The sequence below is a fragment of the Streptomyces sp. AN091965 genome (assembly GCF_022698285.1).
GTDB lineage: Bacteria > Actinomycetota > Actinomycetes > Streptomycetales > Streptomycetaceae > Streptomyces.
The window spans coordinates 1888112-2000078 of the sequence record NZ_JALDMY010000001.1 but is presented as its reverse complement, the minus strand read 5'-3'; the positions used below and the strand labels follow the sequence as shown (position 1 = coordinate 2000078).

The window sequence follows — 111967 nt, the reverse complement described above, 5'->3', positions numbered from 1 at the left end:
GGCGAGCACGGCGGCGCGATCGTGAACATCGCCTCGATCGCCGGTGTGGCCGCGTCGCCGTTCGTCGGCGCGTACGGCATGAGCAAGGCCGCCATGGTCAATCTGACGCTCCAGCTGGCGCACGAGTTCGCCCCGAAGGTCCGGGTCAACGCGATCGCCCCCGCCGTGGTCAAGACCCAGTTCGCGCGGGCGCTGTACGAGGGCCGCGAGGAGGAGGTGACGTCGGCGTACCCGCTGGGGCGGCTCGGCGTGCCGTCCGACGTCGGCGGCGCGGCGGCCTTCCTCACCTCCGAGCAGTCGGACTGGATCACCGGTCAGACGCTCGTGGTCGACGGCGGCATCTTCCTGAACGCGGGCGTGGGCTGACCGGCCGCTTCCGTCTCCGGCCGGTGCGGGCGCCCCGCCTCACCGGCCGGTGAGGGGCGGAGCGGCACATCGTACAAACCTCAACAACCGCTCGTACGCGACGTACGCACGCATCAAGTACCCCCTCGGCGAGCCGGGTTGGAGCGGCTGGACCTTGCGGTATGGTCTGCCGCCCCATGGCACGGCAGATCGAGGAGCGCCACCGTGTTCACAAGAGGTCAGCTGCGATGTCTGCGTCCGTTCGCGGCGTCGTTGTCCATATCCCTGCTCGCCGGATGCGGGGTGTTCTCGTCCGACGACTCGGACGAGGAGGACGTCATCACCGTGGGGACGACGAGCGCGCCGACCACGCTCGACCCCGCGGCGTCCTGGGACGGCTCCTGGGAGCTGTACCGGAACGTGTTCCAGACGCTTCTGAGCTTCCCGTCCGGTGCCACGCAGCCGCAGGGGGACGCCGCGCGCTCGTGCCGGTTCACCGACGACTCCAGCACGGTCTACGCGTGTACGCTCCGCGAGGGCCTGACGTTCTCCGACGGTGACGCGCTGGACGCCGCGGCCGTGAAGCACACCTTCGACCGCATCCGGCGCATCGACGTCAAGGGCGGCCCCGCGGGACTGCTCGGCGCCCTGGACTCGGTCTCCGCCAAGGGCGAGCGGACCGTGGTCTTCCGGCTGAAGAGGCCGGACGCGACCTTCCCGTTCGTGCTCGCCACGCCCGCCATGTCGATCGTCGACCCCGACGACTACCCGGCGGACAGGCTCCGCGAGGGCGACGGGGTCACCGGCTCGGGCCCGTACGAGCTGGACGACTACCGCGTCGACGACAAGGCGGTCCTGGTCAGGAACGACCGCTACCAGGGCGCGGCCGACCGCAAGAACGACGCCGTGACCATCCGCTACTTCGACGACTCCGCGGCCATGGTCAAGGCGCTGCGGGACAAGGAGCTCGACCTGACCTTCCGCGGCATCGCCGCCGAGGACGTCGTGGCGCAGCAGGGCGCGGGCAAGGCGGAGCACCTCCGGCTCGTCGAGGGCGCGGGCGCCGAGATCCGCTACCTGGTGTTCAACCCCAAGGACCCCTGGGCGCGCAAGCCCGCGGTGCGCAAGGCGTTCGCGCAGGTCCTCGACCGCCCGGCGCTCGCGCACAAGGTGTACAAGGACACCGTCGAGCCGCTGTACTCGATGGTGCCGCGCGGAGTGAACAGCCACACCACGGGCTTCTTCGACGAGTACGGCGAGCCCAGCGCGGCCAAGGCGAAGCGCATCCTCACGGCCGCGGGCATCACCGAGCGGGTGCCGCTCACCCTCTGGTACGCCACCGACCGCTACGGCTCCGTGACCGCGTCGGAGTTCGCCGAGCTCAAGCGGCAGCTGGAGGACTCGGGCCTGTTCCGGATCACGCTCAAGGGCCGCCCCTGGAAGGCCTTCGAGGCGGGCTACAAGGAGGGCCGGTACCCGGTCTTCGGGCGCGGCTGGTTCCCGGACTTCCCGGACGCGGAGAACTTCATCGCGCCCTTCGTGGGCGAGCGCAACGTCCTCAACACGCCCTACCCGTCGCCGACGATCACCGAGCGGCTGCTGCCGCGCTCGCGGCGCGAGGCGGACCGGGGCAAGGTCGCCGGCGAGTTCGAGGAGGCGCAGCGCGTCCTCGTCGACGACGTCCGCCTGCTGCCGCTGTGGCAGGGCAAGCAGTACATCATGGCCAGCGAGGAGATCGCGGGCGGCGAACGGGCCCTCGACCCGTCGGCGATCATGATGATGTGGGAGCTGAGCCGGAAGACCAGCTGGTAGCCGCGGTGGCGCGGGCCGGGCGGCGGGCGGCCGTCGGCGGCCGGGGGGCTGGTTGTCAGTGGTCGGCGGTAGGTTCTGAGCCGAAGAACAGACCGCACACCGGAGGTTGTTGACGTGACCGACATCGCCATGCTGCCCGCGTCCTGGCGCGGAGTCCTCGGCGAGGAGCTCCAGAAGCCCTACTTCAAGGAGCTCACCGCGTTCGTCGAGGAGGAGCGGGCGAAGGGGCCGGTGTTCCCGCCGCGCGAGGAGGTCTTCGCCGCCCTGGACGCGACGCCGTACGACGACGTGAAGGTCCTGGTCCTCGGCCAGGACCCGTACCACGGCGAGGGCCAGGGCCACGGCCTGTGCTTCTCGGTCCGCCCCGGCGTGCGCACCCCGCCGTCGCTGCGGAACATCTACAAGGAGATGCAGGCGGAGCTCGGCCTGCCGATCCCGGACAACGGCTATCTGATGCCGTGGGCCCGCCAGGGCGTCCTGCTGCTCAACGCGGTCCTGACGGTGCGCGCCGGTGAGGCGAACTCGCACAAGGGCCAGGGCTGGGAGAAGTTCACGGACGCGGTGATCCGGGCCGTCGCCGACCGCGCGGAGCCGGTCGTCTTCGTCCTGTGGGGGAACTACGCGCAGAAGAAGCTGCCCCTGATCGACCAGGAGCGGCACGTCGTGGTCAAGGGAGCGCACCCTTCCCCGCTGTCCGCCAGGAAGTTCTTCGGCTCGCAGCCCTTCACGCAGATCAACGAGGCGGTGGCGGCCCAGGGCCACGCCCCGATCGACTGGCGGATCCCGAGCGCGGGCTGACCTCGGGGCCCGCCCGCCGGGCCGGGCCGGTGTCCGTCACCGGCCTGGCGCAGCGGGCGGGCGCGGGCCGCCCGCGTCGCACCGCGCCTGACGGGGATTGTCAGTGGCTGCGGCTAGCGTCGGAGCCGTGGGACGACCGAGGACTGACGGCGGACGCGGAGGGCGGCGCGGTGGTGGAGCGGCAGGAACGGACGGCGGACGGCGAGGACGTCGTGATGACCCGGATCGGACAGGCGGTCATGCTCCAGCACGCCGGTGACCGCGAGGAGGCGAGGACCCGCTTCCTCGCGCTCTGGGCGGAGATCGGCGAGGACGGCGACGCGCTGCACCGCTGCACCCTCGCGCACTACATGGCGGACACCCAGGACGACCCGGCCGACGAACTGGCCTGGGACCTCAGGGCCTTGTCGGCGGCGGACGAGCTGACCGACGAGCGGGTCGGCGCCCACCACCACTCGCTCGCGGTCCGCGGGTTCTACCCCTCGCTCCATCTGAACCTGGCGGCGGACTATGTGAAGCTCGCCCGCCCCGAGGCGGCCCGCAGCCAGCTGCGCCTCGCGCGCGGCGCGGTCGGCGCGCTCGGCGACGACAGCTATGGGGACGGCATCCGCGCGGCCCTGCGCCGGCTGGAGACGCAGGTGGGCGAGGGCGCCGTCGAGGAGTGACACCGCCCTGCTCCGTGCGGCCGGGCCGTGCTCCTCAACTCCCGTACACCTCACGGCAGATGACCGCCTGAGGACTGTCCGGATCCCAGTGGCCGTGCTGCCGCGCCAGGGCGCAGACCCCCGGCTCGCCGCGAGGGCGGGGCGGTGGACCGTGCGGCGTCTCGCGGGGCCGGGGCCCGTGCCGGGGCGCGCTCGGGCGCGGCTGCTCGGGGCGGGCGCGCGCGGGGGCCGGTGGCTCGTCGGGCGCGACCGCGCGGGGCGGCGGTGCCGGGACCGTGGCGGCGGGGGAGGCCGGGCGAAGCACCCGCCTCGGCGGCGCGGGCGGCGGCGCGGCGCGCTGCAGCCGCTCGCGGGCCGGGGGCTGGGTGGCGCGCGGAAGCGGCCGGTCCCCGGTGCGGGGCGGACGCTCCGCCGGGCCCGAGGGCACCTTCCCCCGGTCGGCGGCCGTCCGGTCGGCGTCGAGGCTGACGCCGACGCAGCCGGAGACGGCCGAGACGGTCACGGAGACGAGCAGGGCCATGGTGGTCGTCGTACGCCGCATCCCGAGCACTCTGCTGGACGCCCGGCGGCGCAGACCGTGAAGGCGGGCCGATGCGCCCGCACGGGGGATGGCACGGTCCTCCGGGCGGGGCGCGCCCCGCCCGGAGGGCGCCGCCCGGCAGGCCGTGCCCCCGTGCGCTATCCGTCCAGCATCCCGCTCAGCAACTCCCCGAAGCCCGCGCGCAGTTCCGCCAGGGTCGGGGTCTTCGTGCTGTACGAACCCGCCACGCAGGAGAACATCAGGCCGTCGCACCACGCGACCAGGGACAGGGTGTGCCGGTCCGGGTCCGCGGAGCCCGCCGCGCGGACGAACGCGTGCAGCGGCTCGCGGAACCGGGCGCCCGTGGCGTCGTAGTACGCCCGCAGCTCGGGGCGTCGCGTCGCCTCCAGGGCCAGCTCGTAGCGGGACACGAGCAGGGCCCGGTGCTCGGCGCCGGAGAGGAAGCGGTGCAGGGTCCGGGCGAGGCCGTCGGCCAGGCCCGCGCGGCCGCCCGCCGGGTCCGGCAGTTCGTCGGGGGTGAGCACGGCCGCCTCGCGCTGCGCCTGGCGCCGCACCGCCGCTTCGAGGAGCGCGAGCCGGGTGCGGGCGTGGTTCGACGTCGAGCCCGGGGGGAGCCCCGCGGCCTCGTCGACGGCCCGGTGGGTCAGCCCCCGCATCCCGCGCTCGGCGAGCAGGGCCAGCGCGGCGTCGGCGATCAGGTCGGGGCGCGAGGGGCCCTTGGCGCGTGCGGACATGGGGACACCCTATCCAGTGCACTACAGCTGTAGTAACTTCATCCTGTCGGCACTACAGCTGTAGTGCCACGGGTGCGCGACCGAGGAGAGACCATGGCCCCCACAGGCAAGCCCCTCAAGCCCCTCAAGCCCCTCACGTCCTTCACGTCCTTCGCGTCCTTCGCGTCCGGCAGGTCCGTCGGGCCCCACGCCGTCGTCGTGGGCGGCGGCATCGGCGGACTCACCACCGCGATCGCCCTGCACCGGTCGGGCTGGCGCGTCACCGTCCTCGAACGCGCGGCGTCCCTGGAGCCCGTCGGCTCCGGCATCGGCCTCGCCCCCAACGCCCAGCGCGCCCTGGACGTCCTGGGCCTCGGCGACGCCGTGCGCGAGCTCGCCGCCTGGCAGGGGGTGGGCGGCCTGCGCGCGCAAGGAGGCCGCTGGCTGGTGCGCACCACGTCCGCCGCCACGGCGCGGGAGTTCGGCGGCGCACTCGTGCTCCTGCACCGGGCGACGCTGGTCGACCTGCTGGTCGCCGCGCTGCCCGCCGACAGCCTGCGCACCGGCACGGACGCGCGGCTCGTGGACCGCGGCGGGCCCGGCCGCCCCGCCGTCGTGCGCACCTCCCAAGGCGACATCGAGGCCGACCTCGTCGTCGGCGCCGACGGCATCAACTCCGGAGTGCGCAAGGAGCTGTTCCCGGACCACCCCGGGCCCGAGTACACCGGGTTCACCGCCTGGCGGCTCGTCGTGCCCGCGCCGGAGCGGCCCTTCGCCCCGCACGAGACCTGGGGCCGCGGCGGCGTCTGGGGGACCCAGCCGCTGAAGGACGGCAGGATCTACGCGTACGGCACGGCGCTCGTGCCCCCGGGCACCCGCGCGCCCGACGACGAGAAGGCCGAGCTGGCGCGCCGCTTCTGCGACTGGCACGACCCGATCCCCGAGATCGTCGCCGCCGCCCGCCCCGAGGACGTCCTGCGCAACGACGTGTGGCACCTGGCCACCCCGCTCGCCGCCCACCACCGCGGCCGCGTCGCGCTCGTCGGCGACGCCGCGCACGCCATGGCGCCCACCCTCGGCCAGGGCGGCAACCAGGCCATCGAGGACGGCGTCGTGCTCGCCCACCACGCGCGGCCCGGCGGCGACCTCTTCGCGGGCCTGGCCGCGTACAGCGCCGCCCGCGTGCCCCGGACCACCGCCGTCGTCCGGCGGGCCGCCCGCACGGCCCGTCTCAACCACCTCACCGACCCCAGGCTCATCACCGCGCGCGACACCCTGGTGCGCGCCGCGCACCGGCTCGGGCCGAACCTGATCCTGCGGGGCTTCTCCTCGATCGCCGACTGGCAGCCGCCGGGTCCCCCGTATGCTGCGGAGACGGACGCGGGGGCGCATGGGCGTGAACCGGCACGACGGTAGGGAGACAGCGGTGAAGGTCGGCTGCATCGGACTCGGTGACATCGCGCGAAAGGCGTACCTGCCGGTGCTCACCACGCAGCCAGGCGTCGAGCTGCACCTCCAGACCCGCACGCCCGCCACCCTGGAGCGGATCGGCGAGATCCACCACGTCCCCGCCGGGCAGCGCCACACCGACCTGGACGCGCTGCTCGCCCAGGACCTCGACGCGGCCTTCGTGCACGCGCCGACCGCCGCGCACCCCGAGATCGTGGAGCGCCTCCTGGAGGCGGGCGTGGCGACGTACGTGGACAAGCCCATCGCGTACGAACTCGCCGACTCCGAGCGGCTCGTGGAGCTCGCCGAGCGGCGCGGCGTGAGCCTCACCGTCGGCTTCAACCGCCGCTTCGCGCCCGGCTACGCCCAGTGCGCCGAGCACCCGCGCGAGCTGATCCTGATGCAGAAGAACCGCGTGGGGCTGCCCGAGGATCCGCGCACGATGGTGCTCGACGACTTCATCCACGTCGTGGACACGCTGCGGTTCCTCGTGCCCGGCGCCGTCGACCACGTGAGCGTGCGCGGCCGGGTCGCGGACGGCCTCCTGGAGCACGTCGTGCTGCAGCTCGCGGGCGACGGTTTCACCGCCATCGGCGTGATGAACCGGCTCAGCGGCTCCACCGAGGAGATCCTCGAAGTCTCCGGGCAGGACACCAAGCGGCAGGTCCTCAACCTCGCGGAGGTCGTGGACCACAAGGGCCAGCCCACCGTGCGGCGGCGCGGCGACTGGGTGCCGGTGGCCCGCCAGCGCGGCATCGAGCAGGTCACGCTCGCCTTCCTCGACGCGGTGCGCGCGGGCAAGGTGCTCAGCGCCCGGGACGCGCTGGCGACCCATGAGCTGTGCGAGCGGGTGGTACGAGCGGTGCGCGAGCAGGCCGCCTGAGCGCCCGCGCCGCCTCGGCGGCCGCGAGCGCGACGAGGACCGCGAGCGCGCCGTACACCGGCCAGTCCCCGTACCGCACGTACGGCGTGGTGCCCGTGGCCAGCGGGACCTCGTACTCCGCCGTGCTCGACGCCGAGGTGCCGAGCGGCTCGCCGACGCGCTCGCCGCTCGGGCCGTAGACCGCGGAGACGCCGGTGAGCGTCGCGTGCACCATGGGACGGCCGGTCTCGGCGGCCCGCAGGGCGGCGAGCGAGGCGTGCTGCTCGGGGGCCCAGCTGCGCTGGAACGAGGACGTGGCGGACTGCGCGAGCAGCACCTGCGCGCCCTCGCGGGTGAGGTGGCGGCTCATGTCGGGGAACGCCGACTCGAAGCACACCAGGGGCCCCACGCGCAGGCCGCCCGCCAGGTTCATCACGACGGGCCGCTCGCCGCGCCTGCGGTCCTCACCGGCGGCCTTGCCCACCGACGTGGCCCAGCCGAGCAGCGAGCGCGCCGGGACGTACTCGCCGAACGGGACGAGGCGCATCTTGTCGTAGCGGTCGCCCGTCGGCCCGTCCGGGCCCACCAGCACGGAGCTCTTGAAGATGCCGGTCCGGTCCGAGCGGCGGGCGTCCACGTTCACCAGGATCTCGGCACCCACCTGACGCGAGAGCGCCGCGATCCGGCGGGCCAGGTCGGGCCGGTCCGCCAGGTCGTGCCCGACGCTGCTCTCGCCCCACACCACGAGGTCCAGGCCGCGGCCCGCGAGGGCGCGGGTCAGCGCCTCCTCGCGGTCGAACCGCCGCTCGGGGCCGTCCGCCCCGTCCAGGACGCCGGGCTGGACGACGGCGACGCGGACGCTGCCCGCGGCCTCGGGGCGCGGCGACCAGGTCCACGCCGTGGTGGTCGCCGCGGCCACGGCGACGAGTCCGGCGACGGCGGGAGCCCGCGCCGACCGCCAGGCGAGGAGCACCGCGACCCCCGTGTTCACGGCCACGACGAGCGCGCTGACCAGCCACACGCCGCCCACCGAAGCGAGCCGCAGGGCGGGCTCCACCTGCCACTGGCTGGAACCGAGCAGCCCCCACGGGCCGCCGAGGCCCTCCCAGGACCGCACCAGTTCGACGCAGAGCCAGCCGGACGGCAGCACGAGCAGCGCGGCCCCGGCCCGCGCCCGGGAGGGGGCGCCGCCGAGGAAGCGGTGCGCGAGCCAGCCCCAGGGCGCCCACAGGAGCCCGAGGAGCGCGGCGATGACGAGCGTGAACACGTGCAGGCTCGGCAGCAGCCAGTGGTGCACGGCCACCATGAAGCCGAGCCCGCCGAGCCAGCCGTCGAGCGCGGCCCGTCGCCCCGACTCCGCCGCGCGGGTGAGCAGGATCCACGGCACGAGCGCGACGTACGCGAACCACCACCAGGACGGCTCGGGGAAGGCCAGTGCGGGCAGGGCGCCGCTCAGGGCGGCGAGCGCGCCGCGCTGCCACCGCGAGGCGAGGGCGGCGTCCAGGCGGTGGCGCCACGAGGGGGAGGCCCCCCGGGGCCGGGCCCGTCGGGGGTCCCACCGGCGTGGCCGCTTGCCGCTGAGTACGTCCATGCAGCGCGCCTCCTTGCCCCCGACTCGGCCCGACGCCCGGTCGTGCTCCCAGTGTGCGCGCCGGTGACGATCTAGGACAGGGGGCGGAGCCGCCCGGGTCACGGGGCGCTCCGCAGCGGGGACCGCTTCCGCCCGGGCGCGCGCGGATCCGCCGTGAGCCGACCGGTCCCGGCCCCGGTCAGCCCGGCTCGGTGAGCGGTGGCGTCCGCTGCCCGATGACGGCCTGGTCCCACGGCTGCCCCGCGGCCCGGGTGCCGCGCCACTTCTCCCGTACGACCACCTGACGCAGCCGCCAGCCGCCGTGCGTCCGCAGCGCGGTGAATTCGTAGCGGCCGCCGCAGGTGAAGTCGGGCGCGGTGGCGGGCTCGGCGTCCGGCTCCCCGGCGAAGCGCATGGGGTTCAGATAGTCGGCCCGTACGTGCGCGGTGTCACCGACGTCCTGCTCGCGGACGCCGAAGCGGAGTCTGCGGTTGACGATGAAGTGCTGGCGCATCGCGACCATGCGCATCGTCTCCGCGAGCCACGCGGAGACCTCCGCCGCGGAGCCCTCGATGCCGCCCGCCGACCGGTAGTCGGCGTGCCCTTCGGGGGTGAACAGCTGTCGGTACGCGTCCCAGTCGCCGTCGTCGACGGAACCGGCGTAGTCGGTGATGAGGGTGTCGATGGCCAAGCGGTCGATGAGGGCGGCGAGTTCCACGCGCTGCGTCATCGCCTCAGTGTTGGGCACCGCGCGTGCGGAGCCAAGAGGCAGGGCGTGGATCGAGGAACTCCTCGTGACCTGCCCGCGGGAGGGAGGAACCCAATTCTATGAACCTTCTCACCTGCGGTTTTGCCGACCAGTCGGACATTTGCGTCGTACTTGACCCTGCTGGCTGCCCCCGCCCCGGAGACATTGCCCAGCTCAGAGCCGGTAACAGCATCGACGCGGAGCCAGATGACGCCTTCGTCATCACCGAGGATGTTCCACCCGGCATCGAGCATGTCGTCCTCAACCTCCCCGTCGGCCACCCGAACCGCGAGGACTGGGCCGCAGCCATCCCGGAACGCGAGGTCGCCCGCCTGACGAGGTTCGACTCCGCAGGCACCCGGACGTGGTCGACTGCCGCTGACCCCGGGGCCAGCACATGAACCCGCCGGTCGCCAGCCATCCCCAGCACGAACAGGAGACCCCGTGCACCGCGACAATGGCCGCACGCTCTACTCACGCGCGGATCTACAGAAGGTCCACGGCCTGAGCGAATCCACCCTTCAGAACCTCTGGACCGACCGCGAGAACAGCGCTCACCCGGACGCCGAGCACGTCGACGGCATCATGCACTGGGACGGCGCGGTCTGGGTGGTCTGGTACAAGGAGCTCCAGCGGCAGCGCGCGGCCGCCGCCACCAAGAACGCTCCGAACCTCCAGGGGGACCCGGACGAGGAAGTGGGGCCAGCAGAGGCGGCGCGCGTGTGCGGGTTCGCCGACAGCGCCACCATCTCCCACTATGTCAAGAACCCCCCTGACGGGTGGCCCGACCCCGACAGCCACGACCTACTGCCCAGCGGCCGCCAGCGACCGAAGTGGAAGCGGTGGAAGCTCTGGCAGTACGTGGCAGAACGCAAAGGGCGCGGCCATGCCGGCGGACGGCCCAAGGGACGCTGCGGACTGGCCTACCCGTACCAGGGCGACGAGCGGCTCGTCCTCGCGCGGAAGGCCCTCGCGGCAAACCCCGGCGCGACGAATGCCGAATTGATCCCCCAACTCCAGTCTCAGATAGAGAAGATGTACTCCCGCCCCACCTGGAACCTGATCTTGAAGTCGGCCCGTGAACACCCCGAGGAGTGAAGTGCCCGAAGCCCGGTGCCCACGCTGTGGCGGCCTTCGCGGCGAACGACCCGCCCGCTCACGACTCACCGTTGCCCGGGACGTCATGATCTGCACGCCGTGCGGTACCGGCGAGGCGGTCCGCGGGGCGGACGGGCAGCCTCCGGTGCCGTTCGACGAATGGCCCATGAGCTGAGCGGGCCGATGGACCAGTGGACGCCAGCCGTCCGGTTGGCGTCCTCTGGTCATGTCCGGGGCTCACCGAGGGGGAAGTCGGACGTCATCCTCCTCGGTGAGGAAGCGATGAAGTCGGTGCCGCAGTGTCGAAACGGCACGAAACTTCAGCCGGTCCAGCCATGACCGCAGGCCGTGAATGACCCGTCGGAGCCTGGTGCCCTACCAGCTCAGCACCGGCGGAATCGAGATCGCGGCAAACGCGACCAGAAAGTAGAAGTAGAAGGCGTTCACGCTCATCCTCGTGCAGGGCCGCGGCCCTGCACGAGGGGCTACGCGGCGATGGTCACAGATTCCTGCGTGGGGGACCTGTGCACACCGGGCGCCCCCGGCACGATCGGCGCTGCAAGCCGCAGCACGCCGCAAGGCGACGTGCCGTGCGGAGGGACGTGGCTTAGGAATTCGTACTGCCGGTCAACATCCAGGTTCAGTAGCTCCTGGCTGGCCGCCTTGGCGCGGCGGACGGTGGCCTTGGCCTCCGCGAGGGCCTCCATGACCCGCACGCGGTCTGCTGTCGCGTGGGAGGCCTTCGCCTCGAAGACGGTGATGAGCTGACCCAGGGCCGCGAAGGAAGCAAAGGTCTTGCCCGCCACGTGGTACGAGTCCCCGAACCGCCTATCGGCCTCCCGTAGAGCACACGCGATCTTTGAGCATGTGTGCTGCCTGAGTCCGTACGCGAGGCCGGAGGTGATGGACGGAAGATCCGAATCGTGTTCAACCTGGGCCAACAGGATTTCTGGCAGGGGCCGGTCGACCTGCGCTTCGTCTGCGATCAGACGTTCGACGGCATCTAGCTCATTCAGTACGTGCTGAGCTTTGAGTGTGTTTCTGAGGTGGTGTTGAAGACGACCACCGTCCTCTACAGCAGCCTCGGTGCCCCATGACGTCGACGACTTCGCGATCAACTCCCATATGGCGTGGGGGGCGTCGGCGTCGAAGTGCAAGGGTCCATGGACAACCACGGTGCCCGCTGGGAGCGGTGCGGAAGTCCATTCGAGCGACATGGCCATAGCCTACGGCCGGGGGAGCCGACGTGTGCCGCTTCCTCAAGACTCACGTACTAGTGAGACTGCCACGGGCCCGGCTCCTCCACGGAGTCATGCCAATGTGTCTATGCGACCGACACAAGCCATGCGGAGAACACGCAGCCGCGCGACCACGGTTCGGTGGGCAGCGAAGTCGGCACCTGAGGCGCGCATGGCGCGGTGGACCTGAGTCTGCAACTCCCGGATCGTCTCCCGCGGCAGGACGAAGACACCTGAGATGCTGAACCCGGTATCGACCTTGTTCGCCAGGACGCGGCGCAGCTCTCGCCACGATTGTTCTACGGCGAGTTGCTGCTCTGGGCGTTGGTCATCCGGCAGCACGCGCAGCTTCTCCAGCGCAAGGATCAGCTCGTCTGCCTGACGGTCGAGACTGGTGCACAGCCGACGCACCCGAGCGAAGACCTTGAGAGAGGCGGCGACTCCAGCCAACCCGATGGTGACCGTCACGCCGAACACGACGGCCCTGTACTCGTTCTTCTCCCTTACGTACTGGAGCAGGCAGTACAGACCGGCGATGCCGACCCAGATGACGATGACGCGAACCGGTGCAGCACGGCGGAGCCGGCCCGCGAGTCGCTCGTAGGCGAAGCTCGACGGCTCGAAGCCGGATCCGCACAGGGAGTGTGAGATCCAGACGAGAATCAGGAACATGGACGCGACGCCGCGTTCCTGGGGGGCCAACGACACGCTACACAGCGTGAACAGCAGGGCCAAGGCCAGGTACCAAGCGAGAGGGGCGGCTGTGATCCGTCGTTGCTCCTTCCGGGCAAGGCCTTCGAACCAGGGACGGAACAGCCAACTGCTGGCGGTGGAGGCGAAGCTGAGTACGCCCAAGCCGATGAAACTTCCTACCGGCGAGCCGATCAGAACCATCACGAGTTGAAGGATCACAGGGGGGAAGGCGACCGCAGCGCCTGCGGCGAACTGCCAGTCCGCTGAATGGCTCCGAAGCCAGATCTTGAGCTGTTCCACGCCGCGCCAATGGCCTCGCGCGACACTCGGACGGTGGGTCTGGGCCATCGTGCCTCCACAGGCGCTTCCTCCGACGCTTCCTCATCCGTAAGGCGACGGCCATGACGTAGGCGCACGGCATCACAGCCGAACGTCCCTGTCACGGCATCGAGGTAACAGCGTTCCTTACGGCGATACCCGAGACGGCTGAAGTAGCAGGTCAGTTCCGACGCGGCCGTGTCCGATCCCGTTGAGGGCTGCATCGACAGGCGGTCGTGACCAGCGAGGTGAAAGGCCAGGCGCTGGTCGTCTCACTCGGAGGTAGCCATGAGCTCTGGGTTCTACGGTTAAAGGGTGTCCCGTACTCGGCGGTGGGGCGTTGGCCGCCCCGCGGTTCCCCCTACCATCCTTTGGCCTCGTCGACCGCGAGGGCCTGATGACGGCGGCGGAACTCGGGCAGATGTCTCTCCACCTCATCGGATGAAACCGTCGCTTCGTCCAAACTGTGGATGTCCCGTCGCTGGAACTTCAACGCCCGGATCACGTCGTCCGCGGACGGCTCAGCGCCGCCGTTGATCCGCCACTCATATGACCAGAGGGAGTAGAGACAGAACTCCCGGAAGTGTCGGCGCAGGGTGCCAGGGCTGGTCGGCCTCTCGTCCTGGGCAAGGAAGTTCTGAGCCGCGAGAGCGGCCGACAACTGGCTGCCGTTCGGCTCTCGTCGATGCTGCTGCCGATAGTGGTCCCAGGCCCGGTAGTACCGGTCGACCGTGGTCAGCTTCGCCTCTGGCTGCCCGAACCAGGCGGGCGACTTCAACAGCTTGCCCGTCCACACGTCCTGGACCCACACCTGGGATACCTCATTGGGGTTCTCAATGGTGAAGGACTTCCCGTTGTCGTCAATGGTGAAAGTGCCGCTTCCCGTGGCGTCTTCCCAATCGGCCTCGATGGTCCACTCGCAGGTCCGGAGCGAGAATGCCTGGACGATGAAGCCGGACGGTGCACCCTCAGCATTGAGATACTCGAAGCGTTCCCCCACGTATGGGCGCCTCCCACCATGACTGTCCTCCAGTACGGCGGTGGGCTTGGGAGTGTCCAGGTCGAAGACCAGATGCGCCGAATCCCCTGCGCTCGGTTGAAAACCGCCGGGCGCGGAGAAGACGATGCGGGTGACGGCCTTGGAGGAACGGCAGCTCTTCTCCTCCACCTGTGCACTGAGATTGTTGATCACGACTGGTTGAGTACGGGTACCTCGCAACTGGACGTCGATCCGGACCTCCCCCCTGCCCTCGGCGGCGCGCAGGACGGGGCGGGCCCCAATGGATCGGGCCCAGCGGTTGACCTCGTCGTTGCTGCCTCTGACCCTGAGACGGCTCAGTTCCCGGGCCTCCTCTCCAGTGAGTGCGCGGTCCAGGATCCACTCATGACGAGGGGCATAGGTCCTGAACCAGTCATAGAAATAGGTGGGGTCGGTCTGGGCGAAGGGAGGCTTCTTGCTGTCGGCTCGATCCTGTGCCGCCTCTTCACCGGCCTGGACGCGGTCGGCTACCGGGCCGCTGGCCTCAACCCAGACACCGAAGGCCACAGCGGCAGCGGTGACCACCACGGTCACGACAATCACCAGCACGCGCTTCTTCAGAGGGATCCCGGTGCTGGCCGGGTTGAGGGAGTCGAGCACGAAGTGGAGTGCCTGGCTGACACGGCCGGGCTCGGGAAGCCGTTCCGTCTGCGGGGCAGCGGGACGGGGCGTTCGGAAGGTACGTCGGGTACGGATTCGCGGGGCCCGCGCTCGAGGGCCGGATGGAGGGCGTTGCCGTGCACTCATCAAGCCCTCCGTGCGCTGACTGCCTTGCTGGGATGCGGCTTCTGCAGGAAAACACGCGCGCGCGACCCTGCCGGTTCCTGCTTCGCAGGGCGCCGCTCTCCCGTCGCCAAGGTGGAGAAGGGAACTGAGCGGTGATTTTGCTGCAGATGCGGAGGGCGTGTGGGGCGAGCAGAGGATGGACAGGGTCTCGTAAGAGGCCGGACACGCTGGTGAGGCAGAGGACGACGAGTCCATGCCACCATCGGAGAACATAGCCACACTATCGGGCAACCCGTCCTACCGATCGGGCTGCGAGCCGGTTCTGGAACTCCGCCTCACAAATCGCGTACGACTTCCAACTGGTGCGCGCGTTCCACAGCCAATGCCTCTCCCGTACTGGCTGAGCATCAAGCACGCGTCCCTGGCGCCTCGATGACCGTGCTGTCTGACCTTTGCAAGTACGGCCCCTACTAGACACGGCCGCAAGAGTCACCGTCGCTCAAGAGCCGATCTTGATTGATGCGTAATAAGCCCGGTGTTCTCCACCCAGGGCAGCCGTCGGCGGGCTCGTCTTCCCGGTGCTGGCCAGCGGCTTCCTCACTCGATCGTGTGGTGTCGACCGGGATGAAGCTGCTTCGGGATTCCTGAAGCGGTTTCATCTCTCCGGGGTTCCTTTCGGTGTGGTTGAAGTGGGGGGCGCGGGGTGGCCCTGGCGGTCGTGCAGGACCTCCGGCAGGCTTGCGGGCTGCCGACGCCGGAGGAGCTGGAGGACTTCGAGACCGACGTCCTGTCGGGCTTTGTCCTGGCCCGCGCGTCGGCCGGGCTAACGGACGGGGCGATCCAGGGCGACCTCGGCCACCTGGAGAAGGTGCGGGACTGGTTCGGCCGGCCGCTGTGGGAGATGGAGTCCCCGCACGCCGACGCCTACTTCGGCAAGACCATCAGGCACTCCTCGCCTTCCCTCCGCGCGGGCCGGGCCGGGGCGATCAGCGTCTTCTTCGACTTCCTGGAGCTGCGGCACCGCGCGGCGCTGCACCAGCTCACTGGTCGGCTGGTGGAATGCCCGCTGGATGAGATGAACCGGCCGCGGGCCTCGGCGGCGCCGCAGCTTCGCATCCCGCCCACCGGCGAGGAGATCGAGCAGCTCTTCGCCGGATGGCGCGATGATCTCGCCTGCTGCCGGAAGTTCGCGCCGGCCGCCCGCAACTACACCGTCGCCCGGTTGTCCGCCGATGTCGGCCTGCGGGTCAACGAGGCCCGGATGCTGGACCTGGACGACGTGCGGTGGGAGCTGGGCCGGTTCGGGAAGCTCAACGTGCGCTTCGGGAAGGGATCACGCCGGTCCGGCCCGCGGCAGCGGGTGGTGCCGATGATCAACGGTGCCGACCTCAGCCTGCGCTGGTACGTCGAGGACGTCTCGGGCCACTTCGGCGCCGACCTCATGCTGCCGGGGGCGGCGCTGTTCCCGTCCGAGCGGTTCTCCCTGTCCGGCCGGGCCCGCACCGAGGTGTTCCGCACCGCGCTCACCGACGCGACCGCCCGCCATCTCCTGGCCTGGGCCGGGAAGCTCACCCCGTACGTCCTGCGGCACTTCTGTGCCTCCTAGCTCTACCTATCCGGCATGGACCTGGTCGCCGTCCAGGAACTGCTGGGACACGCCTGGATCGCCACGACGATGCGGTACGTCCACGTGCACCGCACGCACGTCGAAGACGCCTGGACGGCCGCCCACCAGCGCGCCGAGTCCCGGTGGAAGGGGCTGAACCCATGAAGTGGAACCTACGGCTGGCAGCGGCCCACCGAGGCATCTGGAAGGCGAGCGAGCTCCAGCGGCTGCTGGCCGAACACGGTCTCGTGGTCAGCGCCGGGAAGATGTCCGGCCTGTGGTCGAGTACCCCGGCCAGCATCAAGCTCTCCGACCTCGAAGTGATCTGCGTGGTCCTGGACTGCGAGATCACCGAGATCATGCAGCCCGAGCCCGAGAACGTCACCCGCACCGCGAAGGACGAGCAGCCCGCCGCAGAGGCCGCTGGACAGTCTTCGCCCGCCCGGTCGGTCGTGCCCCGCTCGCGCAGCGGCCGGTCATTGCCGCCACGGTGATCTGCCCGGTCTGCGGCGGGCCCGTACCGGTCCGCACGGGTCCCGGCCGGCAACGCGTCTACTGCACGGCCCCCTGCAAAAGCGGGGCCCACCGACGCCGAATGGCCGCGGACGAACGGCGGGCGGCACCGCCCAGGGTGCCCGAGCCTGCCGGTGAAGGCGCCGTGCTCGCCGCGCGGGAGTACGCCGCCCGTCACGGCGAGGAACACGGCTGGTCCGTCTACGTCCGCCGGGGAGTCCACCGGGCCCTGGGCCGTGTGCTGACCGGTCTGCCGCCGGACGGTCAGCGAGTCAGACACACCGAACTGACACGCCAGCTCGCCGGTGCGGGACTACCGCTCCGCCGCACCGCCGAGGTCCTGGCCGCGATGGACATGCTGCATCACGACCGGCGTCCGGCCGCGCGGGACTGGGTCGAGCGCCAGACCGGCGCCTTACCCGCCGGCTTCACCGGGGACCTCCGGGACTGGCTCCTGTGGCTGCTGGACGGCGACGCCCGCACCCGGCCCCGGGCCCTGGGCACCCTCCACTCCTACTTCGGTGCGGTACGGCCGGTCGTCACCCGCTGGGCGAGGGACCGCGGCCAGCTCCGCGAGATCACCCGCGAGGACGTGACGGACGCGGTCGCCGGTCTGCGCGGCAGCCAGTACACCGCCGCGGTCACCACTCTGCGGTCCCTCTTCCGCCACGCCAAGAAGAACGGGCGCGTCTTCACCGACCCGATGCGCGGGACCCGTGTCGGACGGCGTGCTCCCGGCTCCGCCCTCCCGATGACCGATGCCGAGATCACCAGCGCGCAGGTCACCGCCGCGAACCCGGCCACGAGACTCGCCGTCGTCCTGGCCGCCGTCCACGCCGCCAGGGGCGAGACGATCCGCGCGCTCCAGCTCGATGACCTCGACTTTCACCAGGGGCGCATCACCGTCGACGGCAACGTCCAGCCGATGGGCGCCCTCACCCGCGCCGCTCTGCGGGCCTGGCTCACCGAGCGGCGGACGCGCTGGTCGAGCACCCTCAACAGGCACGTCATGGTCTCCCGCCAGACCGCGAACGGCACCGGCCCGGTGAGCACCTATTTCCTCAAGCGGCAGCTCACCCTCAACGGCGTCAGCCTGGACCGCATCCGCGTTGACCGCGTCCTGGGCGAGGCCCTGGCCACCGGAGCCGACCCCCTTCACCTGACCACGGTCTTCGGTCTGTCCGAGACCACCGCCACGAAGTACGCGTCCCTCGCCTGCCAGCACCGACGCGAGCCGTCTCCCGCAGCGGAAGACTGACCGGCACCCGACGACGAACGGACGGGAAACGGTCAGCTTCCGCAGCCGCAGGCCGCCGCCGGGACAGGGTCGCCCGACTCCTCCGACTCACCGTTGCAGCAGGTGTCAGCAGTGGTGTCCGGGGTCTTGCCCATCTGGTCGGCGTCGGCCTTGACGACGTAGACCTCCCAGGGTTCCTTGCCGGGGCCGGTCACCCACACCTTGTCCTGAAGGGCGTAGCAGCACGAGGTGTCGTTCTCTTCGAAGGTGGCGAGGCCGGCGTCCTTGAGGCGGGTGGTGGCGGCGGTGACGTCGTCGGTGGTGGTGACCTCGACGCCGAGGTGGTCCAGGCGGGTGTCCTGGCCGGGTTCGCCCTCGATGAGGACGAGCTTGAGCGGCGGGGTGGTGACGGCGAAGTTGGCGTAGCCGGGGCGGCGCTTGGCGGGTTCGACGCCGAACAGCTTGGAGTAGAAGGTCACCGACGCTTCGAGGTCGGCGACGTTGAGCGCGAGCTGGACACGGGACATGACGGGCCTCCAACAGCCTGTATCGACGTTTGTCGATGTTCTGGGTTCGAGCTTGCCTCTTGGATCGAAGAACGTCAACATAGAAGCATGTCGAATCAAGAGCTTGTGGTGATCACCCCCGAAGCGGCCGGGGTGGAGGGCTGCTGCCCGGGGCTGCTGTCCGCGCCGCTGGACGAGGAACAGGCGGTCGTTCTGGCGAAGGTGTTCAAGGCGCTGGGGGACCCGGTGCGGCTGCGGCTGCTGTCGATGATCGCCTCCCGCGCCGGGGGTGAGGTCTGCGTGTGTGATCTGACCCCGGCGTTCGACCTGTCCCAGCCGACAATCTCCCACCACTTGAAGCTCCTGCGGGAGGCCGGGCTGATCGCCTCCGAGCGGCGCGGGACCTGGGTGTACTACCGGCTGCTGCCCGAGACGACCGACCGGCTCGCGGGCATCCTCACCCGCCCCGGAGGCGAACCCCTTCCCACCACCGGCGCGGCCTGCGGCCCCGCCGAAGCGGCCGGGGCCAGCGCGTGAGCACCGCCGCTGCCGGGGGGATGGCGGGGCGGTTGTCGTTCCTCGACCGCTACCTCGCACTGTGGATTCTCGCGGCGATGGCCGCTGGCCTCGGTCTCGGCCGTCTCGTCCCGGGCCTGGGGGACGCGCTCGCGGGGGTGACCGTGGCGGGGGTGTCGCTACCGATCGCGCTCGGGCTGCTGGTGATGATGTACCCGGTGCTGGCGAAGGTCCGCTACGACCGGCTCGACACCGTCACCCGCGACCGCCCCCTCCTCATCTGGTCGCTGGTCCTCAACTGGATCGGCGGCCCGGCGCTGATGTTCGCCCTGGCGTGGATCTTCCTCCCCGACCTGCCCGAGTACCGCACCGGGCTGATCATCGTCGGGCTCGCCCGCTGCATCGCCATGGTCATCATCTGGAACGACCTTGCCCGCGGCGACCGGGAAGCCGCCGCCGTCCTCGTTGCCCTCAACTCCGTCTTCCAGGTGATCGCCTTCGGCCTGCTGGGCTGGTTCTACCTCGACCTGCTGCCCGGCTGGCTCGGCCTGGCAACCACCGGCCTCGACATCTCCGTCTGGGAGATCGCCGCCAGCGTGCTGGTCTTCCTCGGCATCCCCCTCGCCGCCGGGTACCTCACCCGCCGCATCGGCGAGAAGACCCGGGGCCGCGACTGGTACGAGACGAAGCTCGTCCCCCGGATCGGGCCGTTCGCCCTCTACGGGCTGCTGTTCACCATCGTGATCCTCTTCGCCCTCCAGGGCGATGCCATCACCTCCCAGCCCTTCGACGTCGCCCGGATCGCCCTGCCCCTGCTCGTGTACTTCGCCCTCATGTGGGCCGGGTCCATGGCCATCGGCCGCGCCGTCGGCCTCAGCTACCCACGGGCGACGACGCTGGCGTTCACCGCTGCCGGGAACAACTTCGAGCTGGCCATCGCGGTCGCCATCGCCACCTTCGGCGCCACCAGTGGCCAGGCCCTCGCCGGAGTCGTCGGCCCCCTCATCGAGGTCCCCGTCCTCATCGCCCTCGTCCACGTCGCCCTCAAGGCCCGCCGCTACTTCCCCAGCACCCCCGACCCGGCGACCATGCCGACCGTCACCGCACCAGAGGAACCGACCCGTGCCTGATCACATACCCACCCGGCCCACCGTGCTGTTCGTCTGCGTCCACAACGCCGGACGCTCCCAGATGGCCGCGGCCTTCCTCACTCACCTCGCGGGCGACCGGGTAGAGGTCCGCTCCGCCGGATCGGCCCCGGCCGACGCCGTGAACCCGGCCGCCGTGCAGGCGATGGCGGAGGTCGGCATCGACATGACCGCCCGGACGCCGAGGGTCCTGACCACCGAGGCCGTACAGGCGTCCGATGTCGTCATCACCATGGGATGCGGCGACACCTGCCCCGTCTTCCCCGGAAAGACCTACCTCGACTGGGCCCTGGACGATCCCGCCGGACAAGGCATCGACGCAGTCCGCCCGATCCGGGACGCCATCGAACAGCGTGTCCACGGCCTTCTGGAAGACCTCGGTATCCGACCGCGCTCCTGAACGCACTCCGCTTCTGCCCTCGACGTGTACCGAGCAACAGCGGGAACCCAAGGCACAACCCTCGAACAGAGCCGGGAACAGCTTCGGTTCCCGCTGAACAACCCTCGGAATTCCTGAACTCCCGGGAAGAACCCCCGGGGACAGTGTCCCCGGGGGAGGGGCGCCATAGCGTCCGGGGGAGGGGGAGTGTTGCCTAGGCGGCCTGGACGACCTCCGCGCGCACCGCCTCGGCCCACTCGGTCACCAGCTGCTCGTACTCCCGGCGCTGCTCGGCGGAGAGTCGGCCGCCGGCGCGCAGCCACAGGCCTCGTATCCGCTCGTTCAACTCGGTAGAAGACCGCACGGAACCATGGGGTTGAGGGGTTAAGGGCATGCACTCAGCCTAGGCGATGGGTCCGACAATCGGAACTGTCGGCTACCGCACACCTGCGGCACGTGATCACGCCGGAGTGGGATCCGGCGCGCGTGCCTCACGCGTCCACATCCCCGCTCCGCGCGGGGTCCGCGCCGTCCCGACCGCTCGATCGCCGCCCCACGAAGGGCAGTTGCACCACGAGCAGCGCGATGCCGCACAGCGTGACCACGCGCGTCGCGGCGTCGAGGCCGTTCCAGTCCTCGGACTGCCACATCGCGAACCACTCGCCGCCGATGCCGATGAAGCCGCCGCCGAACAGCAGCACCAGCATCAGCAGTCCCGCGGTGCTCACCTGCCGCGCCCGGGCGAAGCCGTCACCCCGGCCGCGCAGCCCGGCGATCCACAGGGCCGTGCCCGCGATGAGCGTGAGGGCGGCCAGCGTCTCCCAGGCGATGATCGCGACGTACGCGGCGTCCTGGAGGGCGCGGGACTCGACGGCCCGCCACATCAGGTCGTCGTCCTTGAACGTCGTGTCCATCGCCAGGACGTGCCGGACGAACTGCTGGTTGCTGTCGAAGTCGGTGATGTTCCCGAACGCGACGAGCGCGATGTAGAGCGCCACGACACCCGTGAGGACGGCCGCCGCGACGGCCGGTGTGCATAGGGCGGTCCCCTCGTGTCTCCTCTTCGTGCGCTCGCCAGCATCTGTGCTCATGCCCAACTCCTCTCGCCCGCCTGTCCGTTCGCCCACTGCGGGCGGCTGAAGACCCGCGCCGGTGAGCGCCGGGGCGGGCACGGAACGGCGCGCCCCGCCCCTTCGCGCAGCGGATCGGTACGCCATTCTCACGGATCGGCGCGCGATCCCCGCGGGCCGGGTGCGCCATTTCCACCCGGCGAATCCCGGCCCGCGGACCGGCGTCGTTCAGGACACCGCGGGCCGGATGCGGTGGGCCGCCAGGATCCCGGCCGCCGCGAGCGCGCCCGTGAGCGCGAAGGTGGCGGTCAGGGCGACCGTCACTGTCGAGCCGTACGCCGACGCCAGCGAGACGGCGGCGCCGCCGAGGCCGCTGAGCACCGCGACCGCCAGGGTCTGGGCGAGCTGCATCGCGCCGCTGGCCTCGCCCTGCCGGTCGGCGGGCGCCTGCTCCATGGCGTCGGTGGTGGCCGCGTTGAACGCCACGCCCATGCCCGCGCCGCCGATCGCCCAGCCCGCCACGGCGACCAGGGCGGGCACCGCGTCGACGAGGACGCCGAGCGCCATCACCACGATGCCCGCGAGCAGCACCGCGAACCCGGCCGCGATCGGCGCGGCGCGCGAACGCCCGCTCCAGCGGCCGTCGGACCGCCCCTGCCAGGCGGCGCCGAGCACCCAGGTGATCGCGCCCGCCGAGAGGCCGAGCCCCGCCTCGGACGCGCTCAGGTCCCGCAGCCGGACCAGGCCGAGCGGCAGGAAGGCCTCGCTGCCGAAGTACGCCCCGCACAGCAGGAAGCGCAGCACGACCCCCGTCGGCACGCCGCGCCGCACCGCGAGGGTGCCGGGCGGCGTGACCGTGCGCAGGGCGAGCACCCCGGCGACGCCGCCGGCCACGACCAGCGGGACCAGCAGGGCGAGTTGGCGCAGCTGGAGCCCGGCGAGCAGGACGCCGGTGCCTGCCGCGAGCAGCACGCTGCGCGCGACCGGCGTGGCCCACCAGCGGGTCGCCGGGGCGTGGGCCGGGGTGCTCGCGGCGCCCTCGGGCCGGTCCAGGCGGCGCAGCTGCGGCAGCGCGAGGGCGGCGGCGACGGCGATCAGGGGCAGCAGCAGGACGAAGACGCCGCGCCAGGAGACGTGGTCGGAGATCACGGCGGCGAGCGTCGGGCCGACGAGGGACGGCACCGTCCAGCCGCCCGCGACCAGGGCGAACATCCGCGCCCGCAGACGCTGGGGGTAGGCCAGCGAGATGGCCGCGTACGCGAGGGCCATCACCGCGCCGACGCCGAGCCCCTGGAGGAAGCGCCCGGCCAGGAAGGCGGGCCAGTTCGGCGCGGCCCCGGCGAGCGCACAGCCGACGGCGAACACGACGAGCCCGGCGGCGAGCGGCCGCGCCGGGCCGTGCCGGTCGGCGTCGCGGCCCGCGGCGACGGTGCCGATGAGGTTGGCGAGCATCAGTGCGGACAGGCCCCAGCCGTAGGCGTGCAGGCCGCCGAGCCGCTCCGCGATGTCGGGCAGGACGGTGGCCACGCCCATCGACTCGAAGGCCACGAGTCCGACGGACAGGACGATGCCCCAGGTCAGGGCGGCGTAGGGGGCACGGAAGACGCTCTCGGCGGCATGGGCGGCGACGGGCTCCGACGGCTGCGGCCCGCCCGGCCCCGCCGCGTCGGCCGGTGGGACCGGGCCGCCCGGTTCGGGCGCGGGGGACGTGGACGCGGTGGGACCGCCGTGGACGGTCGCTTCCTGCTCTGACGGCAAGGCCGACCCCTCCTTTATGTTTCGATCCGGAACGGAACGAAATTACATGCTACCTATACTGATCCCCATGGCAACCCCGGATTCCGCAGCCCCGCCCGCCCGTTCGGCGGGCCGCCCGCGCGACACCCGGCTCGACGAGGCCATCGTCAGGGCGACGCTCGACCTCCTGGAGGAGTCCGGCTATCCGCACCTGACGCTCGAAGGCGTGGCCCGGCGCGCGGGCACCACCAAGCCGGCCATCCGCCGCCGCTGGCCGTCCCGGCAGCACCTCGTGATCGCGGCGCTCGCCGAGAGCATGGGCACCGCGCCCACCCCCGACACCGGGTGCACGCACTGCGACCTCATCCTGGGCATCGAGACCCTCAGTCAGGCCTTCGGCGGCACCCTCGGGCGCCGGACGCTGCCCGCGCTCGTGGCCGAACTGGCCGACGGCCCCGACCTCGACCGCGTCTTCACCGAGACGGTCTTCCGGCCCCGCAGGGCCACCACCGAGGCGGCGCTGCGCCGGGGCATCGAGCGCGGCGACATCCGCCCGGACGCCGACATCGACCTGCTCCTGGACATGCTCGGCGCCACCACGTACCACCGCGTGCTCTTCGGGCATCTGCCGGTCACCGCATCGCTCGCGCACGACGTGGTGATGACGGTCATGGGCGGCGCGGCCACGCCGCGCTGGCGCGGGCACTACCAGCGCCACCACGAGCCCGCGGACAGCCGGGCCTAGGGCAGCACGTCGAGCAGCTGTCGGAGCGCGGGCCCCGGCGCCCCCGGAAGCACCGCCACACACGTCGTGACGGCCGGCGCGGCGAGCGGCCGCACCGCCACGCGCGGGAACGACGGCAGGCCCGCCACCTCGTAGAAGACGGTCCACGACGGGGCGCCCGCGCCGATCTCGGCCAGGGTCTCCTGGAGCGTGGTGAACGGCGGCCCGAGCGGCGGCGCGACCGCGGCCGCCCGCAGCGCGCCGGTCACCAGGTCGTGGAACGGCGGGTTCTGCTCGCGCGGCGCGAGCCGCAGCGGCAGCTCCCCGAGCTGTTCCAGGCGCAGCGGCGACGAGCCCGCGAGCCGGTGCCCCGCCGGCAGGGCCACGTACAGCGGGTCGCTCCACACCGGCAGGAGCGCGAGCCCCGGCGCGGTGTCCGCCGCCCGGACGAGGGCCGCGTCCAGCTCGCCGGAGCGCACCGCGGCGAGCCGCTCCGCGAGCCCCAGGCGCCGCAGCCGGACGGGGAGCCGGGGCGCCGCGAGCGCGAGGTCGGCCAGGAGGCGGTGGACCCGGTCGCCGGGGCCCTGCACGGTGCCGAGGCGCAGCGGCGCGTCGCCCGCCGCGAGGTCGGCCGCGACCTGACGGGTGCGGCGCGCCGCGGCGAGCACCGCGCGCGCCTCGGGCAGCAGGCGCTCGCCCGCGCCGGTGAGTTCGACGTGGCGCGTGGTGCGCCGGAAGAGCCGGACGCCGAGCTCGCGCTCCAGGCGGCGCACCTGCTGGCTCACCGCCGACTGGACGATGCCGAGCCGGTCGGCGGCCCGGCTGAAGCCGCCCTCGTCGGCGACCGCCGCGAAGTACTGGAGCTGGCGCAGTTCCACGGTCCCGCCCCTCCCGCCCGTCCCGGCCGACTCATCACGATCGATGATTTCTGCAGGTGACAACTGCTTCTAGTACGCGGCTTGTTCCCCGGGTCGAATGAGTTCCGCGCAGAGCGCGCGGACCGCGCCGCGGTCGACCGAACCCGAGGAGCCCGGATGACCGACCCCCAGCCCACCGCCGAAGCCCTGGTCGTGCTGCCCGGCACCGCCGAGCGCGTGCCGCTGCCGCACGGCGGCGGCTTCGAACTGCTCGCCGACGCCGGGGCCACCGGCGGCTCCCTGGGCGTCAACCGGCTGACGCTCGCCGACGGGGCGGACGGCGCGAGGCCGCATCTGCACGCCCTGTCCACGGAGCTGTTCTACGTCCTCGACGGCACCCTCGACTTCTTCCTGGACGGCACGCTGGAGACCGTGGAGCGCGGCGGTCTTGTCGTCGTGCCGCCCGGAATGCCCCACGCCTTCGGCGCCGCCGCCGGGGCGAGCGCCGATCTGCTCGCGGTGCTCACGCCGGGTGTCGACCGCTTCGACTACTTCCGGTCCCTCGGCCGCGTCCAGCACGGCCTGGACTCCTTCGACAGCCTCCTGCCCGAACAGGACCGCTACGACGTGCACTTCCTGGACGCCACGGACTGGCGGGCGGTGCGCGCCGCGGCCGGGGCCCCGGCCGCCGGGGGAGCACAACGCGCCAAAGGCCGCCGCATGCCCTGAGGGCCGTGGTGACCCCCAGCAGGGTTCTGGGCAACACTGCACACAGCACGCAGCACACAACGGGACGCCGCCCGCTACAGCCTGTGCCTGGCGGCAGGGCTCACGTCAGGAGGCTGCTGGTGTCGACGGTGGAGAGCCGGGAGGTCCGCCCGGCCCGTGAGCGCTGGGAGGTCGTCCTGCCGGACGGCCGCGTCGTGCCGTGGACGGGGTTCCACGTCGGCCCGGCGGGCATCGCGCCGGGGGAGCTCGCGGCCATCTGCCGCAGGCTGCTCGGGTTCGGTCCCGCCGAGGCCGAGGCCGCCGCCCGCGAGGAGCTGAGCCCGGCCGGGGCCGCCCGCGACCGGCCCGGCATCGTGGCGTACTCGCCGCCCATGGCCAAGCGCATGTTCGAGGGCGCCCTGGAGAGCCTCGCGGCCGGTGAACCGGCCGAGGACTGGCCCACGATCCTGGAGGCCCGCTCGGTCTGTCTGGCACACGCGGACGACCTGCTCATCGGCAGGACGCCGCCCTGGCGGGAGGCCGCGGCGGGCCGCCCGGTGGTCGTGGTCCCCGACCACGACCACTTCCACCTCAGCCACGCCCTCCTCAAGCTCGCCGACGGCCCCGCCGACCGGTGGGCGCGGGTCCTCGGCCCGGCGATCGACCGGCTGCGCGCGGACCCCGCCTGCGTCGTACGCGTCTACGCCCTCGACGAGCCGATGCGGATGCTGCTCCTGTGGCTCAAACGGGTCGCGGGCGTCGACCGCCTCCTGGTCGAGGCCAACCACCCCGACATCACCGAGCGGTGGGGGCACAAGGCGGTGCTGCACCCCGAGGCCCGCGCGGCCCGGGACCTGCCGTCCGCCTCCGGGCGCGACGCCTTCGACGTACTCGACGAGGAGACGGCGCTCACGCCGCTGTACCGCGCGTTCGGCCTGTCCGTGCCGCGGCTTCCCGGGTACACCGTCGTCTGGGACGGCGGGCGCGGCGGCAACACCGGCGCGGACGGCGGGATCCGGACAACTCCGGTCGGCCCGCGGATGCCGGGCGAGCCCGGGGACGACGTGCTCGGCAACGGCGTCGGCCACTGGTCCGAGGACGCCTTCACGGATCAACTGAACCTGGCTGCCGCCCTCCTGAGGGAGCGTCACGGACTGCGCCTGGGCTGTCTGAAGCCCGTCAGGGGCGGCACGGGGCAGCGCATCCACGTCGGGGTGCCGCTCGACGAGCCGGACACCCTGGCCGCGCTGGCCCGCCAGACGGCTCACTCCGGTGAGGACTACCTCCTGGAGGCGCACGCCGACTACCTCCGCCACGCCGTGACCGGCCACGAGTTCCTGCTCGCGCCGTCCGTGCACGTGCGGGCGGGCGCCCTCGCGGACGGCATGGCCCTGCAGTTCCTGAACGGCACCATGTGGGAGGGGAACGTCTTCCTCGACGAGGCCACCCACGCGGCGTTCGGCATCACCCGGAGCCACTACGCGCGGGTCCGCCGCGCCATGGCCGACTTCGTGCGCCTCTTCCAGGGCCGGGGGCTGATCAACGGAGGCGTCGACTTCGCGATCGCCCGCGTCGGCGGCCGCTTCGGCAGCACGCCCCTGGTGGCCATGCAGGACCTGAACCTCTCCGCGTGCGGCGCCGACTACCTGCACGCCTTCCTGGAGGAGAGCCGCACCGCGCTCGGCGACCTCGCCGCGACCGGCACGGGCATCTCCGCCGCGACCAAGGTGATCCGCCCGGCGTCCGACATGGACCTGCCCCGTCTGCGCCGCCTCGTCGACCAGCGCACCCCCACGTCCTACTCCCGGGCCCTCACGTCCGTGCCGGGCAACTGGGGGCTGATCGCCGTCGCCTGCCCGGACGCCGTACGGGCGGCGGAGGAGGTCCTGGCGCTGGAGGCGCGGCTCACGGCCTGACGGGTCAGGTCCATGCCGTCACTGTCGTACGCGTACGACGTCAGTACACGCTGACGCCGTACGCGGCGAGGGCCTCGCGCACCGGCTGGTGGATGGCGGAGCCGTTGGTGCCGGTGCAGCCCGAGCTGCCGGAGTGGATGCCGAGGGCGACCGTTCCGGCGAAGTGGGCGCCGCCGCTGTCGCCGCCCGCGGAGCAGGCGGTGGTGCGGACCATGCCGTAGACGGGGCCGTCGCCGTAGTTGACGGTGACGTTCACGGCGGTGACGGTGCCGCTGGTGACCTTGGTGGTGGAGCCGCTCTTGCGGAGCGACTGGCCCACGACGGCGTCGGCGGCGGAGGAGATCTCCTGGTAGCTGCCGTTGTAGAGGTTGACGTTGCCCGCCGGGGACGAGCCGTTGGTGTAGCGGACGAGGCCGTAGTCGTTGGTGGGGAAGCTGGTGCCCTCGCGTACGCCGATGGCCGCGCCGCCGGACGCGGCCGCCCAGTTGGCGCTGAGGTTGGTGCAGTGCCCCGCGGTGACGAAGTAACGGGTGGAGCCCTTGGCCACGTTGAAGGCGGCCGAACAGCGGGAGCCGCCGCCGTAGATGGCGTCGCCGCCCGCGACCTCGCGCCGGAACGTGCCGGGCACGCGGCTCACGCGGACGGCACCGTCGAGCGAGTCGGCGACCCGGCGCAGCCGGGCCAGGTCGCGTGCCGAGACCGACCGGTCGGCCTGCACGGCTATCTGGTTGGTGCGCGGGTCGACGCCCCAGGAGGTGCCGGTGATCTTCGCGCGGGCTTCCAGCGCGTCCATGGCGGCGTCGAGCCGGGCGGCGCCGCGCCGCACCCGCTCGGGGGTGGCGCCCGCCGCGCGGACGCGCTCGGCGGCAGCGTCACTGGTGACGGTGACGATCAGCCTGCCGCTCTTGTCGACGTACGTACCGGCGCTGTCGTCGCCCAACTGCCGTTGGACCGCGGCATCCAGGGCGTTGACCTGGGCCGGAGAGGGCGTCGGCGGTTCGCTGCGCGCCCCGGCGGGGGACACGCCGAGGGCGAGGGAACCGGTGACGAGGAGAGTGGACAGGACGAGGCGCGCACAAGTGGTGCGTCTCATGTGGGGGGTCTCCTTTGACGGTGACGTGTGACGTACCGCGGTCCGTGGGATGTGCCGGGGTACGTGAGGGACGTACTGACCAAGGAAAGTGGCATGGCCTCGTCAATCGCGCAAGGGTGTGGGGGTGCCGTGTGCGCGTGGCCCGGGCGCGGGGAGGCCGGTCGGGCGAGCCGTTGGGCCTGGTGGCCGGGGCGGGTGGGCGTGCCGCCGGGTGTCGGCGCCGGACTCGGCGATCGCCTGCGGCGCGCCCTTTCGTCGGCGGGGGTCTTGTCCCGCCGGTGTGGCTGTCATCGGTCTTGTTCCGGTGCGGGCCCTCGTCCTGGCCGACGTCCTTCGCGGGCGCGGGCGCGGGCGCGGGCGTGGGGGCGGGCCGTGGCGGGCCTGCTCACCGGCGTGTCCGGCTTCGGCCTCACCGGCTTCGGTGTACCCGGCTTCGGCGTGTCCGGCCTCGGTCAGCCCGACTTCGGCCTGACCCTTATGGCGCCCCGGCCGCCGCGCCTGCCGCAGAGGCTGCGCGCCGGGTCTCGACGGCCAGGCGGGTGTCCTCGGTGACCAGGTCGGCGTTGATCTGGGCACCGGCCGCGGCGCCCGCCGCCGCGGCCGAGCCGACCTGGGCGGACAGGTCGGTCACGTTGCCCGCGACCCACGCCCCCGGCACATCGGTGCGGCCGGTCGCGTCACAGGGGACGTACTCGCCGATGCCCAGCGGGTGTTCGGCCGCCCGCAGCCCGAGCGCCGCGAGGAAACCGGCGCGCGCCACGATCCGCGACGACACCGCCAGCGCCTCGCGGGCGATCACCCTGCCGTCGCTCAGCCGCACCCCCGCGAGGCGGTCGTCCGCGATCTCCAGGCCCGTCACCTCGCCCTCCACCACGCGGACGCCACGGGCGGCGAGCCGCTCCGCGTCCTCGTCGGACGGCGGCGACGCGGTGTGGGCGAAGAACGTGACGTCGTCGCTCAACTGCCGGAACAGCAGCGCCTGGTGCACGGCCATGGGCCCTCCGGCGAGGATTCCGATGGCCCGGTCGCGGACCTCCCAGCCGTGGCAGTACGGGCAGTGCAGCACGTCCCGGCCCCAGCGCTCGGGCAGTCCCGGCACGTCCGGCAGCTCGTCGACGAGACCGGTGGCCACGAGGAGCCGCCGCGCCCGGACCGTACGGCCGTCGACCAGCGCCACCCCGAAGCCCGCCCCGTCACGGGTCGCCGCCGCCACCGTGCCGGACACCACGTGCCCGCCGTACCCGCGTACCTCCGCCCGGCCGCGCGCGAGGAGCTCGGCGGGCGGCATCCCCTCCCTGGCCAGGAGCCCGTGCACCCCGTCGGCCGGGGCGTTGCGCGGCGCGCCCGCGTCGACCACCGCCACGGAACGCCGCGCCCGGGCCAGCGTCAGGGCCCCGTTCAGTCCGGCGGCACCGCCGCCGACCACCACCACGTCGTAGCTGTCGCTCAGCTGATCGGTCATCGTGACCACCTCCACGACGACCCTGCGCAGGGCCTCACCAAAGGGGCAAATGCAGTTGCCGATAATGCAAACGCGAGATGGGGGCGGGCTTCGGCTCCCGCGCCGGTCAGACCCGTGCCGGTGGCAGCGCGCACAGGGCGATCCCCGGCTCCACGAGGCTGCCCAGGACGAGGGTCCCGGCGTGGGCGCTGACGCTGGTGACCATGCGGTAGCCGGCGCCCCGGCGGGCCAGGTCGTGCACGGTCTCGCCCCGGGGCGAGAAGGCCATCACCCGCAGCACCCGGCGCGGCGGCACGCGCACGCGTCGTGCGGCAGCGGCGGCCGCGCGGCGCACGGCGGCAGGCGCCCGGTGCAGCTGCTCCAGGAGCGGCTCGCGCGGCCCGGCGAGGGCGACCCAGAGCGTCCCGTCCGCGGCGCGCGACAGGTTGTCGGGGAATCCGGGCAGGTCCTCGACGAGGGGGTCGGCCCGCCCCGCCCGGGGGCCGGTGAGCCAGTACCGGGTGAGGCGGCGGGTGCCGGTCTCGGCCACGGTGACGTACGACGCGTCGGGCGCCAGGGCCGCCCCGTTCGCGAAGTGCAGCCCGTCGAGCAGCACTTCGGGCGCGCCGCCCGGGGCGAGCCGCAGCAGGCGGCCGGTGCCGACGTGCTCGACGATGTCGGCCCGCCAGTCGTCGAGGCCGTAGCGGCGGCTGGACACCGTGAAGTACACGGTGCCGTCAGGGGCGGCGCTCGCGTTGCTGCAGAACCTCAGCGGCTCCCCGGCGACCGCGTCGGCGAGGACCTCGACCGCGCCGCCGTCCTCCGGGGCGACGCACAGCAGCCCTCGGTGCGCGTCGCAGACGAGCAGCCGCCCGTCCGGGAGCGGTTCGAGGCCCAGCGGCCTGCCGCCGGTGCGGGCCAGCTCCTCCACGCGGCCCCCGCGCCCCTGCCCCGGCAGCGTGACGCGCAGGATCCGGCCGTCGGCGGTGCCGGTGAGCACCCGGCCCGTGCCGTCGACGACGACGTCCTCCGGACCGGCGGAGGGCAGCCGCAGGACGCGCAGCGGCGGCAGGGGGGACGGCGGGACCGAGCCCGCCGCGCGCCGGGCACGCGCGCGCGAGGCACCGAGGGTGGGCATGGGGCGGACCTCCTGGTGATGCGTGGTGAGAGGGGCCTTCCGGTGCGTGCCGGGCAGCGGCCTTCCCGCTGCGCGCCGGGCGGCGGCCCTTCCGCCGGGCTCGGCGGGGCGGGGCGCCGGGGCCGGGCAGCAGGGACCGGACCGGCCGGCCCGTAGCCTTACGGGTCCCAGCCCGTATAGGTGCCCAGCGGGGACCGGCCGATGCGCGCGGCGCCCGGTGGGCAGGCCCGACCCGGTCCGCATGACCGGAACGCGATATTCAGTGGCCGATCGGCGACCGCTGCCCCAGGCTTTGGGCATGGCTCTTCCTCCCGCCCCCGACCTCCCGTGGCTCGGCCCTCCGATCGACGCCCGCCCCCTCTTCGCCGCCGAGCACGCGGCGCTCCTGGCGACGCTGCGCGCTCTGGAGCCCGCCGACTGGCGGCGGGAGGCCGTACCCGGCTGGACCGTGCGCGATCTCGCCGCGCACCTCGTCGGCGACTGCTACGGACGCCTCGCCCGTGACCGCGACCGCCACGAGGGAGGGCCGCGCCCCGCGCCCGGCGAGACCCTTGAGGCGTTCATCCACCGCCTCAACCAGGAGTGGGTCGACGCCTGGGCGCGCGTGAGCCCCGCCGCGCTCATCGACACCCTGGACCTGGTCGGCGCGCAGGTGGCCCGCCTCTTCGCGACCGCGGACCTCGACGCCGCCTCGCTGGGCGTCTCCTGGGCGGGGGCGGACCCGGCGCCGATGTGGCTCGACTGCGCACGTGAGTTCACCGAGTTCTGGACCCACCGCCAGCAGCTCCGCCACGCCGTCGGCCAGGAGAGCGACCCCGAGCCACGGGCCCTCGCCGTGGTCCTCGACACCTTCATGCGGGCGTTGCCGCACACCCTGCGGCACACGGTGGCGCCCGTCGGCACCCGGGTCCGGGTGCGCGTCGGCGGGCCGTCCGGCGGTACGTGGACGGTGACCGCCACCGGGGCGGGTGCGGCGGGCCGTTGGTCCCTGGCCTTGCCGGACGCCGTGGTGGAGGTACGGGACGCGCGGAAGGCCGCCGCCGCGACCGAAGAGCCCCGCACCCGCGAGGCCGACGCCGTGGTCGAACTCGACGCGGAGACCGCGTGGCGGCTGTGCACCCGGGGCATCTCCCCGACCGCAGCACTGGCCGGCGCCCGCACTGAGGGTGACCGTCACCTCGTCGAAGCGGCAGGCCAGATCGTGTCCGTCGTCCACTAACTCCGTTGCTCCGGGGCACCCGTTCACCCGGCCCACGCCGCTCCGGGCCGCCCGGGCCCGGTCGACGGCGACAGGTTCCCCGGGACCCGGGTGGGCCGTCGGCACGAGCGGGCGGAGGTGCGACATGCGGGCTGATGGCCCTGGCGGCGACGCGTCCAACGGTTCCTCGGGGGCGGGCCGTCGGCGCGTCGGCGACGCCCTGGCCGCGGCCGTCGCCGCCGCGACCGAGCCCCGGGAGGTGCCTGCCGCCGTGTGCCGGGTCTGTCTCGAACTGATCGCGGTGAGCGGCGCGTCGCTGTCCTTCATCGCGGGGCAGGAGGTACGAGCGCTGTGGTGGGCCAGCGACTCCGTCGCGGCCGGGCTCGCCGAGGCGCAGTACACCCTGGGCGAGGGCCCGTGCGAGAGGGCGTTCACGCTGGGCAAGCCGGTGCTCGTCGGCGATCTGACCAGCGGCGCGGACACCTGGCGCTGGCCGGTCTACGCCCAGCAGGCCCGGGGCCTCGGCGCCCGCGCGGTCTTCTCGCTGCCGCTCGGCGCCGGGGTGCGGACGCTGGGCACGCTCGACCTGCACCGGGACACGGCCGGTGGCCTGTCCGCACGCGAGCTGCGTACGGCACTGATCGTGTGCGACGCGGTGACGTTCGCCGTCCTGGACCTCGGGTTCGCCGGGACGGGCATCGGTGCGACGGCGGACGGGGAAGCGGCGTCGTGGCTGGAGGCCGCGGAAGCCCACCACATGGAAGTCCACCAGGCCGTCGGCATGGTGATGGTCCAGCTCGGCGTCGACTCGCAGCACGCCCTGGACCTGCTGCGGGCACGGGCCTTCGCCGAAGGGCGGGGGGTGAGCGAGGTGGCGCGCGAGGTCGTCGCCCGCAGGCTCCGGTTCCGACCGGGTGACGACAACGGCGGCGGGCCCGGTCCCACGGCGGGCGGCCCATCGGACAGGCCCTAGACCCGACGAGGGACGAGGCGCGCCGCGAACGCGGTCAGTCGGCCGTCCCCGCGCGAGGCAGGGGCGGAGCCGGTGGCAACGGCGGGTCCGCGGTGCCGTCCAGCACCTCCTCGGCGACCGTGGTGAGCCGCCGCCGCTGCGAGCGGGCGTACTGGCGCAGCAGCGTGAACGCCTCGTCCACGCTGATCCGGTGGCGGTGCGCCAGGGCGCCTTTGGCCTGCTCGATGACGACCCGGGACCGCAGGGCCGTCTCCAGCTGGCCGACGACGACGCTCTGCCGGTGTACGGCGCGCTGCTGGAGGATCCCGATGGTGGCCAGCCGCGCCAGGGCCTGCGCGAGCCCGAGCCGCGCGCCCGGCAGCGGCTCGGGGTGCTCGCGGAAGAGGCTGAGCGCGCCGATGGTCAGCCCGCGCAGCCGCAGGGGCGTCGCCGTGACGGCGGCGAAGCCCGACTGGAGCGCGTGCGGGGCGAAGCGGGGCCAGTGTGCGTGCGGGTGCCCGTGCGGGCTTCCGTACGGGCCTCCACGCGGGCTTCCGTTCCCCAGGAGCGTGCCGTCGACGACCCGGCCGGAGCGGAAGCAGTCGAGGCCCGGCCCCTCGCCCCACTCGACGCCGAGCTGTTCCAGGCGGCGGCTGTGTTCGTCGGAGCCGGACGCCTCCAGGGAGCCGCCCTCCGGCGTGGACAGGATGACGCCCGCGGCCGCGACGTCCACGAGGTCGACGCATCGCGTGGCGAGGAGATGGAGGAAGCTGATGACGTCGAAGTCGTCGACGAGCGTGTCGGCGAGCTCGACGAAAGCGGCGGCGAGCCGCTCCTCACGCGCCTGCTCGGGCATTCCGGCTCGACGCTCCTTTCTCAGTGGCCACCGGACCTGCACGGGGGAAGGGGTGGCTACGGAACGGAGGAGGAAGAAGAGGGAGGCGAAGGAGAGGGGGGCAGGCGGAGTCGGCGAAGGCCAGCGGGGCGGCCGCTTCCTGACCTTGCCTCGTACGCAATGTAACCCTGGGGTGTAGGGAGGGAAAAGCCCCCGGTCCGGTGCTGGTGGGGCCAGGGCCGTCAGTCGTTCGCCGACCCCGGCGGGACGGGCGCCGCCGACGGGCCGCCCACGGTGGGGTCGGCGACCATCGCGTACGGGGGGACGCGCGGACGGCGTAGGGCCTCCGCGTCGGTGAGGCCCTGGCTGCGGCGGACTTCGACACGGAAGTCGTGCAGCGCGTCCCTGAACCTGGCGTCGACCTCCTGGTAGTCACGTGTGTCCACGGTCAGGCCCCGGCCCACGGCGTCCCTGAGGTCCCGCAGCACGGCGAAGGCGTGCTCACAGGCGACCGTGACGTGCGACGGCGCGGTGACCAGCAGGAGCTGCCGCGAATCCGCCGTGCCCGCCTCGGCCATGAGGTCCCTGACGGTGCCGTAGTTCCGGTCGGCGGTCCGGTCCTCGCGGCACGCGACGTCGTAGAGCCCTTCATAGGCCCGCATCAAGGCCCGCAGGAACTCGACACAGACCTCCACCTGTCTGTCCCGCTGCTGATGGGCCCGGTCACGCTTCCACCGCACCCGATCGGCGACAACCGTCGAAGCCACACCGGCAGCCGTACCGCACAAGGTCGCCACGAGCGTGATCCACACACTGCCCCCAGAACGCGCGATCGAGGTCTGCCGTCGAATTCCGTTGCCTGACGGCCGTGTTCGTACCACGCCGGAGGCGGCACGGTCGACCTCGGCTTCCTCGGGCCGGGCCCCGGGTTCTTCGGGCTGGGGGTTCCTCCGGCCGGGCCGCCGGTCAGGCCGCCGTGACGACGTCTGCCCGGACGGCGGCTTCCCACTCGATCAAGAGGCGCTCGTACAGCTCCCGTTGGGCGGGCGTGAGCCTGACGCGGGGGTCTTTGCCGCGGCCTGCCCACAGGGCGCGGATGTCCTCGTTCACGACCGCGGGGGCCCGGGGACTGGGGCTGGGGGGCATACGGCAAGCGTAGGGGCAGGCACTGACAGCGGCATGGGCGCTTCCTGGCCCGCGCGCCATCGCGCCGGGCGCGGCCCCGTGGCCGATCCCGTGCGACCGGAACGGAAGACCCCCTCCGGCTCGGCCCGGAGGGGGTGCGGGAGCTCGTTGCTCAGCCGGCGTGCCACTGCTGGTTGTTGGCGCCCGAGCAGTCCTTGAGTACGACCGAGGCGCCCTGCCAGTAGTTCGCGTCGGCGATGGTCAGACACCGGTGGTTGAGGTCGGTGTGCAGCTCGGTGCCGTTCCAGTGCCAGTTCTGCCGGGGCAGACCGGCGCAGCCGAACACCTGGATCGCCGCCCCGTTGTCACCGTTGTCGATGGCCGGCTCGAGGCACCTGCCGCTCAGGTCGCTGCGCCACTGGGAGCCGTTGCGCGTCCAGCGTCGGCTGGGCGAACCGTCGCAGTCGTACATCTGCACGGAGGCGCCGTCACCGGTGTTCAGATGGGCGACGTTCAGGCATCTGTTGTTGAAGTTGGAGACGATCTGTGAACCGGCCGCCTCCTTGCCTCTCTCCTTGCGGACCGTGTCGGCGGACGCCGACGAGGAGACGGAGGCGAAGGTGATCGCCAGTCCGGCCGCCACCAGCAATCCCACCGACTGATACGTCTTGCGCATGCTCTCCCCCTCAGGGACATGTGCGCGGATACATCTCGCCCGACGATGCTCCCGCCGACGCGACCCCACAAGCCACCGTTCCACTCAGCGTCCCCACGCCCGCCGAATGTCCGGCTCTCGCTGGGCTCCGGCCGGAACCGGATGCCTCCATGGGGGGTCATCAGGGGCCGCCCCATGCGCTTGACATCAGCGCGGGGGCACGGCGGCGTCCGGGGCCGTCTGGGCACCGCTGTCGGGTCGGCGCGCCCACACTTCGGGGTCGCCGCCACGCCACTCGGTCAAGGGCCACCGGACCGCCTGTGCGCGGACTACCGCGAGTGTGGCAGTGCCGAGCCCCGGTGACGTATCCCATCGACGGCGACCGCGTCGACCGCGTCCACCACGCCACCGGCGGCCTCTTCCTGTGAGGCCGCGCCTGCCACACTCACAAGCACGCGTCGAGCCCTGCCCGGCACGAGGCCGTTCCGTCCTCAGTCATTCGGTGTTGTGGAACGCCCTGAGGGTTCCACGGAACTCTGACTTCCGATCCGGGGAACGGGGCGATACGGCCCCAACTGAGGGCGCTGCTTCTTCCAAAGACGCCGGTGCCAGCGCTTGACGCACCACACAGCGCACGTGATGGGCACGAAGGACAAAAGCGTAGGGACCGCGGGCGGTAGCCACGGCCACAGCGACACGGGCCACACCACAGCGAGGGCGATGGGGACAGCAACCCCTAGGCCGAGCAGGATGACCCCCCACGCGTCGTCAACCCGAGACCACCAAGATCGCGCCTGCAAGTACGGCTCGAACCACATCATCACGGAAAGCACCAGCATCACGACTGGCGCCACCAACCAAGGAGATGTGGGCAAACCGCGATTGCCGACGAATTCACCGATCAAGGTGGCAGGGATATACGCAGGAAGCAGGAACATGCCCATATAGACTGTGCCTGACGCTATCGCCCCGAGGTCGTCATCCGACTCGGCAAGCTGTTCGCCTGAGTCATTTTTCACTGCGGCCTCATCCTTTCACCCGGCTACAGGCACGCTTCCGCCAGTGCGGGAAGTCCCGTAGAGTTGACTATGAGGTTGGCGATGTCGTCGTCGATGTGGCCAGGGTACTTCTTGTGCTTGATGTAATTCCAGACGGCTTTCGCCACCTTCTTTCCATTCTTGATAATCCTGTACACCTTCGCGATGCCGATTCCGTTCTCGGCAGCGAACTTTGCCACTGCGGTCGTGCACTGGAACCACCCTCGCGTGGCGGGTTGGGCGCCAGCGCTCTGGTTCAGGAAATCCGCTATCTCCTGGAGGGCCCCCTGATCGCCCGCTTCGACACGCTGGATCAGCGACTCGGGGATCGAGCCGATGAGGTCCAGTGCTTTCTGGATCGCAGCTTCACCCGCCTCGTCGCTGATGCTGGAGAGGTCGAGACGGGACTCGGCGTTGCCGATCCCCTGAAGGGTGACCGCGGTTGTCGCTGCCCTCGATTCTTGCGTGCGGTTGGCGGCAAACGCCGGCCCGGAAATGACGGTGCCGATCATTGCTGCGGCTACAAGCGCAGCAGTTCCTGCACCGAAACGGCGATGCTGGGTCCAGCGTGACGACATGACGCTCCTTCGGTCTCAATTCCAGGCGCGGATCGAAGCATGGGGAGGGGGGATCGATCCATTTCGTTCAGTCGTGACCGGACGTTACTCGAATTCTTTGCCCAGATAAATGAGGAATTTCCGATACAGCGATAAGGCTTCCCTTTCGCCCCTTCGTCGCCTGGTGAGTCGGTCGCTTCCTGGCGAGCTCGAGACGCCGTGCGTACGGGAGATTTGGAATGCCTGACGATCCCGGCCCCCACCGAGCCCGGGGCCTCGGAGCCGGGACGCGGCGCGGCCCGCCCGAGAACCGGCCCTCGCCGTACCGCGGCGGCGCAGTCGGGCCTGGGCGGTGGTGTCGAAGTGAGCAGGGCCCACAAGGTTCGTAGCCCGCTTCGGCTCCCGCGAGCGGAGTGGCTGATGGCCGCGACGGGAGTTCTCGCGCCCGACTCCCGAGCGTGCCCCGGGCGGCCGCGCCTGATCCGCAGCGACGCCAGTCCTGACCGATGGCGCGCCCTCCGCCTTCGGGCGGGGGAGGCCTTTCGTCGTGGGTGCTGTTCGAGGTCGAGCTGTCCCTTGAAGGTTTCGTTGATCGACTCGATGGCCTGCCGCAACGGCTTGATTCAGGGATCCGCCGGGCCGCTGCCGTTCGCCCTTGCGGGTCGGCCCGAGCAACTGGATTCCGTACTCGGCCAGTTCACGTTCGAAGCCGCGGCCGAAGTAGTTCTTGTCCCCGATCAGTGTCCGGCCGGGCCGGGCGGCGAGGAGGTGCGGTTCGGCCGCGAAGAGGCCCAGCACGGTCTCGCGCTCGTCGGCCTTGGCCCCGGTCAGAGCGAGGGCGACGGGCAGGCCCTGGAGGGTGCACATCAGCTGCAGCCGCAGGCCCCAGAAGAAGCGGCTGTGGCTGGCGCCGTAGCCGTACTGAGCCCATCCGGCCAGGTCGGAGCGTTTCACGGTCTCCCGCGAGCGGCCGCATTCCACAGGTGTGGAGTCCACGATCCGTACGTCGTCGCTCCACACCGTGGCGCTGGTGGCCAGGCTCCGAGTGACTCGGCGAAGCAATTCGGCGGCCTCGCGCAGCCGCTTGTTGCAGCCGGGTTGCTGGGGCAGGTACGGAAAGAGGTGCCGCAGGTGGGCCCGGGCATGCCGGAGTCACCTGGCCTCGGAGGTGAAGCCGAGCATGGCCTGCATCATCGCGAGGGTGACCGGCTCGGTGTCGGTGAGCTGCGGCGCGATGCCCACGGCCGGCCGCCACGGCGCCAGGTCCGGACGCTCTTTCAGTAGGTCGTCGGTCGTCGCATAGAGTGCTGCCGCGAGGGTGTCCAGGTTGTTCGTCAAAAAACGATCTTGGACGCCCTCGTTTTCGTCTCCGTCGGCACCCCTTGACTTCGATCGTCCGGTGAGTCTTGTCCCGTCACCGGTTCACGGAAAGGATCGTGGCATGTCCAGCGACCGTCTCATGCGCATCCACAGCGCCGAGTTCCAGGCCATGGCCGAGAGGGTCCTGCGGGTCACCGAGCTCACCTCCCGCCTGAACGTCCTGCCCTTCGAAGACGAAGCGGGCAAGGCGGAACTGCTCGAACAGATCCTTGGTAAGCCGCTGCCGCCGAGAGTCACGATCTATCCGCCCTTCTACACGGACCACGGCCTGAACCTCGACCTCGCCGAGCGCGTCTTCATCAACCAGAACTGCACGTTCCTGGACTATGCCGGCATCCGGCTCGGCGAGCGCGTGATGATCGGACCGAAGGTCACATTCATCACCAGCGGCCACCCGGTGGATCCCGAGGAGCGGCGGCTGTACCTCACCGGCGCACCCATCGACGTGGCGGAGAATGTGTGGATCGGTGCCGGTGCCACGATCCTGCCCGGCGTCAGCATTGGCCGTGACGCCGTGGTTGCCGCTGGCGCGGTCGTGGCCGATGACGTTCCGTCGGCCAGCTTGGTGACCGGAAGCAAGGCAACCGTGCACCGAAAGTGGTGACGACCTCCTCCGGGCCATGCCGCGCCCACGACTGCGGGCAGCTATAAACCACATCGGAAGCCCGGACTCTCTCCCCCAAAGCCACTACTGCAACCCAGGGGCAAGAGGCCCTCCGCTCGCTCACTGACCCCTTGGCACTGATCGCCTGGCGGAGCTCCTTCCTCAACGCCGCCGCGTCCGGCCCGGTGTCCTCGCCGGGCGCCCTCCACTTGTGCGCGGGTCTCGGTCTGCGCCGAGCCACAGCGCGGATGTCCTCGTTCACGGCTGCGGCGGGGCGCACGGCGGCCTGGGGGCTCGGGGTAAGGGACGTGCGACACACGTACGGGCCCGCGCCGACAACTACGCATGCAAGGTCGCCCTGTTGCCCAGAATCCGCCTGCGGCTACCGTGCCCGCACCACCCGGCAGAAGGGAGTCGGCCATGGCCCGACGTCTGTGGAAGGTCGGCACGAACAGCGGCAACGACGGGTGCCCCACCCTGTACGAGATCCCCGGCACGGATCGGTTCGTCGTACAGGGTGAGGCCCTCACTGATCCGAGCGAGATCGACCAGCTGGAGAAGTTGGCCGAGGACGAACGCGCCGTCGTTGTGCCCCGCGAGCTGCTCGCGAACTTCGGCCCCAAGGAGCCTGTGCACGTGCCCCAGTTCATCAGCTTCGACGAGTTCACCGGCATGTTCACCGCGCTGAAGCACTCGGCCTGGCGGCTGGAGACACGCCGCCGGTACGCCTCCGACGAGGGCACCGATACCTACGCGCAGTTCGTGGCCGAGGGCCGCGTGGACTGGGACCTCGACGATACGTGGTGCCGCGGCCGCCGCGAGCAGGCCGCGCTGGGCAAGAGGTTCGAGCGAGTCCGGATCCTCGACGAGCCGCCGACCGAGGGCCAGCTGTACCTCCTCGACAACGCGCGCCGCAACGCTGCCGTCGGCGAGGACATCCGCGTCCTCTCGCGCGGAACGGCCACCGAGCTTGGCCTCCCCGAGCAGGACTTCTGGGTCTTCGACAGCCGTGTCGTTGGCCTGCTCCACTTCGACGACAACGACGAGGTCACGCGCGTGGAGCTGATCACCGATCCCGTGCAGGTGCTGCGCTACGCTCAGGCCCGCGAGGCTGCGTGGCACCATGCCGTCCCCTACGACCAGGCGTGACGGTAGCTTGCCCGTGTGACCACGGACTTCCAGCAGGCCCGCGAGGCCCTCGGCCGCCGACTGCGTGAACTGCGTGGGCCGACTAATCAGCGGGAGCTGGCAGCCCGGTTGGGGTGGCCGCAGGCCAAGGTGTCCAAGCTGGAGACCGGACGCCAGACGGCCACCCCTGAGGACCTTGCGGCGTGGGTTGAGGGCACTGGGCACCCGACGGCCGCCGAGGAACTCGCGGCGCGGCTCCAGGGCTTGGAGACCCACACCAGATCATGGCGGCGGCAGCTGAGTGCGGGGCACCGGCCGGTGCAGGACGTGCTCACCGTGGAGTACGAGCGGTCAACGACCCTGCGGGCGTGGCAGGGCGCCATGGTGGTGGGGATGCTCCAGACTCCGGACTACGCCCGAAACGTCTTCTCCCGCTTCGCTGACCTTCAGCAGTCCCCGCGGGACGTCGAGGAAGCCGTCCTGGCCCGGGTGCGCCGCCAGGACTTGATGTATCAGCGGGGCCGCGTCTTCCACATCGTCATGTGGGAGGCAGCCCTCCACGCAGGCCTCGCCCCGCCGGATGTGCTGGCCGCGCAGATGGACAAGCTCACCAACGTGATCGGCTTGGACACGGTGCAGTTGGGCATCGTGCCGTTTGGGGCTCAGCTCGCGCTGCCTCCGGCCACGGGTTTCTGGCTGTACGACGAGCGCCTCGTGATTGTGGAGGAGTGGCATGCGGAGCTCTGGCTCGACGACCCCGACAGCGTGGGCGTCTACCAGCGGGTGTGGGACAAGCTGAGCGCGGCTGCGGTGTACGGCACGCATGCGCGGAGGCTGATCACGCGGGCTCGGGCACACTTCACGGACGCGTGAGAATCAGCGCGAATCAGCGGGCGCCGTAGGCGAATATTCGAGAATCGAGTTGAGCGCTGATTCTCGATCGTCCCTAACGTGCTGGTCATGGACGCACCGACGCGCACCGCGCACTGCTCCGCGGGCGACGCCTGGCTCGCCGCCGAAGCCTTCCTCATCGTCGCGCTGAACTCCCTGCAGCGCACCCCCGCGAGCCACCGCGCGTCGCTGCTGGCCGACGCTTCCGTGCAGTGCGCCTGGTGGCTGGTCCCGGCAGACGCAGCGGCTCACCTGGTCGACGTCCGCCAGGTCGCCGTCCATCCGCCCGGCTGGGCCCTCCGGACCCCGTCCGCCAGCTACCCGATAGGCGACCGCTTCTGGCGGGAGCTCCCCGATGGCACCGGCCGCCTCACCGAGGCGGACCGGCTCGGCGCCGCGCTCGGCCCGGGCGGCCCCAGACTTCCCGCGGAGGCATTCGGATGACCGTGCACCACGACCACAAGCCGCCCGCGCCTACGTCCATGGAGGAACGCCTCCGGGCCTGGGACGCCACAGAGCACGAGCGCGTCGCAGTGGCGATGCTCATCGAGGAGCACGAGCTGCTGGCCCGGCCTGTTCTGCAGCGCGTTCTCGTCGTACAGGCCGAAGGCAGCGCGTATGCCGACTGGACGCACCTGTCGCTTCGTCTCCCCGAGCTGGAGCTCAGCGACGGCGAGTACGCCTTCCTCGAAGTGGTCCTCGCCATCGCGCTCGGGCGGCAGGTCCTCATCGACCGTGTCCTGCCGCTGGGCGAGCGTCGTCTGGCGATCGTGCTGCGCGCGCTGGCCGCGTGGGCGGGTGCGGACTCCCTCGCGGTGGGGGTCCGGTCATGACTCCCACCGTGGCCCAACTTGACCTCGCTGGCCTCGTGGAGGCGAGCATGGCCGCCCTGGGCGAGCTCCCCGCTGCGCAGGCGACCGCCCCGTTGCACCGGCGCTTGGTCACCGAGATCCGTCTCCGTCTGCCCCGGGCTGAGCGGGCCGCGGCCGCGGCGCCGGAGCGCAGCCGTGAGTGGTACGCACACCTGCGGGTGATCGACGCGGCCCACGACGCGTTGCTGATGAACGGCGAGGAACCGGGCCCGAGCGACAGCCCGCTCATCGCGGCGCTGAACCTCGCCGAGCTCGGCCGGCGACTGCGGGACCTGATGGCGTACTCGGCTGAAGGCGAGGGCTCGTGAGCGAGGGCGAGCGGCTGTGCTGGCGGTGTGATGGGCCGATCCGGCCGGGCGAGCGGGCTGAGACGGTGCCGAAGGACTCGGCATCCGGTGCAGGAGCCGCGGCGATCTGGCACCGGGATCCGTGCCCTGTCGAGGGTTCAGCGGCGGAGGAGTTCCGGCGGTGGGACGTCGAGCGCGTCGGCGATGAGCAGGAGGCCGACGAGCGTGGCCACCGCTCAGAGCGGTCTCGTAGCGGTGGATCGTCTTGTGGTCGCGGCCAATGCGGCTAATGCGGCCGATGCGGCCGATGCAGTCGCCGAGGGCGACCTGGGAGAGTTGCGCGTCGACTCGTGCGGTGCGGATGCGTTCTCCGAATCCCGGCGGTGGGTGAGTATCCAGGCGGCCAGGGTGGGGCGGATGGCCCACCCCCGGATGGCACCTCCACCCTGGTCCCCGTACTGATCGGGGACTGCATCACGAAAGGCCCCCGGGCGAACCCGTGGGGGCCTTCGTGATGTTCGGGAGCGCGTCACCGCGAGACGAGTGGGAGACGATCAAGGATAAGAGGCCCCGGAGGCTCTGATGAGCTCTAGTCACCTCTGGGTTCGCCTAGTGGCGACCGGGCGCCAGAGGCTCTCGGCTAGTCCCCTGATTCGCCTGCGTGCGGGCTCAGCTCGCCGACTCCCACCAGCACGAACAACACGATGCCCAGCAGGATGCGGTAGTAGACGAAGGGCATGAAGCTCTTGGTCGTGATGAACTTCATGAACCAGGCGATGACCGCGTAGCCGACGACGAAGGCGATGATCGTCGCGAAGATGGTCGGGCCCCAGGAGACGTGACCCTCGCCCGCGTCCTTGAGTTCGTAGGCGCCCGAGGCGAGGACCGCCGGGATGGCCAGGAGGAAGGAGTAGCGGGCCGCCGACTCGCGGGTGTAGCCCATGAGGAGGCCGCCGCTGATGGTCGCGCCGGAGCGGGAGACGCCGGGGATCAGGGCCATGGCCTGGCACACGCCGTAGACGAGGCCGTCCCTGATGTTGAGCTGCTTGAGGTCCTTGCGCTCGCGCACCGCGCGGTGTTTGCCGCCGGCCTCGTCGCGGGCGGCCAGGCGGTCGGCGAAGCCGAGGACGATGCCCATGACGATCAAGGTCGTCGCAATGAGCCTCAGATCCCGGAACGGGCCCTCGATCTGGTCCTTGAGCGTCACGCCGAGCACACCGATCGGGATCGAGCCCACGATCACGAGCCAGCCCATCTGCGCGTCGTGGTCCGACCGCGGCACCCTGCCCACCAGCGAGCCGAACCACGCGTAGAGGATGCGGCCGATGTCCTTGCGGAAGTAGATCAGGACGGCGGTCTCGGTGCCGATCTGCGTGATGGCGGTGAACGCGGCACCCGGGTCGTGCCAGCCCGCGAACGCCGCGGTCAGCCGCAGGTGCGCGCTGGAGGAGATCGGGAGGAACTCGGTCAGTCCCTGGACGAGTCCGAGGATGAACGATTCGAGCCAAGACATGAGAACTGCGCCGTCCAGTTACTGATCGTGCGCTGACCCGTGTGGTGGCGGTCAGAAGCGGTGAAGGGGGACCGGGGCGGCGAGTGGTGCTCGGGCAGGAAGGGGTGGTGATGAAGGGGATCACGTGCCTCGCCGGGGGCAGCGTAGCGTCACAAAGTTACGGGTCCGCGTGAGGGCCGTGTGTTGGCGGCCGAATGCTTTCTTCGGGTTCCCTACGTCGGTGCTTCCGGTGCCCGTGGTGGTCCTGGTGTCCCCGGGGCCCCGGTGCGTCCACCCCCTGCCCCGTCCAAGCCTCGCCTCGGCCCCCGCCGCGCGCTCACGTCCCCGCGGGCCCCGTAACCGTCCAGCCCGGTACTTGCGGATGCGCCGTCAGGTCCTCGTGGCGGACCTCCGTGCCGCAGTGGGCGCAGGTGACCACGGGGGTGAGCGTGTGCCCGCAGGCGTGTTCGACGATCATGGGCCGGTCCTCGTCGGGGCGTAGGTGGCGGTCGCCCCATGCCATCAGGGTCATCAGGACGGACTCCAGTTCCAGGCCCGCGGGCGTCGGCCGGTACTCGAAGCGCTGGGGGCGCTCGCTGTAGCGGACCTTCTCCAGGACGCCCGCGTCGACCAGGCGGCGCAGGCGTGCCGTCAGGACGTCGCGCGGCGCGCCCGTGTTGCGGGCCAGCTGGTCGAAGCGCCGGGCGCCGAGGAAGACCTCGCGCAGGACGAGCAGGGAGTACTTCTCGCCGACGAGGGCGAGCGTGTCGGCGATCGCGCAGGGGCGGGGGCCCTTCGCGGGCGTGGCGGCCGGGCGCCGCCGGTCCGGCGGGGTCTCGGTGCCGGAGGGCGTCCTCTGCGGGCGGTCCTCCCGGGCGGTCTTCTCCCCGGGCGTCGCCTCTGGGGCGATCGGCTGCGGCTGCGGGTCCTTCGTCGAGGGCATGAAAGCCAGTCTACGGGCGGGTTGGAAAATCAAACCCACTTGGTTACCGTGGAGTACGCAAGTGCGTCCAGTTTTCAAACTCGTTCCCAGGCCGCCGGGCACACGGCCCGGCCTGTCCGAGAGGCACCCTCATGCGCGACGCCGTCATCGTCGAAGCGGTACGCACCCCGGTCGGCAAGGGGAAGCCGGGCGGCTCCCTCCACCACGTCCACCCCGTCCAGCTCCTCGCGCACACCCTGCGCAGCCTGGTCGAGCGCAGCGGAGTCGACGCGGCGCGGATGGACGACGTGATCGGCGGCTGCGTCGACCAGGTCGCCGAGCAGGCCATGAACACCACGCGCTACGCCGTCCTGGCCGCGGGCTTCCCGGAGTCCGTGCCCGCCACCACCGTCGACCGCCAGTGCGGCTCGTCCCAGCAGGCCGTGCACTTCGCCGCGCAGGGCGTGATCGCGGGCGCGTACGACATGGCGATCGCCTGCGGCGTGGAGTCGATGAGCCGCGTACCGATGTGGTCGAACGTGCCCGCCGGTGCCGATCCCTTCGGCCCCGGCATCGCCGAGCGCTACCCCGAGGGGCTCGTCCCGCAGGGCGTCAGCGCCGAGCTCATCGCCGCCAAGTGGTCCATCAGCCGCGAGGAGATGGACGTCTTCGCCACCGGCTCGCACCGCAAGGCGGCCCGCGCCTGGGCGGGCGGCCTCTTCGACGCGGAGGTCGCGCCGCTCGACCACGTCACCCGCGACGAGTCCGTGCGCCCCACCACCACGCCCGAGGTGCTCGCCGGGCTCAAGCCCGCCTACGAGGACCCGGCGTTCGGCGCGCGCTTCCCGCAGATCGACTGGTCCGTCACCGCGGGGAACACCAGCCCCCTCAACGACGGGGCGTCCGCCGTGCTCATCACCACCAGTGAGAACGCCGCCCGGCTCGGCCTGCGCCCGCTCGCCCGGCTGCACAGCTTCGCCGTCGCGGGCTCCGACCCGCTCCTGATGCTCACCGGCATCCTGCCCGCGACCGAACAGGTGCTGCGCCGGGCCGGTCTGACGCTCGACGACATCGATCTGTTCGAGGTCAACGAGGCGTTCGCCAGCGTCGTCCTGGCCTGGCTGCGGGAGACCGGCGTCGACGAGCGGAAGGTGAACGCGCACGGCGGCGCGATCGCCCTCGGTCACCCGCTGGGGGCGAGCGGGACGCGGATCATGACCACCCTCGTCCACGCCATGCGGGTCCGTGGGGCGCGCTACGCCCTGCAGACGATGTGCGAGGCCGGGGGACTCGCCAACGCGACCATTCTCGAAGCCGTGTGAGGTTCGAGGGGCGTGCCCTCGCCGAGGCCGTTCAGTTCCCGCGCAGCCGGTGGCGCTTGCGCCAGGCCACCGCCGCCGCCCCGAGGCCCGACACCGCGATGAAGCCCATCGCAAGGAGGAACGCGGGGGAGGTCGGGGTGTCGGCCCGGGCGCCCGCTATCACGTACGCCGCCGTGTTCGGAACCGAGCCGATGGCCGTGGCGAGGAGGAAGGGGAGCCAGCCCATCCGGGAGACGGCCGCGCAGTAGTTGGCCGCCGCGAAGGGCACGCCCGGGAAGAGGCGCACCGCGAGCATCGAGCGGAAGGCGTGGCGGCTGAGCTGGCCGTCGGCCGCCTTCAGCCAGCGGCCGCGCAGCAGTGGACGCAGCGCGTCCTGGCCGAGGATCCGGCCGAGCCCGAAGGAGGCACCGGCCCCGAGGACCGTGCCCGCGACCGCCGCGGCGAGCCCCGCCTGCGAGCCGAACAACGCGCCCGCCGCGAGGTTGAGCAGCGGCCGCGGCACGAACGCGACCGTGCACGTGCCGTACGCCACCGCGAACACGCACACCGCGGCGGCCCCCGTGAGCTGCGGCGGCCAGCCGTCGGCGAGCAGCCGCTGCGGCTCGAAGAGCAGCACGCACGTGCCGGCCGCGGCGAGCAGCAGCACGAGCAGGGACAGCCGCGACCACGGCGAGAGGAGCACCCGGGTGCAGCGCACGGCGAGGCCCTGCGGGGGAGCGGCAGCGGTGTCGAGCATCCGGGGAGACTAACCGACGGATGCGTCTGATCGCCGTATGGTGCGTCTCATGAGCGTCACAGTGCCGCGCAGTTCCCTGGCCGACACGGTCATGGACCGGCTCACCACGATCTACGCGGAGGCGGCAGAGCCGGCCCGGGCCGCGGAGATGCGCGCGTACATGAAGGACGTCGCGCCCTTCCTCGGTCTCGCCTCCGGGGTGCGCCGGGACCTCGCGCGGGCCGTCCTCGCGGGCACCCCGCGCCCCGAAGAGGCCGACTGCGCGGCGCTCGCGCTGCGGTGCTGGCGGCTGCCCGAGCGCGAGTACCACTACTTCGCGGTCGACTACCTGCGGCGGCACGTGAAGCGCTGCTCGTCCGGCTTCCTGCCGGTGGCCCGGCACCTGGTGACGACCGTCCCCTGGTGGGACACCGTCGACCTGCTGGCCGCGCACGTCGTCGGCGGCCTCGTCGCCGCCGACCGGGAGCTCGCGGCCGACATGGACGCGTGGAGCGCGGACGACGACCTCTGGGCGGTCCGCACCGCCCTGCTCCACCAGCTGCGCCACAAGGAGCGGACGGACTCCGACCGCCTCTTCGCGTACTGCGCGCGGCAGGCCGGGCACCCCGACTTCTTCGTCCGCAAGGCCATCGGCTGGAGCCTGCGCGAGTACGCGAAGACCGATCCGGACGCGGTACGGGCCTTCGTCGAGCGCCACCGCGCCGCGCTGTCGCCGCTCTCCGTGCGCGAGGCCCTGAAGAACATCGGCGGCTGACGGGGCCTCAGGGTCCCGGGGAGCACGAGGGGCACAGGAAGCACGAGGGGCACAGGGGGCACGAGGGGCACGAGGAGTACAACTGCCGTACGTGACCGGTGCGTCGCAGAAAATCATTCGACGCGCGGCGACGGGTCAGCCATGATCGTCGACATGTTTCGGCACGCCTTCCCCACAGCTCCGGCCGCGGTCGCGGTCGCTGCGAAGGCTGCCGCTTTTCCTCTCGACGGCGCCCGAAGCTGACTCTCCCCGGACATTCCGGCGGACCCCTCAGGGGGAGGGTCGGCCAGGCCCCAGGGGTCCCCGTCCGACGGCCGCGCGCCGCGGGCCTCACCTTTCGAGTTCCGGAGAAGGAACCACCATGTCCAAGACCGCTTACGTCCGGACGAAGCCGCATCTGAACATCGGCACGATGGGCCACGTCGACCACGGCAAGACCACCCTGACCGCCGCCATCACCAAGGTCCTCAGCGAGCGCGGCACCGGCACGTTCGTACCCTTCGACCGCATCGACCGCGCGCCCGAGGAGGCGCAGCGCGGCATCACCATCAACATCGCGCACGTCGAGTACGAGACCGACACGCGGCACTACGCGCACGTGGACATGCCCGGTCACGCCGACTACGTCAAGAACATGGTCACGGGCGCGGCCCAGCTCGACGGCGCCATCCTCGTGGTGTCGGCGCTCGACGGGATCATGCCGCAGACCGCCGAGCACGTCCTCCTCGCCCGCCAGGTCGGCGTCGACCACATCGTCGTGGCGCTGAACAAGGCCGACGCCGGTGACGAGGAGCTCGCCGACCTCGTGGAGCTGGAGGTGCGCGACCTGCTGTCCACGCACGGGTACGGGGGCGACTCCGCGCCCGTGGTCCGGGTGTCGGGCCTGAAGGCGCTGGAGGGCGACCCCCGCTGGACCGCGGCGATCGAGGCGCTGCTCGACGCCGTGGACACGTACGTGCCGATGCCGGAGCGCTATGTCGACGCGCCGTTCCTGCTGCCGGTGGAGAACGTCCTGACGATCACCGGCCGCGGCACGGTCGTCACGGGCGCCGTCGAGCGCGGCACGGTCCGCGTCGGCGACCGCGTCGACGTCCTCGGCGGCCTCGGCGCGGACACGGAGACGGTCGTCACCGGCCTGGAGACGTTCGGCAAGCCCATGGAGTCCGCGCAGGCCGGGGACAACGTGGCGCTGCTGCTGCGCGGCGTGCCACGCGACGCCGTCCGCCGCGGGCACGTGGTCGCCGCCCCCGGCAGCGTCCGGCCGAGCCGCCGTTTCACCGCGCGGGTGTACGTCCTCTCGGCCCGCGAGGGCGGTCGTACGACACCGGTGACCACCGGCTACCGGCCGCAGTTCTACATCCGCACCGCGGACGTGGTCGGCGACATCGACCTCGGCGAGGCCGCCGTGGCCCGCCCCGGCGACACGGTCACCCTGACCGTGGAGCTCGGGCGCGACGTCCCGCTGGAGCCGGGGCTCGGCTTCGCGATCCGCGAGGGCGGGCGGACGGTGGGGGCCGGCACGGTGACGGCTGTCGCCTGAGGTTCCGGTGAGGGGGGCTCGGTCCGGGGAGGCCGGGTCCCCCCTCTTTTTTGGTTGGGGGGCTGCTTCTGGTCGGTGGGTTCCCTTTTGGTCGGTGGCCTGCTTTTGGTTGGTGGGTTCGCTTCTGGTCGCTTCCGGGTGGTGGGTCCGTGTTCGGCGGGGGTCGTGGTGGGGCGGGGGCGGGCACAATGGGGCGGTGGACCAGCCTGCCGATGCCCCCGACCCCACGCCGATAGCCGACGCCGAGCGGCCTTCCGGGCGCGAGCCGGAGCCCGAGTACGAGACCGGCGCTCCGGACGAGCCCGTGCCCGTCACCCGCGTCGTCGACCACGGCACCGCCAAGCTGCTGCCCGACGTGGACCGGGACCGTGCCTGGCTCCTGACCGTCGACGGCGCCCCGCAGTCGTACGTCGACCTGGACGCGCCCACGCATCTGGAGTTCGAGTACGCGCGCAGGCTCGCCCACGTCCTGGACACCCTCGCCGCGCCGGGCCTTCCGCTGGACGCCGTGCACCTCGGCGGGGGCGCCCTCACCCTGCCCCGCTACCTCGCCGCGACCCGGCCCGGTTCCCGGCAGGACGTCGTCGAAGCCGACCTCGCGCTGCTGCGGCTCGTCGTCGAGAAGCTGCCCCTGCCCGAGGAGCCGGGGATCCGTCTGCACGGCACGGACGCCCGGGCCTGGCTGGAGGCCGCGCCCGCCGACAGCGCGGACGTGGTCGTGGGCGACGTCTTCGGCGGCTCGCGCGTGCCCGCGCACCTCACGTCGGACGCGTACGCCCGTGCCGTCGACCGGGTCCTGCGCGCCGACGGCGTCTACGCGGCCAACCTCGCCGACGGCGCGCCGTTCGACTTCCTGCGCTCCCAGCTGGCCACGTTCGCCGAGTGCTTCGCGGAGCTGGCCCTCATCGCCGAGCCCGCGCTGCTGCGGGGGCGTCGCTTCGGCAACGCCGTGCTGGTCGCCTCGCACGGGCCGCTCGACGTCGAGGCGCTGGTACGGCGGGCCCGGGCCGACGTGTTTCCTGCGCGGGTCGTGTACGGGGGTGAGCTGCGGCGGTTCGTGGGGCCTGCGCGTGGGGTGCGGGACGGGGATGCCGTGGCTTCGCCGGAGCCGCCGGGTGGCGCCTTCAGCGTGGGCTGACCCTCCCCGCCGGGGCCCGCTGCCGCGGAGGGTTTCCGCCCACCCGCCCACCCGTTCCTGCCCCGGCGATGAGGACCTGCCCCGACCTGGCGGCCGCGGGTGGGTGGGGGGAAAGGTCAGGACTCGTTGGACTCGCCGTGGAGGCGCACCGTGGCGAGGATCTTCTTCACCAGCGTGTCGGGAACCTCCCCCTTCACGCCCTTCGCCCCGTGCAGCGTCCACGCGACGTAGTCGCCCGCACCGTTCTTGAAGGCGAACGTCGTGGCCTTGCCGTTGGAGTCGCACTTGCCCGAGCCGGGGTCGCCGACCGAGGCCGTGGTGACGACGCTGCCCTCGATGCCCGACTTGGTGGTGTACGACTCCACCTTGCCGATCTTGACGTTCTTCTTGTCGGCCTTCTTCTGGCCGGTGTAGCCGCCGAAGACCCACCACGCGGAGTCGTTGCGGGCGACCTCCTTGGTGCTCTTGGCGCCGTTCTGGCCCTTGGTGCCGACGCTGGCGAGCGAGGAGTCGTTCATCCGCCCGTCCTTGTCCTCGTCGGAGGAGCACCACTTCTCTTTGTAGATGGCCGGGGCGGACATGATGATCAGGGGCTTGGAGCCGTCGCCCTTGTTGTGGTCCTCGAAACCGACGTACGTGTCGGGGGTCTTGACCGTCCAGTCCGGCGGCACGTCGAAGGCGGTGCCCCACTTGGGGTTCACCACGACCTGCCAGCCGGGGACCGTCGGCTTGGGGTCGTTGCCCGTGCCGCGCGGGTTGTCGTCGTCCGACGGCTTGGGGCTCGGCTTCTTGGTGGCCGACTTGGACGGCTTGGTGGCGGCCTCGTCGGACTTGTCGTCGTCACCACCGCTGAAGACCAGGAAGCCGGTCACGCCCGCGGCCACGACGACGGCCGCCACGGCGACGAGGGCCGTGACCTTCGTCCGGTTGCCGCCGCCGTTGCCCCCGCCGCCTCCCCCGTCCGGGCCGCCGGGCTGCGCCGTCCCCATCGGGAACGTCGGCGCGCCCCACTGGGGCTGCCCGCCCGTGGACTGGCCCGCCACGGGCTGGCCCCCGGTCGGCTGCTGGTACGGGTTCGGCTGCTGGTAGCCGGGCTGCTGATACGGGTTCGGCTGCTGGTACCCGGGCTGCTGATACGGGTTGGGACCCGGACTCTGCGGGTTCTGCTCGCCCCCGGGCGGCTGCTGTTCTGGCCACATGGCCAGTAACCATAGATGGGCTCGGGCCCCAGGTGCCACGCCCGGTCAGCGGCCGGACGGGCACCGGCCATGACCTCGTACGAAGCCGTGACGAACCGGTGAAGAAGTGGTGGACGAGGTGGTGGGAATGGTGTGGTGTGAGGGTGGTTCGTCCGCTAAGGCCCGGCATGCGGGAAGGTGGCGCGGTTCACGACTCCGTCGCGTCGCCGTGGAGACGTACCGTGCTGAGGATCTTCATGATTGTCTCGTCCGGGATCTCCTCCTTGACGTCCTTCGCGCCGTAGAGGCTCCACGCCACGAAGTCGCCCTCGGCGTTCTTGAAGCCGAACGTGATCGCCTTGCCTTCCGAGGCGCACTTGCCCTTCTGGGGCGTGTGCTGCGAGCGGGACCACGCGATGCTGCCCTTGATGCCCGCCTTGGTGGTGTACGGCTTGGCCTTCTCGTCGAAGTGCAGGCTCTTCTTGTCCGGCTGTGTGTAGCCGCCGAACACCCACCAGGCGACCTGGTTCACCGCGACCTCGTCGGTGTTCTTCGCGCCGTTGGCCCCCTTGGTGCCGACCGCGCCGAGCTCCTTGTCCTCGGTGCGGCCGTCCCTGTCCTCGTCGGAGGTGCACCACTTCGACTTGAAGTACGCGGGCCCCGACATGGTCATCAGCGGCTTGCCGGTCTTGACGTCCTCGAACGCGACGATCGCGTCCGGCTTCCTGACGTCCCAGTCGGGCGGCACGTCGAAGGCGGTGCCCCATCGGGGGTTCACCACAACCTGCCAGCCCGGGACGGTCGGCTTGGGGCCGTCCGCGGTGCCGCGCTCGTTGTCGTCGCCGTCGGCCGTGCCGGAGCCGGGCTTCGCGGCTGCGGACGGCTTGCCCTCGGCCTGCGGGGACTTGCCGCCCTTGCCGTCGTCGTCCTTGCCGTCGAGGAGCAGGAAGCCGGTCACGCCCGCGGCCACGACGACGGCCGCCGCCGCGACGATGGCGATGACCTTGGTCCTGTTCCCGCCACCGCCGCTGCCGCCGTCACCCGTCGGTGCCTGGGGCACGCCCGCGGGGGCCGTCGGCGCGCTCCACTGGCCGGGCTGCCCGGCCGGGCCGGTCTGCTGGTACGGCGACGGCTGCTGATAGCCCGGCTGCTGATAGGGGTTGGGCTGCTGGTATCCCGGCTGCTGGTACGGATTCTGCTGCTGCGGGTTCTGCTCGCCCCCGGGCGGCTGCTGTCCTGGCCACATGGCCGGTAACGATACGTGTGGCTGGTTGATGTGCTCACAACCACCCCGGGGCGGCCGACCTCAGCCCTTCTCGGGCGACCGGTATTCGCGCACCGTGCGCAGGATCGCGCGTACCGTCCGGTCCGGGATCTCCTCCTTGGCGCCCTTCACGCCGTGGAAGGACCAGGAGAGGAACTCGCCGTCGGCGTTCTTGAAGCCGAACGTGGTGGCCTTGCCGTCCGTGTCGCACGCGCCCTTCTTCGGCACGCCGGAGGAAGTGGCCGTCACCAGACTGCCCTTGAGGCCCGACGCGGTGGTGTAGGGCTCCGCCGGGCCTGTGGTCACCTTCTTCTTGTCCGGCTGGGCGTACCCGCCGTAGACCCAGGCCGTCGCGTTGCTCCGGGCGATCTCCGCCGTGCTGCTCGCGGTCTTGTTGCGCTTGGTGCCCGCGAGGCCGAGGGGCGTGTAGTCCTTCCTGCCGTCCTTGTCGTCGTCCGACGCGCACCAGCGCTCCTTGAGGACGGCGGGGGCGAGCATGGCGACGAGGGGAGTGTCCGAGGGGTCGTCGTTCTCCGCGACCCAGGTGGCGTAGTCCGCCGACTTCAGGTCCCACTGCGGCGGGACGTCGAAGGCCAGACCGTCCCTGGGGTTCACGACGGTCTTCCAGCCCGGCACCGTCGGCTCGGGGCCGTCGTCCGTCCCCCTGCGGTCGGAGTCCTCGGGCTGCGCGGGGCGGGGCGCTTTGGCCGTCGAGCGGGTCGGTCCGGGTGTCGCCGCGTCGTCCTCGTCGCCGCCGAGGACCACGAGGGCGGTGGCGGCGGCCGCCACCACGACCACCGCCGCGACGGCGACGGCGATCACCTTGGTCCTGCGGCCGCCCCCGCCCGGCGGGACGGGCGCCGCGGACACCGTCGGCGCGTTCCACGGCTCCTGTGGCGAGGGCGCCGGGGCGTGCTGCTGGTAGGGGTTGGGCTGCTGGTATCCCGGCTGCTGGTACGGGTTCGCGTCCTGCCCCGGGCCGGGGCCCGGCTGTCGGGGTCCATCGGGTTGATCTTGTCCTGGCCACATGGGCGTCCACGATAGGCCCGGTGGGAACGGCTGTTCGCGCAAGCCTGGCCAAGCACTGCTACTCGTGGGTAACATCCCGGTCATGAGCGCAGACCAGATGTCGATCGGCGAGATGCTCGCCGCCACCGTGCCCATGGCCCGGACCCTCAACCTGGAGTTCCTGGAGACGACCCCCGAGCGGGCCGTGGTCGAGCTGCCGGACCAGGCGGAGTACCACAACCACGTGGGCGGGCCGCACGCCGGCGCGATGTTCACCCTGGGGGAGTCCGCGAGCGGGGCCATCGTGCTGGCCGCGTTCGGGGACCAGCTCTCGCGGGCCGTGCCGCTCGCGGTGTCCGCGGACATCGCGTACAAGAAGCTCGCGATGGGCAAGGTCAAGGCCACCGCGACGCTGGGGCGCCCGGTCGCCGACGTGGTCGCCGAGCTCGATGCCGGGCAGCGCCCCGAGTTCCCGGTGGCCATCGCCCTCACCCGCGAGGACGGTGCCGTGACCGGCGAGATGTCCGTGACCTGGACCCTGCGGCCCAACGAGCCGAAGTAGGGGGCGACTTCCGCGGCCGGGCGGGCGCGTCTGAGTAGGCGTACTCAGGCGGGCCCGGCCGCGGGTCGCGAGGATCGGTGGCATGGACCTGCCGATCGCGCCGCCCGCCCACGACGCCTCCGTCCGCACCCGGGCCGACACCGGGCCCGACGTCGGCGCGGCCGTCGGGCTCCTCGTGGCCGACGTGCTCGTCCTCGCCGGGATCCTGGCGGCCTGGATCGCGAGCGGCCTCACCTTCGACCCGGCGGCCCGCGCCGAGTTCGACCGTCTCGACGGCTATCTCGTCGCTTCCGCCTGCGTGGGCGGCCTCGCGCTGCTCGCCACCGGCGTGGCGGTCCGGGTCCGGGCCCCGGTGACCGCGTGGAGCCAGGGGTTCATGGCCGTGCTGATCGCCGTGGCGGTCCTCGCCGGGTTCTCGTACCAGCGGCACGAGGACGAGGTGCGGCGGCCCGCGCCCGCGTGGACGGGGCAGGCCGGCTGCCGCAGCGGCGGGGACAGCCACGAGTGCGCGTCCACGGGCGGCTGAGGCAGCGCGCGGCTGGTGGGGCGTGAGCGGGTAGGCTGCCCCGGCGTGCGCGGTCGTCGCGCGCGCCGGGGGAGTATGTCCGCGCACGGAAGGAACCGGGGTTGCACGTCCAGGAGTGGCTGGAGAACGTACCCGCCGTCAGCGTCTACGCGCTCGTCGGCCTCGTCATCGGCCTGGAGTCACTGGGCATTCCGCTGCCAGGTGAGATCGTCCTCGTCTCCGCGGCGCTCCTGTCGTCGCAGCACGGCGACGTGAACCCGGTGGTGCTCGGCGCCTGCGCCACCGCCGGGGCCGTGATCGGCGACTCCATCGGCTACGCCATCGGCCGCAAGGGCGGCAGACCGCTCCTGGGCTGGCTGGAGCGGAAGTTCCCCAAGCACTTCAGCGCGGCGAACGTCGGCAGTGCCGAGCGCTCCTTCCAGAAGTGGGGCATGTGGGCGGTCTTCTTCGGCCGCTTCGTCGCGCTCCTGCGCATCTTCGCGGGCCCCCTCGCGGGCGTCCTGCGCATGCCGTACTGGAAGTTCTTCACCGCCAACGTGCTCGGCGGCATCGTCTGGGCGGGCGGCACCACCGCCGTCATCTACTACATCGGCGTGGTCGCCGAGGACTGGCTGAAGCGGTTCTCGTACGTCGGTCTCGGCATCGCGGTGCTCATCGGGATCGGCTCGATGCTGCTGGTCAAGCGGCGGGCGAAGAAGGCCGCCGAGGAGCACGCGGCGAGCGAGGCCGCGGCCGCGTAGGAGTCGTGTGCGAGAGGCCGGGGGCGGGTCCGCCCCCGGCCTCTCGCGTGCGCGGCGGAAGCGCTCAGTCCTCCTGGGCGTGCGCGGCGCGGTGGGCCTTGGCGAGCTCCACGTACATCGCGCCGTTGAGCGAGATGCCCGCGCGCTCCTCCTCGGTGAGCGGCCGCTTCACCTTGGCGGGGACGCCCGCCACGAGCGAACCGGGCGGCACCCGCATGCCCTGCGGCACGAGGGCCTGCGCGGCGACGAGCGAACCGGCGCCGATCACGGCGCCGTTGAGGACGGTCGCGCCCATGCCGATGAGGCAGTCGTCCTCGACGGTGCAGCCGTGCACGACGGCGTTGTGGCCGACCGAGACCCGCTCCCCGATGGTCACCGGGAAGCCGGGGTCCACGTGCAGGCTGCAGTTGTCCTGGATGTTGCTGTCGGCGCCGATCTCGATGGGCCCGCAGTCGGCGCGCAGGACCGCGCCGTACCAGGTGCTCGCGCCCGCGTGCAGCGTCACCTCGCCGATCACCACGGACGTGGGCGCGGTGAACGCCTCCGGGTCGATCCGGGGGGCCTTGCCGCCGATGCCCATGACGAGTGCCTGGTGACTCATCGTTCTCTCCTTGGATCGTTGCGTCCGTCGCGCCTGAGCGAACCGTACGGGACCCCGTTCCGGCCCGGCGGTGTGGGGTGAAGATCACAGGCTGGGGGAGTGCTCGCCGCGCGCGGGGCTGAGTAACGTGAGCGCGTGCCCAGGAACAAGAACGTGTTCTCATCCCTCGCCGCGTGGCGGCGCGGCGTCGCGCAGCGCGCCGTCCACGCGGGCTGGGCCTGGGTGCAGCGCACCGGCGCGGTCACCGCGCGGCAGCCGGGGCGCCTGGAGTTCGGCGCGATCGGCGAGGGCACGAAGCTCGCCTTCCCGCAGGGCACGGTCTTCGGTGCCCCCTGGATCCGGCTCGGCGCGCACTGCATCGTGGGCGAACAGGTCACGCTGACCGCCGGGTTGATGCCCGACCTCGACCTCGGCCCCGACCCGATCCTGCGCGTCGGCGACGGCGTGGTCCTCGGCCGCGGCAGCCACGTGATCGCCGACACGTCGGTGACGATCGGCGACGACTGCTACTTCGGGCCGTACGTGTACGTCACCTCGACCAACCACAGCTACGACGATCCGCACACGCCGATCGGCAAGCAGTGGCCGCGCATGGAGCCGGTGACGATCGGCTCCGGCTGCTGGATCGGCACGGGTGCGGTGATCCTGCCCGGCGCCAGGCTCGGCCGCAACGTGGTGGTCGCGGCGGGCGCCGTGGTGCGCGGCGAGGTGCCCGACCACGCCGTGGTGGCGGGCGCGCCCGCGCGGGTCGTACGGACGTGGTGCGCGGAGCAGGGGTGGCAGCCGCCGCTGCGAACACCCGCGCCGGTGCCGATCCCGGAGGGCGTCACGCCGGAGCAGCTGCTCGCGCTCGGTGATCTGGAGGACCTCGGCCGCCTCGGTGAGCTGACCGACGTGGCGGACGCCGAGGGCAAGGCCTAGCTCGCCCCGCCGGGGCAGGCGCCGTCCCGTGCCGCCTCACCCCGTCGCCAGCAGCACCGTCCCCACCAGGGCGAGGCCCGCGCCCGCCGCCTGGACCCCGCGCAGGCGCTCCTTGAGGACGCCGCGCGCGGCGAGCGCGGTGACCACCGGGTAGAGGGAGGCGAGGACGGCGGCGACGGTGACGGGCCCGCTGCGAGCCGCCATCGCGTACGTGCCGTTGGCGGCGACGTCCGCGAGGCCCACGAAGGCGAGCGCGGGAAGCGCGGCCCATATGACGCTCATGCCGGTGCCCTCCGGCAGGGCCGCGCCGCCGCGCCGCACGCTGACGTACAGGGCCGTCCCGCCCGCCAGGACGTTGGTGACGCGCTGGACGAACAGGGCGAGGAACAGGCCCGTGACGCTGGTCGACGCCTCCGCGATCAGGGCCATCACGGTGCCGAAGCCGAAGGCCGCGATCAGGGTGAGCAGGACCGCCCTGCGCTGCACAGGGGCGCCGCGCAGCTCGGGCCCGCCCGCGAGGACGATGCCGACGACGGCCACGGCGATGCCCGCGAACTGCGCGAGGCCCGGCCGCTCGCCGAGGAACAGGCCGACGCCCACCGGCACCACGACGCCGAGGGAGCCGAGCGGCGAGACCACGCCCATCGGGCCGAGTGCGAGAGCCTTGTAGAAGGCGAGCATCGCGACCGGCCCCACCAGGCCCGCGCCGACGGCGAACCACAGCTGCGGGCCCCATGCGGTCCACCCGCCGGTGGCGACCACCACGACCCCGAGGACGGCCACCGCGACGCACTGGGAGGCCACGACCACCGTCAGCGCGGGGATGCGCCGGGTCAGCAGGCCGCCGCCGAAGTCGGCGAGGCCCCACATCAGGCTCGTGGCCAGGGCGAACAGCGCTGTCAGTCCTGGCATCGGGAACCTCGCAGTACAGTGTGGTGAACCATCAGGAGCCTTCGGGTGCACCACACCGTAGTTCAGTACAGTGAACCCTGTCATCCAAAATATTGGACGGAATGTGTCGGATCTCGACCAGCTCACGCAGTCGCTCGCGCGGAACCTGAAGCGCTGGCGCGGCGAGAGGGGCTTCACGCTCGACGCCCTCGCGGCCCGCTCCGGGGTCAGCCGCGGCATGATCATCCAGATCGAGCAGGCCCGCACCAACCCCAGCGTCGGCATCACCGTGAAGCTCGCCGACGCCCTCGGCATCAGCATCACCACGCTGCTCGACTACGAGCAGGGGCCGCACGTGCGCGTCGTACCACCCGAGCAGATGGTGCGGATGTGGTCCACCGACGAGGGTTCCAGCACCACGCTGCTCGTCGGCGCCGAGGCGCGCGGCCCCTTCGAGCTGTGGTCGTGGCACCTGATGCCCGGCGACGGCAGCGACTCCGACGCGCATCCGCCGGGCACCATCGAGCTGCTGCACGTACGGGCCGGTGAGCTGACCCTCGTCGTGGACGGCGCGGAGCACCTCGTGCCCGCCGGGTCCTCGGCGACCTTCGAGGCCAACGTCCCGCACGGTTACCACAACAAGGGCGCCGAGCCGGTGGAGATGACCATGTCGGTGGCCGTGCCGCCCGCGCACGCCGGGTCGTACTGACGGCCCTCCCGGGGGCGGCACGGGGCCGGGGGCGCGCACAACCGCCCTGTTACGGTGCGGACATGCGTGCTCCTCTCGGAAACTTCGACATCGTCCGCCCCGCCCCGCAGGCCCTCGACCTGCTCGTCGCCCCCGTGGCCGACGCCGTGCGCGCCTGGAGCGGGCCCGTGCCCGCCGACGAGTTGATCCACGTCGACACCGAGCCTCAGTGGGCGGACACCGCCGCGTTCGTGGAGCACTACGGCCCCGAGCTGCTCCAGGAGTCCGCGAACTGCGTGGTCGTCGCAGGGAAGCGCGGCGGCGAGACCACGCTCGCCGCGTGTGTCGTCCTCTCCGGCACCCGCGTCGACGTGAACGGCGCCGTGCGCCGCCAACTGGGCGCCCGCAAGGCCTCGTTCGCCCCGATGGACACCGCCGTCGGCGAGACCGGCATGGAGTACGGCGGCATCACGCCGATCGGTCTGCCCGCCCACTGGCCGCTGCTCGTGGACGCCGCCGTCGCCGCGCGGCCGCACGTCCTGATCGGCAGCGGCAGCCGCCGCGGCAAGCTCATCGTGCCCGGCAAGGCGCTCGCGGGCCTGCCGAACGCCGTGCTCATCGAGGGCCTCGGCGTGGCCTGAGCGTCACTCCGGGCCGCCCCGCGCCGGAACTGGCGCGCCGGGCCGTCGGGTCGTCCGCGGGTCCCCTCCGGCTGGTCGTGCAGTTCTCCGCGCCCCTTCAGGGCGCTGCCGAGCCGCCCTCGGGGCCGCGGCCGAGCTCGGCCAGGATCTTCTCCGTGTGTTCGCCCGCCGCGGGCACCGGGCCCATGCGGGGGCGCACCCCCGAGAGCCCGGCGGGCGGCAGGAGGGCGTGCATCGGGGGCGCGCCGCCGGGAAGGCCCACCTCCCGCCAGCGCCCGCGCTCGGTCAGGACGGGGTGCTCCAGGAACTCGGCGACCGAATTGACGCCCGCGTGGGCGATGTTCGCGGCGTCGAGCAGGGCCGCCGCCTCCTCGCCGTCCAGCTCGGCGCAGCGCGCCGCGACGATCCCGTCGAGCTCCTCGCGGTGCGCGACCCGGGCCGGGCCCGTGGCGAAGCGCGGCTCGTCGGCCAGCTCGGGGCGGCCGAGGAACACCCGGCACAGCGCCACCCACTCCGGCTCGTTCTGCACGGAGAACAGGACCTCGTCGCCGTCGCGCGCGGTGAACACGCCGTACGGCGCGACCGTCGCGTGCCGGGCCCCGACGCGCGGCGGCTGGGTGCCGCCGTAGCGGGTGTAGTACGCAGGCTGGCTCATCCACTCGGCGAGTGCGTCGAACAGGGACACCTCGACCGCCGGCGCCCGGCCGGTCGTCGCCCGCGTGTACAGCGCCGACAGGATGCCGCTGTACGCGTACATCCCGGCCGCGATGTCGGCCACCGAGATGCCGACGCGCACGGCCTCCTCCGGGGTGCCGGTGAGCGAGAGCAGCCCCGTCTGGCACTGCACGAGCAGGTCGTATGCCTTGCGGTGGGCCCAGGGCCCGGACGTGCCGTAGCCGCTGACCGCGCAGGTGACGAGGGACGGGTGGCGGGCCTGGAGCACCTCGGCCGAGAGGCCGAGCCGGGCGGCCGCGCCCGGCGCGAGGTTCTGCACGAACACGTCGGCCCGCGCGAGGAGTGCGCGCAGCACCTCCTGCCCGTGCGCGGACTTCACGTCCAGGGTGATCGACTCCTTGGAGCGGTTCAGCCAGACGAAATGGCTGGACTGGCCGTGCACGGTGGTGTCGTAGCGGCGGGCGAAGTCACCGCCGCCCGGCCGCTCCACCTTGATCACGCGCGCGCCGAGGTCGGCGAGCTGGCGGGTGGCGAACGGCGCGGCCACGGCTTGTTCGAGGCTGATCACGGTGATGCCGGTCAGGGGCAGGGGGTGCGGCATGGCGGGGCTCCATCTTCCCTCGGGCGTCCGGAACTCTTTGTACGGGACAGCGACCCGCCGCGGTACGGGGCGAGGGGCCCGGGGGCCGGGGCGCGCGGCGGCGGGCGCCGTTCACCTGATGCTCACGAGGGTCGGCCCGATCCGCCGCGCGGACCTCGTGCGCAGTTCAGCCGGGGCGGTCACCGTGCTGAGTGGGTGCCCTGCCTGTTCCCCTCCGCCGCAGTTCAACGAAGCGTTTGCCCCGGACCAGCTCGAAGCGTTCCCACCGGACCGTCGCCCTTGAGGCCCTCCCCTTGAAGCCCCGCCTTGAGGCCTCGCGTCCTCAGGCCCGTCGTCCCCGGCCGTCCCGTCGAGATCGCCCCGTCGAACGGAGAACGTACTGTCATGCCCGCGACACCCACCACGCCCGCGACCCCGCCCGCATCGGCTCCCGGCCGGGCTTCCGGGGCCCGCCCCGCCTACGTCCCCTCCATCGCCCACTCCGAGGAGCAGATCCGCGCCGCCCAGCGCCTGCGCTTCCAGGTGTTCGGCGAAGAGCTGGGCGCCGCCCTCGACACGCCCCTGCCCGGCCACGACATCGACGCCTTCGACGCGCTCGCGGACCATTTGATCGTCACCGAGACCACGAGCGGCGCCGTCGTCGGCACCTACCGGCTCATCCCGCCCGGCCGCGGCGAGCTCTCCTACTCGGCGGGCGAGTTCGACCTGAGCGCCCTGGCCCCGCTGCGGCCCGCGACGATCGAGGCCGGGCGGTCCTGCGTCCACCCCGACCACCGCTCCGGCGCCGTGATCAACCTGATGTGGTCCGCGCTCGCCCGCTACGTCCTGCTCTCCGGCCACCGCTATCTGGCGGGCTGCGCCTCCGTGCCGCTGGCCGACGGCGGCACCGCGGCCGCGAGCGCCTGGCTGCTCGGCACCGCCAAGCACGCCTCGCCGCCCGAGCTGCGCGTCCACCCGCACCGGCCGTGGACACCGCCCGAGCAGCGCGCCGGACACCGGCCGACGTACGCCGACCTGCCGCCGCTGCTGCGCGGATACCTGCGCCTGGGGGCCTGGATGTGCGGGGCGCCCGCGCACGACCCCGACTTCGACTCCGCCGACTTCTTCGTGGTGCTCGACACCGAGCGGCTCAACGAGCGCCACCGCCGCTTCTTCCTCGGCGACGAGGGATCCCGGGGGTCCGTGTGAACCCCTGGTCCGTGGACGCGGGCTGTCCGCGGACCTGCGCCCTGCGGGCCGACTCCCGCGTGGGCGCCGTCGGGGCCGCGCGGCGGTACGCGGCGCTCGGGCACGAGCTCGGGCGGAGTCTGGCCCTCGGGGAGCGGCTCGCCGACGGCGACGCCGTACGGGTCCGGGCGCGGCGGGTGCTTGGGGCGCTCGGCGTGCGGCTCGACGCGGGGCCGGTGCCGCTGACCGTGCCCGGCGGGGGCGCGGGCACGCTGGTCGTCACCAACCACATCTCCTGGCTGGACGTGGTGGCGCTGCTCGCCGTCGAGCCCGTCGCCTTCGTCGCCAAGCGGGAGGTGGGCCGGTGGCCGGTCGTGGGGGCGCTCGCGCGGCGGCTCGGCACGCAGTTCATCGACCGCGAGGGCGGCCGCCGCGAACTCCCCCTGATGGTGGAGGAGCTGGCCAAGACCCTCGCCCAGGGGCGCTCCGTGCTCGTCTTCCCCCAGGCCACGACCTGGTGCTCCATCTCCGGCGGCCGGTTCCGGCGGGCGGCGTTCCAGGCGGCCGTGGACGCGGGGGCGGCGGTGCGCCCGGTGACCGTGGCGTACGAGGCGGGCGGGGCGGGCAGCACGACGGCGGCGTTCCTGGGCGACGAGGGGTTCGGGACGTCGCTGCGCAGGGTGGTGCGGGCACGGGGCCTGAGCGTGCGGGTCCTGGCGCACGCGCCGCTGTACGGGAGCGACCGCAAGGGCCTGGCCGAGGAGGCCTGGACCGCGGTCACGGGCTGTCCGCCGCTGCCGGGACTTCCGCGCGGCCCGGCGCACTAGGGGCACCTCGTGCGCCGCGCGCCTCACGGATGTCAGGCACAACGGCTTGAGGAAGGCGTAACTGCCCCCTCAATCATTCGCGCACCGATCATTCGGGAAGCCCCGCCGAGATCCGTCCGCAATGGCGGAATATTCCTCTGGCGGCACCGGCTGGTTGACGGCAGAATCACCATTCCAGTGACGTTCGATTCACTGTCCAGCTCACGTCGAGAATCAGCACAAGCAGCGTGCCGGAAAACACGACGAGAGGACGGTCGATGGACGCGATATCTCCAGCAGAAGGCACCTTCGCCCAGGCCCTGGCGACGCGGCCGCAGAGTGCCCTGATGACGGGCCAGTTCCGGATCAAGCTCTACTACCCGAGCGGTACGTTCAAGGGCTATCTGAACAGGAACGGTGACAACTGGGCCATCATCAGCCAGGACCCGCTGACCCTCGAATTCTACGAGTGGAACAGCGTGACCTACTACAAGATTCCAGGTGAGGGCCGGTATCTGTCGGTCAGCAACAACGGATACGCCGGCTTCTACAGCTGGTCCGGCGCATCGAGCTTCCGGCTCACCGACGACAAGGAACTCGTCTCGAACTACAACGAGAAGCGGGCCTCGTTCCGCAACGGCGAGCCGTGGGTCTTCTGCTGGGACGAGTACAACGTCTTCAAAGTGGAGTTCGAGAAAGTCTGACCCCGAAGGCTGACCGGGACGCCGAAGTCCGATCGGGTTCACCCGCCCGATCGGGGTTCACCAGCCCGTGAACAGCACGTGGTTGAGGGCCAGGGCGAGGACGGCCTGTCCCGCGAGCCAGAAGCGGCGACCGCGCTCGGGAAGGAGCGCTGTCGCCGCGAGCAGGAAGACGGCGAACGGCAGCCAGATGCGTTCGGTCTCCGCCTTGCTCATGCCCGAGACGTCCGCGACCGCCACCGCCAGGAGGGCCGCGAGGGCAAGCCCCGCGACGCGGTCCGCCGCCGTGGACGCGCCGGCCCGCCAACGGCGCACCGCGCCCGGTGAGGAACCCACCGTCCGGCGCAGCCCGGCCACCGTCGCGAGCCCCACGGTCAGGACCGTGCAGGCCGGATTGGCCCAGATCCAGTACCAGTAGGGGCGCACCCCGGCCGCACCCTGGTAGTAGCGCTCCACCAACAGGCGGTACGCCTCCCACCAGTCGAAGCCGAACGCGGTGAACACCGCCGGGACGACGAGCGCGCCCGCCACGAAGTACGGCAGCGGGCGGAGCGTCCCGGCCAGGACGAGGACACCGGCCACGATCACCGCGAAGAGCGTGAGGCCGTACGACAGATAGCAGAGCAGGCCGTAGAGGAGGCCCGCGGCGCAGGCGGCGAGGGCGGGGCGGCGGACCGTGCGCGTCGCGGCGAGCGCGAGCAGCGCCGTCAGCCAGGCGGCGACGGCCGCGAAGTAGCCGTCCGCCGACGCGCCCATCCACACGGCGGCCGGAGCGAGCACGAGGAACGGCGCCGCCCGGCGCGCGCTCGCCTCGTCCCCGAGGGCCTTCAGCGTGATCAGTACGGCGACGACGGCCGTGCTGCCCGCCGTGATGACGAACGCGGCCGCCCATCCGCCGCCGCCCAGACCGATCCGGTCGAGGAGGACGAAGGTGAGCGGGGCGGCGGGCGGATGGCCCGCCGTGTGCGCGGGCCAGTGGTACGCGCCCGGCTCCCCGAGCAGGATGTACTGGGTGTAGTCCCGCAGCGTCGCGGGGATGTCCGCGAAGCGGTCGATGACCTGGAGGTACTCGTACTTCGTGGTGAGCCGCCGCGCGACGCCCCGGTGCCAGCCGTCCACGAGCGCGAGCGACCAGATCCACGCCGTCGACGCCGCCCACGACGCGACGAGCAGCGCCCGCCACGGCAGGCGGGCCGCGAGCACCGGGCCGTGGCTGACGACGGCCACGGCGACGGCGAGCGCCGCCGGGGTGCCCGGCCCGATGTGCGGATCCCAGTCGGCGTACAGCGGCGGCCAGTTGACGTGCAGGCTGCCGTCGGAGCGTTCGACGGCCCGTCCGACCACGACGGCAGCGGTGACGAGGAGGGCGGCGAGCCCGGCGGCGAGCAGATCGCGGCGGAGGCCGGTGGTACGTCCTTCGGGGCGGTTCACGCTGGCACGCTAGGCCGCCGACGGCGCGCACGGGCCGCCGCGCCGCCCCCTGTCACGGAACCGTCAGATCTTCCGCCGCCCCGGTGTACTCCGTCCGGGCCCACCGCGATCCGTCAGCGTTTCGTCATGCGTCGCGGCCGCCCGGGGGCCGTCCGCCGGTCTTACGGTCGACGCGAGGCGACGGACCCGCGTCGCGCCGACCCCCGAGGACACCCATGGGCAAGCAGGCGAGGCCGCCGGCCACCAGGACCGCACGACAGGCGGTGGAGCGGGCGTCGACCGGCGTGTGGCGCAGCCCGCTGCGCGGCCCCTGGCTCACCTCCGTGCTCGGCGTGGTGCTCCTCGTCGGGATGACGCTGCTGTTCGTCACCGGGCTGCTGTCCTACGCCGCGTACAACCCCGGCCTGTCGCCCGTCAACGACAAGACGCCCGACAAGGGGCTCCTCGGCTTCTACCTCTTCCCCTGGCCGACCCGCCCGCGCTGGCTCTACCGCCTCACCCAGGGCCTGCACGTCACCGTCGGCATCGCGCTCGTACCGGTGCTGCTCGCCAAGCTGTGGTCGGTGCTCCCGAAGCTGTTCGAGCTGCCGCCCGTGCGGTCCCTGGGGCACGCCCTGGAACGCCTCTCGCTGCTGCTGCTCGTGGGCGGCGCCCTGTTCGAGTTCGCGACGGGCATCCTGAACGTGCAGCTGGACTACGTCTTCCCGGGCTCGTTCTACCCCTTGCACTTCTACGGGGCGTGGGTGTTCCTCGCCGGGTTCGTCGCGCACGCGGCACTGAAACTTCCGCGGACCGTACGGGTGTTGCGGGAGCGCGGCTTCCGCGCGCAGCTGCGGACGCACGACACGGAGCCCGACCGCGGCTCCGGGCTCGTCGCCGAGCGGCCCGCCGAGCCGACCGTGTCCCGGCGGGGCGCCCTCGGCCTGGTCGGCGGCGGCTCGCTGCTGCTGTTCGCGACGACCGCGGGGCAGAGCTTCGACGGCTGGCCGCGCGCCACGGCCCTGTTCGCGCCGCACGGCGGCCGCGACCCGGGCACCGGACCCGGCGCCTTCCAGGTCAACAAGACGGCCGCGGCGGTGGGCCTGGGGCGGCGGGACCTCGTCGACGGCTGGCGGCTCGACCTCGTGGGCCGGGGCCGCACCGTGCGCCTGACTCGCGCCGATCTGCTCGCCCTGCCGCAGCACCGCGCGGACCTGCCCATCGCGTGCGTGGAGGGCTGGTCGACGTCCGACCAGGCCTGGCAGGGCGTGCGGCTGCGCGACCTGGCCGCGCTTCTCGGGTACGGAGAGGGCGGGGACGGCCCGCCCGGCGTCCTCGTGGAGTCCTTGCAGACGCGCGGCGCCTTCCGCCGCGCCGCGCTGCGCGACAACCAGGTCCGCGACCCGCGCTCGCTGCTCGCCCTGCGCGTCAACGGCGCCGACCTGACCCCCGACCACGGCTACCCGGCACGCGTCATCGTGCCCGCCGCACCGGGCGTACTGAACACCAAGTGGGTGGCGCGGATGACCTTCGGGGAGCTGGTATGAGCCGGTCCGGGAAGCGTACGGGCAAGCCGACGGCCGGGCGGCCGGACGCGGGCCGCCGGTGGGCCGGGGCGGCGCGCCGCCGGTACGGGGCGGGCCCCTGCCACCTCCTGCTGCTGCTCGCCTCGTTCGCGCTCGCCGGGTACGCGGGGGTGCGGCTGCTGCGCGACGACTGGGCGGCGGTCGCGGTGTGGTTCGCCGGCGCCGCGCTGCTGCACGACCTCGTGCTCGCGCCGCTGTACGCGGCCGCCGACCGGGCGGTGACGGCCGCGCTGGGCGGGCGGCGCCGGAACCTGACCGCGTTCGTACGGGTCCCGGCGGCCCTGTCGCTGCTGCTCCTGCTGGTGTGGTACCCGCTGATCACCCGTCAGGTGCCGCGCTACGAACGGGTCACGGGGCTGTCCGGCGACGTGTTCCTGGCCCGCTGGCTGCTCGTCACGGCGGGCCTCTTCGCGGGCTCCGCGCTGTGGCTCGCGCTGCGGGCCGCGCGGCGCCGCAGGGCCACGAAGCAGCGCCCGTCGGCCGTCCACTGATCGGCCGGGCGCAGCCCCGCCGGGCGGGCGTGGCCGACCAGCGCGGCCGTGCCGAGCCGGGCCCACGGGAACGTACCGCCGGGCCCGGCGCGCCCCGTGCCGTCGTCGACGCGGACGCGGACCCGCTCGTCCACGTCGACAGGTGCCGCCTCGGCGATCAACAGGCCGCCCGGAGCGAGCAGTTCGGCGACGCGGGTGAGAAGCGCGGCCGGGTCGCCGCCGATGCCGACGTTGCCGTCCATCAGCAGCGCGGTGCCCCACCGGCCCTCGCCCGGCAGCGGGTCGAAGACCGACCGGCGCAGCGCGGAGCCGCCGAGGCGCAGCGTGTGCCGGACCGCCGCCTCGCTGACGTCGATGCCGAGCGCGCGGTGGCCTCCGGCGGCGAGCGCGGCGACCAGGCGGCCCGGGCCGCAGCCGATGTCGAGGACGGGTCCCGCGCAGCGGCGCAGCGCCGAGCGGTCGGCCGGGTCGGGCGCCGCGCACCAGCGCTCCACGTCGAGCGGGAGCAGCCAGCCGTCGGCCCGGCGCAGGAACAGCGGGCCGCGCCCGGCGCGCAGCGCCTCCTCGTACAGGTCGGCACCCCACGGTGTCGGCGGGACGACGGTGCTCATCGGCGGGCCGTCCCGTCGATCCGGGCCGGGCTGTCGATCCGCGCCAGCGCGGCGGCGAAGCGGGTGCCGGGGGCCAGCGCCGCGACACGGGCGGCGTCGGCGGCCGTGTCGACGTCCCGCAGCACCGCGAGGTCGCGCACGCGCAGGCCCGCCCCGGTGAGCCGGGCGCGCTGCGCGGCGCCGGTCGTCGGCGTGGACATGGGCACCCCGCGCAGCAGGTCCGGGTCGGGCTCGGCGAGCCCGAGGGCCCAGAACCCGCCGTCGGCGGCGGGCCCGAACCAGGCGTCGGCGTCCCGCCGGGCGTCGGCCGCGAGCGCGGGCGCGAGCAGCGCGGGCGTCACCTGCGGGGTGTCCATGCCGATGAGCACGGCGGGTCCCGCGCAGCCCGCGAACGCGGCGGCGAGGCGCGCGTCGAGCCCGCCCGCGGCCTGCGGCACCACCTCGATGCCGGGCGGCAGCCACGGTCCCGGTTCCCCGGCGAGCACGAGCACTCTGCGCCGTGCGGGAGCCGCGAGCACGGCGTCCAGGGTGTCGACGAGCGCGGCCTCGGCGAGCCGGGCGGCCTCCTGCGGTGTGTAGGGCGGGGTGAGCCGGGTCTTCACCGCGCCGGGAACGGGAGCCTTGGCGATGACCAGGAGCGTGGCGGGCCCCGTGCGCGCGGTCATCGCGTGCCCGCCGCGCGCGGGCCGCGCGGCCCGCGCGCGGCCGGGGGTTCGGCGAGGACGCGGCGCATGTCCCGCACCGCCTGCCAGGTGCCCCGCCAGGTGCCGGTGACCTTGGACGCGCCGACGCGCGGCAGATACGGCACGTCGCGCTCCTCGACCCGCAGCCCGGCGTCGGCGGCGCGCACCACCATCTGCAACGGGTAGCCGCTGCGCCGGTCGGTGAGCGCGAGGGACAGCAGGTCCGTGCGGCGCGCCGCCCTGAGCGGGCCCAGGTCGTGCAGGGCGAGGCCGGTGCGGCGGCGCAGCATCAGCGAGAGCGCGAGGTTGCCCGCGCGGGCGTGCGGCGGCCAGGCCCCGCGCGCCTGGGGCCGCCTGCGGCCCAGGACGAGGTCGGCGCGGCCCGCCGCGACGTCGCGGACGAACGGCACCAGCAGGCCCGGGTCCAGGGAGGCGTCGCAGTCGCAGAAGCACACGACGTCCGCGTCGGCGGCGGTGAGTCCGGCGTGGCAGGCGGCGCCGAAGCCGCGCCGGGGCTCGTGCACGACGGTCGCACCGAGCGCGCGGGCGATGTCCGCCGAGCCGTCCGTGGAGCCGTTGTCCACGACGATCGCGCGCCAGCCCGCTGGAACGCGGGCGAGCACCCACGGAAGCGCCGCGGCCTCGTCCAGACAGGGCAGCACGACGTCAGCGGGCGGAACGGGCCGCTCCGCCGGAGCCGGGAAGTCGGGGGAAGGGTGAGTCACGGCCCTCACCCTACGAAGCAGAAACGGACATTACGGACTTCAGGTCCTTACGAAACGCGGACGTCGGGGGTGGCGGACCCCGCGGCGGTCCGCGCCTGTGAGCACGTGGTGCGACGCTGGTGACATGCGGAACCCACCACCCGGCACCGGCGCGCGCGTCCTCGTCGTGGACGACGACCTGACCGTCGCCGAAGTCGTCACCGGCTACCTGGAGCGCGCCGGGTACGTCGTCGACCGTGCGGTCGACGGACCCGGCGCGCTCCTGGGCGCGGCGGCACGCGAGCCCGACCTCGTCGTCCTCGACCTGATGCTGCCCGGCATGGACGGCCTGGAGGTCTGCCGCCGCCTGCGGGCCCGCGGCCCCGTACCGGTGATCATGCTGACCGCGCGGGGCGACGAGGACGACCGCATCCTGGGACTGGAGATAGGGGCGGATGACTACGTGACCAAGCCGTTCAGCCCGCGCGAGCTGGTGCTGCGGGTCGAGTCGGTGCTCCGCCGCAGCCGCGCCGCCGACCCGGCGCCGCGACCGGGCACGCGGCTGCGCGCCGGGGCCCTCGCCCTCGACCCAGCGGCACGCCGCGCCACCAAGAACGGCACCGAACTCGCCCTGACCGTCCGCGAGTTCGACCTCCTCGCATACTTCCTGAGACACCCGGGCCGCGCCTTCGGCCGGGAGGAGCTGATGCGCGAGGTATGGGGCTGGGACTTCGGCGACCTGTCCACGGTCACGGTCCACGTCCGCAGACTGCGCGGCAAGGTGGAGGACGACCCCGGGGCACCGCGGCTGATCCAGACGGTGTGGGGGGTCGGATACCGGTTGGAAACGGGTGAGTCAGGTGAGCCTGCCGGGCCCGGTGAACCCGGTGGGCCGGGTGAGTTGGGTAACCCGAGGGATCCGGCAGCGCCAGGGGAGCCGGGCGGGTCGGGCGGGGCGGGGGCCCCGGGGGCGGTCGGGGGTTCCGTGTGCGGTGAAGGCGGTCCGTGCTCGTGACCGACATGCTGCTCATCGCCCTGTACGCCTTCCTCGGCGCGGTGGCCGCCGGGCTGCTCGGCGCCGGTGCGCTGCGGCTGCTGCGCCACCGTTCGCTCGTCGTGTCCCTGACCGTCGTCGTCGCGGTGGCTGTCACGGCCATGCTCGCCGGGACGCTCGCCGTCGCGTGGCAGATGTTCCTGTCCCCGCACGACCTGACCGTCGTCACCGTCGTCGTCGCCATGGCCTCCGTCGTGTCGTTCGCGACGGCCGTCCTGCTCGGCCGGTGGGTGGTCGCCCGCAGCAGGGACCTGGCGCGGGCGGCCCGCTCGTTCGGCACCGGCGGCAGCTTCGCCGCGCCCGCCGCGCCCACCACCGCCGAGCTCCTCGCGCTCACGCGGGAGCTGGAGCACACCAGCGCGCGCCTGGCCGAGTCCCGGGAGCGGGAACGGGCCCTGGAGAGCTCGCGCCGCGACCTCGTCGCCTGGATCTCGCACGACCTGCGCACCCCGCTCGCGGGCCTGCGCGCCATGGCCGAGGCCCTGGAGGACGGCGTCGCCGCCGAGCCCGACCGCTATCTGCGCCAGATCCGCACCGAGGTCGAGCGCCTCGACGGCATGGTGGGCGACCTGTTCGAACTCTCCCGCATCCACGCCGGGGCCCTCGCCCTCACGCGCGCGCGGATCTCCGTCTACGACCTGGTGGGCGATGCCCTGGCCGGGGCCGACCCGCTCGCGCGCGAGCACGGCGTACGCCTCGTGGGGCAGCGCATCGACGCCGTGCCGGTGGAGGTCGACAGCAAGGAGATGAGCAGGGTCCTCGGCAATCTGCTGATCAACGCGATCCGCAGGACGCCCGCGGACGGCACGGTCGCCGTCACGGCGGAGCGGTCCGACGACGGAGTCGTCCTGTCGGTGACGGACGAATGCGGCGGCATCCCGGAGGAGGACCTGGCGCGGGTCTTCGACATGGGCTGGCGGGGGACGCACGCCCGGACCCCACCGGCGGGCGCCGGGCTCGGCCTCGCCATCGTGCGCGGCATCGTCGAGGCCCACCGGGGCCGCGCGGCCGTGCGCAACGTCTCGGGCGGCTGCCGCTTCGAGGTGGTCCTGCCACCGGCCGGGGCGGTGTAGCGGGCCCGGCCGGTGGCCCGGCGAAGCGCCTACCGCAGCGGCGCCCCCGCGAACTCCCGCATCCCCGCCGCGAAGCCCGTCAGCGGCTTCCACCCGAGCTCCCGGCGCAGCCGGGCCGAGTCCGCCGTGATGTGCCGTACGTCGCCGAGCCGGTAGGCACCCGTGGTCACCGGGGCGGGCCCGCCGTGGGCCCGGGCGAGGGCCTCGGCCATCTCACCGACGGTGTGCGGCTCCCCGCTGCCGGTGTTGTACGCCGTGAGCGTCCCGGGCGCGCCGTCCGCCGCGGCCTCCACGGCGGTCGCCGCCGCCGACGCCACGTCCCGCACGTGGACGAAGTCCCGCAGCTGCCCGCCGTCCTCGAAGACCCGCGGCGCCTCACCCCGGGCGAGGGCGGACCGGAACAGGGACGCGACCCCGGCGTACGGGGTGTCGCGGGGCATGCCGGGCCCGTACACGTTGTGGTAGCGCAGCGACACCGCGCGGCCGCCGGTGGTCCGGGCCCAGGCGGCGCACAGGTGCTCCTGCTGGAGCTTCGTCGCCGCGTAGACGTTGCGCGGGTCGGCGGGGGCGTCCTCCGGGACCAGGCCCGGCGTCAAGTCGTCGCCGCACAGCGGGCAGAGGGGCTCGAAGCGGCCCGCCGCCAGGTCCGCCTCGGCGCGCGGCCCGGGCCGCACCACGCCGTGACGGGCGCAGGCGTACCGCCCCTCCCCGTAGATCACCATCGACCCGGCGAGCACCAGGCGCCGCACCCCGGCGCGGGCCGCCGCGGCGAGCAGCACGGCCGTGCCCAGGTCGTTGCAGCCGACGTACGCGGGCGCGTCCGCGAAATCCTTGCCGAGCCCCACCATCGCGGCCTGGTGGCAGACGGCGTCGACCCCGCGCAGCGCCTCCGTGACGGCCGCCTCGTCCCGTACGTCCGCGACGATCAGCCGCTCGCCGGGCCGGGCCGCGCGTGGCGGGCCCGAGTGCGCCGACGCCAGGAGCGCGTCGTAGGAGACGACGTCGTGGCCGCGTTCGAGCAGCGCCTCGACGAGGTGTGTTCCGATGAACCCGGCTCCGCCGGTGACCAGTACCCGCATGCCGTCCACGCTAGGCAGCCACGAGGGCCGCGGACCGGTATCACCGGCCCGTGTCACCACTCCGTAAGACCTCGCCCTCCGCGCCGCGACGTTGCCGTACCCCGGCCGTCAGGAGGACCCCGCCCGGCATCAAGAAAGCATAAAGATTGCCGGAAAATGGCAGTGCGCCGAGGCGTCCGGACAGGTCAGGATGGAGAGGCAGGAACGGGGGGCGAGGCCCGGGTGCCGGATCACGGAAACGAGGTCCGGCACCCGAGTGGGGACGGCCCCCGGATGACCACCGGTCAAGGGGGCGGGGGCATGGGGGATTTGCTGGGCGCGGTGGTGGGCTTTCCAGGGGTGGTGTTCACCTCGGCCCTGGCCGTCGTCGTGTGTTTCTGGCTGCTCGTGGCGGTGGGTGTCACCCGCGCGGACAGCTTCGACGAGGACGCCGACCTGGACGTCGTGGGGCTCGGGGGAGTGCCGGTGTCCGTGGCGGCCTCGCTGTTCACGCTGGGCGGATGGGTGACCGGTGTCGCCGGTTCGGTGGCGATGACGCGGGCCGGTCTGACGGGCATGGCGCACGCGGCGGTCGACCTGGGCCTGCTGCTCGCGTCCGCGGGCGTCGGCTGGGGCGTGACCCGGGTGCTCGCCCGCGCCCGCGCGCGGTGCTCCGCCGGCGCGCCGGGGCCCTCGCCCCGGGACCTCGTCGGCTCGGTGGGCAGGGTCCGCGCGGGCGGGGTGGGCGCGGATTCCGGCCAGGCCGAAATCGCCACGCGCGACGGCGCCGTGGTGGTCGTGGACGTGCGCCAGGACCCGTCCGGGACGGCAGCGGCCCTCGCTCCCGGCAGCGGCGCGGTGCTGTACGCGTACGACGAGTCCGGCGGCTTCTTCTGGGCGGCCCCGGCCGCGGTGACGCTGACCCCGGGGCCGCGCCCGCTGCACCCGCACCCGCACGAGCATGCACGGGAACGGTCCTCCGCGGGCCACGACTGGCCCTGCGCCGACTGCGCCTGAGCCCCTGTCATGCCGAGGTTTCCCCTGGTCAGTGGGTTGGGGGCGGAATCCGTCACCGCCCCACCCCCGTGCCTGCCGCCGCGCCCCCATGCGTTAGAAAGGCGGAGAGGTCCGAGCGGAAAACCGGGGGCGTACATGGCGGGGCAGGACATACCGGACGAATTCCTGGACGGCTATACGAGGCTGCTCGCCGACGCCTCCGCGACCGGGCGCGGCCTGACCCGCGACGAGCTGGACTCGCGCCGCGCCCTCGGCGAGCGCGCGGCCGACGCCGGCTACGGACTGCGCGCGCTGGTGGGCGCGCACCTGGCGCGGGCCCGGGCGTTCGGCGCCGCGCCCCGCGCGCACGGGGCGCCGGGAGCCGCGCCGCCCGTGTCCGCCGAGGCCGTCCTCGCCGCCGTCGAGCAGGCCGTCGACGCCTTCGCCGAGGGCTACGAACGCGCCCAGCGCCTGGCGATCCGTCAGGAGGAGGCAACGCGCCGGGAGTTCATCGACGACCTGCTGCACGGCCGGAGCGACTTCGGGCTGCTCGCCGAGCGCGCGGAGCGGTTCGGGCTGCGTCTGTCCCTCGCGCACGCGGTCGCCGTCGCCCAGGGCGACCGTGCCTACGAGGACGGCGACGACGCCCCGCGCGAGGTGGAGCGGGCGCTGACGGGCCGCTTCGGTGACCGCAGCCCGCTGCTCGCCACCAAGGACGGCCGTCTGGTCTGCGTGACCACGGCCGACCAGGAGGACGTCCTCGACTTCTTCGCCAAGCAGGCGCATGCCGCGACCGACGGCGGCCGCGTCGCCGTCGGCCGCCCGCAGCCGGGCGCGGGCGGCGTCGTCCAGTCGTACGAGGAAGCCCTGAGCGCCCTCGACCTCGCCGCGCGCCTCGGCCTGCCCGAGCCGGTCCTGCGCGCCGCCGACCTGCTCGTCTACCCCGTCCTGACCCGCGACCGGCAGGCGATGGCCGACCTGGTCCTGAACACCCTCGGCCCGCTGCGGGCGGCCAGGGGCGGCGCCGAACCGCTCATCGAGACCCTCGCCGTCTACTTCGACGCGGGCTGCGTGGCCGCGCAGGCCGCCCGCCGCCTCAGCCTGAGCGTGCGCGCCCTCACCTACCGCCTGGAGCGCATCCACCGCCTCACCGGGACCAACCCCGCCGACCCGATGCATCGCTACACCCTCCAGACAGCGGTGATCGGAGCACGCCTCCTCGGCTGGCCCGCGCGGGAGTTCTGACCCGGCAGGTGCTCAGTGCGGCGCGGGGCCGAGCCGCGGGATCTCGATGGCCGGGCACCGGTCCATCACCATGTCGACGCCCGCCGCCCGCGTCCGCTCGTACGCCGCCTCGTCGACGACGCCGAGCTGGAACCAGACCGCCTCGGCGCCGATGCCCACCGCCTCGTCGGCGACGGCCCCGGCGAGCTCGCTGTTCACGAAGACGTCCACGACGTCCACCTCGAAGGGGATCGCGTCCAGGGACGGATACCCCTTCTCCCCGTGCACCGTCTCCGCCTTCGGATGCACCGGCACGACCCGCTTGCCGAACCGCTGCAGCACCTCCGCGACGCCGTACGCCGCCCGCTCCTGGTTGGCGGAGAGCCCCACGACGGCCCAGGTGTCCCCGAGCCGGGTGAGGATCTTGCGGACCGCTGCCGAGTCGCCGTACACGTTTGGCCTCCTTGGAACTGGTGCAGGGGGTACTGCGCGGCACAACAGCGCGCGGGGCGTGGTGATTCCCCCCACCTGCCAGAAGGCGACTGCAACACGCTCAATTCCCTCGGAAGAAGGTACGTATCGCGTCGTGTGCGCGCTCCTCACTTCGGGGTGAATTCTGTAAGTGGAAACGATCGCCACAGTCGCATCATGAGCGGTCAGAAAACTCTTCCAACGCGACAGTCCGTGTTCCGGCCACGTCGTGTCTTGCCAACTGTTTTTGCGTGATGGCACGCTGTGCTATGAAGCACGATGGGCCCGTGCATGACGGAGGGCGGCAGAATCCCTAGACGCTTGGCGCGGTAGTGCATCCTGCTGTGGGCGATATGGATTGCTGGACAGAGGTGAGCGTGCAAGTCAGATGGTGCGATGGAGCGATGTGCAACTGTGCCAACCGTCACGATGTCCGATGGCCTGACGGCTGTACGAACGAAATTGACGTGCCGGATGTTGTCCCGGTGTCGACGCATCACCTGAGGAGCTGATGTGACAGTGGCAGAAAATCCGATGTACTCGCGGCAGCGGCTTGCGCAGCGCCTCAGGAGGGGGCGGGAGGATTCCGGTTTTACCCAGCAGCAGGTTGCGGAGTCGTTCGGTTGGAGTCCTTCGAAGGTGATCAGGATGGAGAGCGGGGCCAAGCCGGTGAGCGTTCCCGACGCCATGGCGCTGATGACCAAGTACGAGATCGTCGGGGAGGAGGCCGAGCGGCTCGTCCAGCTCGCCAGGGCGGCCCGCCAGCCGTCCTGGTACGCCGGCTACAAGGAGATCATGTCTCCGGAGTTCGAGGCGTTCCTCGCCTATGAGGAGTCCGCGTCGATCGTCCGGGACTTCGCCAGGAACGTGGTTCCCGGCCTGCTGCAGACGGAGGAGTACACCGAGGCCCTCCTGGAGTCGTTCGACGTGGCGGAGGACAAGCGGAGACTGCGTGTCGAGCTGCGCATGAAGCGGCAGAAGGTCTTGGACACCGATGCCAGCTTCTTCTACATCCTGGACGAGGCCGCGCTCCGCCGTCAGGTCGGGTCCGATACCACGATGCGGCAGCAGCGCGAGGCCCTGGCCGTGGCAAATGACCGGCCGAACGTCAAGGTGCTCTTCGTACCGTTCTCAGCCGGTGTGTATCCGCTCTTCCGGAGCCCCTACACAATTTTCGAGTTTCCGGACAGTGACGACCTGGTTGCCTACTTGGAGAAGCCGGAGACCGAGGAGCTGCTGAGCGAGAAGACGCCTCGGTCCGGCCGGAACAGTCCTTCCGACTACTTGGACGCGTTCTGGAGGGTGGAGCACTCGCTGGCGCGGGACATCGGCGAAGGAGGCTGGTGGTGAGGTTGCCGGGTGGAACTTCAGCCGTGTGGGGAAGGCATGCCGAGCAGGGAACTCACAAATGCGGCCCAGGCGTCCCCGCTGAACGCGATCTGACCGGATTCCGGTCGCCGGGAATCTCTGACGTGCATCTGCGATGCCCACAGCACCTCGACGCATCCGGATTGCTCGCTGCTGTAAGAGCTTTTCCGCCAGAACTTCCTTCTCTCAGGCCCCACGAACACCCCCGCCATTCCATGAAGTCCCCAGACCGGAAATCGCTCATCCTGCCGATTGTGTGCAGTGTTTCACTGCCTGGCAAGGGGCATTTCGCGACAGCTCATCTGGGGATTGGCAGAAGAGGTCCAAAGTAGGAAATAGCGCAAAAGAGAGGGAGCCGCCGGGCCTTGCCGACAAGCATCCGGCCCGGGGGCTCCCGCAGAGCGCTCCCTCAATAGATCGGGAAGGCAGCACCCTGAGATGGATTCTAGTCACTCAACTGGCCAACTGGTGCGAAAACACTGGGACAGCTGGGGCCGGGTGGTGGCGGGTCACGCTGTGCGTGGCGCCAGTTCGGCGGCTGGGGGTGTCATTATCTCCTTCATAGTCTGGTGGTTGAGGAGCAGGTAGCCGCACCTTCGGACATCAGTCCATTGCGGCGCGGCAGTTGACGCCGGGCCGGAGAACGCCGCATGCCGGGGAGCGCAGACGTGCTCCCCGGCATGCGGCGCCGGTGAAAAGGGCGCGCCCGTCCTCGGACACGGCCGCCGAAGGCTCAGACGTTGACGCCGAAGTCCGAGGCGATGCCGCGCAGGCCGGAGGCGTAGCCCTGGCCGACGGCGCGGAACTTCCATTCGGTGCCGTGGCGGTAGAGCTCGCCGAAGACCATGGCGGTTTCGGTGGAGGCGTCCTCGGAGAGGTCGTAGCGGGCGATCTCCTGGTTGTCGGCCTGGTTGACGACGCGGATGAAGGCGTTGCGGACCTGGCCGAAGCTCTGGCCGCGGTTCTCGGCGTCGTGGATGGAGACCGGGAAGACGATCTTGGTGATGTCGGCCGGGACGGTGGCCAGGTTGACCTTGACGGCCTCGTCGTCGCCCTCGCCCTCGCCGGTGAGGTTGTCACCGGTGTGCTCGACCGAGCCGTCGGGGCTCGTGAGGTTGTTGTAGAAGACGAAGTGCTGGTCGGAGACGACCTTGCCCGAGGCGTCGCAGAGCAGCGCGCTGGCGTCCAGGTCGTAGTCCGTGCCGGTCGTGGTCCGCACGTCCCAGCCGAGGCCGACCAGTACGGCGGTGAGGCCGGGTGCCTCCTTGCTCAGCGAGACGTTGCCGCCCTTGGCGAGGGAAACTCCCACGGTGTCCTCCTGTGGTCCTCTGCGGAGATGGTCCTTGCTGGATAACCGGCCCCGTCCGTGAACCGGACCGGGAATTAGAATCTACATGACTGTAGAAGTTGCTGCGGCGGCCGCATCGGCGCCCAGGAGGCCTCCTGCCCACTGTGGCCGTTACGATGTGGCGCTCCCCGGTGACGTGCCCGACGCGCGTGAGGTGCGCGGAGCGCTGACGGCGGGCCGAGCGCGCGCCGTCGTCACGACGGCAGGCGAGGACACGGCATGGAGCGGCAGGACGGCGACGGGCGGGAGCACCGCCCGCGCAGGCGGGGCCAGGGCGAGCTGGAGGCCCAGGTGCTCGCGGCGCTGCACGAGGCACCGGGCCCGGTCGGCGCGGTCTGGGTGCAGGAACGTGTCGGCGGCGACCTCGCGTACACCACGGTGATGACGATCCTCACCCGGCTCCTCGCCAAGGGCGTCGTGAGCCGGGAGCGCGCGGGCCGCTCCTTCCACTGGCGCTCCACCGCCGACGAGGCGGGCCTCGCCGCGCTGCGCATGCGCAAGGTGCTCGACAGCGAGCGCGACCGCGGCGCCGTGCTCGCCAGCTTCGTGACCACCCTGTCCGCCGCCGACGAACGCCTGCTGCGCGAGCTGCTCGGCGACACGGGCGGCGCGGCGGCGGAGGGCTGACCGTACGCATGGGACTCTTCGTCTACCTGCCGCTCGTGCTGCCGCTCACCGCCTGGCCGGTCGCCCGGCTCGCCGCACAGCACCTGCACCCGCGCACCGCGACCCGGCTGCTCGCCGGGCTCGCCGCCGTGATGGCCCTGTGCAGCACCCTGTGCCTGGCCCTGCTCATGGTCGTCGGCACCGCCCAGCTGCCCGGCAATCCGCTGCCCGACGCCTGGTCCGACCCCGAGGTCCGCGCCGCCCTGCCGTACGACGAGGTCGCGGGCGCGGCCGCGATCCCGGCGCTGCTCGCCGTGTGCGCGGCGGTGGGCCGCACGGTGTGGCGGCACCTCGCGGTGCGCCGCCGGGCCGCGCGGGCCCTCGCGGGCCTTCCGGGCACTTCGGTCGCGGTCCTCGGTGGCACCGCCGACGGCGCGGCCTACGCGTACGCCCTGCCCGGACCGCCCGGCCGCTCCGGATCCGGCCGTGTCGTCGTCACGCGCGCCCTCCTCGACCGGCTCGGTCCCGCCGAGCGACGGGCCCTGTTCGCGCACGAGCGGGCCCATCTCGCCGCGCGTCACCACCGGTTCCTGTTGGTGACGCAGCTGGCCGCGCGGGCCAACCCGTTCCTGGTGCCGCTGCGCACGGCCACCGCCTACACCGTCGAGCGGTGGGCCGACGAGGAAGCGGCCCGGGCGGTGCGGGACCGGCGCGTGGTCGCGCGGGCCATCGGCAAGGCCGCCCTGATGGCGGGCCGCGCCCCCGCGCCGGGCCTCGCGGGTCTCGCCGCGGCGGGTCCGGTGCCGCGCCGGGTCGCCGCGCTGCTCGCGCCCGCTCCGGCGGCGCGCACCCGCCCCTCGCTGTTCACGGGGGTGGGGCTCGCCCTGTGGTGCGCGGCGGGCGGCACCGTCGTCTCCGCGATGTCGTCGGCGAACGCGGCGGTCACGATGGTGCTCGTGCTGCGGGCGGCGACGCCCCTGTGAGGTGCGCCGCCGCCCGCGGTGCCCCGGGGGGCGTCCGTCAGAGGTCGAACTCGTGCGGCGGCAGGTCGAGGGCGTAGCACGCCTCGCGCACGACGGCCTGCTCGTCCTTGTCGAAGTCGCCGTCGGCGCCGCCGATGACGATGCCGATCTGCACCACGGCACGGGCCTCGGCGGGCTTCTTCTTGGCCTTGGCGACCTCCTGCAACACGCTGACCTTGCCGAAGTCGAAGTCGGTCGTGAGCTTGTTCACGTACGCGTCGAAGCGGCGGCGCAGGTCGTCCGCCGGGAAGTTCTGGAGCACGTCGTTCGATGCGATGAGCTGGGCCACGCGCTGGCGCTCGGCCTGGTCGACGGTGCCGTCGGCGGCCGCGACCAGGGCGCACATCGCCATGCTCGCGTCGCGGAAGGAGCCGCTCTTGAGGTCGTTCTTCTTCGCGAGCAGCTGGGCCTGCATCGTCGAGGCGGATTCCTTGAAGCGGTCCCACAGGGCCATGGAAAGTCTCCATCGGGTTGGTGCTCGTGAGCGGGCGTCGGACGGCGCCGACGCGCCACGCTCGTTTCTACAACGATGTAGAAACTAGCACCCGGGCGGGAAAGTTCCGCAAGGACGGGGGAGGACGTACACGAGGGATGTACGCGATGGCGTGCGCAAGGGGCGTACGCGGACCTGTTCGGCGGACGCGCGCACGCGTACGCAGTGGACGTACACCACGGAAGGGGTGACCCGATGACGTCGACGAACCCGGGGCCGAGTGAGCCACCCGGCGGGCAGCCGCAGTTCACGGCGCGGGACCTGCTGGCCCGCGCGGCGGCGGAACTCCTGCCCGCGCCGGACGCCAACCCGTTCGTGCCGCTCGTCGCCGACGGCACGGCGGAGCGGGGCGCGGTGGCCGCGCTCGCCCTGGAGCAGTGCCAGGTCATCCCGGCCGACCGCCGTTCCTTCCGGCACCTGGCGGACCGCTCGGCACGGGCGGGACTGTCCGCGGGCGCCGCGTTCTTCTCCACCCTCGCCGAGGGCGAGGGCCTCGCGGCCGACCGGCTCGGCCCGCTGCTCGCCGCCTGCCGGGTGAGCGCGGAGCAGGCGCGCGCGTACGTACCGAGGGCGGGCTGCCAGGCCTACCCCGCGTACGTGGCGTGGCTGGCCCTCAACGGCGAACCGGCCGACGTGGTGCTCGCCCTGACCGCCAACTTCGCGGCGTGGGGCGGCTACTGCGCGACGCTCGCGACCGCGCTGCGCACGCGCTACGGCTTCTCCGACGAGGCCTGCGCGTTCTTCGACTTCTTCGCCGCACCGGCACCCGACCTCGACCGCGAGGCCCTGGCCGCCCTTGAGGAAGGGGTGGCCCGGGGCGCCGTCACCCCCGGGACGGCACTGCGGCAGGGGCGGCTGCTCCAGGAGTACGAGGGGATGTTCTGGGCGAGCCTCGCCGGGCGGGCGGGCGACGCACGGCCGTGAACCCGCCGCCCGGCGCGCGGCTCACTCCGGGCGCAGCACGACGGCCGTCGCGATGACCCCGTCCCGCATGGTCCACAGGCCGTCGAGCCCGGTCAGCTCGGAGCCCGCGACCAGCGGGCCCTCGATCAGGATCTTGGCGGAGAAGGTGCCGTCGGCGCGGATGGTCAGGTGCGCGTCCTCGAAGCCGAGCCAGCGCCGGGCCAGCGGGAACCACGTCTTGTAGACGGACTCCTTGGCGCTGAACAGGAGCCGGTCCCAGGGCACGGACGGCTGCTCGGCGGCCAGCGCGGCGAGCGCGGCACGCTCCGCCTCGTCGCTGACCAGGTCGAGCACGCCCGGGTCCGAGAGCCGCTCGGCGGGCTCCGCGTCGATGCCGAGCGAGGTCACGGCGGCGGCTTCGGCCACGACCGCCGCGCGGTAGCCCGCGCAGTGCGTCATGGTGCCGACCACGCCGTCCGGCCACACGGGCTCGCCCTTCTCGCCGCGCGGAATGGGCCCGGGCGGCACGCCGATGCGGGCGAGGGCGGTACGGGCGCAGTGCCGTGCGGTGGTGAACTCCCGCCGCCGCTTGTCCACGGCCTTCGCCACGTGCACGGCCTCTTCGGGGTACAGGACCGCGTCGGCCGGGTCCTCGCGCGTCTCGCAGACGGCGACGGGCAGTCCGGCCAGGAGCGCGCTCAATATGCGGGTTCCGCCGGAGGCCTCGGCCGCCGCGTTCGAAGGTGAGTTCACGGCGGATCACTCTACCGGGGGGCCCGCGCCCCCGACAGGGCCGCACGACCCGTCCGTGCCGGGCTGGTCACCGTATAGGTCACATATAGCGACCGAACCGACGCTCGACTCATTCGAACGATTGAGGGGGGCTTCACGTGGAGTCGGACCAGGGGGCCGGGCGTCAGGCCGGGCAGCAGGGCAAGGGCCAGGAACCACGCGTCGCGCTGGTGACCGGGGGCTCCCGGGGCATCGGCCGCGCGGTCGCGACCCGGCTCGCGCGGGACGGCTTCGACGTCGCGCTGTGCTACCGCTCGGACCAGGCGGCCGCCGACGTCGTGGCCAAGGAGGTCGAGGCCGCGGGCCGCCGCGCCCTGACCCGGCAGGCCGACGTCGCCGACGGGGCGGCGGTGCGCGGGCTCGTCGCCGAGGCCGAGGGCGAACTGGGGCCGCTGCACGCCGTGGTGGCCTCCGCGGGCATCACCCGGGACCGGCCGCTCGGCCTCATGACCGACGACGAGTGGGACGGCGTCGTCCGCACCAACCTCGACGGCACCTACCACCTGTTGCGGTCCGTGGTGCGGCCCCTGATGGGGCGACGCGGCGGATCCATCGTCACGCTCTCGTCGGTGTCGGGCGTCGCGGGCAACTCGGGCCAGGCCAACTACGCCGCCTCCAAGGCCGGGATCATCGGCCTGACCCTGTCGCTCGCCAAGGAGGCGGGCCGCTACGGAGTGCGCGCCAACGTGGTGGCTCCCGGCTTCATCGACACCGACATGGTCGCGGGCCTCCCGGACAAGGCGGTGCAGGGCGCGCTCACCGCCATCCCGCTGCGCCGCTTCGGCCGCGCGGAGGAAGTCGCCTCGCTCGTCTCGTACTTGGTGTCCGACGAGGCGTCGTACGTCACCGGGCAGGTGCTGCGCATCGACGGAGGCATGGCCCTGTGACCGCCCCCGACGCTCCGGGCCCGTGGTTCCACCGCGCACCCGGGCCGCCGCGGACGCCGCGCCTGCGCCTGGTCTGCTTCCCGCACGCGGGCGGCACCGCACGGCTCTTCGACGGCTGGCGGCACCGCCTGCCCAGCACCGTCGAGGTCGTCGCCGTGCGCTACCCGGGACGGCAGGAGCGGCTCGACGAGCCGTGCGTGGAGTCCATGACCGAACTCGCCGACCGGATCACCGGCGCCCTCGCCGGGTACGACGACGTGCCGCTCGCCCTGTTCGGGCACAGCATGGGCGCGAGCGTCGCCTACGAGGTCGCGCGGCGCCTCGAAGCGGGCGCGGGCCCCGCCCCCGTCCACCTCATGGTGTCGGCGCGGGCCGCCCCGGGGCACGGCGGGCGCACCACGCTGCACCGCGCGGCCGACGAGGTCCTGCTCGCCGCCGTGCGCCGCCTCGGCACGCTCGGCGGCGTCGACCCGTTCGCCGAGCCCGAGCTGCGCGAGCTGCTGCTTCCCGTGCTGCGCAGCGACTACCGGCTCGTCGAGACGTACGCGCCCGCCGCCGAGGCCGCCCCGCTGCACGCGCCCATCACCGCCTACCTGGGCGACCGCGACCCGGGGTGCTCGGGCGACCGGGTGCGCGCCTGGGAGGGGTTCACCACCGGTGACTTCGCGCTCCGGGCGTTCTCAGGAGACCACTTCTACCTCGCCCCGAGGGAGGCGGAGCTGACCTCGGACATCGCCGAGCGGCTCGCGCCCGCCCCGGTGGCAACCGCGAGAGGAACCACAGCGACATGACGCGATCCCAGACCTGGGCCCCGCACGAGGTGCGGGCGGCCGCCGGCGGCGGCGCCGACGAGCTGGTCACCCGCATCGACGCGCTCGACGGCGGCCTGGACGCCGCCCTCGTGCGCGAACGGGCCCTGGTGTTCCGGGGGTTCGAGGTCGGCACGGACGGACTCGACCGGGTCCTCGACCGGCTGCTGCCGCACCGCCTGGCCTACGTGCACGGCAACTCGCCGCGCACCAAGGTCGGCGGCAACGTCTACACGTCCACCGAGTACCCGCCCGAGTTCACCATCTCCATGCACAACGAGATGAGCTACGCGCACGTGTGGCCCGCCCGGCTCGCCTTCTACTGCGCGATCCGGCCCGGCGGCGGCGGCGCCACCCCCGTCCTGGACGCCGCCCGGTGGCTGGCGGCCCTCGACCCGGAGGTGCGCGAGGCCTTCGCGGGCGGCGTGCGCTACATCCAGAACCTGCACGACGGCTACGGCCTCGGCAAGAGCTGGCAGGACACCTTCGAGACCGCCGAGCGCGGCGCCGTCGAGGACTTCCTGAAGGGCTCGGGCGCCGACTGGGAGTGGCGGCGCGACGGCTCCCTGCGCGTGGAGTCCGTGCGGCCCGCCACCACCCGGCACCCGGTCACCGGCGCCGAGGTGTGGTTCAACCAGGCCGACCAGTGGCACCCGGCGGGCCTCGGCGACGAGACGGCGGCCGAGCTCGCCGCGATCCTGCCCGAGGACCAGCTGCCCCAGATGGTCACCTTCGCCGACGGCGGCCGCATCCCGGGCGAGTACGTCACCCAGATCCGTGACCGCGGTCTCGAAGCCGCCGTCGACGTCGACTGGTACCGGGGCGACCTGCTGCTCATCGACAACGTCCTGCTGGCGCACGGCCGCCGCCCGTTCACCGGCGACCGGCGCGTCCTCGTCGCCATGTCGGACTGACGGTGCCGGGCCGCGGAGAGCGAGAGAGCGAGACAGTCATGAGCCACCAGGTCGAAGAGGTGCCCGCGGGCTGGGCCGGCGCCGGCACCCTGCCCGGGCTGCACCGGCCCGAGGTCCCGGGAACCCGGATACAGGACTACATCCACAGCCGTCGGACCGCGCTGCGCGCCCAGCTCACCGAGCGCGGCGCCCTGCTCCTGCGCGGCTTCGACGTCGCGGGCGTCGACGGCTTCGACGGGACGGTGCGCGCCTTCTCCGGCACGCCGCCGCTGGCCTACGCCGAGCGGTCCTCGCCCCGCAGCACCATCAAGGGCCAGGTGTACACCTCGACCGACTACCCGCCGGACGAGGAGATCTTCCTGCACAACGAGAACTCCTACCAGGCGGTGTGGCCCCGCACCCTGTACTTCTACTGCGTCGAGCCGCCCACCACGCAGGGCGCGACCCCGCTGGCCGACACCCGGCAGGTGCTGCGCTCCCTCGACCCGGAGGTCCGCGAGGAGTTCCAGCGGCGCGGCTGGCAGGTCGTGCGCAACTTCCACCCGGGCTTCGGCGTGCCCTGGCAGGAGGCCTTCAACACCACCGACAGGGCGGCCGTCACGGCGTACTGCGCGGAGCGCGACATCACCGCCGAGTGGCGCCCCGGCGGCGGCCTGCGCACCACCGCGGTGCGGCACGCCGTGCACCGCCACCCCGTCACCGGCGAGCAGGTGTGGTTCAACCACGCCACGTTCTTCAACCTCACCACCCTCGCCAAGGACGTGAGCGCGGGGCTGCGCGCCATCTTCGACGACCCGGACCTGCCGACCCACACCTACTACGGCGACGGGGGCGCGATCCCCGACGCCGTCACCGACCAGCTGCGCGCCGCCTACCGGGCCGCGACGGTCCGCTTCGACTGGCAGCGCGACGACGTGCTGATCGTCGACAACATGCTCACCGCGCACGCGCGTGAGCCCTTCACCGGCCCCCGGCGCATCGCCGTCGCCATGGCCGAGCATTCGGACTCCTGAGCGCCCCGAGCGCCGAGGACATTTCAGAGAAGTCGAGGAAGACATGCCCCTGGCAGACCTGTTGCAAGACGAGCGCACCTACGGCTCGCGCATCACGGGCATCGCCGCCTACCGGCCCGCCCGGCAGCTCACCAACGAGGACCTGGCGCCGCTGACGACGGTGTCCCCCGAATGGATCGAGCAGCGCACGGGCATCAAGACCCGCCACCACGCGGGCGAGGGCGAGGGCCTGGTCGCCATGTCCGTCGCGGCCGGGGAGAAGGCGCTCGTCCACGCCGACGTCGACCCCGCCGAGGTGGACCTCACCATCGTCGCGACCGCCACCCGCAAGCGCCGCATGCCCGGCATCGCCCCGGAGGTGGCCAGCCGCATCGGCCTGCCCAACTCCGGCGCGTACGACCTGAACGCGGTCTGCGCGGGCTTCACCTACTCCCTCGCGATGGCGTCCAACGCGGTGCGGCTCGGCGAGGCCCGGACCGTTCTGGTGGTCGGCGCCGAGCGCACCAGCGACTGGATCGACCCCCAGGACCCGGACACCTTCGTCATCTTCGGCGACGGGGCCGGTGCCGCCGTCGTCTCCCGCTCCACCGAGGTGGGCGTCGGGCCCGCCGTGTGGGGCAGCGACGGCGCCCGGCACAAGGTGCTCGGCATCACGGAGAAGGCCGACGGCCGCGAGTACGTCCAGATGAACGGGCCGCTGGTCTACAAGTGGTCGACCGCCACCATGCCGGACGTCGCCCACCGCGCCTGCGCGGCCGCGGGCATCACCATCGACGACGTCGACTGGTTCGTGCCCCACCAGGCGAACAACCGCATCATCAGGACCCTCACCCACGAACTGGGGCTGCCGCCGGAGCGCGTCGTCAACGACGTCGTCGTCACCGGCAACACCTCGGCCGCGTCCGTACCGCTGGCCCTCAGCAGCCTCTACGACAGCGGTCGCAGCACACCCGGCGACATCGTGCTGCTGCTCGGCTTCGGCGCCGGACTCACCTACGCGGGCCAGATCGTGCGCATGCCGTAGCGCTCCGCCGGCCCCTTGGGGGCCCGCCACCCTGACCCATCCATCCACGTCCCCAACCGCACACAGAAAGAGGTCACCATGGCCAGAGACGCCCTCACCGCCGACGTCGTCCGCCTCGTTCAGGACACCGCCTTCGACCTGGACGGCGAGGTCACCGCCGAGTCCAGCTTCGAAGAGCTCGGCATGGACTCGCTCACCCGCGTCGACCTGCTCGCCGCCGTAGAGAAGACGTACCAGCTCTCGGTGCCCGACGACACCGTGGCGACGCTGCTGCGCGTGCGCGACGTCGTCGACTTCCTCGTCGAGGCCAAGGCAGGAGTCTGACGCATGGACCGCACCGACCCCTTGGCGGGGACGCTGCCCCTGTCGGTGGGGCAGGAGGGGCTGTGGCTGCTGCACACGCTGCACCCCGAGTCCACCACCTACAACCTCGCGGGCGGCGGGCGGATCACGCCCGCCCCCGACCTGGCGGCCCTCGACCGGGCCTGGCGGGCCCTGCTCACCCGGCACCCGATGCTGCGCTCGCGCTACACCGAGGTCGCGGGCCGGCCCCGGCGCGTCGTCGACGCCCCGGAGGAGGCCGCGCAGATCGCGGTCGTCGAGGTGCCGGACGCCACCGAGGAAGAGCTGCGCCGCCGCGTCAACGCCGAGGTGCGCGCGCCCTTCCGGCTCCGGGACGAGGGGGCGGTGCGGGCCACGCTGCTGCTGCGCCGCACGGACGCGCTGCTGGTCGTCGTCACGCACCACATCGCGACCGACGCCATCTCGCAGTGGCTGCTGTGGCGCGACCTGTTCGCCGCCTACGAGGCGGAGATCGCCGGGCGCGCCCCCGACTGGCAGCCCGTCACCCACGACTACGACGAGTTCGTGGGCCGGGAGCGCACCCTCCTCGACTCGCCGCGCGGCACCGGGCAGGGAGAGTTCTGGCACGCCGAGTGCGAGGGCTCCACCCCTGCCGAGCTGCCCACCGACCGGCCGCGCCCCGCGGTGTCCTCGCACACCGGGGCCAGCCTGGTGCGCAGGCTGCCCGATGCGCTCGCGCAGGCGGTGTCCAAGGCCGCCGCCGAGCGCCACGTGTCGCCGTTCGCCCTGCTGGTGGGCGCCTTCCAGGCCATGCTGCACCGCTGCACGGGACAGAGCGACTTCCTCATCGCCTGCCCGGCCTCCACCCGGCGCGCGGCGGCGGCCGACATCATCGGCTACTTCGTCAACCCGGTCCTGATCCGTGCCCGGTTCGACCGCGAGACCACCCTGCGCGACGCCGTGGACGCGGCGGCGGACCGCGTCCGGCAGGCCACCGCGCGCGTCTCCTACCCGTTCCCGCTGGTCGCCCAGGGCGCCTCCGGGCCGCTGTTCCGCATCTCCGTCACCATGGTCGCCACCGACCGGTTCGGACACGGCATGGACGGCCTGGTCGCGGGCGAGAAGGTGACCCTCGCCGGACACGAGCTCGCCTACGTGGAGATCCCGCACCTGGAGGGCCAGTGCGACCTGGCCCTGGAGATCACCCGGGACGCGCACGGCCTCACCGTGGCCCTGCGCTACGACACCGACCTGTTCGAAGAGGCCACCGCCCAGCGGCTGTTCGACCAGTTCCAGCGGTGCGTCACGGCCGCCGTCGAGGCGCCCGACACCCGGGTCGCCCGGGTGCCGCTCACCGACGCCACCGAGCGGGACCTGCTGCTCGCGCTGAGCGGCGGGCAGGCGTGAGCGCCCGCACCGCGGTCCACGACAGCATCCTCGACGCCGTCGGCGGCACCCCGCTGGTGGAGCTCGGCGGGCTGCTGCCGAGCTTCGGCTCCCGCGTCTTCGCCAAGCTGGAGTCCGCCAACCCCGGCGGCAGCGTCAAGGACCGCTCGGCGCTCTCCATGCTCCTGGGCAAGATCCGGGCCGGGGAGCTGCTGCCCGGCCGGTCCACCGTCGTGGAGTCCAGCTCCGGCAACCTCGCGATCGGCATCGCGCAGATCTGCCGCTACTACGGCATCGACTTCGTCTGCGTCGTCGACCCGCGCACCACCCGGCAGAACCTGGCGATCCTGCGCGCCTACGAGGTCACCGTCGACATGGTCACCGAGCCCGACCCGGAGACCGGCGCCTATCTGCCGAGCCGGCTCGCGCGGGTGCGCGAGCTGGTGGCGACGACACCTGGCGCGTACTGGCCCAACCAGTACCGCAACCCGCTCAACCCGCGCGCCCACGTGCGCACCATGCGGGAGATCGACGAGGCGCTCGACGGCAGGGTCGACTACCTCTTCTGCTCCACCGGCACCGGCGGCACCCTGCGCGGCTGCGCCCAGTACATCCGCGACCGCGGGCTCTCCACGACGGTCGTGGGCGTCGACGCGCTCGGCAGCGTGCTGTTCGGCGGGCCGCCCGGGCCGCGCCTGCTGCCGGGCCACGGCGCCGCCGTGCGCCCCGAGCTCTTCGACCCCAGCGCCGCCGACGAGGTGGTCCTCGTCTCCGACCTGGAGTGCGTCGTGGGCTGCCGGGCCCTGACGCTGCGCGAGGCGATCCTCGCGGGCGGCTCGTCCGGCGCCGTCACCGCGGCGCTCGGCAAACTCGCGGACCGCATCCCCCCGGGCAGCACCTGCGTGCTGGTCTTCCCGGACCGCGGCGACCGCTACCTCGACACGATCTACGACGACGACTGGGTGCGGCGCCACTTCGGCGACATCGAGCACCTGTGGAAGGAACAGGGACACACCATGGCGGTCGCAGCATGCTGATCCTGGGAAACGGCGCGGTGGAGGGGCTGCTCGCCGGGCGCGAGCGAGAGCTCATCGACCTGGTCGCCGCCGCCTACACCGCGCACGACGAAGGCCGTACCAGCCTTCCGCACTCCGTGTTCCTGCGCTTCCCCGACCGGCCGAAGGACCGCATCATCGGGCTGCCCGGCTACCTCGGTGCGAGCGCGCCCACGGACGGCGACGAAGGCCACGAAGCCGTCGCGGGCATGAAGTGGATCGCCTCCTTCCCCGACAACGTCGCCTCCGGCCTCCAGCGGGCCAGCGCCGCGATCCTGCTCAACTCCCTGAAGAACGGCCACCCCGAGGCCCTGATCGAGGCCTCGGTGATCTCCGCCCGGCGCACCGCGGCCTCCGCCGCGCTCGGCGCCCGGCTGCTCCTCGGCGAGCGCAGGCCCACCGGCGTCACCCTCATCGGGTGCGGCGTCATCAACCGCGAGGTCCTGCGCTTCCTCGCCGCCGACCGGCCCGAACTGACGGACCTCACCCTGTACGACAGCGACCCCGAGCGGGCCCGCTGCTTCGCCCGGGACAACGCGCGGCTGCTGCCCGACGTCAAGGTCCGCCGCCGCGACCGGCTCGAGGACGCCCTCGCCGACCACGACCTGGTGTCGTTCGCCACGACCGCGGCGACCCCGCACACCGGCCTGGCCGCCTGCCGGCCGTCGGCCGCCGTGCTGCACGTGTCGCTGCGGGACCTGACCGTGCCCGCGATCCTCGGCGCGCACAACGTCGTCGACGACGTCGACCACGTCTGCCGCGAGCGCACCTCCATCCACCTGGCCGAACAGGAAACCGGCGGGCGGGACTTCATCGAGGCCAGCGTCGGCGAACTGCTGCGCGGGCGGGCCACCCTGAGCCCCGCCCCGGGCAGGCCCCTGGTCTTCTCGCCGTTCGGCCTCGGCGTCCTGGACCTGGCCCTGGCCCGCTTCGTCCACGACAAGGCGCGCCGCTGCGGCATCGGCACCGTCGTCAGCGACTTCCTGCCGGCGCCTGCCCTCTGACACCGCGGCTCGACACTCTTACGGAGACACAGACATGACCGTCCCGCTCCATCAGCTCATCGCCGCCCAGGCCGCGTCGACGCCGCGGGCCGTCGCGGTCGAGGACGACCTCGGCTCCCTCACCTACGAACAGCTCGACCGGCGGGCGGGCGACGTCGCGCGGCTGCTCGTGGCGCGCGGCGTCGCACCCGAGTCGCGCGTCGCCGTGTGTCTGCCCCGCGGGCGCGACCTGCTCGCGGCGCTGCTCGGCGTGTGGCGGGCCGGCGCGGCGTACGTGCCCCTCGACGCGGGGCACCCGGCGGAGCGGAACACCTGGGTGACCCGGGACAGCGGGGCGGCCCTCGCCCTGACCACGCGGGCCTCGGCCGGGCTCTTCGAAGCCGCCCTGGCCGGGCGCGTCGCCGCCCTGGACGAGGAGGGCGCCTTCGACGGGCTCCCCGAGGAGGACGTGGCGGTCGAGGTCTCCGGCGACCACGCCGCGTACCTCACCTACACCTCCGGGTCCACCGGCCGCCCCAAGGGCGTCGTCGTCCAGCACGGCGGCATCGCCAACCGCGTGGCCTGGTCGCTCTCCCACCAGGGGCTCTCCGCGCGGGACCGGGTGCTCCAGAAGACCGTGATCACCTTCGACGCGGCGGCCTGGGAGCTGTTCGCGCCGCTCGCCGCGGGCGGCACCGTCGTGATGGCCCCCGCGGGCGCCGAGTCCGACCCGGCGCTCCTCGCCCGCACCGTCGCCGAGCAGCGCGTCACCGTCCTGCAAGGCGTGCCCTCGGTCCTGCGGATGGCCGTCCAGGAGCCCGCGTGGGCCGACTGCGGCGCGCTGCGCCTGGTCGCCTCCGCGGGCGAGCCGCTCGACGCAGCGCTGTGCCGCCGCCTCGCCGAGCCCTCCGGCGCGCAGGTGTGGAACACGTACGGGCCCACCGAGTGCTCCATCGACGTCAGCGGCCAGCTCTTCGACCCGGAGCGGCACACCGACGCCGTGCCGATCGGCCGCCCCCTCGACGGCATGCGGGCCTACGTCCTGGACGAGGAGTTCGCTCCGGTGCCGATCGGCGTCGTCGGCGAGCTGTACGCGGCGGGCGTGGGCGTCGCCCGCGGCTACGCGGGCAACCCCGCGGGGACCGCCGAACGGTTCGTGCCCGACCCGCACGGCCCGGCCGGCAGCCGCATGTACCGCACGGGCGACCTCGCCCGCTGGCGCTCCGACGGCGCCCTCGACTTCCTCGGCCGCGCCGACCACCAGGTGAAGGTCAACGGCGTACGCATCGAACCCGCCGAGGTCGAGGCCGCGCTGACCGCCCACGAGGACGTGCGCGGCGCCGTCGTCGCGGCCCGCGAGACCCCCGGCGGGAAGCGGCTCGTCGCCTATCTCACCACCGGCCGCCGGGTGCCGCGCGACGAGCTGCGCCGCTCCCTGCGGGGCCGGCTGCCCGAGGCGATGATCCCCTCGATGTTCGTCACCCTCGACTCCTTCCCGCTCACCACGAGCGGCAAGGTCGACCGCGCGGCCCTGCCGGACCCGGTCGACGACCCGGGCGCCCAGGGCACCCACACCGCGCCGCGCACGCCCGCCGAGAAGCTCGTCGCCCAGGTGTGGGAGGAGCTGCTCCAGATCGAACGGGTCGGCGCCCACGACGACTTCTTCGCCCTCGGCGGCTCCTCGCTCGTCCTGACCCGCCTCGCCGACGCGCTGCGCACCGCGTCGGGCGGCGACGTGCAGCTGCGCGGCCTGTTCGGCGCCTCCACCGTCGAGGCGCAGGCGCGCCTCCTCGAAGAGGCGCGGCCCGCCGTGCCGCCGGTGACGCCCGTCCCGCGCACGGAGCCGCTGCCCCTGTCGTTCGGCCAGCACCGCCTGTGGTTCCTCGACCGCATGCACCCGGGCAGCCCCGAGTGGGTGGCGCCCATGTTCCTGCGGCTGCCCGCGGGCACGACCACGGCGGCCGTGCAGGGGGCCCTGGACACGCTGGAGTCCCGGCACGAGTCGCTGCGCACCCGCTACGTCCTGCGCGGCGAGGAGCCCCGGCAGGCCGTCGTGCCCGCCGCCCCCGTGGAACTGCGGGTCGAGCACGCCGGTGAGGACGAGCTGGAGAGGCTGTTCGGGGAGCAGTTCGGCCGCGGCTTCGATCTGGGCGAAGGGCCCCTGTGGCGGGCCCTTCTCGTCCACGTGCCGAAGGGCGGCCCCGTGCTGCTCGTCACCACCCACCACATCGCCACCGACGGCTGGTCGACGGTCCTCCTGGAGCGCGAGCTGCGGGAGCTGTGCGCCGCCCGCGCCGAGGGCCGCGCCCCGGACCTCGCCGAGCCGTCCGTCCAGTACGCCGACTACGCGACCTGGCAGTCCGAACGCGCCGACGACCCGGCCCTCGACCGCGAACTGGAGTACTGGAAGGAGCAGTTGGCGGACCTCACGGAGCTCCAGCTGCCCACGGACCGGCCCCGGCCCGCCCGGCGCGACGCCCACGGCGCGGGGGTCCGCTTCACCATCCCCGCCGGGCTCGCCGACACGCTCACCGGCGTCGGCCGCCGCCACGGCGCCACCCCGTACGTCACCTTCCTCGCGGCCTTCGCCGGGCTCCTGGCCCGCTACTCCGGCCAGGACGACATCGGCGTCGGCAGCCCGGTCACGGGCCGCACCCGCCCCGAGACGCAGGACACGGTCGGCTTCTTCCTCAACTCCCTCGTCCTGCGCTGCGACACCAGCGGCGACCCCGCGTTCACCGAGCTCCTTGAGCGCGTGCGCACCACGACGCTCGCCGGATTCGCCCACCAGGAGCTGCCGTTCGAGCGCCTCGTGGACGAGCTCCAGCCGGTGCGCGACCTCTCCCGCACCCCGCTCTACCAGGTCGCCTTCGACCTCCAGGACGAGGGCGCCACCGCCGTCGCCACCGACGACGTCCTGATGGACGCCTTCCAGGGCGCCTGGCGGGTCGCCAAGACGGACCTGACGCTGTTCATGTGGCGCCAGGCGGACGGCTCCCTCGTCGGCGCCTTCGAGTACGCCACGGCCCTCTTCGACCAGCCGACCGCGGCCCGCATGGCCGAGCACTACGTCCGCCTCCTGGAAGGCGTGGCCTCCCACCCCGAGCTGCCCCTGTCCGCCCTCGACATCTCCTCCGTCCAGGAACGTCGCCTGCTGCGGGCGTGGGGTGGTGCGGAGTCGGTGGCGGTGGCGTCCGGGGTGTCGGTGCCGGAGTTGGTGGTACGACAGGTGGCCCGGGTTCCGGATGCCGTGGCTGTCGAGTGCGGTGAACAGCGTTTGTCGTATGGGGAGTTGGATGCGGCGGCGAATCGTTTGGCGCATCGGCTGCGTGTGGATGGTGTGGGTGTGGGTTCGTCGGTGGCGGTGTTGCTGGATCGTTCGGTTGAGTTGATGGTGGCGTTGTTGGGCGTGTGGCGTGCGGGTGCGGGTTACGTACCGATGGATCCGGTACTCCCCTCCGAGCGGATCGCGGCGATGGTGGCGGACGGCGAGGTGTCGGCCGCTGTGACCTCGGCCGAGTACGTCGAGAGGTTCACGGATATACCGGTGGTGCTGACGGCCGAGGATCTGTCGGCTTATCCGGTGCGGGCGCCGGAGGTCGTGGTCGATCCGGATTCTGTGGCGTACACGGTGTTCACGTCGGGTTCGACGGGTCGGCCCAAGGGTGTGGAGGTGACGCATCGGGGTCTGGCGAATCATGTGGAGTGGGCGGGGCGGGAGTTGGCGTCTGCTGGTTCGGGTGGTGCGCCGGTGTTCTCGTCGGTGGCCTTTGATCTGGTGGTGCCGAATGTGTGGGCGCCGTTGGTGGCTGGTCAGCGGGTGTGGCTGTATGGGGGTGAGTTGACGGAGCTGGGTGATGCGTTGGTGGCGGCGGGTCCGTTCGCGTTCATCAAACTGACGCCCGGTCACCTCGAAGTGCTGGACCAGCAGTTGTCGGACGAGGGTGTGCAGGAGCTGACGCGCAAGGTCGTGGTCGCCGGTGAGGCGCTGCCGGGGCAGTTGGTGGAGCGGTGGAGGCAGTTGCTCGGTGACGGGCAGGTCATCAACGAGTACGGTCCGACCGAGGCGACCGTGGGGACGTGTGTGTTCCCGCTGGAGGAGGAGTTCACCGGGGTCGTGCCCATCGGACGGCCACTTCCCAACATGGTGATGCGGGTGCTTGATGGTGGGATGCGTCCGGTTCCGGTCGGGGTCGTGGGGGAGCTGTTCGTCGGTGGCACGGGTGTCGCGCGCGGTTACGCGGGTCGCCCGGGGCTGACCGCCGAGCGGTTCCTGCCCGACCCGTACGGGGGCTCGGGTGAGCGTCTGTACCGGACCGGTGACCTGGTCCGGTGGCGGGCCGACGGGGCGGTCGAGTTCGTCGGCCGCATCGACGACCAGGTCAAGGTGCGGGGCTATCGCATCGAGCTGGGCGAGATCCGCGCCGCCCTCGTGGCGCAGCCGTCGGTGTCCGACGCCGCCGTCGTCGTCTCCGACGAGCAGCAGCTGATCGCGTACGTCGTCGGCGACAGCGACGGGCTCGCCGAGGCGCTGGGCGAGGCACTGCCGCAGTACATGGTGCCTTCGCTCTTCGTGGAGCTGGACGCGATCCCGCTCACGGCCAACGGCAAGGCCGACCGCAGGGCCCTGCCCGACCCCGGCGCGACGGTCACCGACACCTATGTCGCCCCGCGCTCCGAGGTCGAGGCGCGCATCGCCGAGGTGTGGAGCCAGATCCTCCTCGTGGACAAGATCGGCGCCGACGACAACTTCTTCGAGCGCGGCGGCCACTCGATCCTCGCGGTCCGGCTGATCTCGCGGCTCCAGGACGAGTTCGACCTCGACCTGCCCGTCCGGGTCGCCTTCGAGCGGCCCACCGTCGCCGGGCTCGCCCAGGAGATCGAGGACCGCGTGCGCGCCGAGATCGAGGCGATCCTCGCTCCCACCGCCGACGACGACGGCGAAGCCCGCACCGGCACGCCCACCGACCAGGCCTGAGACAGGGGGACAACCACCATGCAGCAGCACGCTCGACAACACCTCAACGGGGCCCGGACGGAGGTCACGGGAGCACCGGACGGCGCCACCCGCCACCTGATCTCCGTGTGCGACCTCAGCGACGACGAGCTGCGCGCCCTGGTCGCCCGCGGCGCCGAGTTCGCGGCGGGCGTCCGCGAGGAGACCCTGGCCGGGGCGATCGTCGGGATCTACTTCCGGCGCACCTCCACGCGCACCCGCACCGCCTTCACCACCGGGGCCCTGCGTCTCGGCGCCAGGACCGTGACCTTCGGGCCGGGCGACCTCCAGCTCAACACGGGGGAGACGAGCGAGGACACCGGGCGCGTCCTCGCGGGCATGCTCGACCTGCTCGTGGCCCGGACGTCGGACGCCACCGAGGAGCTGCGGACCTGGGCCGCGGCCGGGCCGATGTCCGTCGTGAACGCGATGAGCGCCGAGGAGCACCCGACGCAGGCGCTGACCGACCTGACCACGCTGCACCGCCACTTCGGGCACGTCGACGGCCTGCGCGTGCTGTACGTCGGCGAGGGCAACAACAGCGCGGCCGCCCTCGCGCTCGCCCTGAGCCGGTTCCCCGACACCACCCTCGACCTGCGGACGCCGCCCGGCTACGGCCTGCCCGCGGACGTCATCGCCACCGCGGTCGCGCAGGCCGACATGCACGGCGCGACCGTGCGCGAGCGGCACGACATGGCGGACCTGCCCGAGGGTGTGGACGCGATCTACACCACGCGCTGGCAGACCACGGGCACGACGAAGCCGACCGCCGACTGGCGCGAGGTCTTCGCCCCCTTCCAGGTCACCCGCGACCTGTGGCGGTCGAGCCCCGACGCGGTCTTCCTGCACGACCTGCCCGCGCACCGTGGTGAGGAGGTCACGGCCGACGTCCTGGACGGGCCCGCCAGCATCGCCTTCACCCAGGCCACCCACAAACTGCACAGCGCGATGGCCGTCCTGGAGTGGTGCCGGGCCGGGGCGCGATGAGGAAGGCAGCCGACGGCGGCACGAAACCGCGTCGCCGGCACGCCCTCCCGGGCCTGAACTCCTACCGCGACTTCCGGCTCCTGTGGACCGGCTCGGCCCTGTCGGTGATGGCGGAGCGCTGCTCCGGCATGGCCTTCACGCTGCTGATCCTGTGGCACACCGGGTCCAAGAGCGCGGCGGGCCTCGTCGGCTTCGCCGCGCTCCTGCCCGCGCTGCTCGTCCAGCTGCCCGCCGGGGTCCTCGTGGACCGCTGGAACCGCCGCGGCGTGATGCTCGTGTGCGTGGTGGGACGGATGGTGGCGGTCGCGACCGTCGCCGTCGCCCTGGCGGGCGACCGCCTCTACGTGTGGCACATCGCCGCCGTCGCCTTCGTGCAGGGCGCGCTGACCGTCTTCTACCAGCTGGCCGAGCGGGCCACCGTGCGCGGCGTGGTGCCAGCCCGGCAGCTGTCGGCGGCCATGGCCACCAACGAGGCGCGCTCCCGCGCGGTCAACTTCGTCGGACACCCGGCGAGCGGCATGCTGTTCGGCATCTCCGCGTGGATGCCGTTCATGTCCAGCGTCGGGATGTACCTGCTGTCCCTGATCACCCTGGTGCGGCTGCGGGCCAAGGACGACACGAAGGCCAAGGGAGGCAAGGGCAAGGGCGGCAAGGGCGGGAAGAAGCGGCCCATGACGGCGGAGATCCGCGCCGGGCTCGACTGGGTATGGAAACGCGCCTATTTCCGCACCGCGCTGCTCATCATGGCGGGCAGCAACCTGATCTTCCAGGCCCTGATCCTCAGCGTGGCCGTGGTGGTGCGGGACTCCGGCAGACCCGCCGGCACCGTCGGCCTGATCATGGCCGCGGGCAGCGTCGGAGGCCTCCTCGGCGCCATCACGGGCGGCGCCCTGAGCAAGCGCCTCCCGATGCGGCACACCATGATCGTGTCCCATGTGGCCTGGGCACTCGTCCTGCCCGGAACGGTGGTTTTCCACCATCCGGCGGCACTTGGGTCTCTCTTTTTCATAACATCGCATATAGGAGCCGCTGTTACCGTCGCAGGCATGTCCCACCAGGTGCGCATCACCCCGAACAACATGCAGGGGCGGGTCGGCAGCGTCGTCATGCTGCTCGTGTCCGGCGCGAGTTCACTGGGCGCGCTCGGCACCGGCTTCCTCCTGGACGCGTACGGCACCCGTCAGGTCCTGATCGGCGCATCCGTGGTGATGGCGGTCCTCGCCGCCGTCGCGACCCTCGTGTTCACGCGCCGAGGTGCGGCACTGGAGGACGAGAACAACATAGCGCCGCCCCCCGAGAGGGAGAGCGAGCCAGTGGTCGTCTCCTCGCGTACGACCCTGACCTTACGGAGAATCGATGGATGAGGCAGTGCGGCTGGAGTCGCTGACCAAGACATACAGCTCGGGAGCCAGCCCCGTGACCGCGCTGCGAGAGGTCACCATGGCCTTCCCCCGGGGCAGCTTCACGGCGATCATGGGCCCCTCCGGCTCCGGCAAGTCCACACTGCTGCAGTGCGCCGCGGGCCTGGACCGGCCCACGTCGGGCCGGGTGAGCGTCGACGGCACCGATCTGAGCACCCTGAACGAGACCCAGCTGACCGAGCTGCGCCGGGAGCGGACGGGCTTCATCTTCCAGTCCTTCAACCTGCTGCCCTCGCTCACGGCCGCGCAGAACGTGTCCCTTCCGCTGCGCCTCGCCGGGCGCAAGCCGAAGCGCGAGGCGATAGCCCGGTCGCTGGCCCTCGTAGGCCTCGGCGACAAGGCGGGCAGCCGCCCCAGCCAGCTCTCCGGCGGCCAGCAGCAGCGCGTCGCCATCGCCCGCGCCCTGGTCAGCCGCCCCGCCGTGCTCTTCGCCGACGAGCCCACGGGCGCCCTCGACCTGCACACGGGGCGGGAGCTCCTCGACACCCTGCGCAAGCTCGCGGGCCCGCCCACCGGCGACGGCTACGCGGCCACCGAGCTCGCCGACCGGCCCACCACCATCGTGATGGTCACGCACGACCCGAACGTCGCCGCGTACGCCGACCGCGTCGTCTTCCTCGCCGACGGCCTCCTCGCCGGCGGCCTGGAGCGGCCCACGGCGGAGGCGGTCGCGGCCCGGATGACCAGCCTGGCGGTGTCGTAAGTGCTCTTCATCGCCTATCAGACCCTGCGGTCGCGCTGGGTGTCGTTCCTCGGCACCCTCGTGGCGCTCGTCCTCGGCGTCGCCCAAGTCGCCGCCATGGGCGCCCTGTTGATGACGGTGCTCGACCTGCCCGACCGCCCCGTCGAACGGTTCGCGAAGGCCCAGGCCGTCGTCAAGCCCGACGACGGGGACTGGAACGCCTCCCAGCACGACCTCGGCGTCCGCTCCCTGCCCGAGTCGAAGGGCGTCGAGCCCGCGCTGCGGCAGAAGGTCGCCGACACCGGCGGGGTCGTCGTCGACCGCGCCTTCTACGCCCAGCTCGACGGCGGCCCCAAGGACCAGGTGGGCCACCCCTGGCCGGTCGCGCGCTTCGGCGGCTACCGCCTCACCGACGGGCGCCCGCCCACCGGCAAGGACCAGGTCGTCGTCCCCTCCGACCAGGCCCGCACCGGCGAGCGGATCACCGTCATGACCGCCGCGGGCGTCTCCCGCTACACCGTCTCCGGCACCGTCTCGCCCGTTGACTGGGAGGACGCCGTCTTCTTCAGCGACGCCGAGGCCGCCCGGATCGCGCCGCGCATCGAGGCCCTCGTGCCGCTCGGCCCGCTCGACGCGGTCCGCGCGGCCGTCGGCGACGACGCCGAGGTGCTCACCGGGCAGGACCGGCACAAGGCCGACGCCAGTGAGGACCGCGACCGCGAGACGCTCGACAACACCGTCACCCTGGTGCCGGTCATGGCGAGCGTCGCGGGCACCACCGCCGTGTTCGTCGTCGCCTCCACGTTCGCCTTCGCCGTCGTCCAGCGCCGCCGCGAAGTCGCCCTGCTGCGGGCCGTCGGCGCCACCCCCAAGCAGGTGCGGCGCATGGTGCGCGGCGAGGCCCTGCTCGTCGGCACACTGGCGTCCGCGGCCGGCGCGGCGCTCGGCCTGTACGGCGCGCAGCTCCTCGCCGACGTCCTGATCGCCATGGACATCGCCCCGGACTGGTTCGAGGTGAAGCCGTCCCTGCACTGGACGATCGTCGCCCCGCTCGCCGGAGCGTTCCTGGTCGGCACCACGGTGGCCTGGTGCGGAGCCGTCGCCGCCGCCCGCAGGGCGGGCACGGTCCGCCCCGTCGAGGCGCTGCGCGAAGCCGCCGTGGACGACACCGGGATGACGCCCGCGCGCCGGCTGCTCGGCGCGGCCGGCGTCGCCGCGGGAGTGGGCCTCGCCGGGTGGATCGCCTTCGGCAAGCCGCAGAGCGTCCTGTCGCCCAACACCTATGTCACCGAGCTGCTCGTGCCCGTCCTGGCGGCGGCCGTCCTCGCCCCGCTCGCGGTCGGACCGCTCACCCGGTTCTTCATGTGGCCCTTCCGCAACTCCGCCGGGCCCACGGCCATGCTCGTGCGCGAGAGCGCGCTCACCGCCCGCCGCCGCACGGCCGCCACCGCCGCGCCGATCCTGCTCACCGTAGGCCTCGCCCTGTCGCTGCTCGCGGCCACCGACTCGCTCGGCGCCGCCCGCGACCACGGCCTGCGCAACTCCGTCACCTCCGAGTACGCGCTCGCGCCCGACGACACGCCGGGCATCAGCCCCGACGTCATCGACCAGGTCAAGCGCATCGACGGCGTACAGATCACCGCGCCGCTCCTGACGACCGTGTACACCCGCGACGAGGACCGCTTCGACGTGAACGACGGCCTGGTCGTCGACACGGCCGCGCTGAAGCACACCATGGACCTCGACGTCACCGACGGCTCCCTGGACGAGCTCGACGACAACAGCATGGCCGTCGCCGACCTGTGGGGCTGGGACGTGGGCACCCGCGTGAAGATCTTCCTGGGCGACGGCGAACAGGTCACGCTGAAGGTCGCCGCCGTCTACAAGGCGCTGCGCGGCTCGGACGTCGCCTATCTGCCCGAGCGGTTCGCCGCCTCCGCCGCGTACTCCCGTGACGGCCTGGCGCGGCGCGCCTACATCTCCCTGAAGCCGGGCACCGACCGGGCCGCCGCCACCGCGGCCATCGAGAAGGCCGTGCGGGGCAACGGCGCGACGTTCATGACGCGCGACGAACTCGTCGCCACCGAGAGCGCGTACGCGCGCCACCTCATCGAGGTGCGGCAGCGCTCCACCGCGCTGATCGTCGTCCTGTTCTGCTTCATCGCCATCCTCAACACCCTGCTCATGGCCACCGCCGACCGGCGCCGCGACCTCGCCGTGCTCCGCCTCGCCGGGGCCACGCCGAAACAGGTCGTGCGGTTCTTCGTCGCCGAGTCGCTGCTCGTCACCGCGATCGGCGTGGCCCTCGCCGTCATCGCCTCCGCGGTCAACCTCATCGGCCTGTGGGGCGCGCTCCACGAACTGTTCGGCGCGGCACCGATCGTGGTGCCGTGGGCCGTGGTCGGCACGGTCACCGCCGTCTCCGCGGTCCTCGCCGTCGTCGGCACCGTGCTGCCCGTCGGTGCCGCCCTGCGCTCGCGCATCGTCCAGCTGGTGGGCGCCCGCGAATAGGCGGTGCGCGCCCGCCCCGAAGATCACGCGGCCCGGTCCCCAACGCCCCGGCGGGACCGGGCCGCGTGCTGTCCGCGCGCGCCCGAGCGGCGCGCGTTTGCCGTGTTGCCTGCGTAGAGGCCGCATATAGGTGCCCGCCGGAAGCTGAGGACGTAACGATCCCCGGGGCTTGCCCCGGCTTTCCCCCGGGCTCGCCCCGGCATTCGAAAGGGACGCCGACATGGCTGACGACCTCAACGACGACCGCCTCTACCGCGTCGTCCGCAACGACGAGGAGCAGTACTCGATCTGGGCCGCCGACCGCGAGCCGCCCGCCGGCTGGCACACCGAGGGCACCGAGGGCACCCGCCAGGAGTGCCTGGACCGGATCGACACCGTCTGGACCGACATGCGCCCGGCGAGCCTGCGCCGCCGCATGGAGCAGGCGGGCACCTGACATCCGCGCCCCGGCCGGGGCGCCACACCCAGCAGGTTCGCGGCAACGCACGGACGCATCACGTGAAAGGTCGGGAGGAGCGCTCAGCATGAGCACTGGCGGAAATCGGACGGGCCAAGGGGCCGGTGCGGCCCAGGACAAGCGCGAGGAGCTGGTACGCGCCAGGCTCGCCGGAGCCCGTGGCGGACGGCGCACCGCGGTGGCCCGTGCCGACCGCGAAGGCCCCCTCGCCCTCTCCCACGGTCAGCAGCAGATGTGGTTCCTCAGCCGCCTCGACCCGGACAGCTGGGAGTACAGCGTCCCGGTGGCGCTGCGCCTCAGCGGGCCGCTGGACCCGGACGTGCTGTGCCGCGGCCTGACGGCGGTCGTGGCCCGGCACGAGGTCCTGCGCACCCGCTACCGCCTGGACGGCACCGAGCCCGTCCAGGTCATCGACGAGCCCGGGCTCTTCGACCTGCCCACCGACGACGTCAGCGCGTTCGGCGACCCCGCCGAACGCGAGCGGCGCGCCCGCGCGCTCGCCGAGGCCGAACCCGGCAGGCCCTTCGACCTGGAGCGCGGCGGCCCGGTGCGGGCCCGCCTCATCCGCGTCGCCGCCGAGGACCACATCCTCGTCGTCGTCTTCCACCACGTGGCGTGCGACGAGTGGTCCGTCGGCCAGTTCCTCGGTGAACTCTCCGCCCTGTACGAGGCGTTCGCCGCCGGGCAGCCCTCACCGCTCGCGCCGCTTCCGGTGCAGTACGCCGACTACGCCGCCTGGCAGCGCTCCCGGCTCGCCGACGGCGCGCTCGACCGGCACCTCGCGTACTGGCGCACCCAGCTGGAGGGCCTCACGGCCCTGGAGGTGCCCACCGACCGGCCGCGCCCCGCGACCCGCTCCTGGGACGGCGACGCGGTGCCCGTCGAGCTCTCGCCGGAGCTGACCGCCCGCCTGCGCGACCTCGGCAGCGGCCGCGGCGCCACGCTCTTCCACACCCTGCTCGCGGGCTACCAGGCGCTGCTGTCCCGCTACACCGGCCGCACCGACGTCCCCGTCGGCACCGTCGTGTCCGGGCGCGGCAGACCCGAGCTGGAGCAGCTCATCGGCTACGGCATCAACACCCTGGTGCTGCGCGGCCGGTGGAGCGGCGACCCGGCCTTCACCGACCTCGTCGAGCAGGCCCGGGCCACCACCCTGGACGCCTTCGACCACCAGGAAGTGCCCTTCGCCCGGCTCGTCGACGACCTCAAGGCCGAGCGCGACCTGTCCCGCACCCCGCTGTGCCAGGTCGCCTTCACCCTGCACCAGGAGCGCACCAGCTCCTTCCGGCTGCCCGGCGTCACGGCCGAGCCGCTGCGCGCCACCAGCCGCGTCTCCCGCTTCGACCTGACCCTCCAGCTCGGCGAGCGCCCCGACGGGGGCGTGCGCGGCACCCTGGAGTTCAGCACCGCCCTGTACGACAAGGCCACGGCCGAACGCCTCGCCCGCCACTACGTGCGCCTCCTCGAAGCCGCCGCCGAAGCCCCCGGCCTGCCGCTGTCCCGCCTGGAGCTGCTCGACGCGGCCGACCTGGCCGTGCTCGTGCCGCCCGCCGAGACGCTCCCGGCGCCCGCCGCCTGCGCCCACGAGGTCTTCGAGGAGCGGGCCGCGGCGGCCCCGGACGCCGTCGCCCTGGTGTGCGGCGCGCAGCGCCTGACGTACGGGGAGCTCAACGCCCGCGCCAACCGCATCGCCCACCACCTGCGCCACCTGGGCGCCGGGGTGGACGACCTGGTGGGCATCAGCCTCGACCGCGGCATCGACCTGCTGCCCGCCCTCATCGGCGTGCTCAAGTCGGGCGCCGGCTATCTGCCGCTCGACCCGGAGCACCCCGCCGACCGCATCGCGTACACCCTCAAGGACGCGGGCGCCGAGATCGTCCTCACCTCGCGGGCGCGCGCCGAGCACCTGCGCGGCGCGCACACGGGGCGGCTCGTCGTCCTCGACGGCGACGACGACGCGGTCGCCCTCGCGGCCGCGCCCGACACGAACCCGCGCTCCGGCGTCACCCCCGACGACCTGATCTACACCATCTACACCTCCGGCTCCACCGGCCGCCCCAAGGGCGTGGGCCTGACGCACGCCAACGTCCTGCGCCTGTTCACGAGCACCGAGCGGTACTACGGCTTCGACGACCGCGACACGTGGACGCTCTTCCACTCGTACGCCTTCGACATGTCGGTGTGGGAGATGTGGGGCGCCCTGCTGTACGGCGGGCGGCTCGTCGTCGTGGACGCGGAGACCGCGCGCTCCCCGGAGGACTTCCTCGCCCTGCTCGCCGAGCAGCGCGTCACCGTCCTGAACCAGACGCCGTCCGCGTTCCGCAGCCTGGTCTCCCTGGCCGGTGACGGGCATCCGCTGATCGACGAACTCGCCCTGCGCGTCGTCACGTTCGGCGGCGAGCGCCTCGACGTGCCCGGCCTCGCCCCCTGGACGGCCCGGCGCGACCTGGACCGCACCCGGCTCATCAACATGTACGGCATCACCGAGACCACCGTGCACACCACCTACCACCGCGTCACCGAGGCCGACATCGCCTCCGACGCGGGCAACCCGGTGGGCGTGCCGCTGCCCGACCTCAGGGTGCAGCTGCGCGACGCGCACGGCGAACTCGTGCCCGTCGGCGTGCCCGGCGAGATCCACGTCGGCGGCCCCGGCGTCGCCCGCATGTACCTCGGCCGCCCGCGCCTGACCGCCGAGCGCTTCGTGCCCGACCCGTACGGCCCGCCCGGCTCCCGCCTCTACCGCAGCGGCGACCTCGCCCGCTACCGCCCCGACGGCACCCTCGACTACCTCGGCCGCATCGACCACCAGGTCAAGATCCGCGGCCACCGCATCGAACTCGGCGAGATCAAGGCCCTCCTCGCCGGGCATCCGCGGGTGCGGGACGCCGTCGTCGTGGTCCGCGAGGACACCCCGGGCGACCGGCGCCTGGTCGCCTACACCGTGCCCACCAGCGACGCCGTGGCCGCGCCCAGCGAGCTGCGCGCCCTCCTGGCCCGGGCGCTGCCCGCGTACATGGTGCCCAGCGCGTTCCTCGTCATCGCGAAGATCCCGCTGACCGTCAACGGCAAGCTCGACCAGGCCGCGCTGCCCGCGCCCGACCGCGGCGCCCTCGCCGTCGAGCGCGCGCACGTCGCGCCCCGCACCGCGGCCGAGGAGGAGATGACGGGCATCTGGCGCGACGTGCTCGGCGTCGACCAGGTCGGCGTGGAGGACAACTTCTTCGACCTCGGCGGCGACTCCCTGCGCGCCGTGGCCCTCGTCGGTGCCCTGCGCGAGGCCGCGTACGACGTGACGGTCCGCGACGTCTTCGCGCACCGCACCCCCGCCGAACTCGTCGAGTTCCTCACCGGCCGCCCGGCGCCCGCCGCGCCCGAGCCCGGCGTCGAGCCCTTCGCGCTCCTGTCCGCCGAGGACCGGGCGAAGCTGCCCTCCGGCGTCGTGGACGCCTATCCGCTGGCGCAGGTACAGCTCGGCATGGTCGTCGAGATGCTCGCCGACGACGGCCGCAACCACTACCACAACTCGACCTGTTTCCGGATCCTCGACGACCGGCCCCTGGACCCGGCCGCCCTCGACGGGGCCGTGCGGACCGTCCTCGGCCGCCACGAGATCCTGCGCACCTCCTTCGCCCTGGAGGGCTACTCCGTCCCCCTCCAGCTCGTCCACGCCCCCGGCGAGGTCCACTCCCCGGTCGCTGTCCGCGACGTACGGGCGCTCGACACCGAGGAACTCGACCGCGACCTGCGGCAGTTCATGGCCGCCGAGCGAGCCGAGCTCTTCGACCTCACCGCGGCGCCGCTGGTCCGCTTCACCGGCCACACCCGCGACGACGGCAGCTGGTGGCTCACCCTCACCGAGTGCCACGCGGTCCTGGAGGGCTGGAGCCACCACTCGCTCCTGATGGAGCTCGTCGCCACCTACCGCGCGCTGCGCGACGGCGTCACGCCCACCGAGCCGGAACCGGCCGCCGTGCGCTACGCCGACTTCATCGCGGCCGAGCTGACGGCCCTCGCCTCCGACGACGACCGCTCCTACTGGCGGCGGATCATCGACGGCCACGCCAAGTTCGACCCGCCCGCGGGCTGGGGCGACGACCCCGCCACCACCCCGCGCGGACTGCACCGGGCCTGGGTGCCCTACCACGACGTGGAGCAGGGCCTGCGCGCCCTCGCCGCCACGGCGAAGGTGCCGATCAAGAGCGTGCTGCACGCGGCGCACCTGAAGGTGATGAGCCAGCTCACGCCCGAAGCGACCCTGCGCACGGGCCTGGTGACCAACGCCCGCCCCGAGGCCGTCGGCGCCGACCGCGTCCACGGCGTCTACCTCAACCCGCTGCCGTTCCCCTTCCGGCGCGGCGCCCGCACCTGGCGCGACCTCGTCCAGCAGGTCTTCGACCAGGAGATCGAGTTGTGGCCGCACCGCCGCTACCCGCTCGGCGCCATGCAGCGCGACAGCGGAGTCGCCGGGCGCCTGGTCGACGTCCGCTTCAGCTACCAGAACTTCCGCCAGGTCGACCAGGACGTCATCGACTACCCGGCCACCATCGACGACAGCCCCACCGAGTTCCCGCTCGGCGTGTCCACGCGGGCCGGATTCATGGTCATCACCGCCCAGAACCACGTGATGGCCCGCGCCGGCGTCGACCGCCTCGCCGCGATGTACCGCGCGGTCCTCGAAGCGATGGCCGCCGACGCGGACGGTGACGCACTCCACGACTACCTGCCCGACGGCGAGCGTGAGCGCGTGTTGCGGGCGTGGGGTGGTGCGGAGTCGGTGGTGGTGTCTGGGGTGTCGGTGCCGGAGTTGGTGGCGCGTCAGGTGGCCCGGGTTCCGGATGCTGTGGCTGTTGAGTGCGGTGAACGGCGTTTGTCGTATGGGGAGTTGGATGCGGCGGCGAATCGTTTGGCGCATCGGCTGTCTGCGGTGGGTGTGGGTGTGGGTTCGTCGGTGGCGGTGTTGCTGGATCGTTCGGTTGAGTTGATGGTGGCGTTGTTGGGTGTGTGGCGTGCGGGTGCGGGTTACGTACCGATGGATCCGGTACTGCCGTCGGAGCGGATCGTGGCGATGGTGGCGGACGGCGGGGTGTCGGCGGCTGTCACGTCGGTCGAGTATGCGGATCGTTTCGTGGACGTGCCGGTGGTGCTGACGGCCGAGGATCTGTCGGCTTATCCGGTGCGGGCGCCGGAGGTCGTGGTCGATCCGGATGCGGTGGCGTACACGGTGTTCACGTCGGGTTCGACGGGTCGGCCCAAGGGTGTGGAGGTGACGCATCGGGGTCTGGCGAATCATGTGGAGTGGGCGGAGCGGGAGCTGGCGGGTGCTGGTTCGGGTGGTGCGCCGGTGTTCTCGTCGGTGGCCTTTGATCTGGTGGTGCCGAATGTGTGGGCGCCGTTGGTGGCTGGTCAGCGGGTGTGGCTGTATGGGGGTGAGTTGACGGAGCTGGGTGATGCGTTGGTGGCGGCGGGTCCGTTCGCGTTCATCAAGCTGACGCCTGGTCATCTTGAGGTGCTGGACCAGCAGTTGTCGGATGAGGGTGTGCAGGAGCTGACGCGCAAGGTCGTGGTCGCCGGTGAGGCGCTTCCGGGGCAGTTGGTCGAGCGGTGGCGGCAGTTGCTCGGTGACGGGCAGGTCATCAACGAGTACGGTCCGACCGAGGCGACCGTGGGGACGTGTGTGTTCCCGCTGGAGGGGGAGTTCACCGGGGTCGTGCCCATCGGACGGCCGCTCCCGAACATGGTGATGCGGGTGCTCGACGGTGGGATGCGTCCGGTCCCCGTCGGTGTGACCGGAGAGCTGTTCGTCGGTGGCACGGGTGTCGCGCGGGGTTATGCCGGGCGTCCTGGGCTGACTGCTGAGCGGTTCGTTCCGGATCCGTACGGGGGGCCGGGTGAGCGTCTGTACCGGACCGGTGACCTGGTCCGGTGGCGGGACGATGGGGCCGTGGACTTCCTGGGGCGCATCGACGACCAGGTGAAGATCCGGGGCTATCGCATCGAGCTCGGCGAGATCCGCGCGGCACTGGTGGCGCAGGCGGCGGTGTCCGATGCCGCCGTCCTCGTCTCCGACGACCAGCGGCTCATCGGCTATGTGGTCGGGGACAGCGAGGGACTGGCCGAGGCGCTGGGCGAGGTCCTTCCGGGGTACATGGTGCCGTCGGTGTTCGTGGAGCTGGACGCGATCCCGCTCACGGCCAACGGCAAGGCCGACCGCAGGGCCCTGCCCGACCCCGGCGCCACGGTCACCGACACCTATGTCGCCCCGCGTACGGAGGTGGAGGCGCGGGTCGCCGAGGTGTGGGGGCAGATCCTGGGCCTGGAGAAGGTCGGTGTGGAGGAGAGCTTCTTTGACCTCGGCGGGCACTCGATCAAGGCGATCGCCTTGGTCGGAGCGTTGCGGGCGCAGGGCTTCGAGGCGGGTGTGGGGGATGTGTTCCGCTACCGGACGGTGGCGGGTCTCGCCGCAGCGCTCGGTACCGGCGGCAGCACCCCCGAACCGGAAGGCATCGCGCCGTTCGCACTGCTCGACCCGCACGACCGGGACCGGCTGCCCGAAGGACTCGTCGACGCGTTCCCGCTGGCACAGGTCCAGCTCGGCATGCTGGTGGAAATGCTGGCCGACGACGGCCGCAACAAGTACCACAACACCACCACCTTCCGGATCAAGGACGGCCGCCCCTTCGAGCACGCCGCGCTCGCCTCGGCGGGCCGCGCCGTCGTCGAACGCCACGAGATGCTGCGCGCCTCCTTCGACCTGGAGGGCTACTCGACACCGCTGCAACTGATCCACGCGACCGCCGAACTGCCGGTCACCGTCCACGACCTGCGCGGCCGGAGCGCGGACGAGCAGGAGGCCTTCCGCCGCGAGCACATCGTCAGCGAGCGCGCCCTGCCTTTCGCCCTCGACCGCGCGCCGCTCCTGCGGATCTCCGCGCTCGTCGAGTCCGACGAGGCCTGGTGGCTGTCGGTCAGCGTCTGCCACCCGATCACCGAGGGCTGGAGCCACCGCTCCCTGCTGAGCGAGATCGTCGAGGGCTATCTGACGCTGCGCGCCGACGGGGAACTGCCCCGGGCGGAGACTCCCGACGTGCGGTACGCCGACTTCGTGGCCGCCGAGATCGCCTCCCTCGCCTCCGAGGAGGACCGCGCCTACTGGCGTGACGTCATCGACGGCCACGGCACGTTCGAGCTGCCGTCCGCCCTGGGCGACCCGGAGGCGGCCGGACGCGACGCCCACACGCTGCGCGTCCCGCTCGACGACCTCGCGCCGACGCTGCGCACCCGCGCCAGCGAGACCGGCACCTCGCTCAAGGCCGTGCTGCACGCGGCGCACCTGAAGGTGATGAGCCAGCTCACGCCGGAGGACGCCTTCAGCACCGGCCTGGTGTGCAGCGGCCGCCCCGAAGCGGTGGGCGCCGAACGGGTCTACGGCATGTACCTCAACACCGTGCCGTTCGCCCACCGCCGCGGCGCCCGCACCTGGCGCGAGCTCATCGGCCAGGTCTTCGAGCAGGAGGGCGCCCTCTGGCCGCACCGACGCTTCCCGATGCCGGTGATGCAGCGCGAACTGGGCGACGGCTCCCGCCTGTTGCACGTCCGCTTCAGCTACCTCGACCTGAGCGACGCCCAGACGGACAGCGACATCGTCGACGCCGACTCCGGCATGGGCGAGGGAGCCACCGAGTTCGGCCTCGCCGTGGCGGCCCGCGCCAGCGGCCTGCTCCTCACGGTCGACCCGAGCGCCGTCACCCGGCCGAACCTCACGCGCCTCGCCGCGATGTACCGCGCGGCCCTCGAAGCGATCGCTGCGGACGCCGACGGCGACGCCGAGGCGACCCTCCTCCCGGGCGGCGAGCGTGAGCGCGTGTTGCGGGCGTGGGGTGGTGCGGAGTCGGTGGTGGTGTCTGGGGTGTCGGTGCCGGAGTTGGTGGCGCGTCAGGTGGCCCGGGTTCCGGATGCTGTGGCTGTCGAGTGCGGTGAACGGCGTTTGTCGTATGGGGAGTTGGATGCGGCGGCGAATCGTTTGGCGCATCGGCTGCGTGCGGATGGTGTGGGTGTGGGTTCGTCGGTGGCGGTGTTGCTGGATCGTTCGGTTGAGTTGATGGTGGCGTTGTTGGGTGTGTGGCGTGCGGGTGCGGGTTATGTGCCGATGGATCCGGTACTCCCCTCCGAGCGGGTCGCGGCGATGGTGGCGGACGGCGGGGTGTCGGCCGCTGTGACCTCGGCCGAGTACGTCGACAGGTTCACGGATATACCGGTGGTGCTGACGGCCGAGGATCTGTCGGCTTATCCGGTGCGGGCGCCGGAGGTCGTGGTCGATCCGGATGCGGTGGCGTACACGGTGTTCACGTCGGGTTCGACGGGTCGGCCCAAGGGTGTGGAGGTGACGCATCGGGGTCTGGTGAATCATGTGGAGTGGGCGGAGCGGGAGCTGGCGGGTGCTGGTTCGGGTGGTGCGCCGGTGTTTTCGTCGGTGGCCTTTGATCTGGTGGTGCCGAATGTGTGGGCGCCGTTGGTGGCTGGTCAGCGGGTGTGGCTGTATGGGGGTGAGCTGACGGAGCTGGGTGATGCCTTGGTGGCGGCGGGTCCGTTCGCGTTCATCAAGCTGACGCCCGGTCATCTTGAGGTACTGGATGGTCAGTTGGGTGATGCTGAGATCCAGTCGCTGGTCTCGCGTGTGGTCGTGGCCGGTGAGGCGCTTCCGGGGCAGTTGGTCGAGCGGTGGCGGCAGATCCTCGGGAGTGGGCAGGTCATCAACGAGTACGGCCCGACCGAGGCGACCGTGGGGACCTGCGTGTTCCCGCTGGAGGAGGAGTTCACCGGGGTCGTGCCCATCGGACGGCCGCTTCCCAACATGGTCATGAGGGTGTTGGACGCACAGCACCAGCCCGTACCCGTAGGGGTCGTGGGGGAGCTGTACGTCGGTGGGACGGGCGTCGCGCGGGGTTATGCCGGGCGTCCTGGGCTGACCGCTGAGCGGTTCGTTCCGGATCCGTACGGGGGGCCGGGTGAGCGTCTGTACCGGACCGGTGACCTGGTCCGGTGGCGGGACGATGGGGCCGTGGACTTCCTGGGGCGCATCGACGATCAGGTGAAGATCCGGGGCTATCGCATCGAGCTCGGCGAGATCGGTGCCGCTCTGGTGGCGCAGGCGGCGGTGTCCGATGCCGCCGTCCTCGTCTCCGACGAGCAGCAGTTGATCGGCTATGTGGTCGGGGACAGCGAGGGACTGGCCGAGGCGCTGGGCGAGGTGCTGCCGGAGTACATGGTGCCGTCGGTGTTCGTGGAGCTGGAGACGATCCCGCTCACGGCCAACGGCAAGGTCGACCGGCGGGCCCTGCCCGAGGCGACAGCGGCGGTGACCGACACCTATGTCGCCCCGCGCTCCGAGGTCGAGGCGCGGGTCGCCGAGGTGTGGGGGCAGATCCTGGGCCTGGAGAAGGTCGGTGTGGAGGAGAGTTTCTTCGACCTCGGCGGGCACTCGATCAAGGCGATCGCCCTGGTCGGAGCGTTGCGGGCGCAGGGCTTCGAGGCGGGTGTGGGGGATGTGTTCCGCTACCGGACGGTGGCGGGTCTCGCCGCAGCGCTCGGCACCGGCGGCAGCACCCCCGAACCGGAAGGCATCGCGCCGTTCGCACTCGTTCCGCAGTGCGTGCGCGAGGCCCTGCCCGAGGGCGTCGCCGACGCCTACCCGCTCTCCCAGGTCCAGCTCGGCATGCTCCTGGAGATGCTCTCCGACGACGGCCTGAACAAGTACCACAACACGTCGACGTTCCGGATCAAGGACGGCAGGCCGTTCGACGCCGACGCGCTCACCCACGCCGCACGGACCGTGGTGGCCCGGCACGAGATGCTGCGGACGTCCTTCGCGCTGGAAACGTACGAGATGCCCCTGCAACTCGTGCACCAGGAGGCCGACACCACCGTCGCCGTGCACGATCTGCGCGGGACGACGCCCGAGGAGTTCGAGGAGGGGCGGCGCGCGCACATCGCGCGGGAACGCGCCGAGCTGTTCGACGTCGCGCGCCCGCCGCTCCTGCGGATCTCCGCGCTCGTCGAGTCCGACGAGGCGTGGCACCTCGGCTTCACGCACTGCCACGCCATCACGGAGGGCTGGAGCCAGCAGTCGCTCCTGATGGAAGTCCTTAACGTGTACCGCGCGTTCGCCGAGGGCGAGGAACCGGAGCCGGAAGAGCCGATGCCGGTGCGGTACGCGGACTTCGTCGCCGCCGAAATCGCGGCGCTCGACTCCACGCAGGACCGCGACTACTGGCGGCTCGTCGTCGACAGCCACGCCCCGTGCGCGCTGCCGCCCGAGTGGGGCGACGGCGTGACCGCCGAGCGGGAGGACTTCAAACTGTCGGTGGAGTTCCGTGACATCGAGCCCGCGCTGCGCGCGCTCGCCACGGAGACCGGCACGTCCTTCAAGGCCGTCCTGCTCGCCGCGCACCTGAAGGTGCTCGGCTCGGTCACGAACGAGGACGCCTTCCACACCGGCGTCCTGTACAGCGCGCGCCCCGAAGTCCCGGGCGCCGAGCGGGTGTACGGCATGTTCCTGAACACGCTGCCGTTCGCCCACGACCGCACCGCCGACACCTGGCGCGACCTCGTGCGGCAGGTCTTCGACCGCGAGGCCGAGGTGTACCGCCACCGGCGGTATCCGCTGCCGGCCGTGCAGCGCCTCGCGGGCGGCGGACGGCTGTTCGACATCATGTTCCGCTACCAGGACTTCCACCAGGTCGACACCGGCTCCGTGGACGTCCGGGCGGGCGCGGGCGACAGCTCCAACGAGTTCACGATGTCGATCGCCAACGTCCCCGGCAGGCTCGTGCTGCGCGCCGTGAGCACCGGCCTCAACCGCGCCAACGCGGAACGCCTCGCCGGGATGTACCGGACCGTCCTCGAGGCCATGGCGGCCGACGCGGACGGCGACGCCCGCGCGGCGGTCCTCACGGACACCGAACGCGCGCGGCTTCTCCAGGACTGGAACGACACCGACATGGAGTGGGAATGAGCAGGCGCGTGCACGACGTGTTCGAGGCGACGG

103 protein-coding genes and 2 pseudogenes (2 of these 105 cut by a window edge) are annotated in these 111967 nt (G+C 72.6%); 65 read left to right on the top strand and 40 right to left on the bottom strand.

The genetic code is table 11. From position 1 onward, the window contains the following. The 4 genes from MQV74_RS07955 to MQV74_RS07940 form a co-directional block, all read left to right on the top strand. Positions 1-366: the 3' end of an SDR family oxidoreductase gene (locus MQV74_RS07955; protein ID WP_242715328.1), read on the top strand. The gene continues 390 nt to the left of window position 1, outside the view; the window shows 366 of its 756 coding nt (coding positions 391-756); its start codon lies off the left edge, out of view; it ends in the stop codon at positions 364-366. A gap of 204 nt (positions 367-570) precedes the next feature. Beyond that, positions 571-2157 (top strand): ABC transporter substrate-binding protein, encoded by a 1587-nt coding sequence (locus tag MQV74_RS07950; protein ID WP_242715327.1) that lies wholly within the window; start codon positions 571-573, stop codon positions 2155-2157. 129 nt (positions 2158-2286) lie between these two features. Further along, a complete protein-coding gene (gene ung, locus MQV74_RS07945; protein WP_242728537.1) occupies positions 2287-2955 on the top strand; it encodes a uracil-DNA glycosylase in 669 nt (222 codons plus the stop codon). Positions 2956-3125: 170 nt separating this feature from the next. Continuing rightward, positions 3126-3620: a hypothetical protein gene (locus MQV74_RS07940; RefSeq protein WP_308402248.1), complete on the top strand. Its 495-nt coding sequence runs from the start codon at positions 3126-3128 to the stop codon at positions 3618-3620. A gap of 34 nt (positions 3621-3654) precedes the next feature. Here the strand turns inward: MQV74_RS07940 and MQV74_RS07935 are convergent, their stop codons facing one another. After that, the gene (locus MQV74_RS07935) at positions 3655-4161 is read right to left on the bottom strand and encodes a hypothetical protein (protein ID WP_242715326.1); all 507 of its coding nucleotides are present in this window, start codon (positions 4159-4161) and stop codon (positions 3655-3657) included. A gap of 137 nt (positions 4162-4298) precedes the next feature. Next, positions 4299-4895 carry a TetR/AcrR family transcriptional regulator gene (locus MQV74_RS07930; protein ID WP_242715325.1) on the bottom strand — a complete coding sequence of 199 codons (597 nt, stop codon included), beginning with the start codon at positions 4893-4895 and terminating at the stop codon, positions 4299-4301. A gap of 93 nt (positions 4896-4988) precedes the next feature. On the opposite strand from MQV74_RS07930, the gene MQV74_RS07925 reads away from it, so the two are divergent. After that, a complete protein-coding gene (locus tag MQV74_RS07925) occupies positions 4989-6290 on the top strand; it encodes an FAD-dependent monooxygenase (RefSeq protein WP_242715324.1) in 1302 nt (433 codons plus the stop codon). Positions 6291-6300: 10 nt separating this feature from the next. Beyond that, the gene (locus tag MQV74_RS07920; protein ID WP_242715323.1) at positions 6301-7206 is read left to right on the top strand and encodes a Gfo/Idh/MocA family protein; all 906 of its coding nucleotides are present in this window, start codon (positions 6301-6303) and stop codon (positions 7204-7206) included. On the opposite strand, the gene lnt is transcribed toward MQV74_RS07920, so the two are convergent. Continuing rightward, complete coding sequence (gene lnt / locus MQV74_RS07915) at positions 7130-8776, bottom strand: apolipoprotein N-acyltransferase (RefSeq protein ID WP_242715322.1); 1647 nt, start codon at positions 8774-8776, stop codon at positions 7130-7132. The genes MQV74_RS07920 and lnt overlap by 77 nt on opposite strands. Positions 8777-8954: 178 nt before the next feature. Beyond that, on the bottom strand, positions 8955-9485 hold the full coding sequence (locus tag MQV74_RS07910; protein WP_242715321.1) for a nuclear transport factor 2 family protein: 531 nt from the start codon (positions 9483-9485) through the stop codon (positions 8955-8957). A 98-nt stretch (positions 9486-9583) separates the two neighbouring features. Between MQV74_RS07910 and MQV74_RS07905 the strand changes: the two genes are divergently transcribed. Beyond that, entirely contained in the window at positions 9584-9904 is a 321-nt protein-coding gene (locus MQV74_RS07905) for a DUF6211 family protein (RefSeq protein WP_242715320.1), read from the top strand. A 43-nt stretch (positions 9905-9947) separates the two neighbouring features. Next, positions 9948-10601 carry a hypothetical protein gene (locus MQV74_RS07900; protein ID WP_242715319.1) on the top strand — a complete coding sequence of 218 codons (654 nt, stop codon included), beginning with the start codon at positions 9948-9950 and terminating at the stop codon, positions 10599-10601. Between the two features lie 485 nt (positions 10602-11086). Here MQV74_RS07900 and MQV74_RS07895 read toward each other — a convergent pair whose 3' ends face one another. The 3 genes from MQV74_RS07895 to MQV74_RS07885 form a co-directional block, all read right to left on the bottom strand. Continuing rightward, entirely contained in the window at positions 11087-11818 is a 732-nt protein-coding gene (locus MQV74_RS07895) for a hypothetical protein (protein WP_242715318.1), read from the bottom strand. Positions 11819-11911: 93 nt separating this feature from the next. Further along, positions 11912-12880, bottom strand: a complete 969-nt coding sequence (locus MQV74_RS07890; RefSeq protein WP_242715317.1) for a hypothetical protein — start codon at positions 12878-12880, stop codon at positions 11912-11914. Positions 12881-13211: 331 nt separating this feature from the next. Then, positions 13212-14489, bottom strand: a complete 1278-nt coding sequence (locus MQV74_RS07885; protein WP_242715316.1) for a hypothetical protein — start codon at positions 14487-14489, stop codon at positions 13212-13214. Between the two features lie 829 nt (positions 14490-15318). Between MQV74_RS07885 and MQV74_RS07880 the strand changes: the two genes are divergently transcribed. The 4 genes and pseudogenes from MQV74_RS07880 (at position 15319) to MQV74_RS07865 (ending at position 17992) form a co-directional block, all read left to right on the top strand. Further along, positions 15319-16221 (top strand): tyrosine-type recombinase/integrase, encoded by a 903-nt coding sequence (locus tag MQV74_RS07880; RefSeq protein WP_242715315.1) that lies wholly within the window; start codon positions 15319-15321, stop codon positions 16219-16221. 12 nt (positions 16222-16233) lie between these two features. Next, positions 16234-16386: pseudogene (locus MQV74_RS07875) on the top strand (site-specific integrase); the annotation flags it as partial. Next, positions 16383-16715 (top strand): helix-turn-helix domain-containing protein, encoded by a 333-nt coding sequence (locus tag MQV74_RS07870; RefSeq protein ID WP_242715313.1) that lies wholly within the window; start codon positions 16383-16385, stop codon positions 16713-16715. The pseudogene MQV74_RS07875 and the gene MQV74_RS07870, both read left to right, overlap by 4 nt. A gap of 101 nt (positions 16716-16816) precedes the next feature. Further along, entirely contained in the window at positions 16817-17992 is a 1176-nt protein-coding gene (locus tag MQV74_RS07865) for a hypothetical protein (RefSeq protein WP_242715312.1), read from the top strand. 32 nt (positions 17993-18024) lie between these two features. On the opposite strand, the gene MQV74_RS07860 is transcribed toward MQV74_RS07865, so the two are convergent. Then, positions 18025-18498, bottom strand: a complete 474-nt coding sequence (locus MQV74_RS07860) for an ArsI/CadI family heavy metal resistance metalloenzyme (RefSeq protein ID WP_242715311.1) — start codon at positions 18496-18498, stop codon at positions 18025-18027. A gap of 87 nt (positions 18499-18585) precedes the next feature. On the opposite strand from MQV74_RS07860, the gene MQV74_RS07855 reads away from it, so the two are divergent. Genes MQV74_RS07855 through MQV74_RS07845 form a run of 3 tightly spaced genes read left to right on the top strand, consistent with a single transcriptional unit; the run spans position 18586 to position 20541 of the window. Next, entirely contained in the window at positions 18586-19014 is a 429-nt protein-coding gene (locus MQV74_RS07855; RefSeq protein ID WP_242715310.1) for an ArsR/SmtB family transcription factor, read from the top strand. 20 nt (positions 19015-19034) lie between these two features. Continuing rightward, complete coding sequence (arsB, locus tag MQV74_RS07850) at positions 19035-20123, top strand: ACR3 family arsenite efflux transporter (protein ID WP_242728535.1); 1089 nt, start codon at positions 19035-19037, stop codon at positions 20121-20123. Continuing rightward, on the top strand, positions 20116-20541 hold the full coding sequence (locus tag MQV74_RS07845) for an arsenate reductase ArsC (RefSeq protein WP_242715309.1): 426 nt from the start codon (positions 20116-20118) through the stop codon (positions 20539-20541). Before arsB ends, MQV74_RS07845 begins: the two co-directional genes overlap by 8 nt. 193 nt (positions 20542-20734) lie before the next feature. Here MQV74_RS07845 and MQV74_RS07840 read toward each other — a convergent pair whose 3' ends face one another. From MQV74_RS07840 to MQV74_RS07830, 3 genes are all read right to left on the bottom strand, one after another. Further along, positions 20735-20884 (bottom strand): hypothetical protein, encoded by a 150-nt coding sequence (locus MQV74_RS07840; RefSeq protein ID WP_374120593.1) that lies wholly within the window; start codon positions 20882-20884, stop codon positions 20735-20737. Between the two features lie 127 nt (positions 20885-21011). After that, positions 21012-21611, bottom strand: coding sequence for a DUF2165 domain-containing protein (locus MQV74_RS07835; protein WP_242715308.1), 600 nt, complete (start codon positions 21609-21611; stop codon positions 21012-21014). Positions 21612-21818: 207 nt separating this feature from the next. After that, on the bottom strand, positions 21819-23348 hold the full coding sequence (locus tag MQV74_RS07830) for an MFS transporter (protein ID WP_242715307.1): 1530 nt from the start codon (positions 23346-23348) through the stop codon (positions 21819-21821). Positions 23349-23415: 67 nt separating this feature from the next. On the opposite strand from MQV74_RS07830, the gene MQV74_RS07825 reads away from it, so the two are divergent. Beyond that, a complete protein-coding gene (locus tag MQV74_RS07825; RefSeq protein WP_242715306.1) occupies positions 23416-24072 on the top strand; it encodes a TetR/AcrR family transcriptional regulator in 657 nt (218 codons plus the stop codon). Here MQV74_RS07825 and MQV74_RS07820 read toward each other — a convergent pair. Further along, entirely contained in the window at positions 24069-24929 is an 861-nt protein-coding gene (locus MQV74_RS07820) for a LysR family transcriptional regulator (RefSeq protein ID WP_242715305.1), read from the bottom strand. The genes MQV74_RS07825 and MQV74_RS07820 overlap by 4 nt on opposite strands. A 156-nt stretch (positions 24930-25085) precedes the next feature. Here MQV74_RS07820 and MQV74_RS07815 point away from each other — a divergent pair, with 156 nt between their 5' ends. Continuing rightward, positions 25086-25637, top strand: coding sequence for a cupin domain-containing protein (locus tag MQV74_RS07815; protein WP_242715304.1), 552 nt, complete (start codon positions 25086-25088; stop codon positions 25635-25637). Positions 25638-25756: 119 nt separating this feature from the next. Next, complete coding sequence (locus MQV74_RS07810) at positions 25757-27532, top strand: hypothetical protein (RefSeq protein ID WP_242715303.1); 1776 nt, start codon at positions 25757-25759, stop codon at positions 27530-27532. Between the two features lie 40 nt (positions 27533-27572). Here MQV74_RS07810 and MQV74_RS07805 read toward each other — a convergent pair whose 3' ends face one another. The 3 genes from MQV74_RS07805 to MQV74_RS07795 form a co-directional block, all read right to left on the bottom strand. Further along, positions 27573-28625, bottom strand: coding sequence for a S1 family peptidase (locus MQV74_RS07805; RefSeq protein WP_242715302.1), 1053 nt, complete (start codon positions 28623-28625; stop codon positions 27573-27575). 475 nt (positions 28626-29100) lie between these two features. Beyond that, positions 29101-30087, bottom strand: a complete 987-nt coding sequence (locus tag MQV74_RS07800; RefSeq protein ID WP_242715301.1) for an NAD(P)/FAD-dependent oxidoreductase — start codon at positions 30085-30087, stop codon at positions 29101-29103. Positions 30088-30193: 106 nt separating this feature from the next. Next, complete coding sequence (locus MQV74_RS07795; protein WP_242715300.1) at positions 30194-31204, bottom strand: SMP-30/gluconolactonase/LRE family protein; 1011 nt, start codon at positions 31202-31204, stop codon at positions 30194-30196. 298 nt (positions 31205-31502) lie between these two features. Here MQV74_RS07795 and MQV74_RS07790 point away from each other — a divergent pair, with 298 nt between their 5' ends. Beyond that, the gene (locus MQV74_RS07790; RefSeq protein ID WP_242715299.1) at positions 31503-32423 is read left to right on the top strand and encodes a maleylpyruvate isomerase family mycothiol-dependent enzyme; all 921 of its coding nucleotides are present in this window, start codon (positions 31503-31505) and stop codon (positions 32421-32423) included. A 124-nt stretch (positions 32424-32547) separates the two neighbouring features. Then, a complete protein-coding gene (locus tag MQV74_RS07785) occupies positions 32548-33375 on the top strand; it encodes a GAF and ANTAR domain-containing protein (protein WP_242715298.1) in 828 nt (275 codons plus the stop codon). A gap of 34 nt (positions 33376-33409) precedes the next feature. Here MQV74_RS07785 and MQV74_RS07780 read toward each other — a convergent pair whose 3' ends face one another. The 6 genes and pseudogenes from MQV74_RS07780 to MQV74_RS41135 form a co-directional block, all read right to left on the bottom strand. Further along, the gene (locus tag MQV74_RS07780; protein ID WP_242715297.1) at positions 33410-34210 is read right to left on the bottom strand and encodes a GAF and ANTAR domain-containing protein; all 801 of its coding nucleotides are present in this window, start codon (positions 34208-34210) and stop codon (positions 33410-33412) included. Positions 34211-34431: 221 nt separating this feature from the next. Further along, entirely contained in the window at positions 34432-34956 is a 525-nt protein-coding gene (locus tag MQV74_RS07775) for a hypothetical protein (RefSeq protein ID WP_242715296.1), read from the bottom strand. A gap of 199 nt (positions 34957-35155) precedes the next feature. Further along, on the bottom strand, positions 35156-35335 hold the full coding sequence (locus tag MQV74_RS07770; protein ID WP_242715295.1) for a hypothetical protein: 180 nt from the start codon (positions 35333-35335) through the stop codon (positions 35156-35158). Positions 35336-35486: 151 nt separating this feature from the next. Then, a complete protein-coding gene (locus MQV74_RS07765; protein ID WP_242715294.1) occupies positions 35487-35990 on the bottom strand; it encodes an RICIN domain-containing protein in 504 nt (167 codons plus the stop codon). A 1021-nt stretch (positions 35991-37011) separates the two neighbouring features. Beyond that, positions 37012-37584 (bottom strand): hypothetical protein, encoded by a 573-nt coding sequence (locus tag MQV74_RS07760; protein WP_242715293.1) that lies wholly within the window; start codon positions 37582-37584, stop codon positions 37012-37014. Positions 37585-38105: 521 nt separating this feature from the next. Then, positions 38106-38901 (bottom strand): annotated as a pseudogene (locus MQV74_RS41135) (IS982 family transposase); the annotation flags it as partial. A gap of 103 nt (positions 38902-39004) precedes the next feature. Between MQV74_RS41135 and MQV74_RS07745 the strand changes: the two are divergent. From MQV74_RS07745 to MQV74_RS07720, 6 genes are all read left to right on the top strand, one after another. Further along, complete coding sequence (locus tag MQV74_RS07745; protein WP_242715290.1) at positions 39005-39547, top strand: sugar O-acetyltransferase; 543 nt, start codon at positions 39005-39007, stop codon at positions 39545-39547. 420 nt (positions 39548-39967) lie between these two features. Then, the gene (locus MQV74_RS07740) at positions 39968-40696 is read left to right on the top strand and encodes a DUF6879 family protein (protein ID WP_242715289.1); all 729 of its coding nucleotides are present in this window, start codon (positions 39968-39970) and stop codon (positions 40694-40696) included. A 15-nt stretch (positions 40697-40711) separates the two neighbouring features. Then, positions 40712-41548, top strand: a complete 837-nt coding sequence (locus MQV74_RS07735) for a helix-turn-helix domain-containing protein (RefSeq protein WP_242715288.1) — start codon at positions 40712-40714, stop codon at positions 41546-41548. Positions 41549-41635: 87 nt separating this feature from the next. After that, positions 41636-42010 carry a hypothetical protein gene (locus MQV74_RS07730; RefSeq protein WP_242715287.1) on the top strand — a complete coding sequence of 125 codons (375 nt, stop codon included), beginning with the start codon at positions 41636-41638 and terminating at the stop codon, positions 42008-42010. Beyond that, positions 42007-42399 carry a hypothetical protein gene (locus tag MQV74_RS07725; protein WP_242715286.1) on the top strand — a complete coding sequence of 131 codons (393 nt, stop codon included), beginning with the start codon at positions 42007-42009 and terminating at the stop codon, positions 42397-42399. The genes MQV74_RS07730 and MQV74_RS07725 overlap by 4 nt, the downstream gene beginning before the upstream one ends. Beyond that, a complete protein-coding gene (locus tag MQV74_RS07720; RefSeq protein WP_242715285.1) occupies positions 42396-42746 on the top strand; it encodes a DUF6415 family natural product biosynthesis protein in 351 nt (116 codons plus the stop codon). The genes MQV74_RS07725 and MQV74_RS07720 overlap by 4 nt, the downstream gene beginning before the upstream one ends. Before the next feature lie 619 nt (positions 42747-43365). Here the strand turns inward: MQV74_RS07720 and MQV74_RS07715 are convergent. Continuing rightward, positions 43366-44238 (bottom strand): undecaprenyl-diphosphate phosphatase, encoded by an 873-nt coding sequence (locus tag MQV74_RS07715; RefSeq protein ID WP_242715284.1) that lies wholly within the window; start codon positions 44236-44238, stop codon positions 43366-43368. Positions 44239-44554: 316 nt separating this feature from the next. Beyond that, positions 44555-44992: a winged helix-turn-helix transcriptional regulator gene (locus MQV74_RS07710; protein WP_242728534.1), complete on the bottom strand. Its 438-nt coding sequence runs from the start codon at positions 44990-44992 to the stop codon at positions 44555-44557. Between the two features lie 299 nt (positions 44993-45291). On the opposite strand from MQV74_RS07710, the gene MQV74_RS07705 reads away from it, so the two are divergent. Beyond that, complete coding sequence (locus MQV74_RS07705) at positions 45292-46461, top strand: thiolase family protein (protein ID WP_242715283.1); 1170 nt, start codon at positions 45292-45294, stop codon at positions 46459-46461. 31 nt (positions 46462-46492) lie between these two features. Here the strand turns inward: MQV74_RS07705 and MQV74_RS07700 are convergent, their stop codons facing one another. Next, entirely contained in the window at positions 46493-47197 is a 705-nt protein-coding gene (locus MQV74_RS07700) for a TVP38/TMEM64 family protein (protein ID WP_242715282.1), read from the bottom strand. 49 nt (positions 47198-47246) lie between these two features. Between MQV74_RS07700 and MQV74_RS07695 the strand changes: the two genes are divergently transcribed. The 3 genes from MQV74_RS07695 (at position 47247) to MQV74_RS07685 (ending at position 50629) form a co-directional block, all read left to right on the top strand. Further along, the gene (locus MQV74_RS07695) at positions 47247-47951 is read left to right on the top strand and encodes a DNA alkylation repair protein (protein ID WP_242715281.1); all 705 of its coding nucleotides are present in this window, start codon (positions 47247-47249) and stop codon (positions 47949-47951) included. A 361-nt stretch (positions 47952-48312) separates the two neighbouring features. Continuing rightward, on the top strand, positions 48313-49491 hold the full coding sequence (tuf, locus tag MQV74_RS07690) for an elongation factor Tu (RefSeq protein WP_242715280.1): 1179 nt from the start codon (positions 48313-48315) through the stop codon (positions 49489-49491). Between the two features lie 304 nt (positions 49492-49795). Then, on the top strand, positions 49796-50629 hold the full coding sequence (locus MQV74_RS07685) for a spermidine synthase (RefSeq protein WP_242728533.1): 834 nt from the start codon (positions 49796-49798) through the stop codon (positions 50627-50629). A gap of 116 nt (positions 50630-50745) precedes the next feature. Here the strand turns inward: MQV74_RS07685 and MQV74_RS07680 are convergent, their stop codons facing one another. From MQV74_RS07680 to MQV74_RS07670, 3 genes are all read right to left on the bottom strand, one after another. Then, positions 50746-51828 (bottom strand): hypothetical protein, encoded by a 1083-nt coding sequence (locus tag MQV74_RS07680; protein ID WP_242715279.1) that lies wholly within the window; start codon positions 51826-51828, stop codon positions 50746-50748. A gap of 187 nt (positions 51829-52015) precedes the next feature. Further along, the gene (locus MQV74_RS07675; RefSeq protein ID WP_242715278.1) at positions 52016-53053 is read right to left on the bottom strand and encodes a hypothetical protein; all 1038 of its coding nucleotides are present in this window, start codon (positions 53051-53053) and stop codon (positions 52016-52018) included. Between the two features lie 60 nt (positions 53054-53113). Continuing rightward, a complete protein-coding gene (locus MQV74_RS07670) occupies positions 53114-54100 on the bottom strand; it encodes a hypothetical protein (protein WP_242715277.1) in 987 nt (328 codons plus the stop codon). Positions 54101-54182: 82 nt separating this feature from the next. Here MQV74_RS07670 and MQV74_RS07665 point away from each other — a divergent pair, with 82 nt between their 5' ends. From MQV74_RS07665 to MQV74_RS07655, 3 genes are all read left to right on the top strand, one after another. Then, complete coding sequence (locus MQV74_RS07665) at positions 54183-54641, top strand: DUF4442 domain-containing protein (protein ID WP_242715276.1); 459 nt, start codon at positions 54183-54185, stop codon at positions 54639-54641. Positions 54642-54723: 82 nt separating this feature from the next. Beyond that, positions 54724-55167: a DUF6234 family protein gene (locus MQV74_RS07660; protein ID WP_242715275.1), complete on the top strand. Its 444-nt coding sequence runs from the start codon at positions 54724-54726 to the stop codon at positions 55165-55167. A 101-nt stretch (positions 55168-55268) separates the two neighbouring features. Beyond that, a complete protein-coding gene (locus MQV74_RS07655) occupies positions 55269-55907 on the top strand; it encodes a DedA family protein (RefSeq protein ID WP_138958409.1) in 639 nt (212 codons plus the stop codon). 64 nt (positions 55908-55971) lie between these two features. On the opposite strand, the gene MQV74_RS07650 is transcribed toward MQV74_RS07655, so the two are convergent. Next, positions 55972-56508, bottom strand: coding sequence for a gamma carbonic anhydrase family protein (locus MQV74_RS07650; protein ID WP_242715274.1), 537 nt, complete (start codon positions 56506-56508; stop codon positions 55972-55974). 135 nt (positions 56509-56643) lie between these two features. Here MQV74_RS07650 and MQV74_RS07645 point away from each other — a divergent pair, with 135 nt between their 5' ends. Beyond that, positions 56644-57429, top strand: coding sequence for an acyltransferase (locus MQV74_RS07645; protein ID WP_242715273.1), 786 nt, complete (start codon positions 56644-56646; stop codon positions 57427-57429). A gap of 36 nt (positions 57430-57465) precedes the next feature. On the opposite strand, the gene MQV74_RS07640 is transcribed toward MQV74_RS07645, so the two are convergent. Beyond that, positions 57466-58332 (bottom strand): DMT family transporter, encoded by an 867-nt coding sequence (locus MQV74_RS07640; protein WP_242728532.1) that lies wholly within the window; start codon positions 58330-58332, stop codon positions 57466-57468. 112 nt (positions 58333-58444) lie between these two features. On the opposite strand from MQV74_RS07640, the gene MQV74_RS07635 reads away from it, so the two are divergent. Next, a complete protein-coding gene (locus MQV74_RS07635) occupies positions 58445-59029 on the top strand; it encodes a helix-turn-helix domain-containing protein (RefSeq protein ID WP_030678512.1) in 585 nt (194 codons plus the stop codon). Between the two features lie 62 nt (positions 59030-59091). Continuing rightward, a complete protein-coding gene (locus MQV74_RS07630; protein WP_242715272.1) occupies positions 59092-59649 on the top strand; it encodes a YbaK/EbsC family protein in 558 nt (185 codons plus the stop codon). A 97-nt stretch (positions 59650-59746) separates the two neighbouring features. Here the strand turns inward: MQV74_RS07630 and MQV74_RS07625 are convergent, their stop codons facing one another. After that, positions 59747-60925, bottom strand: a complete 1179-nt coding sequence (locus tag MQV74_RS07625) for a CaiB/BaiF CoA transferase family protein (RefSeq protein ID WP_242715271.1) — start codon at positions 60923-60925, stop codon at positions 59747-59749. 384 nt (positions 60926-61309) lie between these two features. On the opposite strand from MQV74_RS07625, the gene MQV74_RS07620 reads away from it, so the two are divergent. The 3 genes from MQV74_RS07620 (at position 61310) to MQV74_RS07610 (ending at position 63602) form a co-directional block, all read left to right on the top strand. Then, a complete protein-coding gene (locus MQV74_RS07620; protein WP_242715270.1) occupies positions 61310-62113 on the top strand; it encodes a GNAT family N-acetyltransferase in 804 nt (267 codons plus the stop codon). Then, positions 62110-62919: a lysophospholipid acyltransferase family protein gene (locus tag MQV74_RS07615; RefSeq protein WP_242715269.1), complete on the top strand. Its 810-nt coding sequence runs from the start codon at positions 62110-62112 to the stop codon at positions 62917-62919. The genes MQV74_RS07620 and MQV74_RS07615 overlap by 4 nt, the downstream gene beginning before the upstream one ends. 257 nt (positions 62920-63176) lie before the next feature. Further along, positions 63177-63602: a hypothetical protein gene (locus MQV74_RS07610; RefSeq protein ID WP_242715268.1), complete on the top strand. Its 426-nt coding sequence runs from the start codon at positions 63177-63179 to the stop codon at positions 63600-63602. A 57-nt stretch (positions 63603-63659) separates the two neighbouring features. On the opposite strand, the gene MQV74_RS07605 is transcribed toward MQV74_RS07610, so the two are convergent. Continuing rightward, positions 63660-65030 carry a hypothetical protein gene (locus MQV74_RS07605; RefSeq protein WP_242715267.1) on the bottom strand — a complete coding sequence of 457 codons (1371 nt, stop codon included), beginning with the start codon at positions 65028-65030 and terminating at the stop codon, positions 63660-63662. Between the two features lie 215 nt (positions 65031-65245). On the opposite strand from MQV74_RS07605, the gene MQV74_RS07600 reads away from it, so the two are divergent. Then, the gene (locus MQV74_RS07600; protein WP_242715266.1) at positions 65246-66556 is read left to right on the top strand and encodes a molybdopterin-dependent oxidoreductase; all 1311 of its coding nucleotides are present in this window, start codon (positions 65246-65248) and stop codon (positions 66554-66556) included. 376 nt (positions 66557-66932) lie between these two features. Here the strand turns inward: MQV74_RS07600 and MQV74_RS07595 are convergent, their stop codons facing one another. The 3 genes from MQV74_RS07595 to MQV74_RS07585 are packed head-to-tail and all read right to left on the bottom strand — an operon-like array spanning position 66933 to position 69105. Next, a complete protein-coding gene (locus MQV74_RS07595; RefSeq protein ID WP_242715265.1) occupies positions 66933-67697 on the bottom strand; it encodes a class I SAM-dependent methyltransferase in 765 nt (254 codons plus the stop codon). Then, positions 67694-68362, bottom strand: coding sequence for a TIGR04282 family arsenosugar biosynthesis glycosyltransferase (locus MQV74_RS07590; RefSeq protein WP_242715264.1), 669 nt, complete (start codon positions 68360-68362; stop codon positions 67694-67696). The genes MQV74_RS07595 and MQV74_RS07590 overlap by 4 nt, the downstream gene beginning before the upstream one ends. Then, entirely contained in the window at positions 68359-69105 is a 747-nt protein-coding gene (locus MQV74_RS07585) for a glycosyltransferase family 2 protein (RefSeq protein ID WP_242715263.1), read from the bottom strand. The genes MQV74_RS07590 and MQV74_RS07585 overlap by 4 nt, the downstream gene beginning before the upstream one ends. Positions 69106-69229: 124 nt before the next feature. On the opposite strand from MQV74_RS07585, the gene MQV74_RS07580 reads away from it, so the two are divergent. Together MQV74_RS07580 and MQV74_RS07575 are read left to right on the top strand one after the other, a co-directional pair. Next, a complete protein-coding gene (locus tag MQV74_RS07580) occupies positions 69230-70099 on the top strand; it encodes a response regulator transcription factor (protein ID WP_242715262.1) in 870 nt (289 codons plus the stop codon). After that, positions 70096-71211 carry a sensor histidine kinase gene (locus MQV74_RS07575; RefSeq protein WP_242728531.1) on the top strand — a complete coding sequence of 372 codons (1116 nt, stop codon included), beginning with the start codon at positions 70096-70098 and terminating at the stop codon, positions 71209-71211. Before MQV74_RS07580 ends, MQV74_RS07575 begins: the two co-directional genes overlap by 4 nt. A gap of 29 nt (positions 71212-71240) precedes the next feature. On the opposite strand, the gene MQV74_RS07570 is transcribed toward MQV74_RS07575, so the two are convergent. Then, positions 71241-72290: an NAD-dependent epimerase/dehydratase family protein gene (locus MQV74_RS07570; protein ID WP_242715261.1), complete on the bottom strand. Its 1050-nt coding sequence runs from the start codon at positions 72288-72290 to the stop codon at positions 71241-71243. Positions 72291-72590: 300 nt separating this feature from the next. On the opposite strand from MQV74_RS07570, the gene MQV74_RS07565 reads away from it, so the two are divergent. Next, on the top strand, positions 72591-73286 hold the full coding sequence (locus MQV74_RS07565; protein ID WP_242715260.1) for a hypothetical protein: 696 nt from the start codon (positions 72591-72593) through the stop codon (positions 73284-73286). 135 nt (positions 73287-73421) lie between these two features. Beyond that, positions 73422-74510 (top strand): PucR family transcriptional regulator, encoded by a 1089-nt coding sequence (locus MQV74_RS07560; RefSeq protein WP_242715259.1) that lies wholly within the window; start codon positions 73422-73424, stop codon positions 74508-74510. Between the two features lie 12 nt (positions 74511-74522). Here the strand turns inward: MQV74_RS07560 and MQV74_RS07555 are convergent, their stop codons facing one another. Beyond that, on the bottom strand, positions 74523-74942 hold the full coding sequence (locus MQV74_RS07555; RefSeq protein WP_242715258.1) for a CoA-binding protein: 420 nt from the start codon (positions 74940-74942) through the stop codon (positions 74523-74525). Positions 74943-75473: 531 nt separating this feature from the next. On the opposite strand from MQV74_RS07555, the gene MQV74_RS07550 reads away from it, so the two are divergent. Continuing rightward, positions 75474-76310, top strand: coding sequence for a helix-turn-helix domain-containing protein (locus MQV74_RS07550; RefSeq protein ID WP_242715257.1), 837 nt, complete (start codon positions 75474-75476; stop codon positions 76308-76310). 17 nt (positions 76311-76327) lie between these two features. On the opposite strand, the gene MQV74_RS07545 is transcribed toward MQV74_RS07550, so the two are convergent. Together MQV74_RS07545 and MQV74_RS07540 are read right to left on the bottom strand one after the other, a co-directional pair. Continuing rightward, positions 76328-76540 carry a DUF397 domain-containing protein gene (locus MQV74_RS07545; protein ID WP_242715256.1) on the bottom strand — a complete coding sequence of 71 codons (213 nt, stop codon included), beginning with the start codon at positions 76538-76540 and terminating at the stop codon, positions 76328-76330. 521 nt (positions 76541-77061) lie between these two features. After that, positions 77062-77637: a TerD family protein gene (locus tag MQV74_RS07540; protein ID WP_138958390.1), complete on the bottom strand. Its 576-nt coding sequence runs from the start codon at positions 77635-77637 to the stop codon at positions 77062-77064. A gap of 258 nt (positions 77638-77895) precedes the next feature. Between MQV74_RS07540 and MQV74_RS07535 the strand changes: the two genes are divergently transcribed. Further along, positions 77896-78303 (top strand): BlaI/MecI/CopY family transcriptional regulator, encoded by a 408-nt coding sequence (locus MQV74_RS07535; protein ID WP_242715255.1) that lies wholly within the window; start codon positions 77896-77898, stop codon positions 78301-78303. 8 nt (positions 78304-78311) lie between these two features. Next, positions 78312-79265, top strand: a complete 954-nt coding sequence (locus MQV74_RS07530; RefSeq protein WP_242715254.1) for a M56 family metallopeptidase — start codon at positions 78312-78314, stop codon at positions 79263-79265. 37 nt (positions 79266-79302) lie between these two features. Here MQV74_RS07530 and MQV74_RS07525 read toward each other — a convergent pair whose 3' ends face one another. Next, positions 79303-79758 carry a tellurite resistance TerB family protein gene (locus MQV74_RS07525; RefSeq protein WP_242715253.1) on the bottom strand — a complete coding sequence of 152 codons (456 nt, stop codon included), beginning with the start codon at positions 79756-79758 and terminating at the stop codon, positions 79303-79305. A 234-nt stretch (positions 79759-79992) separates the two neighbouring features. Here MQV74_RS07525 and MQV74_RS07520 point away from each other — a divergent pair, with 234 nt between their 5' ends. Further along, complete coding sequence (locus MQV74_RS07520) at positions 79993-80721, top strand: transcriptional regulator (RefSeq protein ID WP_242715252.1); 729 nt, start codon at positions 79993-79995, stop codon at positions 80719-80721. Positions 80722-80742: 21 nt separating this feature from the next. Here MQV74_RS07520 and MQV74_RS07515 read toward each other — a convergent pair whose 3' ends face one another. Next, positions 80743-81402 carry a 4'-phosphopantetheinyl transferase family protein gene (locus MQV74_RS07515; protein WP_278194543.1) on the bottom strand — a complete coding sequence of 220 codons (660 nt, stop codon included), beginning with the start codon at positions 81400-81402 and terminating at the stop codon, positions 80743-80745. Between the two features lie 188 nt (positions 81403-81590). On the opposite strand from MQV74_RS07515, the gene fabG reads away from it, so the two are divergent. The 17 genes from fabG to MQV74_RS07430 all read left to right on the top strand — a co-directional run. Next, positions 81591-82379, top strand: a complete 789-nt coding sequence (gene fabG / locus MQV74_RS07510) for a 3-oxoacyl-ACP reductase FabG (RefSeq protein ID WP_374120592.1) — start codon at positions 81591-81593, stop codon at positions 82377-82379. Beyond that, positions 82376-83170, top strand: a complete 795-nt coding sequence (locus tag MQV74_RS07505) for a thioesterase II family protein (protein ID WP_242715250.1) — start codon at positions 82376-82378, stop codon at positions 83168-83170. The genes fabG and MQV74_RS07505 overlap by 4 nt, the downstream gene beginning before the upstream one ends. Continuing rightward, positions 83167-84102 carry a TauD/TfdA family dioxygenase gene (locus MQV74_RS07500; protein WP_242715249.1) on the top strand — a complete coding sequence of 312 codons (936 nt, stop codon included), beginning with the start codon at positions 83167-83169 and terminating at the stop codon, positions 84100-84102. The genes MQV74_RS07505 and MQV74_RS07500 overlap by 4 nt, the downstream gene beginning before the upstream one ends. A gap of 38 nt (positions 84103-84140) precedes the next feature. Continuing rightward, positions 84141-85115 (top strand): TauD/TfdA family dioxygenase, encoded by a 975-nt coding sequence (locus MQV74_RS07495; RefSeq protein ID WP_242715248.1) that lies wholly within the window; start codon positions 84141-84143, stop codon positions 85113-85115. Positions 85116-85158: 43 nt separating this feature from the next. Then, positions 85159-86139, top strand: coding sequence for a beta-ketoacyl-ACP synthase III (locus tag MQV74_RS07490; RefSeq protein WP_138958383.1), 981 nt, complete (start codon positions 85159-85161; stop codon positions 86137-86139). 78 nt (positions 86140-86217) lie between these two features. After that, positions 86218-86463 carry an acyl carrier protein gene (locus MQV74_RS07485; RefSeq protein ID WP_138958382.1) on the top strand — a complete coding sequence of 82 codons (246 nt, stop codon included), beginning with the start codon at positions 86218-86220 and terminating at the stop codon, positions 86461-86463. A 3-nt stretch (positions 86464-86466) separates the two neighbouring features. Beyond that, positions 86467-87849: a condensation domain-containing protein gene (locus tag MQV74_RS07480; protein WP_242715247.1), complete on the top strand. Its 1383-nt coding sequence runs from the start codon at positions 86467-86469 to the stop codon at positions 87847-87849. Continuing rightward, positions 87846-88865 (top strand): 2,3-diaminopropionate biosynthesis protein SbnA, encoded by a 1020-nt coding sequence (gene sbnA / locus MQV74_RS07475; protein WP_242715246.1) that lies wholly within the window; start codon positions 87846-87848, stop codon positions 88863-88865. Before MQV74_RS07480 ends, sbnA begins: the two co-directional genes overlap by 4 nt. Continuing rightward, positions 88859-89887: a 2,3-diaminopropionate biosynthesis protein SbnB gene (gene sbnB, locus MQV74_RS07470; protein WP_242715245.1), complete on the top strand. Its 1029-nt coding sequence runs from the start codon at positions 88859-88861 to the stop codon at positions 89885-89887. Before sbnA ends, sbnB begins: the two co-directional genes overlap by 7 nt. A 34-nt stretch (positions 89888-89921) precedes the next feature. Beyond that, positions 89922-94844: a non-ribosomal peptide synthetase gene (locus tag MQV74_RS07465; protein ID WP_242715244.1), complete on the top strand. Its 4923-nt coding sequence runs from the start codon at positions 89922-89924 to the stop codon at positions 94842-94844. Positions 94845-94862: 18 nt separating this feature from the next. Then, complete coding sequence (locus MQV74_RS07460; protein WP_242715243.1) at positions 94863-95849, top strand: ornithine carbamoyltransferase; 987 nt, start codon at positions 94863-94865, stop codon at positions 95847-95849. Further along, positions 95846-97213, top strand: a complete 1368-nt coding sequence (locus MQV74_RS07455) for an MFS transporter (RefSeq protein WP_242715242.1) — start codon at positions 95846-95848, stop codon at positions 97211-97213. The genes MQV74_RS07460 and MQV74_RS07455 overlap by 4 nt, the downstream gene beginning before the upstream one ends. Next, a complete protein-coding gene (locus MQV74_RS07450) occupies positions 97206-97973 on the top strand; it encodes an ABC transporter ATP-binding protein (protein ID WP_242715241.1) in 768 nt (255 codons plus the stop codon). The genes MQV74_RS07455 and MQV74_RS07450 overlap by 8 nt, the downstream gene beginning before the upstream one ends. Then, positions 97974-100463: an ABC transporter permease gene (locus MQV74_RS07445; RefSeq protein WP_242715240.1), complete on the top strand. Its 2490-nt coding sequence runs from the start codon at positions 97974-97976 to the stop codon at positions 100461-100463. A 220-nt stretch (positions 100464-100683) separates the two neighbouring features. Next, complete coding sequence (locus MQV74_RS07440) at positions 100684-100899, top strand: MbtH family protein (RefSeq protein ID WP_144001990.1); 216 nt, start codon at positions 100684-100686, stop codon at positions 100897-100899. A gap of 88 nt (positions 100900-100987) precedes the next feature. After that, on the top strand, positions 100988-111934 hold the full coding sequence (locus tag MQV74_RS07435) for a non-ribosomal peptide synthetase (protein WP_242715239.1): 10947 nt from the start codon (positions 100988-100990) through the stop codon (positions 111932-111934). Beyond that, a protein-coding gene (locus MQV74_RS07430; protein WP_242715238.1) for a non-ribosomal peptide synthetase crosses the window boundary here: on the top strand, positions 111931-111967 show its 5' portion. 2900 nt of this gene lie beyond the right edge of the window; 37 of the gene's 2937 nt are visible here — the first part of the coding sequence; the start codon lies at positions 111931-111933; the stop codon falls past the right edge of the window. The genes MQV74_RS07435 and MQV74_RS07430 overlap by 4 nt, the downstream gene beginning before the upstream one ends.

What these genes read in the sequence shown, in the direction of transcription:
- ung (WP_242728537.1), top strand. Translation starts at nt 2,287, where the DNA reads ATGCTGCCCGCGTCCTGGCGCGGAGTCCTCGGCGAGGAGCTCCAGAAG.
- MQV74_RS07935 (WP_242715326.1), bottom strand. Translation starts at nt 4,161, where the DNA reads ATGCGGCGTACGACGACCACCATGGCCCTGCTCGTCTCCGTGACCGTC.
- MQV74_RS07930 (WP_242715325.1), bottom strand. Translation starts at nt 4,895, where the DNA reads ATGTCCGCACGCGCCAAGGGCCCCTCGCGCCCCGACCTGATCGCCGAC.
- MQV74_RS07925 (WP_242715324.1), top strand. Translation starts at nt 4,989, where the DNA reads ATGGCCCCCACAGGCAAGCCCCTCAAGCCCCTCAAGCCCCTCACGTCC.
- lnt (WP_242715322.1), bottom strand. Translation starts at nt 8,776, where the DNA reads ATGGACGTACTCAGCGGCAAGCGGCCACGCCGGTGGGACCCCCGACGG.
- MQV74_RS07910 (WP_242715321.1), bottom strand. Translation starts at nt 9,485, where the DNA reads ATGACGCAGCGCGTGGAACTCGCCGCCCTCATCGACCGCTTGGCCATC.
- MQV74_RS07905 (WP_242715320.1), top strand. Translation starts at nt 9,584, where the DNA reads ATGAACCTTCTCACCTGCGGTTTTGCCGACCAGTCGGACATTTGCGTC.
- MQV74_RS07895 (WP_242715318.1), bottom strand. Translation starts at nt 11,818, where the DNA reads ATGTCGCTCGAATGGACTTCCGCACCGCTCCCAGCGGGCACCGTGGTT.
- MQV74_RS07890 (WP_242715317.1), bottom strand. Translation starts at nt 12,880, where the DNA reads ATGGCCCAGACCCACCGTCCGAGTGTCGCGCGAGGCCATTGGCGCGGC.
- MQV74_RS07870 (WP_242715313.1), top strand. Translation starts at nt 16,383, where the DNA reads ATGAAGTGGAACCTACGGCTGGCAGCGGCCCACCGAGGCATCTGGAAG.
- MQV74_RS07865 (WP_242715312.1), top strand. Translation starts at nt 16,817, where the DNA reads ATGGCCGCGGACGAACGGCGGGCGGCACCGCCCAGGGTGCCCGAGCCT.
- MQV74_RS07860 (WP_242715311.1), bottom strand. Translation starts at nt 18,498, where the DNA reads ATGTCCCGTGTCCAGCTCGCGCTCAACGTCGCCGACCTCGAAGCGTCG.
- MQV74_RS07855 (WP_242715310.1), top strand. Translation starts at nt 18,586, where the DNA reads ATGTCGAATCAAGAGCTTGTGGTGATCACCCCCGAAGCGGCCGGGGTG.
- arsB (WP_242728535.1), top strand. Translation starts at nt 19,035, where the DNA reads ATGGCGGGGCGGTTGTCGTTCCTCGACCGCTACCTCGCACTGTGGATT.
- MQV74_RS07835 (WP_242715308.1), bottom strand. Translation starts at nt 21,611, where the DNA reads ATGAGCACAGATGCTGGCGAGCGCACGAAGAGGAGACACGAGGGGACC.
- MQV74_RS07825 (WP_242715306.1), top strand. Translation starts at nt 23,416, where the DNA reads ATGGCAACCCCGGATTCCGCAGCCCCGCCCGCCCGTTCGGCGGGCCGC.
- MQV74_RS07815 (WP_242715304.1), top strand. Translation starts at nt 25,086, where the DNA reads ATGACCGACCCCCAGCCCACCGCCGAAGCCCTGGTCGTGCTGCCCGGC.
- MQV74_RS07805 (WP_242715302.1), bottom strand. Translation starts at nt 28,625, where the DNA reads ATGAGACGCACCACTTGTGCGCGCCTCGTCCTGTCCACTCTCCTCGTC.
- MQV74_RS07800 (WP_242715301.1), bottom strand. Translation starts at nt 30,087, where the DNA reads ATGACCGATCAGCTGAGCGACAGCTACGACGTGGTGGTGGTCGGCGGC.
- MQV74_RS07795 (WP_242715300.1), bottom strand. Translation starts at nt 31,204, where the DNA reads ATGCCCACCCTCGGTGCCTCGCGCGCGCGTGCCCGGCGCGCGGCGGGC.
- MQV74_RS07790 (WP_242715299.1), top strand. Translation starts at nt 31,503, where the DNA reads ATGGCTCTTCCTCCCGCCCCCGACCTCCCGTGGCTCGGCCCTCCGATC.
- MQV74_RS07785 (WP_242715298.1), top strand. Translation starts at nt 32,548, where the DNA reads ATGCGGGCTGATGGCCCTGGCGGCGACGCGTCCAACGGTTCCTCGGGG.
- MQV74_RS07780 (WP_242715297.1), bottom strand. Translation starts at nt 34,210, where the DNA reads ATGCCCGAGCAGGCGCGTGAGGAGCGGCTCGCCGCCGCTTTCGTCGAG.
- MQV74_RS07770 (WP_242715295.1), bottom strand. Translation starts at nt 35,335, where the DNA reads ATGCCCCCCAGCCCCAGTCCCCGGGCCCCCGCGGTCGTGAACGAGGAC.
- MQV74_RS07765 (WP_242715294.1), bottom strand. Translation starts at nt 35,990, where the DNA reads ATGCGCAAGACGTATCAGTCGGTGGGATTGCTGGTGGCGGCCGGACTG.
- MQV74_RS07760 (WP_242715293.1), bottom strand. Translation starts at nt 37,584, where the DNA reads ATGTCGTCACGCTGGACCCAGCATCGCCGTTTCGGTGCAGGAACTGCT.
- MQV74_RS07745 (WP_242715290.1), top strand. Translation starts at nt 39,005, where the DNA reads ATGTCCAGCGACCGTCTCATGCGCATCCACAGCGCCGAGTTCCAGGCC.
- MQV74_RS07740 (WP_242715289.1), top strand. Translation starts at nt 39,968, where the DNA reads ATGGCCCGACGTCTGTGGAAGGTCGGCACGAACAGCGGCAACGACGGG.
- MQV74_RS07730 (WP_242715287.1), top strand. Translation starts at nt 41,636, where the DNA reads ATGGACGCACCGACGCGCACCGCGCACTGCTCCGCGGGCGACGCCTGG.
- MQV74_RS07725 (WP_242715286.1), top strand. Translation starts at nt 42,007, where the DNA reads ATGACCGTGCACCACGACCACAAGCCGCCCGCGCCTACGTCCATGGAG.
- MQV74_RS07720 (WP_242715285.1), top strand. Translation starts at nt 42,396, where the DNA reads ATGACTCCCACCGTGGCCCAACTTGACCTCGCTGGCCTCGTGGAGGCG.
- MQV74_RS07715 (WP_242715284.1), bottom strand. Translation starts at nt 44,238, where the DNA reads ATGTCTTGGCTCGAATCGTTCATCCTCGGACTCGTCCAGGGACTGACC.
- MQV74_RS07705 (WP_242715283.1), top strand. Translation starts at nt 45,292, where the DNA reads ATGCGCGACGCCGTCATCGTCGAAGCGGTACGCACCCCGGTCGGCAAG.
- MQV74_RS07700 (WP_242715282.1), bottom strand. Translation starts at nt 47,197, where the DNA reads ATGCTCGACACCGCTGCCGCTCCCCCGCAGGGCCTCGCCGTGCGCTGC.
- MQV74_RS07695 (WP_242715281.1), top strand. Translation starts at nt 47,247, where the DNA reads ATGAGCGTCACAGTGCCGCGCAGTTCCCTGGCCGACACGGTCATGGAC.
- tuf (WP_242715280.1), top strand. Translation starts at nt 48,313, where the DNA reads ATGTCCAAGACCGCTTACGTCCGGACGAAGCCGCATCTGAACATCGGC.
- MQV74_RS07680 (WP_242715279.1), bottom strand. Translation starts at nt 51,828, where the DNA reads ATGTGGCCAGAACAGCAGCCGCCCGGGGGCGAGCAGAACCCGCAGAGT.
- MQV74_RS07675 (WP_242715278.1), bottom strand. Translation starts at nt 53,053, where the DNA reads ATGTGGCCAGGACAGCAGCCGCCCGGGGGCGAGCAGAACCCGCAGCAG.
- MQV74_RS07670 (WP_242715277.1), bottom strand. Translation starts at nt 54,100, where the DNA reads ATGTGGCCAGGACAAGATCAACCCGATGGACCCCGACAGCCGGGCCCC.
- MQV74_RS07665 (WP_242715276.1), top strand. Translation starts at nt 54,183, where the DNA reads ATGAGCGCAGACCAGATGTCGATCGGCGAGATGCTCGCCGCCACCGTG.
- MQV74_RS07660 (WP_242715275.1), top strand. Translation starts at nt 54,724, where the DNA reads ATGGACCTGCCGATCGCGCCGCCCGCCCACGACGCCTCCGTCCGCACC.
- MQV74_RS07650 (WP_242715274.1), bottom strand. Translation starts at nt 56,508, where the DNA reads ATGAGTCACCAGGCACTCGTCATGGGCATCGGCGGCAAGGCCCCCCGG.
- MQV74_RS07630 (WP_242715272.1), top strand. Translation starts at nt 59,092, where the DNA reads ATGCGTGCTCCTCTCGGAAACTTCGACATCGTCCGCCCCGCCCCGCAG.
- MQV74_RS07625 (WP_242715271.1), bottom strand. Translation starts at nt 60,925, where the DNA reads ATGCCGCACCCCCTGCCCCTGACCGGCATCACCGTGATCAGCCTCGAA.
- MQV74_RS07620 (WP_242715270.1), top strand. Translation starts at nt 61,310, where the DNA reads ATGCCCGCGACACCCACCACGCCCGCGACCCCGCCCGCATCGGCTCCC.
- MQV74_RS07610 (WP_242715268.1), top strand. Translation starts at nt 63,177, where the DNA reads ATGGACGCGATATCTCCAGCAGAAGGCACCTTCGCCCAGGCCCTGGCG.
- MQV74_RS07600 (WP_242715266.1), top strand. Translation starts at nt 65,246, where the DNA reads ATGGGCAAGCAGGCGAGGCCGCCGGCCACCAGGACCGCACGACAGGCG.
- MQV74_RS07595 (WP_242715265.1), bottom strand. Translation starts at nt 67,697, where the DNA reads ATGAGCACCGTCGTCCCGCCGACACCGTGGGGTGCCGACCTGTACGAG.
- MQV74_RS07590 (WP_242715264.1), bottom strand. Translation starts at nt 68,362, where the DNA reads ATGACCGCGCGCACGGGGCCCGCCACGCTCCTGGTCATCGCCAAGGCT.
- MQV74_RS07580 (WP_242715262.1), top strand. Translation starts at nt 69,230, where the DNA reads ATGCGGAACCCACCACCCGGCACCGGCGCGCGCGTCCTCGTCGTGGAC.
- MQV74_RS07570 (WP_242715261.1), bottom strand. Translation starts at nt 72,290, where the DNA reads ATGCGGGTACTGGTCACCGGCGGAGCCGGGTTCATCGGAACACACCTC.
- MQV74_RS07565 (WP_242715260.1), top strand. Translation starts at nt 72,591, where the DNA reads ATGGGGGATTTGCTGGGCGCGGTGGTGGGCTTTCCAGGGGTGGTGTTC.
- MQV74_RS07560 (WP_242715259.1), top strand. Translation starts at nt 73,422, where the DNA reads ATGGCGGGGCAGGACATACCGGACGAATTCCTGGACGGCTATACGAGG.
- MQV74_RS07545 (WP_242715256.1), bottom strand. Translation starts at nt 76,540, where the DNA reads ATGGCGGGGGTGTTCGTGGGGCCTGAGAGAAGGAAGTTCTGGCGGAAA.
- MQV74_RS07535 (WP_242715255.1), top strand. Translation starts at nt 77,896, where the DNA reads ATGGAGCGGCAGGACGGCGACGGGCGGGAGCACCGCCCGCGCAGGCGG.
- MQV74_RS07530 (WP_242715254.1), top strand. Translation starts at nt 78,312, where the DNA reads ATGGGACTCTTCGTCTACCTGCCGCTCGTGCTGCCGCTCACCGCCTGG.
- MQV74_RS07525 (WP_242715253.1), bottom strand. Translation starts at nt 79,758, where the DNA reads ATGGCCCTGTGGGACCGCTTCAAGGAATCCGCCTCGACGATGCAGGCC.
- MQV74_RS07520 (WP_242715252.1), top strand. Translation starts at nt 79,993, where the DNA reads ATGACGTCGACGAACCCGGGGCCGAGTGAGCCACCCGGCGGGCAGCCG.
- MQV74_RS07500 (WP_242715249.1), top strand. Translation starts at nt 83,167, where the DNA reads ATGACGCGATCCCAGACCTGGGCCCCGCACGAGGTGCGGGCGGCCGCC.
- MQV74_RS07495 (WP_242715248.1), top strand. Translation starts at nt 84,141, where the DNA reads ATGAGCCACCAGGTCGAAGAGGTGCCCGCGGGCTGGGCCGGCGCCGGC.
- MQV74_RS07490 (WP_138958383.1), top strand. Translation starts at nt 85,159, where the DNA reads ATGCCCCTGGCAGACCTGTTGCAAGACGAGCGCACCTACGGCTCGCGC.
- MQV74_RS07485 (WP_138958382.1), top strand. Translation starts at nt 86,218, where the DNA reads ATGGCCAGAGACGCCCTCACCGCCGACGTCGTCCGCCTCGTTCAGGAC.
- MQV74_RS07480 (WP_242715247.1), top strand. Translation starts at nt 86,467, where the DNA reads ATGGACCGCACCGACCCCTTGGCGGGGACGCTGCCCCTGTCGGTGGGG.
- sbnB (WP_242715245.1), top strand. Translation starts at nt 88,859, where the DNA reads ATGCTGATCCTGGGAAACGGCGCGGTGGAGGGGCTGCTCGCCGGGCGC.
- MQV74_RS07465 (WP_242715244.1), top strand. Translation starts at nt 89,922, where the DNA reads ATGACCGTCCCGCTCCATCAGCTCATCGCCGCCCAGGCCGCGTCGACG.
- MQV74_RS07460 (WP_242715243.1), top strand. Translation starts at nt 94,863, where the DNA reads ATGCAGCAGCACGCTCGACAACACCTCAACGGGGCCCGGACGGAGGTC.
- MQV74_RS07455 (WP_242715242.1), top strand. Translation starts at nt 95,846, where the DNA reads ATGAGGAAGGCAGCCGACGGCGGCACGAAACCGCGTCGCCGGCACGCC.
- MQV74_RS07450 (WP_242715241.1), top strand. Translation starts at nt 97,206, where the DNA reads ATGGATGAGGCAGTGCGGCTGGAGTCGCTGACCAAGACATACAGCTCG.
- MQV74_RS07440 (WP_144001990.1), top strand. Translation starts at nt 100,684, where the DNA reads ATGGCTGACGACCTCAACGACGACCGCCTCTACCGCGTCGTCCGCAAC.
- MQV74_RS07435 (WP_242715239.1), top strand. Translation starts at nt 100,988, where the DNA reads ATGAGCACTGGCGGAAATCGGACGGGCCAAGGGGCCGGTGCGGCCCAG.